Annotated in this window: 113 protein-coding genes and 4 pseudogenes (2 of these 117 running past the window's edge); 60 read left to right on the forward strand and 57 right to left on the reverse strand. The window is 40.8% G+C overall.

The annotated features are described in order from the left end of the window. The 5 genes from ICL16_RS32760 to argZ all read left to right on the forward strand — a co-directional run. Positions 1-34, forward strand: partial view of an alpha/beta fold hydrolase gene (locus tag ICL16_RS32760; RefSeq protein ID WP_190835754.1) — the end only. The gene continues 818 nt to the left of window position 1, outside the view; the window shows 34 of its 852 coding nt (coding positions 819-852); its start codon lies beyond the left edge, outside the window; its stop codon occupies positions 32-34. A 53-nt stretch (positions 35-87) separates the two neighbouring features. Further along, positions 88-1,206 (forward strand): phosphotransferase enzyme family protein, encoded by a 1,119-nt coding sequence (locus ICL16_RS32765; protein WP_190835755.1) that lies wholly within the window; start codon positions 88-90, stop codon positions 1,204-1,206. Further along, a complete protein-coding gene (locus tag ICL16_RS32770; protein WP_190835756.1) occupies positions 1,203-1,742 on the forward strand; it encodes a DOMON-like domain-containing protein in 540 nt (179 codons plus the stop codon). The genes ICL16_RS32765 and ICL16_RS32770 overlap by 4 nt, the downstream gene beginning before the upstream one ends. Before the next feature lie 55 nt (positions 1,743-1,797). Next, on the forward strand, positions 1,798-2,058 hold the full coding sequence (locus tag ICL16_RS32775; RefSeq protein WP_190835757.1) for a hypothetical protein: 261 nt from the start codon (positions 1,798-1,800) through the stop codon (positions 2,056-2,058). Positions 2,059-2,415: 357 nt separating this feature from the next. Continuing rightward, positions 2,416-4,527 (forward strand): bifunctional arginine dihydrolase/ornithine cyclodeaminase, encoded by a 2,112-nt coding sequence (gene argZ, locus ICL16_RS32780; protein ID WP_190835758.1) that lies wholly within the window; start codon positions 2,416-2,418, stop codon positions 4,525-4,527. 98 nt (positions 4,528-4,625) lie between these two features. On the opposite strand, the gene ICL16_RS32785 is transcribed toward argZ, so the two are convergent. Continuing rightward, positions 4,626-5,108 carry a PIN domain-containing protein gene (locus ICL16_RS32785; RefSeq protein WP_190835759.1) on the reverse strand — a complete coding sequence of 161 codons (483 nt, stop codon included), beginning with the start codon at positions 5,106-5,108 and terminating at the stop codon, positions 4,626-4,628. Between the two features lie 5 nt (positions 5,109-5,113). Next, on the reverse strand, positions 5,114-5,353 hold the full coding sequence (locus ICL16_RS32790) for a hypothetical protein (RefSeq protein WP_190835760.1): 240 nt from the start codon (positions 5,351-5,353) through the stop codon (positions 5,114-5,116). 192 nt (positions 5,354-5,545) lie between these two features. Between ICL16_RS32790 and ICL16_RS32795 the strand changes: the two genes are divergently transcribed. The 4 genes from ICL16_RS32795 (at position 5,546) to ICL16_RS32810 (ending at position 9,577) form a co-directional block, all read left to right on the forward strand. Next, complete coding sequence (locus tag ICL16_RS32795; protein ID WP_190835761.1) at positions 5,546-6,040, forward strand: DUF2085 domain-containing protein; 495 nt, start codon at positions 5,546-5,548, stop codon at positions 6,038-6,040. A 25-nt stretch (positions 6,041-6,065) separates the two neighbouring features. Next, positions 6,066-7,211, forward strand: coding sequence for an aminotransferase class V-fold PLP-dependent enzyme (locus ICL16_RS32800; RefSeq protein WP_190835922.1), 1,146 nt, complete (start codon positions 6,066-6,068; stop codon positions 7,209-7,211). A gap of 288 nt (positions 7,212-7,499) precedes the next feature. Then, the gene (locus tag ICL16_RS32805) at positions 7,500-9,212 is read left to right on the forward strand and encodes a protein kinase domain-containing protein (RefSeq protein ID WP_190835762.1); all 1,713 of its coding nucleotides are present in this window, start codon (positions 7,500-7,502) and stop codon (positions 9,210-9,212) included. A 137-nt stretch (positions 9,213-9,349) separates the two neighbouring features. Beyond that, the gene (locus ICL16_RS32810) at positions 9,350-9,577 is read left to right on the forward strand and encodes a Nif11-like leader peptide family natural product precursor (protein ID WP_190835763.1); all 228 of its coding nucleotides are present in this window, start codon (positions 9,350-9,352) and stop codon (positions 9,575-9,577) included. Positions 9,578-9,616: 39 nt separating this feature from the next. On the opposite strand, the gene ICL16_RS32815 is transcribed toward ICL16_RS32810, so the two are convergent. After that, positions 9,617-10,192, reverse strand: a complete 576-nt coding sequence (locus ICL16_RS32815) for a DUF924 family protein (protein ID WP_190835764.1) — start codon at positions 10,190-10,192, stop codon at positions 9,617-9,619. 8 nt (positions 10,193-10,200) lie between these two features. Beyond that, the gene (locus ICL16_RS32820; RefSeq protein WP_238361058.1) at positions 10,201-10,752 is read right to left on the reverse strand and encodes an SRPBCC family protein; all 552 of its coding nucleotides are present in this window, start codon (positions 10,750-10,752) and stop codon (positions 10,201-10,203) included. Positions 10,753-11,004: 252 nt separating this feature from the next. On the opposite strand from ICL16_RS32820, the gene ICL16_RS32825 reads away from it, so the two are divergent. Together ICL16_RS32825 and ICL16_RS32830 are read left to right on the forward strand one after the other, a co-directional pair. Beyond that, on the forward strand, positions 11,005-11,202 hold the full coding sequence (locus tag ICL16_RS32825) for a hypothetical protein (RefSeq protein WP_190835765.1): 198 nt from the start codon (positions 11,005-11,007) through the stop codon (positions 11,200-11,202). 48 nt (positions 11,203-11,250) lie between these two features. Further along, positions 11,251-13,314: pseudogene (locus ICL16_RS32830) on the forward strand (ATP-binding protein); the annotation flags it as partial. Positions 13,315-13,445: 131 nt separating this feature from the next. Here ICL16_RS32830 and ICL16_RS32835 read toward each other — a convergent pair. The 5 genes from ICL16_RS32835 to ICL16_RS46275 all read right to left on the reverse strand — a co-directional run bounded on the left by ICL16_RS32835 (position 13,446) and on the right by ICL16_RS46275 (position 15,809). Next, a complete protein-coding gene (locus ICL16_RS32835; RefSeq protein WP_190835767.1) occupies positions 13,446-13,862 on the reverse strand; it encodes a PIN domain-containing protein in 417 nt (138 codons plus the stop codon). Then, a complete protein-coding gene (locus ICL16_RS32840; RefSeq protein WP_190835768.1) occupies positions 13,859-14,110 on the reverse strand; it encodes a DUF6364 family protein in 252 nt (83 codons plus the stop codon). The genes ICL16_RS32835 and ICL16_RS32840 overlap by 4 nt, the downstream gene beginning before the upstream one ends. A gap of 136 nt (positions 14,111-14,246) precedes the next feature. Next, the gene (locus ICL16_RS32845) at positions 14,247-14,696 is read right to left on the reverse strand and encodes a hypothetical protein (RefSeq protein WP_190835769.1); all 450 of its coding nucleotides are present in this window, start codon (positions 14,694-14,696) and stop codon (positions 14,247-14,249) included. A 17-nt stretch (positions 14,697-14,713) separates the two neighbouring features. Further along, positions 14,714-15,268 carry a hypothetical protein gene (locus tag ICL16_RS46270; protein ID WP_238361059.1) on the reverse strand — a complete coding sequence of 185 codons (555 nt, stop codon included), beginning with the start codon at positions 15,266-15,268 and terminating at the stop codon, positions 14,714-14,716. After that, on the reverse strand, positions 15,213-15,809 hold the full coding sequence (locus tag ICL16_RS46275; RefSeq protein WP_238361060.1) for an HAD family hydrolase: 597 nt from the start codon (positions 15,807-15,809) through the stop codon (positions 15,213-15,215). The genes ICL16_RS46270 and ICL16_RS46275 overlap by 56 nt, the downstream gene beginning before the upstream one ends. Positions 15,810-15,954: 145 nt before the next feature. Here ICL16_RS46275 and ICL16_RS32855 point away from each other — a divergent pair, with 145 nt between their 5' ends. From ICL16_RS32855 to ICL16_RS32865, 3 genes are all read left to right on the forward strand, one after another. Next, complete coding sequence (locus ICL16_RS32855; RefSeq protein WP_190835770.1) at positions 15,955-16,860, forward strand: ribonuclease D; 906 nt, start codon at positions 15,955-15,957, stop codon at positions 16,858-16,860. 60 nt (positions 16,861-16,920) lie between these two features. Next, positions 16,921-17,760, forward strand: a complete 840-nt coding sequence (locus tag ICL16_RS32860; RefSeq protein ID WP_190835771.1) for a tetratricopeptide repeat protein — start codon at positions 16,921-16,923, stop codon at positions 17,758-17,760. 123 nt (positions 17,761-17,883) lie between these two features. Then, positions 17,884-18,108, forward strand: coding sequence for a bromodomain-containing protein (locus ICL16_RS32865; RefSeq protein WP_190835772.1), 225 nt, complete (start codon positions 17,884-17,886; stop codon positions 18,106-18,108). Between the two features lie 56 nt (positions 18,109-18,164). Here ICL16_RS32865 and ICL16_RS32870 read toward each other — a convergent pair whose 3' ends face one another. Beyond that, positions 18,165-20,720 (reverse strand): vWA domain-containing protein, encoded by a 2,556-nt coding sequence (locus tag ICL16_RS32870; protein ID WP_190835773.1) that lies wholly within the window; start codon positions 20,718-20,720, stop codon positions 18,165-18,167. Positions 20,721-21,182: 462 nt separating this feature from the next. Between ICL16_RS32870 and cobO the strand changes: the two genes are divergently transcribed. Further along, positions 21,183-21,821, forward strand: a complete 639-nt coding sequence (gene cobO / locus ICL16_RS32875; RefSeq protein WP_190835774.1) for a cob(I)yrinic acid a,c-diamide adenosyltransferase — start codon at positions 21,183-21,185, stop codon at positions 21,819-21,821. Here the strand turns inward: cobO and ICL16_RS32880 are convergent. The 4 genes from ICL16_RS32880 to ICL16_RS32895 form a co-directional block, all read right to left on the reverse strand. Beyond that, positions 21,818-22,639 carry a hypothetical protein gene (locus ICL16_RS32880; protein WP_190835775.1) on the reverse strand — a complete coding sequence of 274 codons (822 nt, stop codon included), beginning with the start codon at positions 22,637-22,639 and terminating at the stop codon, positions 21,818-21,820. The genes cobO and ICL16_RS32880 overlap by 4 nt on opposite strands. 390 nt (positions 22,640-23,029) lie before the next feature. Next, a complete protein-coding gene (locus ICL16_RS32885) occupies positions 23,030-24,013 on the reverse strand; it encodes an RNA polymerase sigma factor, RpoD/SigA family (protein ID WP_190835776.1) in 984 nt (327 codons plus the stop codon). A gap of 707 nt (positions 24,014-24,720) precedes the next feature. Next, the gene (locus ICL16_RS32890; RefSeq protein WP_190835777.1) at positions 24,721-26,454 is read right to left on the reverse strand and encodes a helicase HerA domain-containing protein; all 1,734 of its coding nucleotides are present in this window, start codon (positions 26,452-26,454) and stop codon (positions 24,721-24,723) included. Positions 26,455-26,582: 128 nt separating this feature from the next. Continuing rightward, entirely contained in the window at positions 26,583-27,374 is a 792-nt protein-coding gene (locus tag ICL16_RS32895) for a glutathione S-transferase family protein (protein WP_190835778.1), read from the reverse strand. 272 nt (positions 27,375-27,646) lie between these two features. Between ICL16_RS32895 and ICL16_RS32900 the strand changes: the two genes are divergently transcribed. Next, a complete protein-coding gene (locus tag ICL16_RS32900; RefSeq protein WP_190835779.1) occupies positions 27,647-28,429 on the forward strand; it encodes a fasciclin domain-containing protein in 783 nt (260 codons plus the stop codon). A gap of 67 nt (positions 28,430-28,496) precedes the next feature. On the opposite strand, the gene ICL16_RS32905 is transcribed toward ICL16_RS32900, so the two are convergent. Both ICL16_RS32905 and ICL16_RS32910 read right to left on the reverse strand, forming a co-directional pair. Next, positions 28,497-30,029 carry a phenylacetate--CoA ligase family protein gene (locus ICL16_RS32905; RefSeq protein WP_190835780.1) on the reverse strand — a complete coding sequence of 511 codons (1,533 nt, stop codon included), beginning with the start codon at positions 30,027-30,029 and terminating at the stop codon, positions 28,497-28,499. A 35-nt stretch (positions 30,030-30,064) separates the two neighbouring features. Next, positions 30,065-30,538 carry a cache domain-containing protein gene (locus tag ICL16_RS32910; protein WP_190835781.1) on the reverse strand — a complete coding sequence of 158 codons (474 nt, stop codon included), beginning with the start codon at positions 30,536-30,538 and terminating at the stop codon, positions 30,065-30,067. A 498-nt stretch (positions 30,539-31,036) separates the two neighbouring features. On the opposite strand from ICL16_RS32910, the gene ICL16_RS32915 reads away from it, so the two are divergent. Continuing rightward, positions 31,037-32,770 (forward strand): serine/threonine-protein kinase, encoded by a 1,734-nt coding sequence (locus ICL16_RS32915; protein ID WP_190835782.1) that lies wholly within the window; start codon positions 31,037-31,039, stop codon positions 32,768-32,770. 5 nt (positions 32,771-32,775) lie between these two features. Continuing rightward, positions 32,776-35,010 (forward strand): serine/threonine-protein kinase, encoded by a 2,235-nt coding sequence (locus ICL16_RS32920; protein ID WP_190835783.1) that lies wholly within the window; start codon positions 32,776-32,778, stop codon positions 35,008-35,010. 50 nt (positions 35,011-35,060) lie between these two features. Here the strand turns inward: ICL16_RS32920 and ICL16_RS32925 are convergent, their stop codons facing one another. Beyond that, complete coding sequence (locus ICL16_RS32925; protein ID WP_190835784.1) at positions 35,061-36,266, reverse strand: phosphoglycerate kinase; 1,206 nt, start codon at positions 36,264-36,266, stop codon at positions 35,061-35,063. Positions 36,267-36,356: 90 nt separating this feature from the next. Between ICL16_RS32925 and ICL16_RS32930 the strand changes: the two genes are divergently transcribed. Continuing rightward, on the forward strand, positions 36,357-36,764 hold the full coding sequence (locus ICL16_RS32930) for a universal stress protein (RefSeq protein ID WP_190835785.1): 408 nt from the start codon (positions 36,357-36,359) through the stop codon (positions 36,762-36,764). Between the two features lie 54 nt (positions 36,765-36,818). Here ICL16_RS32930 and ICL16_RS32935 read toward each other — a convergent pair whose 3' ends face one another. From ICL16_RS32935 to ICL16_RS32950, 4 genes are all read right to left on the reverse strand, one after another. Further along, positions 36,819-37,268 carry a PIN domain-containing protein gene (locus tag ICL16_RS32935; protein WP_190835786.1) on the reverse strand — a complete coding sequence of 150 codons (450 nt, stop codon included), beginning with the start codon at positions 37,266-37,268 and terminating at the stop codon, positions 36,819-36,821. Beyond that, complete coding sequence (locus tag ICL16_RS32940; RefSeq protein ID WP_190835787.1) at positions 37,265-37,525, reverse strand: hypothetical protein; 261 nt, start codon at positions 37,523-37,525, stop codon at positions 37,265-37,267. The genes ICL16_RS32935 and ICL16_RS32940 overlap by 4 nt, the downstream gene beginning before the upstream one ends. 156 nt (positions 37,526-37,681) lie before the next feature. Further along, complete coding sequence (locus ICL16_RS32945; RefSeq protein ID WP_337907174.1) at positions 37,682-37,951, reverse strand: DUF433 domain-containing protein; 270 nt, start codon at positions 37,949-37,951, stop codon at positions 37,682-37,684. 162 nt (positions 37,952-38,113) lie between these two features. Next, positions 38,114-40,453, reverse strand: a complete 2,340-nt coding sequence (locus ICL16_RS32950) for an NACHT domain-containing protein (RefSeq protein WP_190835788.1) — start codon at positions 40,451-40,453, stop codon at positions 38,114-38,116. A gap of 163 nt (positions 40,454-40,616) precedes the next feature. Between ICL16_RS32950 and ICL16_RS32955 the strand changes: the two genes are divergently transcribed. After that, positions 40,617-40,811: a hypothetical protein gene (locus tag ICL16_RS32955; protein WP_190835789.1), complete on the forward strand. Its 195-nt coding sequence runs from the start codon at positions 40,617-40,619 to the stop codon at positions 40,809-40,811. A 42-nt stretch (positions 40,812-40,853) separates the two neighbouring features. Here the strand turns inward: ICL16_RS32955 and ICL16_RS32960 are convergent, their stop codons facing one another. Next, positions 40,854-43,067: an NACHT domain-containing protein gene (locus tag ICL16_RS32960; protein WP_337907175.1), complete on the reverse strand. Its 2,214-nt coding sequence runs from the start codon at positions 43,065-43,067 to the stop codon at positions 40,854-40,856. A gap of 198 nt (positions 43,068-43,265) precedes the next feature. Then, entirely contained in the window at positions 43,266-44,444 is a 1,179-nt protein-coding gene (hemW, locus tag ICL16_RS32965; RefSeq protein WP_190835791.1) for a radical SAM family heme chaperone HemW, read from the reverse strand. Positions 44,445-44,701: 257 nt separating this feature from the next. Here hemW and ICL16_RS32970 point away from each other — a divergent pair, with 257 nt between their 5' ends. Both ICL16_RS32970 and ICL16_RS32975 read left to right on the forward strand, forming a co-directional pair. Beyond that, positions 44,702-45,778, forward strand: a complete 1,077-nt coding sequence (locus tag ICL16_RS32970) for a PIN/TRAM domain-containing protein (RefSeq protein ID WP_190835792.1) — start codon at positions 44,702-44,704, stop codon at positions 45,776-45,778. Position 45,779: 1 nt separating this feature from the next. After that, complete coding sequence (locus tag ICL16_RS32975) at positions 45,780-45,962, forward strand: hypothetical protein (protein WP_190835793.1); 183 nt, start codon at positions 45,780-45,782, stop codon at positions 45,960-45,962. Between the two features lie 47 nt (positions 45,963-46,009). Here the strand turns inward: ICL16_RS32975 and gloA2 are convergent, their stop codons facing one another. Then, the gene (gene gloA2, locus ICL16_RS32980; protein ID WP_190835794.1) at positions 46,010-46,396 is read right to left on the reverse strand and encodes an SMU1112c/YaeR family gloxylase I-like metalloprotein; all 387 of its coding nucleotides are present in this window, start codon (positions 46,394-46,396) and stop codon (positions 46,010-46,012) included. Between the two features lie 67 nt (positions 46,397-46,463). Between gloA2 and ICL16_RS32985 the strand changes: the two genes are divergently transcribed. Next, positions 46,464-47,621, forward strand: coding sequence for an MFS transporter (locus ICL16_RS32985; protein ID WP_238361061.1), 1,158 nt, complete (start codon positions 46,464-46,466; stop codon positions 47,619-47,621). A 66-nt stretch (positions 47,622-47,687) separates the two neighbouring features. Here the strand turns inward: ICL16_RS32985 and ICL16_RS32990 are convergent, their stop codons facing one another. After that, the gene (locus ICL16_RS32990) at positions 47,688-47,957 is read right to left on the reverse strand and encodes a GlsB/YeaQ/YmgE family stress response membrane protein (RefSeq protein WP_190835795.1); all 270 of its coding nucleotides are present in this window, start codon (positions 47,955-47,957) and stop codon (positions 47,688-47,690) included. 185 nt (positions 47,958-48,142) lie between these two features. Between ICL16_RS32990 and ICL16_RS32995 the strand changes: the two genes are divergently transcribed. From ICL16_RS32995 to ICL16_RS33010, 4 genes are all read left to right on the forward strand, one after another. Then, positions 48,143-48,583 (forward strand): rhodanese-like domain-containing protein, encoded by a 441-nt coding sequence (locus ICL16_RS32995; protein WP_190835796.1) that lies wholly within the window; start codon positions 48,143-48,145, stop codon positions 48,581-48,583. A 3-nt stretch (positions 48,584-48,586) separates the two neighbouring features. Further along, positions 48,587-49,318 carry a TIGR04283 family arsenosugar biosynthesis glycosyltransferase gene (locus tag ICL16_RS33000; protein ID WP_190835797.1) on the forward strand — a complete coding sequence of 244 codons (732 nt, stop codon included), beginning with the start codon at positions 48,587-48,589 and terminating at the stop codon, positions 49,316-49,318. A 1,574-nt stretch (positions 49,319-50,892) separates the two neighbouring features. Further along, positions 50,893-51,645 (forward strand): hypothetical protein, encoded by a 753-nt coding sequence (locus ICL16_RS33005; RefSeq protein ID WP_190835798.1) that lies wholly within the window; start codon positions 50,893-50,895, stop codon positions 51,643-51,645. A 30-nt stretch (positions 51,646-51,675) separates the two neighbouring features. After that, complete coding sequence (locus tag ICL16_RS33010; RefSeq protein ID WP_190835799.1) at positions 51,676-52,968, forward strand: hypothetical protein; 1,293 nt, start codon at positions 51,676-51,678, stop codon at positions 52,966-52,968. An 84-nt stretch (positions 52,969-53,052) separates the two neighbouring features. On the opposite strand, the gene ICL16_RS33015 is transcribed toward ICL16_RS33010, so the two are convergent. The 5 genes from ICL16_RS33015 to trxA form a co-directional block, all read right to left on the reverse strand. Further along, entirely contained in the window at positions 53,053-53,748 is a 696-nt protein-coding gene (locus tag ICL16_RS33015) for a glutathione binding-like protein (protein ID WP_190835800.1), read from the reverse strand. A 29-nt stretch (positions 53,749-53,777) separates the two neighbouring features. Beyond that, positions 53,778-54,464 (reverse strand): SDR family NAD(P)-dependent oxidoreductase, encoded by a 687-nt coding sequence (locus ICL16_RS33020; protein ID WP_190835801.1) that lies wholly within the window; start codon positions 54,462-54,464, stop codon positions 53,778-53,780. Between the two features lie 4 nt (positions 54,465-54,468). Beyond that, complete coding sequence (locus ICL16_RS33025; RefSeq protein WP_190835802.1) at positions 54,469-55,572, reverse strand: alkene reductase; 1,104 nt, start codon at positions 55,570-55,572, stop codon at positions 54,469-54,471. 59 nt (positions 55,573-55,631) lie between these two features. Further along, positions 55,632-56,426: an SDR family NAD(P)-dependent oxidoreductase gene (locus tag ICL16_RS33030; RefSeq protein WP_190835803.1), complete on the reverse strand. Its 795-nt coding sequence runs from the start codon at positions 56,424-56,426 to the stop codon at positions 55,632-55,634. A 62-nt stretch (positions 56,427-56,488) separates the two neighbouring features. Then, the gene (gene trxA / locus ICL16_RS33035) at positions 56,489-56,812 is read right to left on the reverse strand and encodes a thioredoxin (RefSeq protein WP_190835804.1); all 324 of its coding nucleotides are present in this window, start codon (positions 56,810-56,812) and stop codon (positions 56,489-56,491) included. A gap of 80 nt (positions 56,813-56,892) precedes the next feature. Between trxA and ICL16_RS33040 the strand changes: the two genes are divergently transcribed. Continuing rightward, positions 56,893-57,228, forward strand: a complete 336-nt coding sequence (locus ICL16_RS33040) for an ArsR/SmtB family transcription factor (RefSeq protein ID WP_190835805.1) — start codon at positions 56,893-56,895, stop codon at positions 57,226-57,228. A 76-nt stretch (positions 57,229-57,304) separates the two neighbouring features. Here the strand turns inward: ICL16_RS33040 and ICL16_RS33045 are convergent, their stop codons facing one another. Further along, positions 57,305-57,568: a hypothetical protein gene (locus ICL16_RS33045; RefSeq protein WP_190835806.1), complete on the reverse strand. Its 264-nt coding sequence runs from the start codon at positions 57,566-57,568 to the stop codon at positions 57,305-57,307. Between the two features lie 148 nt (positions 57,569-57,716). Between ICL16_RS33045 and ICL16_RS33050 the strand changes: the two genes are divergently transcribed. The 3 genes from ICL16_RS33050 (at position 57,717) to ICL16_RS33060 (ending at position 58,877) form a co-directional block, all read left to right on the forward strand. Then, positions 57,717-57,929 (forward strand): hypothetical protein, encoded by a 213-nt coding sequence (locus ICL16_RS33050; RefSeq protein ID WP_190835807.1) that lies wholly within the window; start codon positions 57,717-57,719, stop codon positions 57,927-57,929. 323 nt (positions 57,930-58,252) lie between these two features. Further along, the gene (locus ICL16_RS33055; RefSeq protein WP_190835808.1) at positions 58,253-58,501 is read left to right on the forward strand and encodes a hypothetical protein; all 249 of its coding nucleotides are present in this window, start codon (positions 58,253-58,255) and stop codon (positions 58,499-58,501) included. A gap of 154 nt (positions 58,502-58,655) precedes the next feature. Then, positions 58,656-58,877 carry a hypothetical protein gene (locus tag ICL16_RS33060; protein ID WP_190835809.1) on the forward strand — a complete coding sequence of 74 codons (222 nt, stop codon included), beginning with the start codon at positions 58,656-58,658 and terminating at the stop codon, positions 58,875-58,877. Between the two features lie 237 nt (positions 58,878-59,114). Here the strand turns inward: ICL16_RS33060 and ICL16_RS33065 are convergent, their stop codons facing one another. Both ICL16_RS33065 and ICL16_RS47865 read right to left on the reverse strand, forming a co-directional pair. Further along, positions 59,115-59,711: a hypothetical protein gene (locus ICL16_RS33065; RefSeq protein ID WP_190835810.1), complete on the reverse strand. Its 597-nt coding sequence runs from the start codon at positions 59,709-59,711 to the stop codon at positions 59,115-59,117. A gap of 94 nt (positions 59,712-59,805) precedes the next feature. Continuing rightward, positions 59,806-59,931 (reverse strand): annotated as a pseudogene (locus ICL16_RS47865) (IS630 family transposase); the annotation flags it as partial. A 254-nt stretch (positions 59,932-60,185) separates the two neighbouring features. Here ICL16_RS47865 and ICL16_RS33075 point away from each other — a divergent pair. Beyond that, positions 60,186-60,398, forward strand: a complete 213-nt coding sequence (locus ICL16_RS33075; protein ID WP_190835811.1) for a hypothetical protein — start codon at positions 60,186-60,188, stop codon at positions 60,396-60,398. Positions 60,399-60,602: 204 nt separating this feature from the next. Then, complete coding sequence (locus ICL16_RS33080) at positions 60,603-60,761, forward strand: hypothetical protein (RefSeq protein WP_190835812.1); 159 nt, start codon at positions 60,603-60,605, stop codon at positions 60,759-60,761. 226 nt (positions 60,762-60,987) lie between these two features. Here the strand turns inward: ICL16_RS33080 and ICL16_RS47010 are convergent, their stop codons facing one another. Beyond that, complete coding sequence (locus ICL16_RS47010) at positions 60,988-61,110, reverse strand: hypothetical protein (protein ID WP_273039894.1); 123 nt, start codon at positions 61,108-61,110, stop codon at positions 60,988-60,990. Between the two features lie 83 nt (positions 61,111-61,193). On the opposite strand from ICL16_RS47010, the gene ICL16_RS33085 reads away from it, so the two are divergent. After that, entirely contained in the window at positions 61,194-61,340 is a 147-nt protein-coding gene (locus ICL16_RS33085) for a hypothetical protein (RefSeq protein WP_190835813.1), read from the forward strand. A gap of 157 nt (positions 61,341-61,497) precedes the next feature. Here the strand turns inward: ICL16_RS33085 and ICL16_RS33090 are convergent, their stop codons facing one another. Further along, positions 61,498-61,737 carry a hypothetical protein gene (locus ICL16_RS33090; RefSeq protein WP_190835814.1) on the reverse strand — a complete coding sequence of 80 codons (240 nt, stop codon included), beginning with the start codon at positions 61,735-61,737 and terminating at the stop codon, positions 61,498-61,500. 148 nt (positions 61,738-61,885) lie between these two features. Here ICL16_RS33090 and ICL16_RS33095 point away from each other — a divergent pair, with 148 nt between their 5' ends. From ICL16_RS33095 to ICL16_RS33115, 5 genes are all read left to right on the forward strand, one after another. Then, positions 61,886-63,508: an MFS transporter gene (locus ICL16_RS33095; RefSeq protein WP_238361062.1), complete on the forward strand. Its 1,623-nt coding sequence runs from the start codon at positions 61,886-61,888 to the stop codon at positions 63,506-63,508. Positions 63,509-63,602: 94 nt separating this feature from the next. Continuing rightward, the gene (locus ICL16_RS33100; protein ID WP_190835815.1) at positions 63,603-65,447 is read left to right on the forward strand and encodes an aspartate kinase; all 1,845 of its coding nucleotides are present in this window, start codon (positions 63,603-63,605) and stop codon (positions 65,445-65,447) included. A gap of 102 nt (positions 65,448-65,549) precedes the next feature. Further along, complete coding sequence (locus ICL16_RS33105) at positions 65,550-66,119, forward strand: Uma2 family endonuclease (protein WP_190835816.1); 570 nt, start codon at positions 65,550-65,552, stop codon at positions 66,117-66,119. 90 nt (positions 66,120-66,209) lie between these two features. Beyond that, a complete protein-coding gene (locus ICL16_RS33110; RefSeq protein ID WP_190835817.1) occupies positions 66,210-66,437 on the forward strand; it encodes a hypothetical protein in 228 nt (75 codons plus the stop codon). Continuing rightward, positions 66,437-66,853: a PIN domain-containing protein gene (locus ICL16_RS33115; protein WP_190835926.1), complete on the forward strand. Its 417-nt coding sequence runs from the start codon at positions 66,437-66,439 to the stop codon at positions 66,851-66,853. The genes ICL16_RS33110 and ICL16_RS33115 overlap by 1 nt, the downstream gene beginning before the upstream one ends. A gap of 242 nt (positions 66,854-67,095) precedes the next feature. On the opposite strand, the gene ICL16_RS33120 is transcribed toward ICL16_RS33115, so the two are convergent. After that, positions 67,096-67,299, reverse strand: a complete 204-nt coding sequence (locus ICL16_RS33120) for a hypothetical protein (RefSeq protein ID WP_190835818.1) — start codon at positions 67,297-67,299, stop codon at positions 67,096-67,098. A 249-nt stretch (positions 67,300-67,548) separates the two neighbouring features. On the opposite strand from ICL16_RS33120, the gene ICL16_RS33125 reads away from it, so the two are divergent. Next, positions 67,549-69,951: a tetratricopeptide repeat protein gene (locus ICL16_RS33125; RefSeq protein ID WP_190835819.1), complete on the forward strand. Its 2,403-nt coding sequence runs from the start codon at positions 67,549-67,551 to the stop codon at positions 69,949-69,951. A gap of 373 nt (positions 69,952-70,324) precedes the next feature. Here the strand turns inward: ICL16_RS33125 and ICL16_RS33130 are convergent, their stop codons facing one another. Both ICL16_RS33130 and ICL16_RS33135 read right to left on the reverse strand, forming a co-directional pair. Then, entirely contained in the window at positions 70,325-71,449 is a 1,125-nt protein-coding gene (locus tag ICL16_RS33130; RefSeq protein WP_190835820.1) for a DNA (cytosine-5-)-methyltransferase, read from the reverse strand. Then, positions 71,418-72,695, reverse strand: a complete 1,278-nt coding sequence (locus ICL16_RS33135; protein WP_190835821.1) for a hypothetical protein — start codon at positions 72,693-72,695, stop codon at positions 71,418-71,420. The genes ICL16_RS33130 and ICL16_RS33135 overlap by 32 nt, the downstream gene beginning before the upstream one ends. A gap of 15 nt (positions 72,696-72,710) precedes the next feature. On the opposite strand from ICL16_RS33135, the gene ICL16_RS33140 reads away from it, so the two are divergent. Continuing rightward, complete coding sequence (locus ICL16_RS33140) at positions 72,711-73,685, forward strand: SDR family NAD(P)-dependent oxidoreductase (RefSeq protein ID WP_190835822.1); 975 nt, start codon at positions 72,711-72,713, stop codon at positions 73,683-73,685. Between the two features lie 92 nt (positions 73,686-73,777). Further along, positions 73,778-75,217 (forward strand): FAD-dependent oxidoreductase, encoded by a 1,440-nt coding sequence (locus ICL16_RS33145; RefSeq protein WP_238361063.1) that lies wholly within the window; start codon positions 73,778-73,780, stop codon positions 75,215-75,217. A gap of 32 nt (positions 75,218-75,249) precedes the next feature. Here the strand turns inward: ICL16_RS33145 and ICL16_RS33150 are convergent, their stop codons facing one another. Further along, positions 75,250-76,458: a NupC/NupG family nucleoside CNT transporter gene (locus tag ICL16_RS33150; RefSeq protein WP_190835823.1), complete on the reverse strand. Its 1,209-nt coding sequence runs from the start codon at positions 76,456-76,458 to the stop codon at positions 75,250-75,252. A 40-nt stretch (positions 76,459-76,498) separates the two neighbouring features. On the opposite strand from ICL16_RS33150, the gene ICL16_RS33155 reads away from it, so the two are divergent. Continuing rightward, positions 76,499-82,048: a trifunctional serine/threonine-protein kinase/ATP-binding protein/sensor histidine kinase gene (locus ICL16_RS33155; RefSeq protein ID WP_238361064.1), complete on the forward strand. Its 5,550-nt coding sequence runs from the start codon at positions 76,499-76,501 to the stop codon at positions 82,046-82,048. 56 nt (positions 82,049-82,104) lie between these two features. Here the strand turns inward: ICL16_RS33155 and ICL16_RS33160 are convergent, their stop codons facing one another. Further along, a complete protein-coding gene (locus ICL16_RS33160; RefSeq protein ID WP_190835825.1) occupies positions 82,105-83,490 on the reverse strand; it encodes a hypothetical protein in 1,386 nt (461 codons plus the stop codon). A gap of 367 nt (positions 83,491-83,857) precedes the next feature. Beyond that, positions 83,858-85,276: an amidohydrolase family protein gene (locus ICL16_RS33165; protein ID WP_190835826.1), complete on the reverse strand. Its 1,419-nt coding sequence runs from the start codon at positions 85,274-85,276 to the stop codon at positions 83,858-83,860. Between the two features lie 127 nt (positions 85,277-85,403). Here ICL16_RS33165 and ICL16_RS33170 point away from each other — a divergent pair, with 127 nt between their 5' ends. Then, positions 85,404-86,198: a cysteine hydrolase family protein gene (locus ICL16_RS33170; protein ID WP_190835827.1), complete on the forward strand. Its 795-nt coding sequence runs from the start codon at positions 85,404-85,406 to the stop codon at positions 86,196-86,198. Further along, positions 86,198-86,653, forward strand: coding sequence for a cupin domain-containing protein (locus tag ICL16_RS33175; protein WP_190835828.1), 456 nt, complete (start codon positions 86,198-86,200; stop codon positions 86,651-86,653). The genes ICL16_RS33170 and ICL16_RS33175 overlap by 1 nt, the downstream gene beginning before the upstream one ends. Before the next feature lie 87 nt (positions 86,654-86,740). On the opposite strand, the gene ICL16_RS33180 is transcribed toward ICL16_RS33175, so the two are convergent. Continuing rightward, positions 86,741-87,118, reverse strand: coding sequence for a GxxExxY protein (locus ICL16_RS33180; protein WP_190835829.1), 378 nt, complete (start codon positions 87,116-87,118; stop codon positions 86,741-86,743). Between the two features lie 146 nt (positions 87,119-87,264). Here ICL16_RS33180 and ICL16_RS33185 point away from each other — a divergent pair, with 146 nt between their 5' ends. Both ICL16_RS33185 and ICL16_RS33190 read left to right on the forward strand, forming a co-directional pair. After that, the gene (locus ICL16_RS33185; protein WP_190835830.1) at positions 87,265-87,888 is read left to right on the forward strand and encodes an NUDIX hydrolase; all 624 of its coding nucleotides are present in this window, start codon (positions 87,265-87,267) and stop codon (positions 87,886-87,888) included. 50 nt (positions 87,889-87,938) lie between these two features. Next, complete coding sequence (locus tag ICL16_RS33190) at positions 87,939-88,715, forward strand: SDR family oxidoreductase (protein ID WP_190835831.1); 777 nt, start codon at positions 87,939-87,941, stop codon at positions 88,713-88,715. Between the two features lie 9 nt (positions 88,716-88,724). On the opposite strand, the gene ICL16_RS46280 is transcribed toward ICL16_RS33190, so the two are convergent. The 7 genes and pseudogenes from ICL16_RS46280 to ICL16_RS33220 form a co-directional block, all read right to left on the reverse strand. After that, positions 88,725-89,138, reverse strand: a complete 414-nt coding sequence (locus ICL16_RS46280; protein WP_238361065.1) for a hypothetical protein — start codon at positions 89,136-89,138, stop codon at positions 88,725-88,727. Next, a complete protein-coding gene (locus tag ICL16_RS46285; protein ID WP_238361066.1) occupies positions 89,105-89,542 on the reverse strand; it encodes a class I SAM-dependent methyltransferase in 438 nt (145 codons plus the stop codon). Before ICL16_RS46285 ends, ICL16_RS46280 begins: the two co-directional genes overlap by 34 nt. 27 nt (positions 89,543-89,569) lie before the next feature. Beyond that, positions 89,570-91,021 carry an FAD-binding domain-containing protein gene (locus ICL16_RS33200; protein ID WP_190835832.1) on the reverse strand — a complete coding sequence of 484 codons (1,452 nt, stop codon included), beginning with the start codon at positions 91,019-91,021 and terminating at the stop codon, positions 89,570-89,572. Positions 91,022-91,066: 45 nt separating this feature from the next. Beyond that, the gene (locus ICL16_RS33205; RefSeq protein ID WP_273039895.1) at positions 91,067-91,468 is read right to left on the reverse strand and encodes a Coq4 family protein; all 402 of its coding nucleotides are present in this window, start codon (positions 91,466-91,468) and stop codon (positions 91,067-91,069) included. A gap of 111 nt (positions 91,469-91,579) precedes the next feature. Then, positions 91,580-91,888 (reverse strand): annotated as a pseudogene (locus tag ICL16_RS33210) (molecular chaperone DnaK); the annotation flags it as partial. A gap of 72 nt (positions 91,889-91,960) precedes the next feature. Continuing rightward, complete coding sequence (locus ICL16_RS33215) at positions 91,961-92,992, reverse strand: NADP-dependent oxidoreductase (RefSeq protein WP_190835833.1); 1,032 nt, start codon at positions 92,990-92,992, stop codon at positions 91,961-91,963. A gap of 29 nt (positions 92,993-93,021) precedes the next feature. After that, positions 93,022-93,435, reverse strand: a complete 414-nt coding sequence (locus tag ICL16_RS33220; protein WP_190835834.1) for a hypothetical protein — start codon at positions 93,433-93,435, stop codon at positions 93,022-93,024. Between the two features lie 526 nt (positions 93,436-93,961). On the opposite strand from ICL16_RS33220, the gene ICL16_RS33225 reads away from it, so the two are divergent. From ICL16_RS33225 to ICL16_RS33235, 3 genes are all read left to right on the forward strand, one after another. Beyond that, positions 93,962-95,431 carry an efflux RND transporter periplasmic adaptor subunit gene (locus tag ICL16_RS33225; protein ID WP_190835835.1) on the forward strand — a complete coding sequence of 490 codons (1,470 nt, stop codon included), beginning with the start codon at positions 93,962-93,964 and terminating at the stop codon, positions 95,429-95,431. Then, a complete protein-coding gene (locus ICL16_RS33230) occupies positions 95,428-96,645 on the forward strand; it encodes an ABC transporter permease (RefSeq protein WP_190835836.1) in 1,218 nt (405 codons plus the stop codon). The genes ICL16_RS33225 and ICL16_RS33230 overlap by 4 nt, the downstream gene beginning before the upstream one ends. An 83-nt stretch (positions 96,646-96,728) precedes the next feature. Continuing rightward, entirely contained in the window at positions 96,729-97,487 is a 759-nt protein-coding gene (locus ICL16_RS33235) for an ABC transporter ATP-binding protein (protein WP_202895833.1), read from the forward strand. Between the two features lie 75 nt (positions 97,488-97,562). Here the strand turns inward: ICL16_RS33235 and ICL16_RS33240 are convergent, their stop codons facing one another. Continuing rightward, the gene (locus tag ICL16_RS33240) at positions 97,563-98,093 is read right to left on the reverse strand and encodes an orange carotenoid protein N-terminal domain-containing protein (protein WP_190835837.1); all 531 of its coding nucleotides are present in this window, start codon (positions 98,091-98,093) and stop codon (positions 97,563-97,565) included. A 215-nt stretch (positions 98,094-98,308) separates the two neighbouring features. Here ICL16_RS33240 and ICL16_RS33245 point away from each other — a divergent pair, with 215 nt between their 5' ends. Beyond that, positions 98,309-98,683, forward strand: coding sequence for a hypothetical protein (locus tag ICL16_RS33245; protein ID WP_190835838.1), 375 nt, complete (start codon positions 98,309-98,311; stop codon positions 98,681-98,683). Between the two features lie 111 nt (positions 98,684-98,794). Here the strand turns inward: ICL16_RS33245 and ICL16_RS33250 are convergent, their stop codons facing one another. Next, positions 98,795-99,982 (reverse strand): glycosyltransferase family 4 protein, encoded by a 1,188-nt coding sequence (locus ICL16_RS33250; RefSeq protein WP_190835839.1) that lies wholly within the window; start codon positions 99,980-99,982, stop codon positions 98,795-98,797. A 243-nt stretch (positions 99,983-100,225) separates the two neighbouring features. Here ICL16_RS33250 and ICL16_RS33255 point away from each other — a divergent pair, with 243 nt between their 5' ends. From ICL16_RS33255 to ICL16_RS33265, 3 genes are all read left to right on the forward strand, one after another. Next, positions 100,226-101,620, forward strand: a complete 1,395-nt coding sequence (locus ICL16_RS33255; protein ID WP_190835840.1) for a TldD/PmbA family protein — start codon at positions 100,226-100,228, stop codon at positions 101,618-101,620. A 144-nt stretch (positions 101,621-101,764) separates the two neighbouring features. After that, positions 101,765-102,067, forward strand: coding sequence for a ferredoxin (locus ICL16_RS33260; protein ID WP_190835841.1), 303 nt, complete (start codon positions 101,765-101,767; stop codon positions 102,065-102,067). Positions 102,068-102,258: 191 nt separating this feature from the next. Next, entirely contained in the window at positions 102,259-102,960 is a 702-nt protein-coding gene (locus ICL16_RS33265; RefSeq protein ID WP_337907176.1) for a Uma2 family endonuclease, read from the forward strand. A gap of 52 nt (positions 102,961-103,012) precedes the next feature. On the opposite strand, the gene ICL16_RS33270 is transcribed toward ICL16_RS33265, so the two are convergent. Both ICL16_RS33270 and ICL16_RS33275 read right to left on the reverse strand, forming a co-directional pair. Further along, entirely contained in the window at positions 103,013-105,076 is a 2,064-nt protein-coding gene (locus ICL16_RS33270; RefSeq protein ID WP_190835842.1) for a P-loop NTPase family protein, read from the reverse strand. Continuing rightward, complete coding sequence (locus ICL16_RS33275) at positions 105,073-105,360, reverse strand: hypothetical protein (protein ID WP_190835843.1); 288 nt, start codon at positions 105,358-105,360, stop codon at positions 105,073-105,075. The genes ICL16_RS33270 and ICL16_RS33275 overlap by 4 nt, the downstream gene beginning before the upstream one ends. Before the next feature lie 264 nt (positions 105,361-105,624). Between ICL16_RS33275 and ICL16_RS33280 the strand changes: the two genes are divergently transcribed. Together ICL16_RS33280 and ICL16_RS33285 are read left to right on the forward strand one after the other, a co-directional pair. Further along, on the forward strand, positions 105,625-106,683 hold the full coding sequence (locus tag ICL16_RS33280; RefSeq protein WP_190835844.1) for an AAA family ATPase: 1,059 nt from the start codon (positions 105,625-105,627) through the stop codon (positions 106,681-106,683). A 2-nt stretch (positions 106,684-106,685) separates the two neighbouring features. Then, a complete protein-coding gene (locus ICL16_RS33285) occupies positions 106,686-107,132 on the forward strand; it encodes a hypothetical protein (protein ID WP_238361068.1) in 447 nt (148 codons plus the stop codon). A 19-nt stretch (positions 107,133-107,151) separates the two neighbouring features. Here ICL16_RS33285 and ICL16_RS33290 read toward each other — a convergent pair whose 3' ends face one another. The 4 genes from ICL16_RS33290 to ICL16_RS33305 are packed head-to-tail and all read right to left on the reverse strand — an operon-like array spanning position 107,152 to position 111,871. Beyond that, positions 107,152-107,598, reverse strand: coding sequence for a hypothetical protein (locus ICL16_RS33290; protein ID WP_190835845.1), 447 nt, complete (start codon positions 107,596-107,598; stop codon positions 107,152-107,154). 42 nt (positions 107,599-107,640) lie between these two features. Next, a complete protein-coding gene (locus tag ICL16_RS33295; protein ID WP_190835846.1) occupies positions 107,641-109,524 on the reverse strand; it encodes a pentapeptide repeat-containing protein in 1,884 nt (627 codons plus the stop codon). 2 nt (positions 109,525-109,526) lie between these two features. After that, complete coding sequence (locus tag ICL16_RS33300) at positions 109,527-110,990, reverse strand: hypothetical protein (RefSeq protein ID WP_190835847.1); 1,464 nt, start codon at positions 110,988-110,990, stop codon at positions 109,527-109,529. A gap of 47 nt (positions 110,991-111,037) precedes the next feature. Next, positions 111,038-111,871 carry a hypothetical protein gene (locus ICL16_RS33305; protein ID WP_190835848.1) on the reverse strand — a complete coding sequence of 278 codons (834 nt, stop codon included), beginning with the start codon at positions 111,869-111,871 and terminating at the stop codon, positions 111,038-111,040. 868 nt (positions 111,872-112,739) lie between these two features. Here ICL16_RS33305 and ICL16_RS33310 point away from each other — a divergent pair. The 4 genes and pseudogenes from ICL16_RS33310 to ICL16_RS33325 all read left to right on the forward strand — a co-directional run. Further along, positions 112,740-112,859, forward strand: a pseudogene (locus tag ICL16_RS33310) (transposase); the annotation flags it as partial. 807 nt (positions 112,860-113,666) lie between these two features. After that, positions 113,667-114,539 carry an SMODS domain-containing nucleotidyltransferase gene (locus ICL16_RS33315; RefSeq protein ID WP_190835850.1) on the forward strand — a complete coding sequence of 291 codons (873 nt, stop codon included), beginning with the start codon at positions 113,667-113,669 and terminating at the stop codon, positions 114,537-114,539. Continuing rightward, positions 114,517-115,107, forward strand: coding sequence for an SLATT domain-containing protein (locus tag ICL16_RS33320; protein WP_190835851.1), 591 nt, complete (start codon positions 114,517-114,519; stop codon positions 115,105-115,107). Before ICL16_RS33315 ends, ICL16_RS33320 begins: the two co-directional genes overlap by 23 nt. Before the next feature lie 136 nt (positions 115,108-115,243). Continuing rightward, on the forward strand, positions 115,244-115,343 hold the start of the coding sequence (locus tag ICL16_RS33325; protein ID WP_190835852.1) for a Uma2 family endonuclease. Its footprint extends 617 nt past the window's final position; 100 of the gene's 717 nt are visible here — the first part of the coding sequence; the start codon lies at positions 115,244-115,246; its stop codon lies beyond the right edge, outside the window.

The raw sequence follows: 115,343 nt of genomic DNA on the forward strand, positions 1-115,343 counted from the left end.
GATTGCGCATCCACAGGTAATTGATCGTGGTTGATGTAAAACGCTACGATGTCTCCTATTGCCTTTGTGCAATTTCGAGGAGAGAACATGACGGAAGATGCCAAAACACAGCAGACAGATCATCTTGTTACTATTGCCAAGCAATTCACCCAACAAGGAACTGTTATTAGTATACAAGCATTTGGAAGTGGTAATATAAATGACACTTTCTTGGTCACTTTAGATTCACCAGAGTCAAAGCATTTTGTCTTGCAACGTATTAACACCCATGTGTTTCGGCAGCCTCAACTTGTTATGCATAACATGCGTGCATACACGGAACATGTTTACAAGCGTTTACAAAGTAACCCACTTTCTCGGCGCTGGGAAGTGCCACGAGTACTGTTGACTCTTGATGCTCAAGATCATTGGAGAAATGCAGACGGATCGTTTTGGCGGGCTATCAGCTTCATTGAAGGTTCACAGTCTTTCGACACTATGCGCGGTCTGGAACAAGCTCAAGAAGTTGGCTATGCTTTGGGAATGTTTCACAATTTAATCAGCGATTTACCTCCAGAAACACTCGCTGATACACTTGAAGGATTCCACATTACGCCGCTTTACCTTCAACAATATAATGAAGTTTTGGCGAAAACTAATTGGCGTCAATCTCCTGAAGTAAACTATTGCTTGCAGTTTGTGAGCGATCGCTCCTCTTGGTCATATATTCTAGAAGATGCTCTAGCCACAGGCAAGCTACCATTACGTCTGATGCACGGCGATCCCAAAATTAACAATGTCATGTTTGATACTGTTACCGGGCTAGCAGTGAGCGTAGTAGATCTAGACACAGTTAAACCGGGTTTGGTACATTACGACATTGGTGATTGTCTACGTTCTGGCTGCAATCCGGCAGGAGAAGAAACCGAGCAGTGGGAAGAAGTTTATTTTGATACAGATATATGTCAAGGAATCCTACAAGGTTATCTTTCTTCCGCAAAAGCGTTTCTGACCGAAAATGATTATATTTACATGTACGACGCCATTCGTCTACTCGCTTTTGAGTTGGGATTACGATTTTTTACTGACTATTTAGCAGGAAATGTCTACTTCAAAGTCAAGCACCCAGAACATAATCTTGCCAGGGCGATCGTTCAGTTTAAGCTTACTGAAAGCATTGAATCTCAAGAAACTTTGATTCGCTCCATTATCCAAGACGTGAAATGAATCCCCAGACATTTTCCTTACAACCCTTTCCTTCTACCAAGCCCCCACCTAAATTGAAAATTACAGGTAATATCGCCCGAGATGCGAATCAACTTACCATCACTTACGCACTCCAGGGGGATCTAACAGAAGTTGTCATCGCCCCACCATCAGAAACACCAACACGAAAGCACCAACTGTGGGAAGACACTTGCTTTGAATTCTTCCTTGGGATCAAGGATTCTCAACGGTATTGGGAATTCAACCTCTCCCCAAGTGGACACTGGAATGTATATCGCTTTGATGGGTATCGTCAAGGAATGCAAGAGGAAACAGCTTTTACAACACTCCCGTTTAGCGTCGAGAATCAATCCGACGGTTTAGCACTTGCGGTGGATGTCAATTTGGATAAAATCGTCTCGGCACAACAAGCCCTGGAAGTTGCCATTACCACCGTCATCAAAGAAAGAGACGGCGAGGTGACTTACTGGGCATTGACTCATCAAGGTAGGTCGGCTGACTTTCATCTGCGAGACAGTTTTATCATTGAGTTGTGAGTTATATCTTAACTAAAATAGTAAATAAAATAGCTTTAGCAAAATATTCCAACAGATGACACAGGTACTTCTTCAGCACATCATCAATCAGCTTGAGGCTCTCGAACCAGAAGAATTACAGCAGCTTAATCAGGCAATCCAAAAACATCTTGCTGTCAAAGAAACTGTTCAAAAAACAAAATTTCATCAAGCATTGTTAACATCTGGCTTAGTAAAACAGCTTAAAGAACCCACCAAAAATCCGCAAACAGAACGGCAACTAATTCAGATAAAGGGTAAGCCTGTTTCTGAAACAATCATTGAGGAACGCCGCTAGATGGCAGTTTATTTTGTTGATAGCAGTGCGTTATGACGCAGTTCAATTGGCGGTTGCTTGTGCAGTAAACGCGCTGCACAAGCGATAGTTTGCCCCCTGTAATTTTTGTATCAGCTGACAATGAGTTAAATGCAGCTGCTGCAACTGAAGGACTGAAGATTGAAAACCCGAATAATTACCCTTAAGAGCGATCGCCAGTTTTGTAAGATGCAACTTACATATAGAATAGATGGGAGCCATTGAGTCAGCTTTGACTACCAAAATGGAGAATTAAAGTAACAAATTCTACAAATTCATTTCGGCTAACACTTATACTGAGTAAAAGCTGATTGCATCTATTCATTCGTGATATCTATTATGAATTCCCCGATTCGCTTTTTAATGTGTGCCCCAGAATACTACGACGTGGATTACGTAATTAATCCCTGGATGGAAGGGAATATCCACAAGTCATCACGCGATCGCGCCGTAGAACAGTGGGAACAACTACACCACATCCTCAAAGAACACGCAATAGTAGACTTAGTACAACCACACAAAGGTGTACCTGACATGGTATTCACCGCTAATGCTGGTTTAGTACTGGGAAAAAACGTAGTTCTTAGTCGCTTTTTACACAAAGAGCGTCAAGGAGAAGAACCTTTTTTCTTAAAGTGGTTTGAGGAAAATGGATACACAGTTCACGTACTACCCAAAGACTTACCCTTTGAAGGCGCGGGAGACGCATTGCTGGATAGAGAAGGGCGGTGGTTATGGGCTGGATACGGCTTCCGCTCAGAATTAGATTCTCACCCCTACTTAGCAAAATGGCTGGATATTGAAGTACTTTCGTTGCGACTCACAGATGAGCGCTTCTATCACCTTGATACTTGCTTTTGTCCCCTAAAAGACGGCTACTTGCTGTACTATCCACCCGCTTTTGATTCCTACTCTAACCGTTTGATTGAAATGCGCGTGGCAGCATCCAAGCGGATTGCCATAGACGAACCCGATGCAGTGAACTTCGCTTGTAATGCGGTGAATATAGATCACATCGTGGTGATGAATAAAGCGAGTGAAGCGCTGAAAGCACGCCTTGCAAATGTTGGTTTCCAAGTGATTGAAACACCCCTGACTGAATTTCTTAAAGCAGGTGGCGCTGCGAAATGTCTCACATTACGGGTAACTGAACCAGTACGGGAAGAAGTCCATGCCAATGTTTCGGTAGAAAGTCGTATTCTTCGTTTGGAAGGACACTTGCTCGACTCTGGTTTGATTAACCGCGCTCTGGATTTAATTGTCGAAAATGGCGGTAGTTTCCAAGTATTGAATTTCCAATTGGGAGAGCAGCGACAAAGTACTTCAGCAGCTGAGGTGAAGGTGTCGGCTCCTTCTCATGAAGTGATGGAAACGATTTTATCACATTTGATTGATTTGGGAGCAGTGGATTTGCCCCAAGATGAGCGCGACGCTAAATTAGAACCAGTTACTCAGTCGGGAGTAGCTCCTGATGATTTCTACGTCACTACTATTTATCCTACCGAGGTGCGGATTAATGGTGAGTGGGTGAAGGTAGAAAATCAGCGGATGGATGGTGCGATCGCGATTTCCCAAACTCCCAATGGTCTAGTAGCGCGGTGTAAATTATTACGTGATGTAGAAGTGGGCGAACAGGTAGTAGTGGATGTACAAGGTATCCGCACTATTCGCAAAACTGAATCGCGTGAACAACGTAATACTCAGGAATTCAGCTTTATGTCTTCCGGTGTTTCCAGCGAACGGCGCGTGGAATTAGTGGTGGAACAAGTGGCATGGGAGTTACGTAAAATTCGCGATGCTGGTGGTAAAGTAGCTGTCACAGCAGGGCCAGTGGTGATTCACACTGGTGGTGGTGAGCATTTGGCTCAATTGATCAGAGAAGGATACGTACAAGCGTTGCTGGGTGGTAATGCGATCGCAGTTCACGACATTGAGCAATCAATGATGGGTACTTCCCTGGGTGTGGATATGAAGCGGGGTGTCGCTGTACGCGGTGGACATCGCCATCACCTCAAGGTCATTAATACCATCCGTCGTTATGGTAGCATTGCCAAGGCTGTGGAGGCTGGGATCATTAATAATGGCGTGATGTATGAGTGTGTCACCAACAATGTACCTTTTGTCTTAGCTGGTTCGATTCGGGATGATGGTCCTTTGCCCGATACTCAGATGGATTTGATTAAAGCACAAACTGAATATGCCCGGTTGATCAAAGATGCAGATATGATTTTGATGTTGTCATCAATGCTGCACTCGATTGGTGTGGGGAATATGACTCCGGCTGGGGTGAAGATGGTGTGTGTGGATATTAATCCGGCTGTGGTGACGAAGTTGAGCGATCGTGGTTCGATAGAATCGGTCGGTGTAGTGACAGATGTAGGTTTGTTCCTCAGTTTGTTAATACAGCAGTTGGATCGGTTAACTAGTCCTTACCGCATGATGGTAGGTTAATCTTAAGGTTCGTAGTTGCGCTTCAGCGCGGCGCAACTACAAGCTACAAATAAACCCACAAGCACCCATCGTGGGCTACACCCAAGCATCAAATTTACCTAGTCTTCAAAGATGGCATCAAACAGCGATCGCTTGATTCGGAAATTAATTGCCACTAGCTCTTGATAAAGTTGATCCAGACTACCAATAGTAATTTTGCCATCTGTCTGAAGTTTCTTGATCACTGCCAAGGTTCCCTTAACATTCAGTCCCAGTCGAGTTGCTTCCTTCCGAGCTGCTCCGTCATCTAAAATAATATAGTCACATGGCAACTCAATGCCAAGTGCGATCGCTTCTGACTCTCCTTTTCCCAAGCGCATATTTAGACTGTTAGCTAATGTAGTCAATTTAATTGACTTGACGGTAATTTTCCTAGAATCTATTAACGCTTGCACGGAGTCAGAAGTTTCGTCAGATTTAGCACGGATTTCCTCTACAACAAATGCTGGCAGGTAAAATTCATCGGCAGAGTCCACAAAACTATCTAGAAATCCCAACCGCACAAGAAAAATTAATGGAGAGGAGTTAAAAACTATCTTCACTCTTACTACCAATTCTTCTCAAGCGCAACATCTTGTAGAGTTAGATAGGAAAACTCTATACCCATTAAGTCCAATAGCTCAAGCAATACATTTGGCTCCATTTCCATAATTTCTGCTGCTTTTTTCAAGCTAATGACTCTAGAAAATAATGCCCCTACCACAAATAAAAAAGTCTCTTTCTGCTCAATATCATCAAACAATTGGATTTCTGAAGCAACGCTTCTCAGTACTTCCTTGGTAGTCATAGGTATATAAGATAAGTATGAATGTAACACAATTTCCTCATGAAAGCGTGTAAAGCTCGCTGGAGGTTGAGATAGATGGTGGTTAAACCAATTCTATACCAAGGGCGATCGCTCAAAGGCATTTGATGTTTTGCTTCAACTTCCGTTTATGATTGTTAGTAATATTGACTAACAAAACATATACATCTAATTATGGAAGGAGTGGTTCTAAAAAGACGGTTGCGAGTGCGTTGGGTAAGTGCGATCGCTGACTTTCTATTGTTGGGGATGGTTGTCGGACCGCTTGCTGCTCCCTTTCTGGCTGCGTCTGGGGTGTCGTTGTTATCTTTGATTGCTGGTATTATTTATTTTATGGGGGCTCGTGTGTGTCCCCAACCGGATATGGGAGTGGCTTTGGCGTCACCCCATATCATGGCTGTGTGTATGCGCTGTTACGGTACGGTGACGGGGTTGCTAGTTACTCGTCTGCTGTATGCGGGTACTAATGGTAGAGGTTTTTACTGGTTGAGTCAGTATGGTTGGGGTGGCGCGGCGTTTGCAAGTGTGCTAATGATGGCTTATCCTCTAGAATTGGCGGCTCAAGTTTTGGATTTGTGGAGTTTTAATAATTACGTTGTCACCCTGTTTGGGTTGATTACGGGTTTGGGCTGGGGGTTGTTTACTATGCCAATTTTGCATAAGAAGTAGAAAGTTAGTACGTTGTAAGTATAAAATCATGCAAACGCTTTCAATCAATGACAGTCAGAGGTTGCAACTTGCACCTCTTGTAGTACCATCCCGTCTTCTTTTAGGACCAGGACCATCTAATGCTCATCCTACTGTACTTGAGGCGATGAATAAGCCTCCTGTTGGACATTTAGATCCAGCTTTTTTGGCGATTATGGATGAGATTCAGTCTTTGCTACGTTATGTATGGCAAACTGATAATCAGTATACTATTGCTGTGAGTGGTACGGGAACTGCGGCGATGGAAGCGGCGATCGCTAATGCCACAGAACCAGGTGATGTGGTTTTGGTTGGTGTGGCAGGGTATTTTGGTAATCGTCTTGTGGATATGGCTGGGCGCTATGGTGGGGATGTCCGGACTATTACCAAACCTTGGGGACAAGTTTTTACACTAGATGAACTCCGCAGTGCTGTCTCAACTCATCGTCCAGCTATTCTGGCACTAGTTCATGCTGAAACCTCTACGGGCGCACGTCAACCTCTGGAAGGTGTAGGTGAGTTGTGTCGTGAATTTGGTTGTTTGCTGCTGGTGGATACGGTGACAAGTTTGGGCGGGGTTCCCATATTTTTGGATGAGTGGGGAGTTGACTTAGCTTATAGCTGTAGCCAGAAAGGGTTGGGTTGTCCACCTGGTGCTTCGCCTCTAACGATGAGTCAGAATGCAGTGGAGAAATTAAAACGGCGTCAAACTAAGGTTGCTAACTGGTATTTGGATATGACGTTGTTGAGTAAGTATTGGGGTAGCGATCGCATTTATCATCACACAGCCCCAATTAATCTGTATTATGCTTTACGGGAAGCGCTGCGTTTAGTTGCTCAAGAAGGACTGGCAAGCTGTTGGCAACGGCATCAACAAAATGTGGAGTATCTTTGGCAGGGGTTGGAGGAGTTGGGACTGTCTTTACATGTTGATAGACAATTCCGTTTGCCCACACTCACCACTGTACGCATTCCCCAAGGTGTGGATGGAAAGGCAGTTGCACGACAGTTACTTCTTGAACATAATATCGAGATTAGCGGTGGTTTGGGCGAATTAGCAGGTAAAGTATGGCGTGTTGGACTCATGGGTTTCAACAGTCGTAAAGAAAGCGTTGATAGGTTATTAGAAGCACTGCGACAAGTTTTGCCATAAGGGGAGACGGGAGAAATAAGATACCCGGCTTCTTAAAGAAGTCGGGTATCTTTTTATCAAATGTAATGGCTATAAATTTGACAGAAAAAATTAGAAAGATTTGCTTTAACTAAATTGTTCCATGTTTTTGAATAACTGCCAAACTGGCAACATTAGTCTTTTGAATTTGTTATTCATTAACTTACCGGGGTTCTAACATTTTGGAACTAGAAATTTTAGATTTTGGGTTGTGTTTTCAACAATTCAAATGAAACATTACACTAATTTTTTAACAATTACTGTCAAAATATGATTGGTCAGCTACTAGCAGGACATTATAAAGTTCTTGAAGTATTGAGTGAGGGAGGCTTTGGACAAACTTATATTGTTGAGGACATTCACCTTCCGGGAAAACCCAGGTGTGTTCTCAAACATCTTAAAACTACTAGTACCGACCATGAGATTTTACATACTACTAGAAAGCTATTTCAAAAAGAAGCTGAAACACTACAACAGTTAGGTAATCATGACCAAATTCCTAGACTGTTAGCTTATTTTGAAGAAAAGCAAGAATTTTACTTAGTGCAAGAATTTGTTCAGGGACATACCTTAAGTAGAGAATTATTTCCGGGGAAAAGGTGGAATGAAAGTCAAATTGTGGAAATGCTTCTGGAAGTATTGGGTATTTTAGAATTTGTCCATAGTCATGGGGTAATTCATCGAGATATCAAACCGGATAATTTGATTAGACGTGCAAGCGATCGCAAACTAGTTCTGATTGACTTTGGTGCAATCAAACAACTACGCAGCCAAACTGCAGTAGGAATGGCAGGACAAAACATTACTCTAGTTATTGGTACTAGGGGTTACATGCCTTCTGAACAAACTAGACGTTTACCACGCCCTAGTAGTGATATTTATGCCTTGGGAATGATGGGAATTCAGGCATTAACAGGAGTGTTACCTCTAGAATTACAAGATGATCCAAATACAGGGGAAATACTGTGGCAACATCTAACATCAGTTAGTCCAACTTTAGCTGCTGTACTTACTAAGATGACGCATTACCACTTCAAAGATCGTTATCAAACAGCAACTGAGGTAATACAAGCGTTACAAGAATTAACAATTGAACCTATTGAAGATACCAATACTACTACTAACCTACATGAACTAACCTTGGAGTGGGAAGAAGCCGGAGAGATTAAAACCCGGAAAATTTTGGAGAAGCAACAAAGTAAAAACTTGGGTAGAATCCGCATTGGTCGTAACGCCGAAGCGTGTGATATTGTTTTACCAGATCCGACAGTATCTGGGCTGCATGTGGAAATCTTTTTTCATTCCCACCAGCAAAAGTTTTACTTACGTAATTTACGCCAGAAAAATCCCCCCATTGTTGATGGACAACTACTCTTAGCTGGTGAAATGCCGCTTAAATCTGGTAGTAGTCTACGTTTAGGACAACAAAATTTTAAAGTAAGTGCTATAATTTGCAAAGAGTATCCCGTCGGCTACACTCCCGTAGAGTATGGCGCACTAGTCCACATCTCATCGCAAAAAGCACTAGCGCAAACTGTACGTGTATCACAACTTAAAAAGACTGTTGATGATATCCCTCCTACAGTTCCACCAGGGAATGGCGTAAAACCTCAGTTTTTACACAGCAAAGTACAGCCAGTACTTGGAGGAGGAGTGGCAGTTATCATGAGTGCGATTGGCGGTTTAGTTTTTTTTAATACTAGCAATTTAGGTGGAACTTACCCACAACACAACTTACTGCTACAACAACCTCAACTATGTCGTGTTGTTTCTCCTCCAGGTGGAAAATACTTAGCAAAATTACGTCCTGAACCTCAAACAGAAGTTGGTGCGTTAAAACAATTATATCTAGGTGAAAAGGTCTTGTTTATTCAAGCTAAAGGTGATTTTGTACAAATCAAACTCTCCGATGGAACTCAGGGTTGGGTTTTTAGTGATGAAATACACCCTTGTAATGCATCATCTTCGACCAATCGTAAATAGTTTTTCACGACATTCTGCAAATTTATCCTTGTAGTGAATCAGTATTCTAGAAGAATATATTACAAGACCAGAATTACTTGATTAGCCAATCTATTTTGTAGTAGACAATAATTCATACTATAGGGAGATGACGCAAAATGTCATTAGAACATGTTAACGCTTTTTATCAAGTCTTGACCCAAGACCAAGCTATTTATGAGCAATACTATAGTAAGTGCAGTGTTAAAGGTATTTTTGGTGTATGGAATTGGGACAAAAGCAAAATTGTCAGTTTTGCCGCTAACCTTGGGTATGAATTCACTGAAAGTGAGTTAGAATCAGCATTTTTTGGCAGTGAATCGGCACAATTGGTAACTCGTAATTAAGTTAAGAATTCGGAATTGCGAATTCCGAATTCCAAATTCTTAAAAAGATGACCCTTTTTGGTTTAAATACTCTTTCTCTTCTAGTGTTGAGATACGTCCCAAAATTTCATTGCGATGGGGAAAACGCCCAAAACGCTCAATTACTGCCTGATGACGAATTGCGTAATCTATAGTACTTGCACTATCAGGATCATTACTCAGTTGCTGAAATAGCTGAACTGCTTTAGTTTGATGCTCCAAGTTTTCGCTATGCTCAAAAGGTAAGTAGATGAACCAGCGTTGTACAGGCAGCATTTTTTTGTCAAAGCCTTGTGCCACTGCCTGTTGCGCAGCTGAGAGCGCTTCCCAGTCGGTGGCATAAGCTTCCGGTGTACCGCGAAACATATTGCGAGGAAATTGATCTAGTAGCAAAATTAGAGCTAAACAAGTTTCAGGTAAATCAACCCACTCGTCTAAGTATCCCCCGGCTGCTTTTTGGTAATCTTTGAGAAATCGACTGCGCAATTCTTCATCTAACTCTGGTGTTTTTTTAAACCAAAAAGCTTTTGGTTTGCCGAATCCTGGTTCATCAGGATTGCCAAACCAAAAGTCTAAAATTTCCTTTGCCTGTGACATACGTATTTTTAACCTTTACAAAGCACTTGTCGCATTTTACGCATATTGGCAGGCAATTCAAAATTCATAGCTTGTTGGATGAATATCGAAGGTATGGGAATAAGGGGGGTGGCTTGCACAGTATAAGTTAACACAGTTCCGTCTCCACAATCTTGAAGCTCTAAATTAGCATTAAAATCGTGAAAACTTCCTTTTTCTAATCTAAATTGAATTCTCTGCCCAAGCTCTTCAACTACATTGAGGTAAATATCTACTTGAGCGGTAAAAAATAAAAAGGCTTTTTGTGCTGCTTGATACAGACGTTTGACCTCTCCTCTTTGTAAGACTACACTGGTGGTGACATCCGGAAAATATTGTACCCAACGAGGATAATCAGTTAATTGCTGCCACACATGCGATCGCACTAGCGGCAAATACATACTAGCTGTGACTGCACCCCCCCAAGCATTGTGCGAATAGCTTTGTACCAAAATCTCACCCTGCATCAGCAATTCTTGTTTATCTTGGTTCAAAGCCATTTTTGTACCTACGGAAACTGGTTCTGTTTGGATAGTAGACATAGTGATCTCAATCACTCCTCAACGCCACTGAACACGTTTAAACTGGAAGTTAATTCGATACTAATTTTACCTCCAGTTATATATATAAATCCTGTTAAAATCGTCACGTTTCCGTCATTTTTCCGAAATTTTTCGCAAAAACGTCCAATTCATCATCATAAATTCATCATAACTTCAAAAATAACCGACAATTAAAAACTTATTGTTATTGGCTAAAATGGCAAACACGCATTCTAAGTATTTGGAGACGAGATGAGCCAATCTTCTAAATTAAATCGGCGGTTAACCCAGGCTTTTGGTATGTTATTAGGTATTACAATAGCAGTATGGATACTCAGAGGTTTCGGTATTCTCTCTTCTGTGCCAGGAGGAGTTATTTTGCTGTTGTTTCTAGCGGCGATCGCTTTAGGTATTTTTAGTCATGTACAAAAAACTTGGTTGCGTTTCTAAAATCTATATATGGAGATAGATGCCGAAAGTATCAAAGGTGAACAAGTGGAAGTTGCTCTGCGAGAAAGTGCCGAAAGAGAACGAGCAATTACACAAGTAATTCAAAGGATGCGCCAGACACTGGATCTGGAGACTATATTTAGAGCAACAACACAAGAATTACGGCAAGTACTAGCATGCGATCGCGTGGTAGTATATCAATTCAATCCCGACTGGAGTGGCAAGTTTGTTGCCGAATCTGTCGGTAGAGGTTGGATTTCTCTGATTGAGGAACACAAAAAAAATCCCCATCTCATCTCAGATAATTTACAAGATGAGCGCTGCATCGTACAAACGATGGATAGTCAGGATAACCACGATCCTGATACTTACCTGCAAGAAACTCAAGGAGGTAGATACAGCCGTGGTGAAACTTATCTCTGTGTGCCAGACATCTACCAACCAGGATTTGAAGAATGTTATGTCAACCTTTTAGAGCGCTTTCAAGCTAAAGCTTATTTAACTGTTCCCATTTTCTGCGGTAGTCAAATTTGGGGATTATTGGCGTGTTATCAAAATTCTGCTCCGCGAAAATGGAAAACAGGAGACATCAACATTGTCGTTCAAATCGGCAATCAGTTGGGAGTCGCATTACAACAAGCAGAATTATTGGCACAGACTCAAAAACAATCACAAGCACTGCAACAAGCTGTCATCGCCGCTGATGCTGCTAACCGCGCTAAAAGTGAATTCCTTGCCAGCATGAGTCATGAGTTACGTACTCCACTCAATGCTATCCTTGGTTTCACCCAACTCATGAGCAATGACGAATCTCTATCTATAGAAAACCAGCAAAACTTAGCGATTATCAATCGTGCGGGAGAACATCTGCTTAACTTAATCAACGACATTCTCGAAATGTCCAAAATTGAAGCAGGCAGAACAACATTGAATGTGGGCAGTTTTGATTTGATTCACCTGTTGGATAACCTGTACGAAATGTTGCACTTGCGTGCCAGCGCAAAAAACCTCCAACTAGTGTTTGACTATGCTCCAGATATCCCTCAATATATTCAAACTGACGCAAGTAAACTGCGACAAGTTTTGCTCAATCTTTTAGGTAATGCTATTAAGTTTACTACAAGTGGTAGTGTGACGCTAAGAGTAGAAATGGGGCAGGGGAAACTCCTCATCTCCCCCACTCCCCATCTCTTTTTTGAAGTTACCGACACTGGTGCAGGTATTGCACAAGAAGAAATTGATTTGCTATTTGAACCATTTGGACAAACAGAAACAGGGAGAAAATCGCAACAGGGTACAGGGTTGGGTTTGGCAATTAGCCGTAAATACATACAAATGATGGGCGGCAATATCAGCGTTAGCAGCATACCAGAACAAGGTAGTACGTTTACCTTTGATATTCAAATCAGTCTTGCCGACAATGGCGAAGTACAAACAACAAAAGCGCAACGTCAAATTATTGGTTTAGTACCTAATCAAAAAGAATACCGCATTCTCGTAGTTGATGATAGTTCAGACAGTCGTCTGCTGCTAAGTAAACTACTGACATCCATCGGCTTTGTTGTTAGGGAAGCTGCAAACGGGATGGAAGCAATCTCACTATGGGATTGGCAACCACACTTAATTTTGATGGATATGCGTATGCCTGTGATGGATGGTTATGAAGCTACTCGGCTTCTGAGAGAAAGGGAGCAGGGGAGTCGGGGCGCAACAGTTATCATTGCTCTGAGCGCTAGCGCTTTTGAAGAAGAAACAATGGCAATGATGAAGGCGGGTTGTGATGATTTTATTAACAAACCATTTCGACATGAACTACTACTAGAAAAACTGAGTCAACATCTGGGAGTAGAATATGTCTATAAAGAACAGAGCGATCGCACAGAAGAAAAACAAGAAACAACAGGTGATATACTGCCTCTGTTATCTCAAATGTCGCCAGAGTGGATTGTACAACTAAACCTTGCCGCAGCGCAAGGTAGTGACGACTTGATTCTCAATTTACTTAATCTGATCCCACAAGAATTCGCTATGTTGGCAAATATTCTCTCAGATTTAGCTCATAACTTTGAGTTTGAAACAATTATGGAATTGACAAGATTAAGTAGTAAGTAGGTTGGCTTGAGGAACGAAACCCAACATCCACAATTTAATTTTTACATTATATACTATCGTATTATGGCTAATAGCCAATACGAACAACAATTTATATTGTCAAGAAGTGGGGAATCTAGGGAGGCGTGTAGCTAATGGTTAATAGTTGCTAAGAAAACCTCTGGTAGCATTGCTGGAATAGTTCCCATCCGAAAATCTTTGATGTTGCGAGTGGCGATCGCTTCTATCCCTTCAGATATAGCAGCTGCATGAGTCACCGCATCTTCAAAATCAGCAAATGAACTTGTAAGTGCCGAACGGATCACAGCATCTGTGACTGCAGCCACACGCATTTTAGACATCAACGTATTCAACGCTTCTCGACTCTTTTCACTGCCCAAATGTCTTCTTAAAAGATAGAACATATTGGTTACCGCGTGTGCAGCAAGGTAGCCTTCTACTTTTTCTTGAGGAACTGTATCCAGTGCTAGTGCAGAAGCAGCGAAAAAGGGCTGACGTTGCAGCAATACATCTAGAACCACATCACTGTCGAATAACACCCGTTTCACCGATATTTTTCCTCAAGGTAGTCTAAGTATTGCTGGTGAAATTCATCTTGCTCCTTATTTTGTTCAATTTTGACGATTCCCGACAAGCTTTGAGTCCAAGGGCTAAGTTCTATTGGTTTATCTGGGTCTGGCAGTTGCTCAAAAAAAGTGGCAATTGCCTCAGAAAGAGAGATTTGATGAATTTTTGCCCATTTCTTTGCTTTATCAACTAGTGAATCGTCTAAGCGCAGAGTTAGCTTTGTTTGCATTAATTTTATTAATGACGTACAATTTTAGATATATTATACGTCATTTTTGGTAAGCTACAACTACAATTGGCATTTCGGTTATTTGAATATATTTGTTTTCCTATCCAATACATATAGCAATCCTAAATCTACAATTTTAAAAGTTGGGTGGTCTTTTAGCAAAAACGTGCAACATCTTTTGCAGGTATCCAGGGTAATTGGGATAATTTGTCAAAGCCCGTGCCAGTAAAGGCAGGCTAATAATTGTCAAGATTGCTGCTACTAACCATCCCGTTACAACTCTCATAACCAAGAACAATAGCAACCCAGGTATAAGTAATGCCAAGAGCCACGCTGCTGTGCGCCCAGCAGACTGATGTCGTCGCCAGCACAGTGCTAGAAAGCAGCCTAGTACCTCCCCAACTCCTATACCAGTGATAACAGCATATGTAACAATTACTGACTGCTTCGGTTCAGCCAGATTTGTGTATAAACTTAGGAAAGCTCCACTAAGGAAAAGACTAAAGGCAAATAGCGTAGCTGCACCACTTACCCCGCCAATCAAAGCCGCTAAGTATCCTTTCCCTTTTCTTCTAGATTTAATCATGAGAGTGTATTCCTTATTTATTCAGGCAGAGTGTAGCGCTGCTTGATCGCCTCTTTGATCGCTGCACGACTATCTTGAGCTGAAATGTTGGTAGTTTGCTCAATCTTTTTGACTTCTTGTGCCAAAGATTCATCTTTAATTGCTTCTTGAAACCAGTGTGAATAATCTCCCTGTTGCAAGTGGTACAACCAGGTTTCGTCATCTACTCCCTCTGCTATTTGAGTAAAGAGAATCAGATTTTGGGCGCGGAGATTTAACTTGCCTTCTGCGCCTGTAAAGTAAAAACTTTTATCTGTTCCCAGTTGTCCTTCAGCATATTTACGTACATGTCGCCGTCGTTCGGTACGCCCAGGAGTAATGCGAAAGCGCAAAGGTTCGGTATCATGGGTACGAAACCAGGCGAACGCCTCTCCTGGTTCAAGGTTTGTTGCTCCAAGTTTGGGTGGGCAATGACCGACTATTTTGCAGAATTGCTCGATATTCTGCTCTGGTGATTTGCCTACCGTAATAATCGTATCAACTAAAGATAAAGCAGCAGGTGCAACTTGATCCGGATGCACAGTAATGAGCATTACACCATCTAACTCTTGGGGTAATGTTAATGTCGCGGGATTCCAAGATGAGGGCAGGCGATAACTTCATTTCATCTAACGCTGCCCCTAGTCCTGCGGCTTTGTTAATACCTGATGGTAACACCATCACTGCACCTTTGTTAAAGATAACTTGCAACTCTAGTCCCAAATCGCGGATGGTTTGCAAGACTGTTGTTTCATTGGGATGCCAAGTGGCGACTATTACCCTACCAACTGATAACGGATTGACTTGGCGAGCGCGCAACATTTTGACAAACTCGTCTGGTGGTTTTGCGCCTAGCAACTTTTCCTCTCGCGTTGCGAGTGAGTACAATAAAGCACCGTTCTCTGCCACTATATAATCAAATAGATCGATTTGCTCAAACACGCGCTGTAAGTCATCTAGCTCACGCCCTGTGACCATAATTAATTTTCTACCAGAAGCTCGTAGACGTTTAAGTGCTGCTATGGTATTTTCATTAACTTGACCATCTGCAGCTAGTGTACCATCATAGTCAGTGGCTAAAGCAAAGTAGCGCATGAGCAGTTATTAGCATTAGTTATTTTTCTTTTAAAATTACTTAAGTTACTAAATTGAGTTATCCAACTGTGGATATAAAATTTCACGCACCATATGTAGAGACGCTTGGGTTCAAGCGTCTCGACAACTTACAACCTATTTACTTATGCCTTACATAAAATCTGCTCATGATATTAGTTCTCTGGTGGCTGAATATACCAAAGCGAAAACTTTATGGATAGATACAGAAGTAGCTGACTATAAAAATCATCCCAAACTATCACTCATTCAGGTATTGGAAGAGCCAAGCGATTTGAGTGGCGATCACACTTATATTTTGGATGTACTCGATCAGCCAGATGTTGTGACTGAATTTGTTGACAAAATTATGGTCAATTCTGCTATTGAAAAAGTTATTCATAACGCTAGCTTTGATTTGAAATTTTTAGGTAGTAAAAAAGCCAAAAATGTCACTTGTACTTTAGAAATGGCAAAAAAGATACCATACTATCTATTGCCAGTACCCAATTATCAATTAAAAACGTTAGCGGAAGAACTTTGTAATTTCCACAATCTAGATAAACAAGAACAAAGCAGTGATTGGGGAAAACGACCACTATCAGATGAACAAATTGAGTATGCTTACTTAGACTGCATTTATCTTGCTCAAGTACATCAACGTTTGATAGAATTAAATCGAGAAGTCAACATTGACCCCGCCACAGAAAATTTAACAGCACTTAGTGCAAAATACAGCCAAATAGAACAACAGTGGAAACTATTAAATTCAGAATACGAACATTTACAAGAGAGAATTAAAAAAGCTATGCATGCTCAAAACCTGGCAGAAACTTCTTATTTCAAACTAACTAATTACGAACGTACCACTATAAAGGTACAATTTACAGAATTAGCAAGGCTAATAGAAAAAGGTGTGAAATTGGATTTTCCTGTTACGTTAACTCAAAAACTACAGAAAGATTTAGGTGAAAATTTAGAAGAACTTTCTGTAGATATAGAGAAAACATCTTCTGCACGACTAACTACAAAAAATCAAGAAAATGACTCATAGATACCCGACTTCTTTAAGAAGTTGGGTATCTGAGAGATTTTTACAAGCAAATGGTAAACTATGAAACGGCGGTTGTTTGAGCAAGAATTAAAAAGGGTGGTTCAAGCTTTTGGCATAGCTACGCTCACCGTATTCGTGACGATTGCAACTGTTTCCTGTAATAGGAGCGACGATTTATTGGTAACAGAAATAGGAGTGAGTCCTTCAAGAAGTCCTATAGCTAAACCTACCACAGCAGGAGACTTTTTCACTCAAGGTCAGTATCTGCATATTCAAGGTAACGGAAAAGGTGCGATCGCAGCGTATAACCAAGCGATTAAGCTTAATCCCAAGTATGCCCAAGCCTATAATGGTAGAGGACTTGTTTACTTTGATACAGGAGACAAGCAGCAAGCAATAGAGGATTACAACCAAGCTATTAGCCTCAATTCCAGCAACGCTGTTTTTTACAATAACCGAGGAAATGCTCGTGCTGCACTAGGAGATAGAAATGGCGCAATTCAAGATTACGACGAAGCCATTCGTCTTGCTCCCAATTATGCCGAAGCATACAATAATCGGGGAAATGCTCGTGCAGTTAGGGGAGATAGAGACGGGGCGATAGATGATTACAGTCAAGCAGTGCGTCTCAACCCTAAATACGCTGTTGCCTATAATAACCGAGGCAATGCTCGTGCAGCAAGGGGAGATATAGAAGGTGCGATCGTTGACTACAATCAAGCCATTCGTCTTGTTCCCAACTTTGCCGCAGCTTATAATAACCGAGGCAACGCCCTTGCTGCACAAGGAGACAAACAAAGAGCGACAGCCGACTTACAACGTGCTGCCAGTATCTTTCAGCAACAAAAGAATCAAGAAATGTATCAACAAGTAATGAAAAATATCAGTGAGATTCAGTAGAGACGTCCCGACGGGGGGTGTCTCTAATTGAAAATAAGACTTACCAACGATAGAAGCTTGATCCATCATCAAATCCTACTATTAAGGCTGCACACATAAAGTAGTCTACCCGGTGTTTAATCTATGGACTTTAAATATAAATGGAAAAATGGCGCTCCACCAACTAGAGATCAAGCGGCGCAAAGCCAACATTTGTTGGATGAAAGTCAGTTCAATAGCAAAGAAGACCATCTCATGGCAGAGCAAGATGCAAGAAAGCATCTGGGTGTACCTACACGCATCCCCGATGACGATCGCTCTGTACTACCAAAAGCCGCTCCAAATGATTTGGAACCATCTCAAATGTGAAAATTGCGTATTTTAAAATACCCGACTTCTGTAAGAAGTCGGGTATTTGGTTTCTCCTACTCCTCTACCACAATCGCAACCTTCTTGGTGTAATATTCATTCACTGCATACACACTGATAATGCTTTCACCTACTTCAAAAAACATCCCTTCTTGCTCATCTTTAGAAAACTGTAAGTTGGGATATTTTGCCGCTAATTCATCTGCTGTTGCAGCTTTGAAAAGCATATCATCAGGTAAAAGTCCCGTAGAGCCGATGTAGAATACTAAAGGAGAAATATTATCCCGATAAATTCTCTCCACATACTTTTCTAACTTAACACTTGCTTCTGTCAAAGCTCCAACCATTTCCTCTTTACCTACAGCTTTACCGTTCCACTTGTCTTGTAACAACCGTAATAAACTATTAGCACTAACTTTGGTAAGAATCGTTTCAACTATTCCGTTCTTTTCAAGTCCAAGAAAGTCATTAAAAATCGGCATCATCAAGCGTTCGACTTGTGTAATCTTTGTCCGCGATGACAGTTGCTTGTGCCTAAAGGCGATATTAGGAAGTAAAGCGAGAGTGAAGTTTGGAGGAACAAAAATTTCTCCTGTCTCTGTGTCATAAACCTGATACATTCTGTCAAGGAATTTGTTAGCAGAATGTAACTTGCCTACATTAAGAATCTCTGTGCTACCAATATCAATTTTATAGCTAATTCTCGCATCAAGTGTACCGTTTGCTAGTGCTTCTTGAATGTCTGAGTATGCGTTGGTTGTCGGAAAGTTGATGTAAAGATTCTTGGAAAGATAATGTTTTTTTAACTCTTCTAATTGTTCTGGTAAAAAGGTATCAGACTCCTGTTTCAAATGAGCAGCAATGATACTAGAGAGGATTTTTATTTCTGCTATTTGAGTAAATAACCCATCGATACTACTAAACTGTTCGTCAAAAGGCACAAGCGGTAGATGCTCTAACTTAATGGTATACTCTGTGCGGAAGTCAAATTCTTGTGCTGGTGCATCATCTTTCTCCAGTACGCCTTTTTGTTGAAGTAAGTCAAAGACTTTTTTACTGCTGATTTTTACTTGCAGTGACTTCACATTGATTTCACCATCACTAACTATGGTGTAATTATTAAAGGTAGCCAAGTCATTCACTAACAAACCAGCAACTTCAATAACTGGAGTTTGATCTTCAGCTTTGATAAGTCTGACTTTGCGGGTAACGAGCATGTTGATAGTAGCGGTATTGCGGTTAATTTCAAATGAACCCATACCAACATACTCACCTTTATCTATATATTCTGTTGTGAGCCAAGGTTTGATTAGATTACCGTTTACGTCTCTAGAACCTGGAACTCTTTTGATTCCAGTTCGTTGATAGTTTGACTGCAAATCTTTGAGGTTAATGATGATGCTGTGGCGATATTCTTCTAAAATTTTGCTCAATTCTAGTAAAGAGATTTTCTCGTTTACCTTCACTTTATCTAAAATTTGATGTTCTTGCAAAACTTTGGGATAGAATAGGGCAATGTTAATATCTTGGGCAAAGTCAGCAACTTGTACGTTGGTGAGAGCTTTGAAGTGTCTTTCTGTTAAAGTAGCGTCAAACGTACTGGCGATCGCATATTTTGCAGTATTCAAATTCCCTTCAGCTAAATTCGCCGCAGCAAACGCATAAACTGACTCATGATTTTGCGCTACAGGCACATTTAATTGTTCATAAGCCTCTTTGCTAATTTGTTTGTACTTATAGATAACTAACTCATCCTCAGGCTTCAATCCATAAATTTTCAAAGTTCCTGCTGAACCGTTGATTTTATTTGCACTTCTAGAGAAGAAAATCTGATAAGAGTAATCAGCAGCCAGAAATTCTTCAATTGCTGGAGCTACTGAACCACCTAACAATTTTGCCGTACTGTAAATAGCGTCGTAAACTTCTTTTACATTACCAGCTTTAATACACGAACCGGAAACTGTGTTCGCAATTTTGGCAAGTAATTTAAAGTCAGAAGCGTTGGAATAAGCGATGGTATTGACAAAAACATCCTTGGCTTTAAGTTCTTGACAGATTACATCTAAAGCTTTTGCTTCTGTACTAGGACTGCTATCATTAGCATAGCCGTCACTGTGCAAAGTTATGGCAGTAAGCTCTCCTGGTTGAATCAGAGTTTTTGCCATGTACATTGCTTGTGATATACAAGTAAGACTGGTAGCCTTGATTCTTTTAATTTCTTCCAAGTAGGGAGAATTTTGTTTCATCACCTCTTGAATAGGGATGCGCTTGAAGTGACAAGTTACATCTCCCACAGAAGAATAGGATATTAAAGTGATTACTAGCTGGAAATTGATGTATTCATCCAGGGTTAAAAGCTTAATCAAAGTCTCTTTTAACGCTTGAATATCGTAATACATTGAGCCGGAGCGATCTATGATAATAATGCTGTGTGCTACCGTACCTTTGATATCATTCTTGCTTGTTTCTACGTTAATTCTATCTACTAAATAGAAGGCTTTCTCCTTACCTGCGAAATTGTAAAGCGTGAATTTTGTTCTATTATTACTGGTAGATTTTTTATTGGTATGTTGAAGCTGGACAACATTCTTTTTTGCTGCTTTCTTTGCCATATTTACACCTACCCTGGTATGTGCCTTGACGAAGGTAAAGGCTGATAACTGAAGTCTATGAAAACGGACTGAAATGTGTACTAGATGTTGCTGAATCACGCGGATGTTAGCTTACTCCCATTACGCCTGAAGATTACTGATTAATGAACCGCCCTTCTCAGTAGCGGAGACGCTGCGCGAACGGGTTCAGCAGTCGCCTAGTAGCGGGAAACCCGGATGCAGCGCTGCTTCACCAAGACGCCAAGAACGCCAAGAAAAAATAGGTAATCTTCTATTGGAAAGGGAGTAATTTTGCTTTGAGGCTAGAAATTTATTTTTAGGTGGGTTTATTGAAGGTTATTTATATAGTACATTAGTACTATATAAATGTCAAGGCGTTATTACAGCATCCCACAAGTATGCATCGCCCCGCGTTCATTTGGTGCGTTACACTACGAAGGGCGCACCTTAAAAATTTGAGCTATGGAAACTACAAGTAATGTAGCTGTGACGGAAACTTCGCTGACGCCAGAGCAATATCGCAAAAAGATGCAGCGGCGCAAAGAGGTACAAGATGAGCGCATTGCTCAAGCGTCGCCAGAAAAAGGTTTAATAATTGTTAATACAGGTAACGGTAAGGGAAAAACTACTGCAGCATTGGGAATGGTGCTACGCTCCCTTGGCCATGGTTATAATGTAGCGATTATCCAGTTTATTAAGGGTGCTTGGGAACCTTCAGAAAAAAAGGTTTTCAGTCTTTGGCAAGATCAGTTAGAATTTCATGCTATGGGCGAAGGCTTTACTTGGGAAACTCAAGATCGCGATCGCGATACTGAAAAAGCTGTTGAAGCTTGGCACAAAGGATTGGAGTACATTTACAATCCTGACTTTAAACTAGTGCTGTTGGATGAAATCAATATTGCTCTAAAACTTGGCTACTTACAAATTGAAGCAGTTTTAGCTGGATTAGAGCAAAAACCTGCTGATAAGCATGTAATTTTAACTGGTAGAAACGCACCACCAGCATTAATTGCACGAGCTGACTTAGTGACAGAAATGAACTTAGTTAAACATCCTTTACGCGATCAAGGTATCAAAGCTCAACCCGGAATTGAGTTTTAATTATTTGGGACTTGTTTGCACTGCTGTAAAACATTACGGTCATTAGCAGGGATAGAATTTATCTGATTATACTCTTGTAATCTCACTGCGTGAGTGTAGTCAACTGGTTGATCGATATTGTTGACGACTGGCAATGTATTTTTGGTAGCTACGCGAATTGGGCTAACATCACCTGCAAAACCAGCAACGTTCATCGCCAATTGTCCTGAAGAGTTGAGTGTGCCTTTAAAACAATTAAGTTCAGAACTGGGGGAATACAAAGCTCCTATTATGTTGTTCTGTTGCTTCTCAAAAATTATATAGTCTCTACCAAACTGCCCTGGTTTTTGCGTTTGGCCATAGAGGTAGACACCGTTTCTACTTGGGAAGTTAAATTTTGCAGCTGGTGTTGCTTGTCTTGCTGATACTTGATTTTGAGTTATTAATGTATTTGTCGCTGTTGAATCTAAAGAATTCCTTTGTAACCAAGTGTAGGCTTGTACTTGATTAGTTGCCACTCTTTGCAATTCTACGTTGGGAACTGACTTCGCTATTGCTTTACGCAAACGCACTTGTTTAAAAGTGTTTTGGGTTGCTTCTGAGCCAAGTGCGCTACGCAAACGTTCTGCTTTTTCATCAGCTGAATTACGCTCTATCCAAGTATAAGTTTTTACTTGTTCGCCAGCGTTGTTTGTTGTCGCTGCACGCATAAAATCGATTTGATTACTTACTACCGGTTTAGCGCGATCAACTGCAAAAATACCGAGGATCAACAATAAACCAGCAAGGGGAAATCTCATTTGCTGAGGGGTAAGGAATTTTTGGATATGTTTGGGCATCCAACTTCTCCTGTAAAAAAATTTGCTCTTTCCGCTACATCACTACACCCTAACCGAGTACTTATTGATAAAGGCTCCATCGTAGGTTGGATTTATCTTGTCAATAAAAAACTCTGGAAACAAAAAATCAAGGAATTTCACACACTTTTTCTAGAGTACCATTGATGTCACTATTCGTGATTGGTAACTAAATTAAACTAATGTTTCTTTGACATATATGACTACACAAGACAGTTTCTCGATTTCGGATTAAACATAAAAAAACACCCCCATTCAACAGGAGGCGCTGCAATAAAGTTTCCATAAGACTTGAACCCCCCAATCCCCCTTAAGAAGGGGGGCATTAAAGCCCCCCGATCCTCGGGGGGTTGGGGGGTTCTTACCTCGCAATTAACTGGCGACGTATTCTTTGACATTGGCGCGACGGCGACGCAGATGAGCAAGGGCTTGATGCTCTAGCTGGCGTACACGTTCACGGCTCAAATTTAATCTTTCACCAACTTTTGCCAAAGACATTTCGTTGCCGTCTACTAAACCAAAGCGCAGTGCTAATACTTCTCTTTGTTGAGGAGTTAGTTCCGCAAGCAGGGTGTTCAAGTCTTGGCGCAAGAATTCTTGAGTCATGTAATGCTCTGGTGATGGACCATCATCTTCAAGCATTTCTTGCAACTCAGTATCTTGATTATCGCCGACTTTTACATCTAAGGAAACTGGCTGACGCGCCATGTTTAGGTATTCCCGGATCTGAGTTGGTTCAAGTTCGAGTTCTTGAGCGATTTCAGCAGGAGTAGGCGATCGCCCATACTTCTGTGCTAATTCGCGCTGTACTTTCTTGATTTTGTTCAGCTTCTCGGTAATATGAATTGGTAAGCGGATTGTTCGTCCTTGTTGAGCGATCGCTCTTGTGATCGCTTGACGAATCCACCAGTAAGCGTAGGTTGAGAACTTGTAGCCTCTTGTTGGATCGAATTTCTCTACACCACGTTCTAATCCTAGAGTTCCTTCTTGAATTAGATCGAGAAATTCCATGTTGCGCTTTTGGTATTTCTTGGCGATTGCTACTACCAAGCGCAAATTCGCTTCGATCATCTTTTGCTTAGCCCGCTTACCTTGCTGGACTGTTTTCTTCACATCTGTTTCATTCAAGTGAACATGCTCTGCCCACTCTTGTAATGATGCTTCGCGACGCAGTTTCTTTTCTAAAGCCTCTTTGGCTTCTACTAGCGTCATCATTTGTTGTACCTGCTTACCGTAGACAATTTCTTGTTCACGGGTTAGCAGTGGTACACGACCAATCTCGCGCAGATAGGTTCGCACCATATCAGCCGTGAATTTGGTGGTGGTGTTTTCAGCTTGGGCGTTGATGGTAGGCATTGGTGCGTTATCCTCTACTCCGAAAACAATACTAGATAAATTTAATAACTGGGGTGGATAGTTACTTGTAGTATGTATATTACATGATATAGATGACTATCAAAGATAATCGATTCATACAGAATTTGCAAAGACGATTAGTCTCCTACACAGGTTCCCTTTTTGACTTGATTAAGTCTATGACAAGCTTTCTAGGTTCCTTCGTGGGAATTATGTTCATCTTTAAGTCGCTGACAACGACTATTTTTATATGAAGTCAGTATGAGTTCTCTTTGTTTTATCTTACGACAAATCTGAGAAATAGTAAAGTAGTGTAGTTAAATCTTTTCATTATATGATACATTAATATATTTATTACAAGAATTGGGAAATATTTTTCAACTCTCATATATCTATAGTGACGGCAAACACCCTAGATAAGTCGTCTGCCATTAGCCGGATTACCGTACTAATTAGATTCTTATCAGGGACGGATGTCACGAATCATGGAAATTGGGAATTTGTCTTCGCCGATGAGTAGTTAATAAGTTTCACTTCCAACCATCACCATTCTTACGAAAGCTTCCTAGCGCAACCTGATTGCTCTTCGACTCTGTAGGAAGTATGAATCATTAAAATCATTATATCACAGTTTAGAAATTAAGGAGATAGGAATTGTAGAGACGTTCCATGGTCCGGTAGAGACGCTCCGCCGGAGCGTCTCTACTCTAAAATCCCAAATCGGCTTTGGCAAGTTCAGCAGCGGCAAAAACTTCTGCGTCTGGCTTTTCTTCCCAAACAGTTTCGCCAATTTCTGCGTAAAAAGTTGTATCATAAGGACGAGTACGTACTACCACTGGCATAGGTACAGCGTGACCAAGAATCAAAGCTTGTTGCTTCGAGTCTAACTTTGCCAATACAGAACGTAAACCGCTAGCACCAGATACCCCTGTGAAAATCGCGTCAATATCTTTTTCATCATTCAATAAAGCTGTGACACGGGTACCGATTTGAGACATAACTTCATTATCTATACCTGATGGGCGTTGATCGACTACTAGGAGCGTAACAAAGTACTTACGCATTTCCCGGGCGATCGTTCCAAATATGGTACTTTGGACTACAGCAGGATCGAGGAAGCGGTGTGCTTCCTCAATCGTAATCATTAACTGTGTTGGTTTGTCACAAACATTTTTCGACTGCAAAAACTTTTCTGCCTTGCTCACATAATGTTGGTGAATTCGGCGGGTAATCATATTTGTTACCAACATATAAGAAAGCATATCTGACTGAGAGCCGAATTCGACAACAACATTCTTACCAGCTTCAATCGAGCGCAAAATTTGATTAACGTAGTTATGCGGACAAGCCGCTCGCATATACTTTAAATTATCCAAACGCAGAAGTTTACGCTGTAAAGCGGTAATTGAACCTTGGTGTCCCCGTTTCTCTTCACAAAACGTCTTGATTTCCTCATTAGTCATATTGATTAATTGGAGAATCCAAGATTTACCATACTCAGCGCAAAGAATATTGGCGTTATCTATACTAGCGTCAGAAAGTCCTAGATCTCGACTGCATAACTTGATATCTTCAACTTCAATTTGGTCATAACTAAGGTAAAGTTCTTGAGCATGAGGTACTCCTCGACGTTTGGTAGATTCTGGATCGAGGGTGTAGACTTCGACTTGACTCGGAAATAGCTGCTTTAAGCCTTTAACAGTACTAAATTGTTTACCTTCAGAGACAGCTTCCCAGCCATACTCAGAGTGCATATCAAAAATCAAATTCACCGCTGCATTTTTGCGGATTGTTCCTGCTAAAAGTAACCGGGTGAGAAAAGATTTACCAGTACCAGATTTACCAAAAACACCGTTACTGCGCTCGACAAAACGGTTTAAATCGATGCATACTGGTACATCCATATCTAATGGTTTACCGATGGAAAAATTTTTCCTTTGGATGTCGTCTTCCCAACCAAATACACGGCGAAAGTCTTCCACGGAAGCGTCGTAAACTTGGCTAAAGTGGCTGGGAATTGTTTTCACTGGTAATAGTTCCATCGTTGTGCTGGTTTGGGGTTGAAATGATGCCAAACCTGTAGACGACGATGGCACGAAAGGATTTACTGATTTGCCATTTGTGGATGAGAACGATTCATCTGATTCGGGAGTAAACATCAACATAGGCGCGAGATTTATCATACCGTATGTACCACTCCCTGCTAAAACTTCTCGCAAAAAGGTGTCTTCCCAACTTGGAGGATTGGCGATGATTCTTTGGTTAGCAGTTCCTAACGCGACATCTGTTAACATACAGAAAAAACGCGATCGCACCCCTTGTACGACGAGAAACTTTCCCACCCGCATATCTTCAACTGAAATATCAGGGTGTAATCGTACTTCTAATCCTCCTGTGAGAGAGCCTTGAATTACCGATCCTAATGGAACGTCAGAATTCATGTTATTAATTACATAATCATATTTTTATTTTATGATGAATTTTCTGTGTAAATTACGTATTTTGTACGGAAAAATTCGTAGAGACGCGAAATTTCGCGTCTCTACGAAATTTGGCGTGGTGAAATTAGTTATTCAATATTGATTGAGGTGGGGGAAGTGCCAAAGTTGCTTGTGGGAATTAATGGTTTGCGAAATTGGGCATAAAGGCGATCGCGCCAAGCGAAGAATGGTTCGTAAACTGGATTATCAGCTAATCCTGGTACTCCTTTACCTTGTAGGGTGGGTGGGATATCAAGATAGGAAGCTGTAGGAAATTTGAGTAGGATGGATAATCCAGCTACTGCTAAATCAGCCAGAGTCGGTTCATCTCCTACTAAATAAGGACTATCTGCCAACAGCAGTGTTAGTGCTTCTAAATCTTGTTTAAGATCGGCGATCGCACTACGTACTACATCTGGAGTATAACCAACACCAAAACCTAACAGCTTCAAAAAGTCATTAGGTACTCCCTCTACCAAAGTTTTCAGTACATCTGGCGTTGCTGTTGGTAACAGTGATTTGCGAAAATACTGATTTTGACTAATTGCCGAAAACAGTGCTTTGCGCCCTTTGATGCCGATTGACTCATCTGCCCATTCTTCTATTAATAAGCATAATCCCCGTTGCTTGCTATCTTTTGGAATCAATGGTCTTTGGGGATAATGTATTTCTAAGTACTGTGCTATTTCAGTAGAATCAGCTATGTAGCGATTACCATCTTTCAGCACTGGTACTTGACGCTGACCTGTGAGTCGGAACAGTTCCACTTGTCCAATTCCGGGCGTAACCTCGATTTTGCGGTATTCTAGTCCTTTATAATCGAGAATCAAGCGCACTTTTTCTGAGTATTGAGATAGTTCAAATTGGTACAATTCCAACATTGTGCAGTTCCTACCACTGGTTCAATTTGCGATGATACATCTACGATTTTATCTCTCAAACACAAGCCCGACTTCGTAAAATTTGTCGAGCTTCTTCAGCAAGAGGAGTGTATTATAATCAAAAAAATCAAAATTTCCAGAAAATTTAAGCATACTGACTAAAATATATTGAAGATAGAAAATTATACTTATCCTATTTAGTTAGAATTTGTGCATACCAAAATGTTATAAGTCTTTATGTAATGTGTGGAAAATAAAGCCAAATAAAATTTATGAAGGGTGAATACAACAACCTGCTGAATAAGTTTGCTGGCATAGTGGGAGTAGCGGGCGCGAGTCTGCTGATTAGTATGCCAATTCAGGCAAACGTTGCTACTAACAACCCTAGTCAGAACGTTTTAGTAAACCAATACAACTTGAGTCAGGCAACTAAGGCTAGTCCCAAAAAATCTCAACAGAAGGTAGCTCAAAACCGGGGAGGTGTACTCAATCCTAGCCCAAGTATTTTCAACGAGCCTCCTTATAATGGTCGTAGTCGTACTGCACCTGGTACTACTCCTCCACCATCTACTACCCCACCAGGAACAGAAGAACCAACTCCAACACCTCCAACTACTCCACCAGGAGCAACCACTGGTCAAGGTGATATTATTGCGATCGCACAAGCAAATGGTCAATTTACAAAGCTCACAGAAGCTTTGAAAGCAGCTGGGTTGATAGAAACTTTGCAAGGCAAAGGTCCTTTCACTGTATTCGCACCGACTGATGCCGCCTTCGCCGAACTACCACAAGACGCTGTGCAAGATTTATTGAAGCCAGAGAATAGAGAAGTATTACTGAAGATTTTGACTTACCACGTAGTACCTCGTCAGGTGCTATCGAGTGAGTTGAAGTCTGGCGAAGTAAAAAGCGTTGAAGGTGGTCCTATTAGCGTTAAGGTTGATGGTAAAAAAGGCGTAATGGTGAATGACGCTAAAGTAGTTAAGGCTGATGTCAAAGCCACTAATGGTGTAATCCATGTCATCGATAAAGTGATTTTGCCTCCTGATTTGTAGATAGTTAATGGCTAATTGTTAATTGTTAATTGCTATTAGCCATTAGCCATTAACCATTAGCCTTACTCTACTTCCGGGTATAACGATGCTTTACTCCTATGGGGAAGTACTCCGGATCGCCAGTAGCAGCTAGTGCAACAACGGGGAGTTGATATTCTTTGGGAACATAGTTAGCAAATTCACTATTGAGACGTTTGAGTTGTTCAAGTATAGAAGCTGTGATAGCTTGCCTTTTTTCTTCACTCTTTTCTACTCCTGGTGCTAACTCTACAACTACAGACAAAAAACGATTCTTATCGATATCTTCCTGCACTTGTAAAACAAATTTGCCCGTCACCCATTCTTTAATTACAGGTTGTTCTAGTCCCACTGTCACATTCTCTGGATAAATATTCGCGCCAAAGTAAGAAACTGTAAAATTAGAGCGTCCAAAAACATAGACAAAAGGCAACTCACGAATACTCCCATTCCTGTGTTCTCCCACTTCCCTGCTCCCCCACTCCCCGGTGAGCGCTGAAAGCGGATCAAACCCCCATTCGTCTAAAAACTGGTTCATGGCTTCGTAGCTAATGATCCCGCCAGTATCCAAGATGTTATAACGCACTAAAGGGATGCCATTATCTCCAGAAAATAGCAAAGTGCCATCTTGAACTTCAAAAAAGCGACTGTTGGGGTCATACTGTACTAGTGTAGGTAAACGGGATTCACCAAATAAACTACGTGCGGCTTGGGGATTTTGAGCTAAAAAACGGCGAATACAAATACTTAAGGGTGTTTCATTACCTAAGACTCCTGCATCGGCAGTACCATAAAGTGATGCTGCGTAACAAGGGTTATGCGTACCTAATCTTTCTCCAACTAAAGTGCGCCATTCTTCGCTAAAAACTTCTCCTGCCATTACTAATTTGATTTGATACTGTTGCCATTCAATCCCACGGGCAATACCAGTGTCAATTATATCTTTAAGAAATGGTGGATACCCTAACAGTACAACTTGATCGAACGCTGTACCAAGTTCTTGTACTACCCGAAAGATTTCTTCTTTATTAGTACCAGGGGTAATTACGGTGATGGGATAACCTTTACTGTTAAGATAGCGACAGCAGTTAGTTGTGAACATCCCACCTACCCAAGTTCCTAAGGAAAAGCAAATTACAGCTAAAGTCCTTTTGTTATGGGCAGAAAAACTGTCGTGAAATATCTGCTCAAACCGTGTAGCAATTTGCATCTCATCAGCAAAAAAACGAGGCCAAAATGTGGGTTTTCCTGTGGAACCAGAGGAAACAGCAATCATATCACAGGTTTCTAGCTTTCCTCCTCTACATAATTCACCTAAAGAATGACGCTGTAGGTAATTTTCTTTTGTCAGTGGAGGTAGTTTTTGGAAGTCCGCTAAGGTTTGGATGGAGTTAGGCTTTATACCTTGTTGTACTAGAAAAGTTTTATACGCTGGTACAGTAGCAGCTACATCGTGAAATAAAGCTAAAGCTGCTGATTCTGGTTGAGTGTGGAGATGGCTTTTTAAAAGTGTTTCTAGCGGGGTAGTTAAAAACTTTTGAAATGCGGCGAGCGCACGTTGCTGTTGTGATTCGGATTTCATGACTCTTTTTGCCAGGAATGATTCCGATTTCCATCCTAATGTAGAACTGGTTCACAAACAGAAATAGGTTCGATGATTTTTGCTAACATCAAATCGCTAGTTAAGACACCGATTAAACTTTGATCCCCATCCTGAAATAGTGGAATTGAATACGTTGTTAGTAGCAGGCTCTCACCAGATCTACCAAAATCAAAATATGGTACGCTCCAAAGTGCTTTTTTCTGGTTTACAGGAACTTCGTACCAAATTGCAGTTGTGTAATCAATACTCTGGGCAATATCTTTGTATTCCATCCCATTGTCACCTCGATATACGAAAGGTGACATCTTGAAAATCTTTGGTGAAAAAGCAAATGCAGCGCCAAAGATGAGAGGCTGATGATTCAGGTAATTTATTAACTTGCAGAAAATAGAATCGATGTTTGCGGGGTTGGGAGCAAAATTTTTTGCCAATTCCTCTAGGGCTGTTTCAATTTCAGCCCTGTTTTTTGCGGTAATTTTCTTACTCATGAAGGATTTCTCCGACGGTAGTTGCAGCACCTAGTAATCACCTTGATCTTCTTGACATTTTCCGTACAGCTCATCTCCCTTGATTTTAGGCGGTTGGTGTTAAACTAACATATCCTCATTTTGCTGTAAAACCATTGATTTTTTTAGCTTAACAAGATTTTACAATTCAAACCAAATTTGTTAATGCTCAACTATAACATTTTGAATTGATATGAGCAACGGACAAAAGTAGTATATTCTTGAGCAGAAAACCTCCTCTACCACTGTTTGTTTAAGTGATAATATGTTTGGAAATTAATCTTTGGTTAAAAATTAATTTAATCACCTACTTTTCTTACTTTTATAATGGCGATCGCTGATTGTACACGTGTGGAGACGTTCCGCCGGAACGTCTCTACATCTAATCTGTCAAATCTGAACAGGGGGTAGCGGATTTGCGTAACCCCTACTTCTCACATTGTAGTCAATCATAAAAACCATACTTTATCCTTGGGCGCTATGCACGTCTATTGCAGTAAACAACACGCAAATAAAGAAAGTAACCGCTTTTGTATTCAGTGCGGAGAACCCTTACCTCTTCCTATAGGGCAGATGGTGGAGAATCGCTATCGAATTATACGTCTACTGGGACAAGGTGGTTTTGGACGCACTTATTTAGCTGTTGACACGAAACAATCCGATCAAAAGTGCGTGCTGAAGGAATTTGCGCCCCAAGTAGACAAGCCGGAGGATTTAAAAAAAGCTAAAGAACTGTTTGAACGAGAAGCTAGTGTGCTCAGAAAACTTCAACATGAGCAAATACCACGTTTTCATTCGTGGTTGCAACAAAAGGTGGGGAATAAAGATTTTTTCTTTTTAGTGCAAGAGTATGTGGAAGGTGAGAATTACTGGGATTTGTTGCTGAAGCGATTGACTCAACAGGGAAAAAGCTTTAGCGAGGAGGAAGTAATCAAGTTACTTGAGCAAATTCTGCCGGTGCTTTCTTACATCCACTCACTGGATGTGATTCACCGCGATATTTCTCCTGATAATTTGATGTTACGCTACCCCCACCCCCCCTCAACCCCCCCTTCTCAAGGGGGGGCTTGGGGGGGTATGCCAGTACTAATTGATTTTGGCGGTGTGAAGCAATTACCAGCATCTCAGGGTTTTTGGTTTACCCGTTTGGCGGGAAATCGGACTTTGTTAGGTAAAAAAGGCTATGCACCAGAAGAGCAACTACGACAGGGAAAAGCATTTCCTTGTAGCGATTTGTACTCTTTGGCTGTGACTGCGTTGGTGTTGTTGACGGGAAAGGAACCACAACATTTGTATGATAGCTATCAGGGAAGTTGGGGCTGGGGAAAGTCCATTAAAGTTAGCGCAAAACTGGAAGCGATTCTGCAAAAAATGCTGGCGTATAAACCAAGCGATCGCTATCAAAGAGCCGACCAAGTTCTCAACGATTTGCGATCGTCTACTCCTGCTCAACCTGTCAACAAGAACGTCAGTAAGATTAGGACTATGATAGTTGCTCCTGGAAAACGAGTCAATGCTGTTGCCAGTCAAATGCAAAACCGTACAGTGGCAATATCTCAAGCTATTCCTTTACCGATTTGGCTTCGTCCTTTTGCTTGGAGTCTGGCTGGTACAACGGCTGTTATTCTCACTTTTGCTGGTACTTGGGCTGTAGTTAATGCTCTGGTTGGTACTGTATCTTCGATTAAATTTCCTAGTATTTCTTTACCCAAAAGCCAGGAGAAACCAGATTCTGCTCGCCAACCTTTAAATAATCAAGAAACAAGTCGCATCAGTCAACTTATTAGTCGTCGGCAACAATTAGAAATTTCTGACACTTTCTTTAATGTGATAGTTAACGACATTTTTTATACTAAAAATCCAGAATTACAAGGTCGTAGTCTGACAGGAAGCCGAGAAGATGAAGCTTTCAGGAAGGAATGGTTCAATACTGCCGATGATTTATTGAATAAAATAGAACAAGCAAAATTAAGTACAGCAACACGCCGTAAAATGGGGAGTTATGGTCCTAGAGATTACGAAACTTGGAGACAGCAAGCGCAAGCAGGAGAGTTAGGTAACTATACAGTTATTAAATTAAACAAAGAAACAAATGAAAAATTTGACCGACTATTTCCTGGTGAAAGACGTGGAAAACTGAAACAACAGACGTTTGGTCAAATTTGGTATGCGATCGCCGCCGATAGAGTGAGTAAAATAGAATCCGCTAGGTAGAGCATATGAATTCTATTTATTGTTCAAAAGGACACCAAAATCCCCGTGAGAGTCAGTATTGTCGTCATTGCGGTGAAAAGTTGGATCTTCCAGTGAGTAAAGGTATCCAACCAGGACAAATTTTGGTGGAACGTTATGTGCTGGTGCGTCAATTAGGACAAGGCGGTTTTGGACGCACTTATTTAGCTGAAGATCTTAATCGCTTTCGTGAACTTTGTGTTTTAAAAGAGTTTTCTCCGCAAGTTCAAACTCCTTACGTTTTACAAAAAGCTGAAGAACTGTTTCAAAGAGAAGCAAGTGTTCTTTATCAACTACAACATCCGCAAATTCCTAGATTTCGAGAACTGTTTCGGAGCAACTTAAATGGCAAAGAGTATCTGTTTCTAGTGCAAGACTACGTAGAAGGAGAAAATTACAGCTCATTGTTAAATGTTCGCAAACAGCAGGGTTTGCGGTTCACTGAGGCGGAAGTCACTCAAATATTGCAGCAAATTTTACCTGTGTTGGAGTATATTCACTCTTTGGGAGTGATTCACCGTGACATTTCCCCCGATAACTTAATTCTACGCAACCCCCCCTCAACCCCCTCTTCACAAGGCAAACCCCCCCAAGCCCCCCCTTCACAAGGGGGGGAACGGGGGGGTGTACCAGTACTAATTGATTTTGGTGGTGTTAAACAAGTAGTGGCAACTGTTGCTTCTCAGTATTATCAACCTGGTGCAGCGATGACGCCATCACCAACTCTACTGGGTAAGGTGGGGTACGCTCCTCCAGAACAAATGCAGACTGGGTTAGTAGAGCCGCACAGCGATTTGTATGCTTTGGCAGCAACAGCTTTAGTTTTGCTTACAGGTAAACAACCGCAAGAATTAATTGATACGCAAAGTCTTATTTGGCAATGGCGAAGGGAAATTAATTTGAGTCCTACTTTGGCATCGGTGTTGGATAAAATGCTATCACCAGTACCAAGAGAACGCTACCAAAGTGCTAGTCAAGTTTTGCAAGCTCTCAATCCAGTTTCTCCGATTGCCCCTACTCAGTATCCTAGTACACCTACGGTAGGGTATACGCAGGGAACTGTGGCTGTGTCTCCGTCTCCTCCTTCCAATACCCCCATATCTGTGCAGACGCCCCCGATGCAGACGCCCCACCGGGGCGTCTCTACGGGACAAATTTTGTTGGTGACTATGATATTGACTGTTGCTGGTGGTTTGGGTTTGTGGGGAGCAAATAGTTGGATACAATCGCGCTCGGAGCGGCTTGGTGTGAATAATCCTACACCTGAAAATACACAAAAGCCAGATAATAATTTGCCGAGCGATCCTTTGGCGAAATATTCAGCCCAAGAAAGACAGCGTAAACTTAGATTAAGCGATCGCCGTCAACAGTTGGGGATTGATGAAAGTTACTATATTAAAGTGGTGAATCAAATTTTCTGGGACAAAAATCCTAGTTTACGAGGACGCACTTTGAGTGATAGTCCTGAAGATGAGAGTTTCCGCGCACAATGGGATAAAATTGCTGCCGAATTTCTCGAAAAGACAACGCTACTGAGTTCAAATGCACGCAGACAATTAGGTACTTATACAGGAGCAGAACGCGATCGCTGGAAGGTGGAAGTCAACCAACTCAATGTTGGTAGTCGTTCTTTATATGATTTAGCTGATGCTGCGTTTTATCTGCAATTTCCCGAACAAAGAGGTAAAGATTTTCTTGAGCAACCAATTGGACAAGTGTGGCACGGGTTTGCTGCTGATAAACTTAATGCCATCCTTGCTGGTAGCGCTTTCCAGAAAATTATCTTTGCAGAAGGTGCAACAAGCAAAACAGTTAGTGGTACGCTCAAAAGAACAGAAGGGAAAGTTTTCATCGCGGAGCTTACCCAAAATCAAATCTTGGATGTGAAATTACAAGCTAGTCCCAGAGTTTTGCTGTCAGTTTATTCTCCCTCTGGAAAAACTAAATTTTTGCAAGATTCTCGGCAACGTAGTTTGTCAGTTACTTTACCAGAAGACGGATTTTATGAATTTGTTGTCGTCTCTACAGCATCAGCGCCACAAGACTACCAGCTAAGTATAACAGCAGAAAATCCTGCACCACTACCAACGCCTACACCAACTCCCAGCGAAACTGTTACACCCACACCTACATTTACACTTACACCTACGCCTACACCCACTGCTACAACTACACCTACACTTACACCTACACTTACACCTACACCTACAGTAACGCCCTAGTATCATCGTAGAGACGTTCCGGCGGAACGTCTCTAAAGTATCAATTAGTACTAAGCGTCATTTAAGGCAGCGATACCGGGTAGTACTTTGCCTTCAAGTAACTCTAAGCTAGCACCACCACCAGTAGAAATGTGGCTCATTTGCTCGGCTAAGCCGACTTTCTCCACAGCCGCTACTGAGTCACCACCACCAATGATGGTAGTAGCACCTGTTTTGCCGATTTCTGCTAAAGTGTGAGCGATCGCTTCAGTACCTACAGCAAACTTATCAAATTCAAACACACCCATTGGACCATTCCAAATCACCGTCTTGCAATCAGCAAGAGCTTCTTGGAATACTTTAACTGAATCAGGACCAATATCCAAACCCATCCAATCATCGGGAATGTTCTCAATACTAACAGTTTGAGAGTTAGCATCAGCAGCAAATTTATCTGCCACAACTACATCTGTAGGTAGTAGTAAAGTAACACCACGTTCCTTTGCCTTAGCTTCCAAAGACTTCGCCAATTCCAGCTTGTCTTCTTCCACCAGCGACTTACCAACTTTTAAACCACGGGCTTTGTAGAAAGTGAAAATCATCCCACCGCCCAACAGTAGCTTGTCGCACTTTTCCAGTAAGGTTTCAATTACACCAATCTTACTAGAAACTTTGGAACCACCGATAATTGCTGCCAAAGGACGTTGGGGATTTTCGATCGCACTTTGCAGATACTGCAATTCTTTTTCAATCAAATATCCACCAACCGAGGGACTTAGGTAATGAGTCACACCTTCAGTAGATGCGTGAGCGCGGTGTGCTGTGCCAAAAGCGTCATTTACATACAAATCGGCATTTGCTGCTAGTTTTTTCGCAAATTCTGGATCGTTTTGCTCTTCCTCCTTGTAAAAACGGACATTTTCCAGTAACAGCACTTGCCCATTTTGTAAAGCCCCTACTTTAGCGGCAACATCATCACCGATAGAGTCATTGGTTTTAACGACTTCTTGCCCCAATAACTCAGAGAGGCGCTTGGCAACTGGAGTTAAGCGCAGTTTTTCATCTACACCCTTAGGACGCCCAAAATGGCTAACTAAAATTACCTTAGCTCCCTTCTGAATTAGATCTTGGATAGTTGGTAAAGCAGCGCGGATGCGAGTATCATCTGTAATGTTGCCGCTCTTATCATCTACTGGTACGTTAAAATCAACTCGTACCAGGGCGCGTTTACCAGACAAGTCTGCTGCAGATAAATTTGCTAAAGTTTTCTTTGGCACGGCACGAACCTCCTGATTGCCTTTTTGTTATTTTTTGATTAGTAGATACATCCAGATTTTACCGAGTCGTGGGTGCGCAAGTGAATGATTATGTTTAAAACAGTTCTATTTCCAATCGATCAAAGTCGCGAAGCACGGGAAGCTGCCGATGTGGTAGCTAATGTGGTGCAAAAGTATGGTAGCCGATTAATACTACTGAGTGTTGTCGAGGAACCCGCTCCCGATGCACCGAGTACAGAAACGATGACATCACCAGAAGCCGTTGCCCAACTTCTGGAAAATGCTAAATCTCTATTTGCTCAACAAGGAATACAAGCCGAAAGCATAGAAAGGGAAGGCAAACCCGCCTTTACCATCTGTGATGTAGCAGATGAAATCGATGCCGATTTAATCGTTATGGGTTGTCGGGGACTAGGCTTAACTGAAGAAGGGGCAAGTGATAGCGTTACCTCTCGCGTTATCAACCTTTCTCCCTGCCCAGTGCTAGTAGTTCCCTAAAAAGTCATGAATCCTTTACCCGTAGGGTGCGTTAACGCAGTGTAACGCACCTTATTAAGTATTAAAGTCATCCAGCACCAACACACGCAACTCTGTAACGCGCTTGAGAATGGTGTCATTGGTTAAAAATGCCTCACATCTTGCTGCTTGGGCAACAGCAATTTGAAAAGCATCTGGTAATTTCATATTGTATTTTGCGCGTATTTGAGCAGCCTTGAGTGCTATGCTCTGGTTAGTAATTGGCACATACTCAATAGTGTCATTGTTAGTAATCAACTCAATAAAGTATTGCTGTAACTCTGTTTGTCCCAAACTATAAGGACGAACTAAACACTCTGCTAAGGTTACTGGTGAGGCGACGGCTATTAGCGAACTATCTCCAAGCCGCTCAAACACTTGTGTGACAACTGCAAAGTAATGTGGGTGTTGCTCTACAAAGTAAACAACTGGCGCAGTATCCAAAAATAGTCGAGTCACACCTTCTAGACTATCGATGATATTCACTCTTGTTTCCTTAATTCCATTTCTTCAATTTCTGGTTCTAGAGGTTCTCCACTCCTTATGCGTCTGACATATTCCTGAGCATCCATACCTCCCATAAGATTAGGTGCTATTCCAGCAAATTCCATGATATTACGGCGGGGTTTACGTTTAATCTCGCAACGTTGTAGTCTTTGTGTTAAATAAGCAATCAGACTCAATTGCTCATCTGGTGTGAGTGCATCTGCTAGTTGCATGAGATCGATCAAATCTTTAGACATTTTAGATTATCCTCCTTTGTTAAATTTTATCCACACATCATCATAAAATTTTCATCGCTATAAAGATGCGCCAATTTTCAAATTTCCTCATCTTCTTGCATTACTTCATCATTTTCTCTGATTGCTTGTTCAATTTCATCTGAATGAGCATTACTCTTAAGCCCAGGCGTTCACCAAGTCAGCGGCACTAAGATCGGGAAATGCTTCTAAAATACGGGCATCACTCATACCTAAACGGCGATCGCTCACCAAAGACCAAACTGGAATGCGAGTATTTCCGATACAAGCATCACCACCCACGACGCCAGAAGTTTTTTTAATCCCTAGAGAACCGTTGCTTAAAGTTTTAGTTAATATTTGTATAGCTTCGGCTTTCTCAGTTAAATTTAGTGCTAGCAGTTGGTTTTCTAATTCTTTGACTGTCATAGTTAATATTGCTTTGTAACCTGCTTACTACAATTAATAACTACTCTTGTAGTTTTCAAACATACTTTAACATTAACATTATTTGTTGATTATTAATTATTAGCCAAAGTAATAAATAGATTATATTCAATCTAACAGATAAATTATTCGCTACATCCACGTTCAATACCTCTGCTGACACTTCTCGATTTCGTCAATAGGTAATAACAAAGTCTCTTCAATTTCATCCTGTACTTGGGAAGACACTTCAGTGTTATTTAGGCAATCTACCAGCAATGTATTGGCATTGTAATACTGCTGAAGTAATTCTTGCTGCTTTTTACTGAACTGCCAATCATGACCAATTTTGCGATATTTAATTATTACAGCTTTTAATTTTTCCATCCAGGCATAACCATTAGCATCCCACCACTGACCAACACTTTCGATATTTTTATCCAAGTCAGGCACTTCAAGTTGTTTCATTAAATGACTTAAATTATAGCAAATCTCTGGCTCAATAATACGAGTAAGGTAATACGCACGTTCAAGATTAAAAGTAGAGATCCGAGCTAGATCAAAAGCATCAGCAAGGTTATAAGTAAGGGCAAATTGACATAAATTGTGGAGAATAGCATAAGGGTCATGAGTTATGTCGAAATCGAAAGGAGGGCTAAGAATATTGCGGAGGTAGTCAGGAGGAATCTCAAAGTTAATAGCACGAGCTAAATGATATGCTCGGACAGCTGCTGGTTTGTAGGAAGCGTGTTTACAGGAATTTTGGGTAGGAAGTGCTTTTTGATTAACCCATTTGAGAAACTGCTGCAATTCCTGATCGGCAACAAGCTTATCAACTTGTTGCTTCATCTGTTGCAGTAACTTATCGGGATGCTGTGTTATGCTAACTGCTAGCAAAAAAACTTCCTGCCAGCGTTTCTCCGTGATATAGTTAACCAAATTTTGCCAATCATAACTATCAACAAATTTTTTGGCCGTTAAGTATTCCTGAAAAGTCAAATGGGAGAAAGAGTAAATTCCCATTGCTCTCTCCACAAGTAACCCATGTTGCGCTTCAATGGATTTTAGCACCGCCTTACTATCTTGTTTCAATGTTAATCGGTTAGTTTGGGTATTGGGGAAAGTGCGAAGATAATCAGCAATATATTGCTCAACTTCGCTTTGCTCAAAGAAGTAACGACTTTTTTCAAACGTAATTGCTGCTACTTGAGTTAAAAGCTCTATCTTCTGTTCTAAAGACAAATTTCGATAAACTTCATCTCGTTTAATTCCCTTATGTTCATCCCATTTCTTAAGCAGAATATCCAATCCTTGCTCATACAGCTTGGAGCGTTTAGACGGAAATTCCTCTTTTGCTTGAAAAACTAAACAGATCAGATTGAGTAATATCGGTGTAACTACCAATGTTTGGATTGGCTGATTTTCAAGCAGATTCTCAATAAACCGCCTCGCTGTAGCTTCTCCCTCTTTCCGGCTATTTCTAGCAACTGCTACAAACCACTTCTTAGCAAAAGCTTCGACTTGCCCAGAATTAAAATCTGTAACCTCAACCTCGTTGAATCCTATATCCTGAAATCTATATTCATTGGTAGCAATGCGACAGGTTATAATAAACTGATTTTTGAAGTACTTATCAACAAATTTGCGAATTTGTTTGACAACTTCCTTTTCATCTTTTTCTAAAACTTCATCCAAGCCATCCAGTAAAATCAAGGCTTCGCCCAGATTGAGTATAGTTTCAATAACTAATTTATTGGCAATTCCACAATCGCAAAACTCCTCGCTGATATAATTGAGTAACCTAAAATCACTGTCATCTCTTCTAATATCTTCAGCAAAGTTTTTTAGACGGATAAATATGGGTACTCTATTGGGTTGAAACTCGCCCATGTTGCACTTAATCGCTACCCATTGTAAAAACGTGGTTTTACCTGACCCTGGTTTTCCCAGTACCATCAGCTTAGAGTAATGCGATACAGCATCTAACCCTGGTATGCGTTTTTGACGCACTCTACCTAATCCTAGTCTGTCAAAGTCATTTGATTCTGGGTTGAAACCTCGCGCCAAGTCAGAAATATCTCGCCACTGCTGGTTGGTGAGCTGTTCCAAAATATTGACATCGGTGTAGATATCCGCAAGTGCTACTGGTTGAGAAATGTCTAGCATTCGCATGGTATCGCACTGGTGCTGGATTTTTTCGCGGCGCTTTTCCCGCACCTCCTGCACTAGTGCATCAAGATCCGAAGCGCTTTCCTGTAGTTTCTTCTCCTGTACTGCTTGAGTGGTGGGTTTGGCAGCAATCTCATCCCACTCCAGGTTTAATTTCTCACAAATCTCCACAAAATACTTTCGATCAACTCGCTTACCCCGGAAGAATTTGCTAACCGTTTCACGCGAGAACTTTAACTCTTTGGCTAACTCGTTTTGAGTCAAGCATCTATGAGTCAGCGCTTTTTGTGCTAACTCTATTCCGTCTTCTGATACTTGAAGCGATCGCCCTGCCATAGATTATCAACATCACTTGTGCCAATTCTAACTACTCCACTTCAAAGTCTGACATATCTCTGACAAAGACTTACCTAAGTCTGACATACCACAGTCCTTGCGCTGGCTTGTTCTCTGACACCTGTTTACGAACCTAGAAGGGTACAGATACAGCACAACATTCATGGACACTATTATCTTGTGGGTAATTCAAAAATCTGCTGAAGTAACCCTTGGCATTCTAATTCAGAAGCTATTAAGTGATGCCAACACAAAGCGTGCCAGCAAATTCCTAAAACGCCAGATTTTGGGAATTTACTTGAAATGGGTATTACTCAAAACCCCCGTTGATCCCGAAAAACTTCATCAACAGCTATAAGAGTTACAAAGGTAGCTCTATGAAGCGGTGCGTTAGCTGTCGCTAACACACCCTACCGACTGCTACCGACTGCTCAAGTTCACTAATAGGTAATAATAGGGTGTCTTCAATTTGCTGTCGCACTTCAGCAGAAACTTCACAACCACTGTGCAAGCAATCTACTAGTAATTTGTTCGCATTGTAATACTGATGCAGCGATTCTTTCTGTTGTTCGCTTAATTGCCAATCGTCACCAACGTGCCAATACTGAATCATGACTGCTCTGAATTCTTGAGTCCAATTTTTACCATGTACTCTCCACCATTGGTGAAACATCAAACAATTAAAATCTGGATCGGGTAGTTGCTGTTTGAGTTTTTGTAATGATTGTTTGAGTTCGGCATTGCGATCGCGCACTAGATGAAGTAAGATATCCATCTCAAAGAAAACAGTACTCAAATCTGAATGAGCACAGATAATCACACGGGCAAAAGCACGATTAAGATCGCGAGTACAAGCAAAATCAAGGGCAACTGTAGTACTAGGGGCAAAAACTTGACTGATAAAATTATGTTCGCGAGTCAAGCCCAGAGGAAGTTCCAAATCTAAGATAAGTTCCAGGTAAAAAGCACGGAGAATTATTGCTCTAAAACTTGAACAATCAATAGGTTTATAAACCAATTGAGTGGAGTAACTATGTTTTGTCACCCAAAAAAGAAGCTGCTGTAACTTTTCATCTAAACCCAACAGTGCATCTATTTTACGCTTCATGAGCAATAAAAGTTCATCTGCTGGCTGCATCATTTTAGTAGTCAGCACAAAAACTTCGCGCCAACTTTTTAAGTTCATGCGCATGACTGACTGTTTCAACTCTTCTGATGCAAAACTGTGTATTACCCATAGAGCCGTGAAATACTCTTGAAAAGTTACATGAGCAAAAGAATAAAATCCAGGAGTACTTTCGACAAATAAACCATGTTGTGCTTCTAGAGATTTCAGCACTGCTTTACTGTGGGTAGACGCGGAGCTATAAGGTAAACTACATAAATAATTAGCAATACATTCCTCTACTTCGCTTTTGGCAAATAAGTAAAGGTTATTATCAATATTGCTAGCGGCAATTTGACTTAATAAATATATCTTTTGTTCTCCAGATAAATTCCGATATAATTCATCCCCTGAAATGGTTTTTTCTTCATCCCATAAACTCAATAAAACATCTAATCCTTGCTCATAAAGCTGAAAACCTTTCGATGGTATTTTGCCTTTTAATGAGAAAAATAAGCAAGTTAAATTCAGCAACAATGGTGTCTCAGTCATTTCGTTAGAAGGCATTTCTAGCAATTGCTGCTGAAACCGTTGTGCTAATATTTTGCCTTGTTCCCTGTCATTGTGATGAACTACCAAAAAAAATTTGTTGGGAAAAGCTTCTACCTGCTCCTGTTGAAAATCTGCTATTTCAACATCAACAAAATTTTCACAATTAAACTTGTACTTACGGGTAGTAAGGCGACTAGTAATAATATACTGATTTTGCAAATACTTATTGACAAATCTGGTGATATCGTTGACTACTTCATTGTCATCTTCTGCCACTTCATCCAAGCCATCGAGCAAAATCAATCCTCTACCTTGAAGAAGTATAGTTTCAATCACCCATTTATCCGCAATCCCGCAATGCAAAAATTCTTCTTTAATGTAGTTTAATAACCTGTCTTCGCTGTTTTTTCTTTTCGTTTTCAGCGCGAAGTTTTTCAATCGAATAAATATCGGTACTCTGTGTGACTGAAACTCGCCTTGATTGCACTTAATGGCTACCCATTGCAAAAACGTAGTTTTTCCCGCTCCTGATTTGCCAAGTACCTTCAACTTTGAATACTGTAACACAGTATTTAATCCTGGTACTCGGTTACGAATCACTTTGCTTGATACTAATTGGTCAATATTATTTGATTCCGAGTTGGATTGTACAACAGAAGAAACATTCTGCCATTGTAGGCTAGTGTCTTCCCAGAAATTGACATCAGTGTACATATCTGTAATTTCTACTGGTTGGGAAATACCTAGTAGTCGAATCGTGCCACACTGATTTTGAATTTGATTGTATCGTGAAGAGCGAACCTCTTGTACTAGTACATCTATATCTGTTGTACGTTTATGGCAATATGCCATCTGGATTCGCCGTCGCCTACGAGAGGAAACTCTCCTTTTGCGGGTTCGCACGCCTACCAAAGGAAACTTTTCTGCCGCACTGGGCTCACCGCTACGCTGACTCACCGCTACGCATCTACGCCCTACCATACATCTATTAACAGCATTACTTGCGCTAATTCTAACTACTTTACTCTTTAATTGACTTGACCTTAACAAAGACTTTCGTCAGTTTACCCTACTGTTATTTGTTAACATTTCATCAGAAAAATTAATACAACTATTTGCTAGTAAACAGTGATTCTTCATAAATCATAACTAACATTACCCCAAATCTCTAAACAAAGCCGATAATACTATATTAGAAAACAAAAACCCTTCGGGATCGCTTAATAACAACCTTTTTTTATCAATTTTTACCCAATCTTTCTGGTGGTAGGGTTGTAAACACTGCCAGATTTCCTCTACCTTATTGTCGCCCAATTTTTCAGCCAACATGGACAAAGATACACCTTCTTTTAAACGCAACCCCAACATTAGAGTTTCTAACAAAACTTCATCTGGCGGCGTTACATGACAATCAATTACACATCCATTTTCCACCCACTGATAATACTCTTTAGTCTTACGAGGGCGAGTAAACCGCTTACCCTCGATATAACTAGCCGCGCCCATACCAAAGCCATAGTAAGGGCGATTTTCCCAATAAACCCGATTATGGCGACATTGATGTCCTGGTTGGGCATAGTTGGAAATTTCATAATGTTCATAACCAGCTTTTGTTAAAATTTGCTGTGCCATTCGGTACATATTTACTGTGGTTTGATCGCTAGGTAATGGTTGATCCCCTGCTTTATAATAGCGACCAAAAGCTGTACCTGGTTCAATGGTAAGGTCGTATATAGAGATATGAGTGGGTGCGATGGCAACGGCTTTTGCTAGAGAATCCTCCCACCTATCTAAAGTTTGATGCGGTAATCCCGAAATTAAGTCTAAGCTAAAGTCGGGAATCCCCACCTGTCGGATCAAGTCCACAGATGCAAAGATATCAGAGACTGAGTGCGATCGCCCACACATTTGCAATAAGTCTTCCTCAAAAGCTTGTACACCCAAACTTACACGATTTACACCCAAAAATCTGTAGCCTTGGATATGTACTAAATCAAACGTGCCGGGATCAATTTCCATCGAAATTTCTACCCCTGTGGAAATACCAAAACGCTGCTCAAGAGCAGATAATATTTGCGCCAACTGTTGTGTAGACAGCAGCGAAGGAGTACCTCCACCAAAGAAAATTGTCATCAAGGGTTGACCAACTACTGGTGAAAGCGCAATCTCTTGTAGTAACATTTCCACATACTGGGAAATAGTGCCAGATGTTTCACCCCGTAAGTTATTCCCAATCACAGACACAGGAAAGTCACAGTAAAAGCATCGCCGTCTACAAAAAGGAATATGTATATAAGCAGAGTTGGGAATATGAGCATTTATTTTGTCAATCATTGTACGTAAAAATTAAGATGGTGATTTAGAGAATAAAAAATGATGAAATATATTATCTAATTTAGATTTTTTTATATTTTTCCAACAAAAACATGAAAAACAAAAAGCTTAAAAGTATTTAGTTATAATAATTCCATAATCTTGTTGGATTTATTTTCACCAATCCAACCGCAATTATTTCTATTTATATCCTACCGAAGCAATAAAAAATACTTTTATTGATCGGTCCACACAGTTCCACCAAAAACAAGAACATCATGCTAGATGCAATTATCATTCTCTCATTCATGCTAGCAGCCGCAGGGGTAGGGTTCTACAGCACCGAGTTGCTACCCGATGGAACGCTAGACGGTGTAACAAATATACATGCCTTGCGTTTTATCTTCGCTGTTTTTGCCGCTATCATCGGCGGTGCTGCTGGATTGAGATTCCAAACAGGATATCGTCGCTTGGAGGCTCAAGTCAGAGAATTACCACTAGAAGTGATCTTAACTCGTGCGATCGGGTTAGTAATTGGGCTATTAATCGCCAACTTGATGCTTGCTCCTTTATTCTTGCTCCCCATCCCCGCCGACTTTGGCTTTATTAAACCATTAGTGGCAGTAGTAGGTAGCATTATCCTGTCCTATACTGGGATGAACTTAGCCGACGCTCATGGGCGGGGGTTTTTGCGGCTAATTAACCCCAACACCTTGGAATCACTGGTAGTGGAAGGTACACTCAAACCAGCCAGTACCAAAGTTTTAGATACTAGCTGTATTATTGATGGTCGAATAGAAACACTGCTAGAAACAGGGTTTTTAGAAGGACAAATGATCGTTCCCCAGTTTGTCTTGCAAGAATTGCAGCAAGTTGCCGACGCTACCAAAGACCAAAAACGAGTACGGGGCAGACGAGGACTAGAAATTCTCAATCGGATCAAAGCAACATACCCTGACCGTATCGTGATTAATTCCCTAGATTATGACGATATTACCACAGTAGATGCTAAATTAGTCCGTTTCGCTCAAGAAATTAATGCTACACTGCTCACCAATGACTACAACTTATCCAAAGTTGCTAGCGTTCAGAAAGTGAGCGTTTTGAACGTTAACGATTTGGTGAATGCAGTTCGTCCCACCTACTTACCAGGCGACAACATTGACATCAAAATTCTTAAAGAAGGCAAAGAACCCAGTCAAGGGATTGGCTATTTAGACGATGGAACTATGGTTGTCGTTGAAGAAGGTAGTAGTTATGTAGGTGGAGAAATCCGCGTTGTAGTTACTAGTGCTTTGCAAACCTCCGCCGGAAGAATGATTTTTGCTAAACCCCAAGCTTCCGCATTTGCATAAAATGGCACGCCCAATTAGAGTTAAATTTTGTAGTCGGTGCATTCAACCTGCACCGATTCTTTATCGAGTTAAATACGAGGAAGAGGGTGATTGGGTTTTTGTTTGCCCTCAATGTTGGCAGCAGGTAAGTCAAGATAATCCTTTTTATGTTTACGGCGGCACTTGGAAAGCTCAGAAAAATTAGGTGCTAATCGCTAATAGTAGAATTTGCAATTAGTCGGCAATCAGCAGTTAACGCTCATAAATCTCTAAAGGCAAAGCATCGGGATCTTTAAAAAAAGTAAATCGCTTGCCTGTAATTTCATCAATTCTAATATCTTCTACCTCTACACCTTTCGATTTTAAATCCATAACCGTTTGCTCTATATCATCCACAACAAAAGCTAGATGCCGCAAACCACAAGCTTCTGGACTATTAACTCTTTGCGGAGGGTTGGGAAAAGAAAATAATTCAATTTGATGAATATCTCCCACTCGTAAATCTAATTTGTAAGAATTTCTCTGCTCGCGGAAAGTCTCTTGAATTATCGAAAATCCTAACACTTCAACATAAAATTTCTTAGATAGTTCATAGTTAGAGCAAATGATAGCCACATGATGAATTCCAGTAGTTTTCATTTAGTTTTTCCTATTGAAAATTAGTACTAATTGTCATAATATAAAAACTACTACCAGTTTAGACACATTGCAACGTCACACTGTCTGGATAATGGCAATATGTAGTGGTGCTGCTGTTGCCAATTTGTACTACAACCAACCGCTACTAGAGATTATCCAACAAAAGTTTCACGCTTCTGCTCACGCGACTGGGTTGATTCCCATGTTTACTCAGATAGGCTACGCGCTGGGAATTTTTCTGCTTGTTCCCTTGGGTGACTTGCACGAGCGACGCTCATTAATTGTAACCATGTTAGGGCTAACGACAGTAGCGTTGGCAGCAGCAGCAATATCGCCAAGTTTAACTTGGTTGCTTGTTGCATCTTGCGCGATTGGTATTACTACTATTACTGCTCAGTTAATTATACCTTTGGCAGCACAACTAGCTCAACCGCAAGAGCGAGGCAAAGTTGTGGGTATGGTGATGAGTGGTGTACTGATTGGAATTCTTTTAGCAAGGACGATTAGCGGATTTGTTGGTGCTAGTCTAGGCTGGCGGGCAATGTACTGGCTTGCTAGTGGACTGATGGTTGTCTTGGCAGTTACTTTATCTAAATTTCTACCCAAGAGTCAACCATCATTGCAAGTTTCTTATTCCCGCTTGATTGGTTCGTTGTTTCAACTTATGCAGCAAAGAGTGTTGCGTGAAGCATCACTGGCAGGGGCAATGTCGTTTGCAGCTTTTAACGTGTTTTGGAGTACTCTTGTTTTTCTCTTAGCGCAGCCACCCTTTTATTATGGTAGTGAAGTAACAGGTTTGTTTGGGCTGGTAGGTGTGGTAGGAGCAATTGCTGCTCCTTTAGTAGGGAGACTAGCCGACAAGAGAAGCCCCAAGCTAACTGTAGGATTAGGGCTAATCATGACAACATTATCGTTTGTGTTGTTATTATCTTTTAAGTATCAACTATTTGGGTTGATTGTGGGAATAATCTTACTTGATTTAGGTGTGCAAACAACTATGATTTCCAACCAAGCGAGAATCTACAGCTTACCCAAATATTTACACAGTCGCCTCAATGCAATCTATGTCACCTTTTACTTTATGGGCGGAGCTTTGGGATCGTTTCTTGGCACTTATGCTTGGAGTAGATGGCAGTGGCAAGGCGTTTGCTTAGTTGCCTTGATGATGTTAGCAGTTGCTTTCACAACCTTTTTGCCGCAGCAAAGTAATAATGAATCACAATAAAAATCCTCTGCAAATGCAGAGGTTATAATTCCTCAATCCGTGTTCACATAAGCCATTTACACAAAATTAGTAAGCTCTGCGAGCAAATTGGTAGTATAAGAAAATAGCGATAATTGCACCTACAACGGCGACAAACAAACCAGGAACACTTAATGTAGCGCTAGTGATCGTAAAGGCTCCCGTTTGCAAAAAGTTAACTAATGTTCCGCCTAAGATAGCACCAACAATTCCTAAAAACATTGTAGCGAGAATGTTACCACCTTGGTAACCAGGATATATAGCTTTAGCAATAGCACCAGCAATTAGACCTAATACAATCCAAGCAATAAAGTTCATTGTTTTTCTCCTTTGTTCAACTTCGATTTATCTTGTACTCAGAATATCAAGCTCGTTATAATTGCCATAACCATCTCAAGTCAGAGAGCTATTATTGCTAGAGTTAGAACTTAATAGACAATATATTTCTTTTGATCCCCCCGTAATATGTACCTCTTACGGCAATTACAAATTTTGATAAACAAGTGCGATCGCTTACACTGAACTTGCTTAAACTCCTATTCAAGCTGCAATTTCCGACAATTCAGCTTGTGACGACTCGACAATTAGCTCAATGGCTTGATGACGCAGCAGCTCCACAGCCACTTGTACTTGATGCTAGAACTGTAGCAGAGTATGAGGTAAGTCATCTCAAAACCGCCCAACGTATTGATCCCAACCTACCAGAAACAGAAATCACAGCAATGCCAAAAGATACACCCATCGTTGTTTACTGTTCGGTAGGCTACCGTAGCGCTAAAATAGCCCAGCAGATTCAACAAATGGGGTTTTCCCGTGTCTTCAACTTGAGTGGTGGTATCTTTCAGTGGGCAAATGAAGGAAAATCCATCTATAAAAATGGGCAGACAACACAGCTTGTGCATCCCTACAATGCAAAATGGGGGAAACTACTGAAGGTGAAATAATCCATGTCTCGTGTTTCAATTGTCATTCCGACTTTAAATGAAGCGACTACTTTAGAGCCGACATTACGCCAACTCACGTTGCTGCACCCGCAGATGTGGGAGGTGATTGTGGTGGATGGTGGTAGTGAAGATGATACAGTGGCGGTGGCACAGCGTTACGGGGTGAAAGTTTTGCTCTGCCCACAACGGGGGCGCTCGATACAAATGAATTTTGGCGCAAACGCTGCAACAGGAGATATTCTTTGCTTTCTTCATGCTGATACCTCAGTACCACATGATTTGGTGGCTGTAATTGAGCATACCCTGGCTGATGTAACTGCTGCTTGTGGGGGTTTCATTTCTTTGATGGCGGGGGCGCAAACAACTCGCTGGGGTATCTCGCTACACAATTATCTGAAAACTTACTATGCTCCGCTTTTGTTCAAACCTCATTTGTTTTTTCAAGGGTTACGTCTGTTATTTGGGGATCAAGTAATGTTTTGTCGTCGCAGTGATTTTTGGGATTGTGGCGGTTTTGATGAAACATTACCAATTATGGAAGATGGAGATTTATGTCTGAAGTTGGTGACAAAGGGAAGAATTCGTCTAGTTAATCGTATAGTTCAAAGTAGCGATCGCCGCGTAGCAAAATGGGGAAGTTGGAAAGCTACGGCTATTTATCTCTATATCGGAATTCTCTGGGGTATTGGCGTGCCTACTACTTACTTAAAGCAATTTTACCAGGATATTCGCTAATTTTTCGCTTGTAATTTGTCTTTTTCGTCAAAAATCTTGTATTTGCTTTCGCTTTATTCTGTATTCGTAATTACAGCTCATTTCCGTTTCTTTTCTGTTGCTTTTTTTCTATAGATACATATCTGCTAGATATTTATTGCGATCGCCTATATTTAAGATTCAATGTTCTGTATCATTAAAAGCATTTTGGCTAATTTCCACAACAATAATTGAAATACAAAATCATCTGACTTGATTCTTTCTTAATTGTCTACCTCAAGAAAGAGGTTAGATACAAGCAACTACGTAAAAATTAAATAAAAACACTGAATATTCTGTTGCATTTTGTAAACTTTAGGGGTTGAAATCAGAAAAAACAACTAACTGCGAAAGTAAGTTTTGACACATAAGAGCAATCACAAAATAAATTAATCTCTCTTGAGATAATTGTTTTAAGTCCAACTTTGTCAAAAACTATTAAATTATGATTGCTTTAAATCAGTAGTCATTTGTACCAAGTTAACAATTTACACCTGTACAATGAAAGCGACAATAGCAGTCAAAAACAATTGTAATGAGGAGTGGGTCTTGCGCAAAGCAATCAACATACTGTTCTTAACCGAACACAGATACCGTAGAAACACTAATATATATGAGTAAGACGGTTCATATATACTTAGTAAAGAATCAAAAAAAGTTCGCGTCTAGTTATTTTTAGGGAGGTTGAATCAAAAAATATCAACACGTAAGTCAATGTGTACTATCGGACAAGTAGTTAGACTAAAAACAAAGAGTGCATACTGCCACTAATGGCATCTTATCAATTCCACTTAATGTTTTCAATCGTTGTAAAAATTAATTCGAGCGTCTCAAATTCCGTCGCTTCATTTGATCGGGTGCAACTATCATTCTTATATAAGGTGTCAAAAAGCAGTTCAAAGCTTCTTGTTTGTTGTAGGTAACTAAGAAGCAAGTAACTTGATGATATTCTTGACCTAGCAGGGAATTGTAAAAACCTTTGATAAACATTGAATTGCTACTACCTCACACCATATGAATAAATAGTATGGCGCTAGCGTATTCAAAAAGTTTTGAAGTGGTATGATCAAGCGCATAACTTTATCAAAAAATTACAAGATTGTGCCAGTAGAACTTACTGTCACTAAGCGAAACCACAAGATTACAGCTTGAAGCTTACTCTTAAGATTGAACTAAAAATAGCATCATTGTTAGCTATTTACACTGTTTAACCGCAAGAACTCCTAATCAGTTAGTAAATTTGTCAGACTTTAATAACATTATGTCTAAAAATTATACGGAATGGCTAGGGGCGCAGTTGAATCCATAATCAGTAATTTCCTCAAGCGCGATCGTTCAAATTTTGCAGCAAGCAGGTAAACCTATGAACAAGCAGACTAAACACAGATTATTTACACAGACTATGATCTCCATTGATTACCTGGCTATGGCAAGTAAACAGTGGTGGGGAACAAAAACGTCAAAGTACAGTTCAGTATTGCTGTCGTGTTAGTGGTGTTTCCACTGAAAGATGGTTGGAAAATAATTAAAGATTTTACAAAGTTATAGGAAAAATCATGAAGATAATTTTAAATTGGTTGAGTATATTTGCTTTATCTGTGTCTGCATTAACTGCTACCTCTCATACAGTAAAAGCGCAAAGCACACCTGTCCCTCCCAGCAATCCTCCCGCGATTGATATTGTTCCCCCTCCGCCGCCAACTAATCGCACTACTCCTAGCGCTCCGATTAATCCTACATCTAAACCTGCGCCAATTAATCCCACGCCTGGGCAACAGAAAACTACACAGAGACTTTGTGCTTCTAATTCAGTAGAAGATTTGTTACCACCACCAGTAGGTTCAACTAATAATTCGCCACTTTCTTATCTACAACAGCAAGGTTTTAGACAAGAACAAGATGGTTCTTGGGCATGTTATGTAAGTGATGCGAAGAAAGAGGGACGCTATTACACCCTGTTGAGAGCTCAACAAAATAATGGAAAGCTTGTGGCAAGTTCTTTCCTCGATCAAGGCACTCTCAAAGAAGGGCAAGATAACCGCAGCGTAGATTTCTTTATGACCTTGATCGAGAATCAAACTAAAACAAATCAAGGCAACCGTCAAAGCATACGGAGATATCTAGAGTCATTTATATCGCTAGTGAAGCAAGGTAAAGTACAACCTTCACTGAAAGGGTATTTGTTCGATCAACCAAATCGTGGTTTCGTCCTCTACCATCCTCTCAGTTCAGGAAAACTCAAAGGGACGGCAATCACTATAAATATAGATACTCCTGTAAGTCAGGTTCCGGTTCAGCCTATTAGGTAAGGTTAAATATTTTGTTTACTGGAGGTAATCTTGTTAAAACCAATTGTTAAAAGTTTTGCACTGGCATTCTCGTCTATAGCCGCAGTGCTATCTGTATGCCAATCAGCTTCGGCTCAATTAAATATTGGACGCTATGGTGTCCAACCTGGACTGGAATACAACTATCTCCAGTATCAACTCTCAGGACAAGATCTAGGTCAGATGCGCGGCATTCCCGGTTGTGGAGTGGGGTTTGGTCTTGGTTGTAACAAGACTGGCTCAGTAGTGCAGCAATTATTAGAGTCTAACAATGGACCTAGTTACGACAACCTGCTCATGCGTGCAGCCGGAGGACCAGAAAACTTCCAAAACTTCGCCAATTTCTACGGAAACAATCCTTATCTGGCTGATGTTCCATATGCCTCATTCTGGCAAAACGATTCGCCATATATTATGGACGGATATCGATATTTACTAGGCGGACAGGTAAGTCGGACTCCTGTAGAAAATCTAGGACTTGTTACCAATAACTTCTATTGGTCGCCACTATCACCAGGAGCGAATAACTCCCTTAGCCCACGAAGTGGATTACTCAATCTAAAATACTCCTATGGACGTCTTCTATTTGAGGAAGCGAGAAATATTCCTAACTTTGAGCAACAGATTCGATCGCTAAATCTACCCCAGAATATAGAGAATTATTATCTAAGTACCTACACTAAAGGGGTGCTTGCTTTGAACTCCGGAAATGAGGCACAACTCCAGCAAAGTATTCTGGAATTACTTTCCGCTCCCTACTCTGAAACTCCAGGAGTAATCGGACGTCCTATTGTGGGAGTTCCTAATGAGTTTAATCAGATTTTGGGACAAGGACTAAGCGGAGATGAGGTAGTAGGCATAGGTGGTCCAGTAGGATTGGAGGGAGACGCACTCAGTTTCGATGTCCCTGCTGGTGGAGGAGAGGTTTTCTTAGCGCCTGCTGGTTCCGGTTTCCCAATCCTACCAGTACTCGGCGGTCTTGCAGCTCTTGGTTTACTTCTGGCTTTAATCGGTGGAGGTGGTGATGACAGTTCTTCAGGTGTAGTACCTCCCGGCGACATAATTGGTGGTGGTGGTGGTCAAGAATTGCCGCCGCCGCCTCCTGTTGGTGGTGGTAATCCACCTCCGCCTGAAATCACTGGACCTGGAATTGAAATTCCACCTCCTGGTATTGGAGGACCTGGTGGACCAACAGTAGACGTTGAGAAAGTGCCAGAACCATCAGTGATGAAAGCCGTCGTCTTACTAATAATTGTCATGTACCTGTTTGGTCGCAAACAGTGGCGGGCTCAGACTAAAAATTAAGTTTCTAGTTCCTCTCCCTATTGATTCGGTTAGTGTTATTCAGTGTTCATTTGACGGCTTTAATATTTTTGTGTCCCTACGAAATCATCGAATTGTTTTTGCCGACTGGTTAAATAAAATCTCCCGTGACTTCTCTACATCAAGAGTCTGATTTTTGAAAGCTTCTGCCTTTTGATAGGCGCGAATTGTTGCCGGACGTGCTTTAATAGCCTCAAACCAGCGCTTCAAATTTGGGAAATCTTCTAACTTTTGACCTTGGCTTTCATAAGGTACAATCCAAGGATAAGCAGCAATATCAGCGATGGAATAATCACCAGCGACAAACTCTCTATCTGCTAAGCGCTTATTCAACACAGCATACAATCGCGCTGTTTCGTTGACATAGCGGTTAATAGCATAATCAATCTTGGACGGTGCGTATTTGTTGAAGTGATGATTTTGTCCTGCCATCGGTCCTAAGCCGCCCATTTGCCAAAAGAGCCATTGAAGAACTTCTGCTCGTTCGCGGACATTTTCAGGCAGCAATTTCTTGGTTTTTTCTGCCAAATACACCAAAATTGCACCAGACTCGAACACGGAAATCGGCTCATCTCCAGTTACAGGTTCGCGATCGACAATAGCGGGGATACGATTGTTGGGAGAAATCTGGAGAAAGTCTGGTTGAAATTGTTCACCAGCACCAATATTGACAGGAATAATAGTGTAGGGCAATTCAACTTCTTCCAAGAACATTGTAATTTTATGACCGTTTGGCGTTGTCCAATAGTAAAGGTCTATCATTAGTTAATCCTCCTGTTGAGTTTAAAGGTTTAGAATTTTTCTACCCAAGGTCGAAGTTCAACTTCCCATGTCCATGCACTACGGGGTTGGCGGAGAATATTAAGATAAGTTTGGGCGATCGCATCAGGATCGAGCATACTATCAGGATTGTCTGCCGATTGACTTTCTGCTGAACGGATCGCACCGTCAATCACAAAATGTGCCACATGGATATTCTGAGGAGCTAGCTCACGAGCAATACTTTGAGCTAAACCGCGCAGCGCAAACTTTCCCATCGCAAACGGAGCAGAGCGAGGATAACCTTTAATACTTGCTGAAGCTCCAGTGAAGAAGATCGCACCACTCCCTTGTTTCAACATTCTTTTTGCCGCCGCTTGTGCAACAAGGAAGCCACCATAGGCAGTAATATCTAAAGATTTCGCCACATCAGCCGGGTTGATATCAACAAAAGGTCCAGATACCCGGTAGCTCGGATTGTAAACTACGACATGAGGAGAACCTACACGACTTTCAACATCAATAAATAACTGCTGCACTTCGTCTGGTTTTGAAACATCACAAGCGAAGCTACTGGCTCCAATCTCACTCTCTAGCTCGTTGAGTTTCTCAATTCGCCGAGCAGCTAAAGCCACAGTCATTCCCTCTTTTGCAAACAAGCGAGCTAAAGAGGCGCTAAGTCCACTACCTGCTCCCACTATTAATGCTGTTGTTGCCATTTGTCTATACCCCTACAGACTGATTTTCCAGCATGGGGTAATCAGTGTAACCTTTTTCTCCACCACCATAGAAAGTTGTCGGATCTGCCTGATTCAGCGGTGCATTTAACGCAAAACGTTGAGGTAAATCTGGATTAGATATAAACAGTGTGCCAAAGGCAACTAAATCAGCTTCTCCTTTTGCCAAAACAGCATCGGCTTTTTCACGAGTATAACCACCATTCACAATCAATGTACCTTGATAACGTTGGCGCAGATGACTGGTTGGCACAACGGTTGTTCCATGTCTGATATCTGCTTCTACTGCCTCAAATATATGTAGATATGCCAAATCAAATTGATTCAAAGCAGAAGCAACGTAACCAAAAGTTTCTAACGGATTGGAGTCACGAATATCATTAAACGTCCCACTGGGAGAAAGGCGTACCCCTACTCTCTTTGCACCCCATACACCAGTTACCGCCTCTGTTACCTCTAACAGCAGTCTCGCACGATTTTCTACTGCACCGCCATACTTGTCTGTACGCTTGTTAGTACCATCACGGAGAAACTGGTCAAGTAAATAACCATTAGCACCGTGAATTTCTACTCCATCAAACCCAGATGCCAGAGCATTTTCTGCCCCTCTACGATACTGTTCTACAATTCCTGGAATCTCGTCAGTTTCTAACGCACGAGGAGTAACATAAGGTTTCATACCTTCGTAGGTAAATACCTCTCCTTTTGGTGCAATAGCAGAGGGTGCTACAGGTAACGCTCCATTCGGTTGTAAATCAGGGTGAGAAATACGTCCTACGTGCCACAGTTGCAGGTAAATTCTTCCTCCGTGCTGATGCACTGCATCTGTTACCAACTTCCAACCTTCCACCTGTTCTGGTGAATAAATACCAGGTGTATTAGGATACCCAAGACCTTCAGGAGAAACCTGAGTTGCTTCTGAGATAATCAACCCCGCAGATGCACGTTGAACGTAGTAGGTAGCGTTGAGTTCGTGGGGAACGTTACCTGATGCAGCACGATTACGGGTTAAAGGAGCCATAACTATGCGGTTAGGCAGTTCCAACTCACCCAATTTATAGGAGGAGAATAAGTTGATGTTAGTATTCATAGATTGAAGTAGTAAAGTATGACAAGAGTTGTACAAACGTACTATGGTACGTCTGTTTACTAGACAATTGACCGAACAACACCACCATCGACTCGCAAAGCAGCACCATTAGTTGCAGAAGCAATCGGACTGCATAAGTAAACCACCATTGCTGCTACTTCATCGTTTGTGGCAAAGCGTTTCAATAAGGAAGTGGGACGAAAAGTCTGTAAGAATTCATCCTCGGCTTGATTTTGACTAATACCACGCTCTTTCGCCATCTTTGTGATAAAGTCATTAACACCTTCAGAGCGGGTTGGTCCTGCTAAGACAGTATTCACTGTCACTCCAGTTCCGGCGGTCATTTCTGCCAAACCCCGTGAAATGGCAAGTTGTGCTGTCTTGGTCATGCCATAGTGTATCATTTCTACGGGAATCTGTAAGGCAGATTCACTGGAAATAAAAATTACACGCCCCCAGTTTTGCGATCGCATCTTTTCCAGGTATTGGCGACTCAAGCGTACTCCACTGAGTACGTTCGCTTCAAAGATGTTGAACCAGTCTTCATCGGTAATCTCGGAAAACGCTTTTTGCTCGTAAATACCCAGATTGTTAACTAGGATATCAATGGTAGGAACCTGTTGAAATACTTGTTCGGTTCCTTCTAGGGTGGCTAAATCGGCAACAACACCAGAAACTTTAGCTTCAGAATTGCTTTGCTGAATTTTATCTATTGCCTGTTCTACTCTTGCTGCAGATCGACCGGTGATAATTACCGATGCACCTTCTTGGGCTAGCCCAAGAGCAATTGCAAAACCAATACCTGCGGTTGAACCACTAACAAGGGCAGATTTACCTTGTAATTTCAAGTCCATACAGTCAACTCCTGTTCATCAGTTAACAGTTAACTATTATTAACTGTTAACTGTTAATTGAATTACATATACTGTGATAATGTCTTAGCCAAAGTAGTTTTTGGCACTGCACCAACCACCGTATCGACTTGCCTACCACCTTTGAACACCATCAGTGTGGGAATACTACGAATTCCGTAATGGCTGGCAACAGTGGGGTTTTCATCAGTGTTTAGTTTGACCACTTTCACCTGTCCTACGTATTCAGTAGCAACTTCATCAACGACGGGAGTTACCATCCGACAGGGACCACACCAAGGTGCCCAAAAGTCCACTAACACGGGAATTTCACTTTCTAGGACTTCTTGCTTGAACGTGGCTTCTGTCACATTTGTAACGGATGACATAGTTTGTCCTCCTATATATTTCGATTATTCGATATTCTCGAATAAATAAAATATAGATCATTTTATGTAATAATGCAAGTATGAGATTCCTATTTCACCCAGAACGAAAAAACATATCTTTGGCAGGAGTACTATATGCCTTGGGCGATCCGGTGAGGCTAGAGATTGTGCGGCAATTGGCAACCAAGGGGCAGTTGTGCTGTGCCGAGTTTGATTTTGCGATCGCCAAGTCTACCATGTCAAACCACTTCAAGATATTACGGGAGTCGGGGGTAGTTTTGACACGCAAAGAAGGAACACAACATATTAATACATTGCGACGAGAGGATTTAGAAGCAAGGTTTCCCGGATTACTCGATGTAGTGTTACAAGCATCCGAGCCATTGGCGATTTGTTCAAGTAATCAAAAAAACTAAAAAGTTTCCCACTGCGATCATTAGGACATAACAACGCATCCTATCCAAGGATTTGTCATAAACAATCATTTTAAGTTTATGCGGCGATCGCCTCAAAATGTTGTTCATAACCCATACTGCCACCGCATAGGCTCCTATCACCTTTATTAATCCACACAAACACAGCATCTAATACCAATTGCCAGCAGTACTTGCGACGCATGTCCAGCTTTCCCATCCCATGCTCTAATGCCCACTTCTTGACCAGTTTAGTGTCTACTACGCCTAGCAAGTCTTTAACGTTATGGCGCAGAACACCTATTGTGATTCTATGAGAACTTTTGTTAATATGTTGGTACATGGTCTATGTCCAAGTCGGTAACGCCTTGGTATGGATTTTATTTGGAACCCACCGCTTAGCTTTTGGGTGAGATAGGCGGTGGTTATTAACCTTATTAAATATTAAATCCATGTGAACGTGGATGTCAAGCTATTAAAGGAAAAATTTTATGGCTGGGGAAGGTAGCAAGAAAACCCAATTCAAAAGTACCGGACTGGGAATAACCAACGAAAGCAAAACGTTTGGCTTCAAAATCAATGAAAAATATGAAGACGTTTTAATAATGCTCCCCAATCGTAGTCAAAAGATCCGAGAGTGGGTCATTCAAGGTATGTTACGCGAAGGTCTAATTGAAGATAACGAATACGACAACAGCTACTAGTTTGTCATTTGCTGGGTTATGATTGAACTCCGAAGGGGTAGATGCTGTAATGTGTCTGCCCTTTTGCTTTATTAAACCACCAGCGCCCAGCGCGTTATATGAATAAATAACCCCCGATCAATAATGACCAGGGGCTATTGGGTTTCAGTATAAAAAGTTCGGTATATACGCAGCGAAGCGTACAACAAATATAGCAATATCTTTATGAAGCTCATACTCTCCTTTAGTCCAACTAGTGTAAAGATTGGGATAAAACTTAGTTTGGTGCGGTCGCTTTTAAAGACTGCTTCTGTCAAAATTGCTGAAAATAATAATACAATAACGTGGCAGTTCTAAGCAGCGATCGCCAACTCTTGCTGTGTAGCCATACCGTACAGACTCCTGTCACCTTTATTAATCCATACAAACACTGCGTCGAGTACCAATTGCCAGCAGTATTTGCGCCGCATGTCCAACTTCCCCATCCCATGCTAAGACTGCCCACTTCTTTACCAGCTTGGTATCTATTACCCCTAGCAGGTCTTTCACGTTATGGCGCAGCATACCTATTTGTACGTAATGAAAAGTTTTGATATTATGTTTGTACATGATTTATGTCCAAGTCCAAGCATAGATATTGGTCAAAACCCACCGCTTAGCTTTTGGACGAGGTAGGCGGTGGTTATTAACCTTTTTATATTAAACCCGCTTAAATCCGGAAAGTCAAGCTATTAAAGGAAAAATTTTATGGCTGGGGAAGGTAGCAAGAAAACTCAGTTCAAAGACAAAGGAGTTGGAGTAGGCAGAAGGAATCCAATTGCTTTTGCGATGCCCGACCCCTACGATGAGATTCTCAGGTCACTACCCAATCGCTCGGAGAAGCTTCGACAGTGGGTGATCAAATGCATGATCGAAGATGGTCTAGTAGATCAGCATTCATCAACTCAAACTCAACAAAAAGCTAGTTAATTCTAGTTCAGCTATTAATAGCGATACAATCATGGGCGGACACCTGAATGAACGATGTCTGCCCATGATTGTATTTGTAAACAATGTTCTATTTAGAAAATCGCGCCGCCTTCCGAAGCGATCACTCTTACCGTTGTCTGAATTTAGGAGGTCGATGGCACAAAGTCACCGACGTACTTAATATTACTTCAATTACTGAGCAAAGTTCTATTAGAAACGCTCCAGACGCCCGAAGAGTTAATCAAATGCTTGGGACAATATTCCCAGTATTTTACCTGGATTGTCAATAAAGTATTCCTGCAAATCAACTGTAACCAAGGCTCCTTCCAGCTTTAAAAACAACCAGTTAGTTCCACTAGTTACTGAGCCATAGATGGTAGTTATATCATCACCATTATTATTATTAAAAATTTGTGCTGCTATCATCGAAGCAAGGCATTGACCGATACCGCCGCGAATGTCTTCCTTTTTCGCTTCGACTACAACTACAACTGGAGACCGCACTTCCAAGAGTTCATCACTTTTACTAAGAAGGAAGTCGCATCTACCATTCAATCCTCGCGCCGGATCAATATTGAACTCAACACCTGATAACACAAGTACAGGAGCTTCTATCACTTCATTTAAATCACTTAGTAGTGGGTAGATGATACCTTCTGACCTTAACTTCTCTGTGCCACTTACACCCAATAAACGATAGGTTCGGTTGAAACCCGTTTTAAAAAATTCTGTAGGCTCAATTTCTACCGCTTGTGAAAATACTCCTGACCTTTCTTCTCGCGTCAAATTAAATTTATTTAGTACTTCTAGAAATGTAAAATCACTGTAGCTCATATGTAATTAGGTGGGATCTGACGCCGTTTTACTAGATGTCGCGCTGCACAGTTTGATTTTACCACAGCAGCTTACACACTTCTAAAGTGCGAACGGGTGTCCTTTCATCCTGAAGCAGAATAATCAATATTCGCTCCCTGACATGGGGTAATTCACTCTCTCTAAGAACTTGTTGTAACCGACTTACCTGCTCTAGGGTGAGAAAATTTTTAATAAAAATGTATTAAGAGTTGTTGTTGTAGGTCTAAGCCGCATGGCGAAGGACACCTATTGTAGTTCTATTAGAGTTTTTGTTAAGATGTTGGTACATGGTCTATGTCCAAGTCGCTTGGGCTTGATATGGACTTTATTTGTTCAAACCCCACCGCTTAGCTTTTTGCTGGAGATATGCGGTGGTTATTAACCTTTTTATATTAAACCAGGTTAACTTGGTTATGTCAACCAACTTGTGTCAACTATTAAAGGAAAAGTTTTATGTCGGGTCGTGGAAAAGAAGCAACTCAATATAAAAGTACTGGTCTGGGAATAGGGAGCGGCAGAAAATCCTATGCTTTTAAGATCGCACAGAAGTACGACCACGTTCTGGAAAATCTTCCTAATAAAAGTGAGAAGTTCAGAGAATGGATCATTCAAGGTATGTTACGCGAAGGTCTAATTGAAGATAACGAATACGACAACAGCTACTAGTTTGTCAGTTGCTGGGTTATGATTGAACTCCGAAGGGGTAGATGCTGTAATGTGTCTGCCCTTTTGCTTTATTAAACCACCAGCGCCCAGCGCGTTATATGAATAAATAACCCCCGATCAATCATGACCAGGGGCTATTGGGTTTCAGTATAAAAAGTTCGGTATATACGCAGCGAAGCGTACAACAAATATAGCAATATCTTTATGAAGCTCATACTCTCCTTTAGTCCAACTAGTGTAAAGATTGGGATAAAACTTAGTTTGGTGCGCTTAGTGCCTGGTATCAAAATTGCTGTAATGCCGACGGCTTCTTGGAAAGAGGCGATCGCTTGTGGGCAAGAGAGAAAAAGCACTACGATTTAGTAGACGAAGAAACTTACGCAGGCTTTCAACCATTGCTCAAGATCGCGCCTTCTACCACTTGACTCCTAAATCAAACCACGGATAGCACAGTCTAAGGTAAACAGTTTTTTTAGCTGAAAATAATAATACAATAAGTACTCACGCAGAATTAATTACACAAAATTTTCTCCTGACTCCTACCTTCACGAATAAATTTAATTTTGTCGAACTACTTAACGTGGCAGTTCTAAGCAGCGCTCGCCCAATGTTGTTGTTCGTAACCCGTACCACCGCATAGGCTCCTATCACCTCTATGAATCCATGTAAACACAGCATCAAGTACCAATTGCCAGCAGTACTTCCAACCCATGTCCAACTTCCCCAACCCATGTTCTAACGCCCATTTTTTGACCAATTGGCTACTTTAATACAAAAGCTACGAACATTTATTAGATGTTCAACTCAGTAACTTTAGCATTTATATATACAAGCAATTGTATCAATATTGAGGGTGTAATCTTCGTTCGTGCGATCGCCTCCACAATTTCTCTACCTTCATCCTCTACCTTCACTTACATCACAAACCAATTTCTTAAATAAAGAAACAGAAACTATTGCCGTATTAATTAAAGTTTGAGCTTCGGTAAAATCTAAATCTCCAGTAATCAAAAAATCTGCCTTTGCTTCTACCGCACAAGCTAAAAACTTTGCATCTTTTCTGGCGCATAAACTAAAACATTAGTATCAATAACAACTTTCATTCGCCGCGCCGATGAGCTTCAATCTCTAATGCTATTTCTGCTTCTGTAATATCTTGCACTCCTGGTATTGCCTGTGTTTTATCAAATAAATTTCTCACTTTATTACTAATCTCTGTTCTAGGATTATCTTCAGCTAAGATAATTAATTCTACTCTCTGTCCTGGTGGAAATGGTAAATCAGATAATAATACTTGATTTGGGTCTTGAATAGTAATGTAAGTTTTGTAAGCGTTCATAGTCCCTCCTTGGTTTCAATCTATTTCTAGGTGTGGAATGTGAGTTTAATTGAGAATCGCACTTTCAGTGTTGTTTATAAGCATAAGATAATAATTGCTTAGGAGCTATCCTTTGTCGATTTGTTCTGTGTAATCACAAAAACAGCTTATGACAGCATCAACAGTATCTGTGTCCATGTGGAGTCCCCTACGTCAGCCCATATTTCGTGCTTTGTGGATTGCATCAGCAGTTTCCACAATTGGCACTTGGATGCATGACGTAGGCGCGGCATGGTTAATGACATCACTTGCACCCAACTCACCCATATTGGTAGCGCTGTTGCAGGCGGCATCAAGCTTACCATTTTTTTTGCTGGCGTTACCCGCAGGTGCGATCGCCGATGTAATTGACCGCCGTAAAATGCTGTTATGGACTCAGGGTTGGATGTTAGTTGTTGCTGCACTATTAGGAGTGCTAACCCTAGCAAAAATTACAACTCCACAGATACTGCTAGCGCTGACTTTTGCCTTAAGTCTTGGTAGTTCCATGAACATGCCAGTCTGGCAAGCCATCACTCCTGAACTAGTTACTAAAGAAGAACTTCCATCAGCAGTTTCACTAACTGGTATTGTAGTTAATTTATCACGTTCCATTGGTCCGGCTTTAGCAGGAATCATCATAGCCTCAGCAGGAACAGGAGTTGTTTTCTTGCTCAACGCCGCTTCCTTTGTTGGAGTGATATTGGTAGTTTACAACTGGCAGCGTACACCCCAAAAGAGTGCTTTACCTACAGAACGGGTGGTAGGAGCTATACAAGCAGGAATACGTTACGTGCGCTTTGCCCCAGTTTTACAGAGTGTATTAATTAGAACAGTAGCATACATTTTCTTTGCCAGTGCCATATTTGCCTTACTTCCTTTAATCGGGCGTCAACAATTAAAGCTAGATGCACTAGGGTATGGTATTATTCTAGGTTTTTGGGGTATCGGTGGGTTAGCAGGAGCATTCATTTTACCCAAAGCACGACAGCGGTTTTCCATAGATCAATTAGTAGCTGGAGCATCCTTACTAATGGGAGCGATGATGCTGGCATTAGCAACTTTCCATATTGTAGTTGTGGTGTGGGGAGTAATGCTCTTGGTAGGTATTGCCTCTCTTAGTGTAATGGTTAGCCTCAGTGTAGCTGTCCAAACAGCAGTACCTGCGTGGGTGCGTGCTAGAGCATTATCTTTGCAATTACTAGTGTTTCAAGGAAGTATGAGTTTGGGGAGTTTGTTATGGGGTACTGTAGCTCAAAACACAAGTATCTCAACCGCACTTACCAGTGCCGCGATAGGATTAATGGTGTGTGTGGTGCTAACCGTGCGTTATCGTCTTCGTTGTGCGGAAAAATTGGATTTGACAGCATCTCTACACTGGAATCAACCAGCCCATGCTTTTGAACCCTGCCCAAATGATGGACCTGTGTTGGTTTCTATAGAGTATTATATAGATCCGGCAAATGCTGAAGAGTTTACCAAAGCAATGCAAGCACTGAGTCAAATTCGTCGGCGAGATGGAGCAATTCAGTGGGGCTTGTACCAGGATTTGTCTAACCCTGGTAAATTTGTAGAAACAGCAATTGTTGAGTCGTGGGCAGAACATAAACGGCAATTTGAACGAGTGACGAATGCTGATAAGGTAGTTGAAGAGCGTGTTCGTGCTTTTCATATTGGTGACGAACCGCCTAAAGTGTCACAGATGATTTATGCAAACTATACTGATGCACGAGGTTTGAGACAACCGTGCTGATGTCAAAAAAAAGGGTGTGGGGTATGGGGTGTAGAGATGTTACACTTATTAATTGCTATCCAATCAGGGGGCTGACTTCCCAAGAGTAGAAATTATGGCGCTCATAGTTCAGAAATACGGTGGTACATCTGTTGGTTCAGTAGAGCGTATTCAAGCAGTAGCACAGCGCGTCTACAAAACTGTGAAAACAGGAAACTCGCTGGTAGTGGTGGTTTCTGCGATGGGTAAAACCACCGATGGACTAGTTAAACTAGCGCACGAACTCTCGAAAAATCCTAATCGGCGGGAAATGGATATGCTGCTTTCCACTGGAGAGCAAGTGTCGATCGCCCTACTCAGTATGGCGCTGCAAGAGTTAGGACAGCCAGCAATTTCGATGACAGGCGCTCAAGTAGGAATTGTTACTGAAGCAGATCATACTCGCGCCCGCATTTTACATATAGAAACAGAACGCATTTCTCGACATCTCAATCAGGGTAAAGTGGTTGTAGTCGCCGGATTTCAAGGTATTAGCAGCTTAGAGGAATTAGAAATTACAACCTTGGGAAGAGGTGGTTCTGATACTTCAGCGGTAGCAATGGCGGCAGCATTACGAGCAAATTACTGTGAAATTTATACAGACGTACCAGGGATATTAACTACAGATCCCCGTTTGGTTCCCTCTGCGCAATTGATCGACGAAATCACCAGCGATGAAATGCTGGAACTAGCCAGCTTGGGAGCAAAAGTACTCCACCCCCGCGCTGTGGAAATTGCTCGTAACTACGGTGTTCCCTTAGTGGTACGCTCTAGTTGGACAGATGCTCCAGGTACTTGGGTAATTTCACCACAACCACAACCGCGATCGCTTGTCAATCTAGAAATAGCTAGAGCAGTAGATGATGTAGCATTTGATGCAAATCAAGCTAAAGTATCGTTATTACGTGTACCAGACAAACCAGGCGTAGCAGCAAGGCTATTTGGGGAAATTGCCCATCAAGATGTAGACGTAGATTTAATTATTCAGTCGATTCACGAAGGTAATAGTAATGACATTGCATTTACCGTGATGACACCGATATTGAAAAAAGCAGAAGCTGTAGCGTCGGCAATTGCCCCTGTGCTGCGTTCTCAACAAGCCGTCGCAGAAGAAGCAGAAGTAATGGTACAACAAAACATCGCCAAAGTTAGCATCGCAGGCGCAGGAATGATCGGACGCCCCGGTGTTGCAGCTAAGATGTTTGCCACCCTCGCCGCAGCATCCGTGAACATCCAAATGATTTCTACCAGTGAAGTCAAAGTAAGTTGCGTAATCGATGCCCAAGATTGCGATCGCGCAGTCAACGCACTGCGGGAAGCTTTTGAAGTAGGGGAGATAGGGAGTAGGGGAGATGGGGAGAATTCCCAATCCAAAATCCAAAATCCAAAATCCAAAATCCAAAATCCCCCATCTCCTCCCGTTCGTGGTGTTGCCTTAGACATGAACCAAGCACGTCTGGCAATTCGTCAAGTACAAGATCGTCCGGGAACGGCAGCGAGGTTGTTTGGACTTTTGGCACAGTACAATATTAGTGTGGATATGATTATTCAGTCACAACGCTGTCATGTAATTAGTAACGTTCCCACACGAGATATTGCCTTTACTGTCGCACGGATAGATGCAGAGTTTGCTAAGGAAGCTTTAACAAAAGCAGCAGCAGAATTTGGGTGGGGTGAAGTTGTTGTTGATAGTGCGATCGCTAAAGTCAGTATTGTAGGTGCAGGTATGGTAGGACAACCAGGAGTTGCAGCTAAAATGTTTGAAGCCTTAGCTCAACACCAAATCAACATTCAAATGATTGCCACCTCAGAAATCAAAATTAGTTGTGTTGTAGCACAAGAACAAGGCGTTAAAGCTTTGCAAGTCATACACGAAGCATTTGGACTTGCTGGTAGCGAGACAATTCAAGTACCAGCGTAGCTATACTTCTTGAATGATGACGTGGCATAGTATCCAGTCTTTAAGTCCATAATGGATAAAATGGAGGTGAGTTGTATCGCATTTATAACAGAGGTATGAATCATGGTAACAACATCACACGTAGAGCATCTGTACACTTTTGAGGAGTATTTAACTTATGATGATGGCACGGATAATCGTTATGAACTTGAGGACGGGGTACTATTAGAGATGCCTCCAGCTTCAGACTCACATGAAGCCATCATCACTTTTTTACTGATTCGCCTTTATCAGGAAATTCAACGAATGAATCTAAACTGGGAGGTTCGTCCTAGCGGTACAGGCGTTCGTACCACTAAAAAAAAATCTCGACTTCCTGATTTAATTGTCATGACTCCAGAGCAGCGTGAGTCCATTAAAGGTAAATCCGCTGTCTTAGAAGTACCACCACTACTAGTGGTAGAAGTGGTTAGTGCTGAGTCAATAAAACGAGATTACAAAAAGAACAAGATTGAATATGCTGCATTCAAAATTCCCGAATATTGGATAGTTGACCCAATTGAAAATAAGGTAACTGTCCTGACGTTGGAAAACAACCAGTATGAGGTAAAAGTCCTTACCAGAAGCCAGCAAGTCGTCTCGAACACTTTCTCAGAACTAGTACTAACGGTTGAACAAATATTAGCATCATAAGCGATTACTTGCCGAACACCATATAGTATATTTTTCAAGCTATCATAAGTTTTGAATTGGTAAGAAGTCTATGTTCCATAGGACAAGCTGATGACACTTCAAGAACTTCAAAATCAAGCTTTGCAATTATCGATTGAGAAACGCTGGCAATTGGTGAATGTACTTCTGCACTCGCTACAAACGGAAACGATATCAGTGAGCAAACAACAGGGACTGGCTGCAAGTTTGATTGGAATTGCGAAGACAAACGCACCACCGCCGACTGATGAAGAAGTACAGGCAATGTTAAACGAGCGGCGGGTAAACAAGTATTTGTGATGCGAATTTTATTTGATACGAATGTTTTATTAGATGCCTTATTAGCTCGTGACCCCTTTGTGGAGGATGCCAAAGTATTATTTGAAGCGGTAGAAGCAGGTCAAATAAAGGGGTTCATTTCCGCAACGACGATTACCGATATTTATTACTTGGTCAGACGGCAAACGCAAAGTGATGAAGTAGCAATTGCAGCTATCACTCGGCTGTTAGCACTGATGGAAATTTGTCTGGTAGATCGTGCAGTATTGGAACAGGCAATCGCGCTTAGGTTTCAAGATTTTGAAGATGCAGTGCAAATCGCTTGTGCAATTACAACTAGGTTGGATGCGATCGTTACTCGTGATGCGGCTGGGTTTACAGGTGCAACCATCCCAGTGATGTTACCAAGAGAGTTAAGCCGTCGCCTCGTTCAGTAAGCGGTTAAGTTAGATCGGGTATGGGTGCGATCCTACCGAAAAAATTGCACATGCTAAGACTGCGTTAGGTGTTGACTAACGCAGTCTCCACTGAAAGTTTAGTAAGCTAATGCGCATTCTAAGAGTGCATAACTACTCGTGGTGGTTAACTGTTAACTGTTGACTATCAACGGTCAACAGTCATCAGCCAAAACGAATAAGGCTGCAATTTAAATGTGTAACAGCTTAACTTGTGGATCGAGTTACTTCTTATTTTTGTTTACGATTTTGATCAGATCGGCGATCGCATGAAGCAAAGTTCCGGAAAAGTAAGTCATTGCAATAATTACGGCTACTCCCACTCCCCCATACATCATTAGGGGAATAAAACCTCCTGCTTCTGGCGTTGGGGCATCAGCGCGAGTAGTCGCAACCAGAATGACTTGCTTAGTGTTAAAATCAGACATATGAAATCCTTGGTCTTGATCAGACCATAACAACGTTGCGCACTTGAAGTGGTTGCAGCCAGTTCAAGTGCAAAATTGCCAGCAATCAAGAGCGTCTCTAGTAGTAGCTAGGGACGCTTAATTGCTTTATAGGGTCAAGATAACACGAAGTAAAAAAAGATGGCAAGATGTACGATAAAAATATCGTATGTTATAAATGACGTATATTAAAGAAACTGTAAAATACAAGCTGCCCAGGATAATGACAGCATGAAAAGCACCTTCCTCTCTCGCTTTACACCAAGTTTAATGGCTCCCGAAACGCTGGAAGCTATCTTAGTACAACGTCATCAATTGGCAGACGATTTGGTAGAAGTCATCCGTGAAAGTGCGCAGACAGCAAATAAACATTTCCGCCTGTTGGTGGGGATGCGAGGTATTGGCAAGACACACATGATTGCACTGATTTATCACCGCGTCTCGAAGATGGAGGATTTACGAGATAAGTTGCTGATAGCATGGCTGCGGGAGGAGGAGTGGGGAGTTACATCTTTTTTAGATTTGCTACTGCGGATATTTCGTGCTTTTGAGAAAGAATATCCAGCAGAATATAATACTAAATTAAATCAGCAAGTAGAAGCACTTTATCAATTGTCACAGGAAGAAGCTGAATTTCAGGCAGCAGTATTGCTAAGGGAATTTGTTGGTAAACGCACCCTGCTGCTCTTGATGGAAAATTTAGATGATTTGTTCGACGGGTTGAGTGATATTGGACAAAAGCAATTGCGGGCGTACATCCAAAATTATTCATTTATAACAATTTTGGCAACAGCACAAAGTTTGTTCGATGGAGTAAGGCGGCAAGATGATCCTTTTTATGGCTTTTTCTATCCCCACTCTTTAAAGGAGTTAACATTAGATGAAGCTGTAGATTTGTTGAGGCATATTGCCAGATTAGAAGAGGATAAGGAACTAGAATCTTTCATCCAATCATCAACGGGACGCGATCGCATCAAAGCAATCCATCATTTAGCAGGTGGCAACCACCGTATTTATGTGATTTTATCTCAGTTCCTTACTCGCAAGTCACTAGATGAACTGGTGGAACCATTCATGCAGATGCTAGATGATTTAACACCGTACTATCAGGCACGAATGGTATGGCTTTCGCTGCAGCAGCGAAAGATTATTGAGTTTCTATCTGACCGCCGCCATGCTATTACTGTTAAAGAAATTGCCCAACGCTGTTTCATCACCCATCAAACAGCATCTAGTCAACTTAAGGATCTGCGGGAAAAGTGCTATGTGACTTCGCATGCGATCGGGCGTGAGTCATTTTATGAACTGCAAGAACCGTTGATGCGCTTTTGTCTGGAAGTGAAGAAGCAGCGAGGTGAACCAATACGATTATTCGTGGACTTTTTGCGGCTTTGGTATACGCGGCAAGAATTGCAAGAGCGATTGGAGTTACTTCCACCTAATGCGAAAGTGGAGCGAGAATATGTGCTTCACGCGTTACGGGCAATTAAACACGAAAGTGAAGACCCGCATGTGGCTATGTTGATAGATAACTCTGAAACTTACCTTGATAAGGCTGAATTTTTCCATGCCTTACAAGTCGCACAGAAACTAGTAGAAATTCGCGGTCACAGTTGGGACTGGTTAAATCAAGGATACTGCTTAGATGAACTTGGACGCTACGAAGAAGCGTTAGTGTCTTATGATAAGGCGATTGAGCTGGACTTAAACAATGGAACAACTTGGTTCAATCGAGGCGTGACACTAGAAAAACTGGAACGCTATGAAGAAGCTTTAGCATCATATGACTGTGTAATTGAGCTTGACTCTGATGATGTGGCTACTTGGAAAAACCGAGGCTGGGTGCTGAAAAAACTCGAACGCTATGAAGAAGCTTTAGCATTGTATGACTGGGTAATTGAGCTTGACTCGGATGATGTGACTACTTGGAAAAACCGAGGCTGGGTGCTGGGAAAACTTGAGCGCTATGAAGAAGCCTTAGTCTGCTACGACAAGTTAATTAAACTTTATCCTTTTGATGCAAGTGATTGGAAAAACCGAGGCTGGGTGCTGAAAAAACTCGAACGCTATGAGGAAGCCTTGTCATCCTATAACCAGGTAATTGAGCTTGACCCTGATGATGCAGCCGCATGGAAAAACCAAGGCTGGATGCTAGGGAAACTGGAACGTTATGAAGAAGCCTTGTCATCCTATAACCAGGTAATTGAGCTTGACCCTGATGATGGAACAACTTGGAGAAATCCAGATTGGGTGCTGGGTAAACTTCCGCGTCGTACAGAGAGCATCGTCTACAACCTGTTCAAAAGCACCCAAGACCAAGCAATGTGGAACAGTCGCATAAAAACCTTGATAGAGCTTTACGATAAGCACCAAGTTTCCTCAGCATTGGCGCAGGGACTTGTACCAAGTATTCCCACATTAATGTCAGAAATAGTGAGCGACAAAGTAGCAAGAACATGGCTGGAAATATGGCAAGAAATAGTAGATGATCGCCCTGAATTTCAAATTCCCTTACGTCTACTAAATGCTGCTGTTCGCTATCGTGAAACAAAAGGCGATCAACGTGTCTTGCTAGAACTACCCATCGAAGAACGCAAGCTGTTACAAGAGGTACTGGGGATAAAGGAATGGTAGGGGTTGGTTTGGGAATTTAGGGCGTGCGCTCTTTAGTCGCGCCCATGCGGCAAACTGCTTCATGATCATTTTCTTACCCGTGTTTCTTAGCTAGGTATCTTTTCGAGGAAACTGTCAAAAGCACTTCTGTTGATTAACTCGTTTTCTATCAATACTCGGCTTACAGCTACCAAATAAATAGGATGGACATACGCCTTTTTATCATAATTAGGTAGAATCACTAATGCTCCCGATGATGGAAACTTAAAAACTTTATGAGAGCCAGCTGTTGGCAAGGAAATGAAACCTAGCTTTAACAGCAATTTTTCTAGCTCAGTAAACATAATATTTTTAAGCATTATAACGAATCACTCTTTATAACTGGTTCATAATATCATCTCTTAAACTCTACTTCAGGTAAGTCAAAAAACGCTTCACTAACAGTTATATATGGCTTAAGATTGAATAATTCTAGTTCAGGACTATGAGTAGGTAGTGGTAAATTAATACTGCCAATGTCTTGGCGACAACCAAGAAAGAACAATCGACGCCGAAACTGAGGAGTACCAAAATCGGCGGCAAGAAGTATGCCAACCGATACGTTGTATCCTAAATTTTTCATCTTTTCTAAAATCTCTTGATATAAACTACCACCTCCAATACCTTTGAGATTAGATACATTTTCCATCACAAAAAAGGGCGGTTTCAAATTTTCTACAAACCGTAAAAACTCATAAATCATTGCACCCCGACAATCTTGGAAGCCTTTCTGTTTGCCAGCTTGACTAAACGCTTGGCAAGGAGGACCTCCAAATACAATGTCTGGGGGAATAACTTCGCCCGAAGTATTTTGCCATAGACTTAAAGGATCTTCTATGCTAGAAATATCTTTTTCAACAACGCAAACACGCTCACCGAAAAAACCGCGCAATGTTGCACAAGCATCTAACCAATTATCCAGAGTTACGCGAGTCTCTATGCAGTCTGTAAAATGAGCGCCAATGTCCATACCTCCTGCACCGCTAAATAAGCTGAAAGCTTTAAGAGAACGATTTTCAAATCCTAGAGACTGTGCTTGGTAAACTAAATTTTCAAACACAGCTTTTGCTAGTGGTACAGGTACAGCATTACCTACCTGAAGCTGCGTACTTGTGAGCGTTCCCTCAAATTTCAAATCATCGGGAAAACCCTGTAAACGAGCTGCTTCTCGCACAGTAATAAATCTGTTTTCGTAGGGGTGAACAAATTTATTAAAGACGTAACCTGTAACAGTCAACGAGGGTTTATCGGGGTCAAGGCGAATCATTCTGAGATTTGGTCCGCCTTGTCGGTTTGGGTCGTGCTTTACATAGAATTTAAAACTCTCATGCCACAGTTCTTCTGGCAGATCTTGCATTTTTTGACCTATTTTTAGTGCATCAATCCGTTTTTGTACGTCTGCTCCAACTCGCCTTGCAATGTGATTTGGAATAATTTTAAGTGTACTATTAGAATTGAAACTTTTGGGAAATCCATTCATCTCTTATATAGCTTTGTGTAAACGTGATTATACCATCAAATAAATTATATATCTCTTTTTCTGGTGACAAGTCAGCAACCTTCTTGGCTTTAGCAGTATCATCTATAGTCCACACAATATCTTGAAGTTCCAGCAAATAATCATTATAATGTCTAACAGCATGAATATTGGACATCAAAGCTGTTTTTACTGCCACTTTACTTTGCTTTGGTTTGCCTGTAGCCGCAATCTTTAACACTTGGTATATTCCCTTTTTAATATCATCAGTTCTATCCATACCTACACTAGATTTACTATCTGAAATAGATTCGTAACCTTCACCGCTTTTTCTGATTGGCCAATTAACAGGTTTAGGAATAGGTTGTCCGCAAGCATTTGTAAGCCAATATACAGGTTCAGGTAAAGTCCCTTTTCCCCGTGCAGCCTTGTTATATGCAGAATAAGCAATATTCCAAAACTGAAAGTAACGGTAAAACAGTTGGTTATCATTACCAAATACTCTTCCTATTTGCTCGTATGCCCATGTTGAAGAACTACTGCTTCCTTTTACTCCCAAATTAATCAGATCGTAGTGCCAACTTTCCTTTTGAAATTTGGGCAAAAGAATATGCAAATTAGATGACGTAAGAAACGAATTGTCTGTAGCAGCGTGTAACCTAGGTACTGGTTCACCGTCTTCTCCAAGCTCAGTTTGTAACTCTACAGGAACTGCTAAGGCAAGTGTAGTTAGTGGAGCGGCTTTCACTTCTGCCAGCAAAACTACCTTTTCTGTTTCGTCATAGATGATGACATCAACAGGCTCTGCGCCACGATAAATTTTGAGATTATTTTGTGAATTAAGTTCAAACAAGCGCTTGAGAAACACACAAAGCAAACGACTTGTTGTTTTACCAATTGTTCCAGATGGAAGTTTGTTTGCTTGGTGAAAGCAAAAATTACCTTTTAAAACGCATCGGGTGCAGGTGTTGGTGTATGGATAAACTAAAAGAGGAGAATCATCTTCTGGACAGTACAACCAACCCTTATGAGCTAATTTTGTATAATATTCAGCGGCTACAATTAGGTCAAAAGCAGCTGCCAGTGAAAGACCAGGCGAAGTAGAAGTCATTCTAGCATTTTCTAGAGCTTGTTCCACAAGAATTGCAGTTAGAGCTTCTTCATGCGGGTGTACTTCAAGCACTTTGACTCTTCCAAGCAGATGCTCCATCCAATCAACATTAACTGAATCTAATTGCCGATCACTCATATTTTTAAATCAAAAATGAAACACCTTAAGGATAAAGTAACATTGGTTACAGGTGCTACACGGGGCATTGGTAAGGGAATTGCCATTGGTCTTGGTGAAGCTGGTGCTACTGTGTATATTACTGGTCGCAGTCTCAACAATTCTAATTCAAGTGATGTTCATGGTAGTCTAACTGAAACTCAAGCAGCTGTTGAGGAAGCTGGTGGCGTATGTATTCCCGTGCAAGTAGATCACAGCAACGACGAGCAGGTGCGTTTGCTTTTTGAGCGCATCGAGGATGAGCAAGGACATCTCGACCTGCTTGTTAATAATGTTTATTCAGGAGTTCAGGTATTAAGAGATGCTAATGGGCAACCATTTTGGGATTGTGAACCAAGCCTATGGGATGCTGCCAACAATGTTGGTCTTCGTAGTCACTACGTAGCAAGTGTTTTTGCTGCCCGGATGATGACTAAGCGTAATTCTGGACTGATTTGCACCATTTCCTCTTGGGGCGGCTTGTCTTATATCTTTGGTACAGCATACGGTACTGGTAAAGCAGCTTGCGATCGCCTAGCTGCTGACATGGCTGTTGAGCTAAAGCCGCATAACATCACTTCTATTTCAATTTGGCCCGGAATTGTAGGGACTGAACATATTTCCCAGCTAGCATCATCCATGAACGAGAAAAATGTTACGGATAAGAATTACGCTGTGTTTACCGAACGTTACAATTGGGAAACTCCCTTGTTAACAGGATGGGTTATTGCTGCACTTGCAAGCGATCCAAATGTAATCCGCCGTACAGGAGGAGTGCAAATTGTTGCCGAACTAGCAAAGCAATATGGACTGGTAGATAGAGATGGAAATCGTCCCGTGTCGCTACGCTCTTTGCGTTTTATTTTACCCTCGGCGTTGCCCGCACTGAGAGAATACTCATGGCTTATACCTGACTTTAAAGTGCCTTGGTCACTTTTAATACAGTTCATATTGAGTTCACCTAAAATTTGACTAGAGCGCTCTTGTAACAATAGTTAAAAAATATATTTGAAAAATATTCTCTTGAAAACTACTGTAGCATTTGCTAAGAAAAAGGTGAGATAATGACAATTGTGACACGCGAACAAACAAACATGTTGGGTCAGACTATATCTCTCTACCAAAAAAGCAAAAATACGGTACGAGAAAACAAACATGACAAACAACCTCACGCTATTGTTATTGGCGGTGGTATTGCTGGATTGTTAGCAGTCCATGTACTGACAAAATACTTTGAGCAAGTCACTATTATTGAACGCGATCGCTATCCAGAAAGACCAGAACCTCGGCAAGGAGTCCCCCAATCACACCAAACACACGCACTGCTAGCACGAGGACAGCGCATTTTTGAGGAGTTATTTCCAGGACTGCAAGAAGAAATTATTAACCAAGGAACACAATTAATTGATTTCACAGCAGATTGTCCTCTACTGTTACTCGGTCATTGGACTCCGCGCTTTACATCTGACATAATTAGCTATGGCTGCACGCGCAACCTTTTAGAAGCCACTGTACGCAACCGTTTAGCTAATAATAACTCTATAAAATTTTTAGAAAAGACACTTGTCACAAATTTATTAGCTGATACCAATAAAGCTACAATTACGGGAGTTCAAATTCAAAACAGTGATGGGAGCAAAACAGAACTGAATGCCCAATTGGTGGTAGATGCTTCCGGGCGAAATTCAAAAGCATCTCAATGGTTACAGATGCTTGGATATGAGATACCCAAGGAGACAAAGGTCAATTCTTTTCTGGGGTATGCCACTCGCTTTTATGAATCCCTAAGTGATATTTTACCAAAATGCAAAGCATTATACATCATGCCTCAAGCTCCAAAAGATACCCGAGGTGGTACACTTTATCAGATAGAAAACGGTCACTGGATGGTTTGTCTTATAGGCGTTGGTCGAGATTATCCTCCTACCGATGAAACAGGCTTTCTCAACTTTGCTCGCTCTCTCAAAGAGCCGGAAATTTATAATGCGATCGCTGATGCTAAACCTCTAACTCCTATTTATGGATACCAGCGCACGGAGAATTGTTGGCGTCACTACGAGCAGCTTTCCCGAATACCAGAAAACTTTATTGTGTTAGGTGATGCAGCCTGTACTTTCAATCCCGTCTATGGTCAAGGTATGACTGTTGCTGCCCTGGGTGCTGTAACTTTAGATCGTTGTCTCAAACAACATAATCGAAAGTTTACAGGTTTTGCTTTGCGCTTTCAAAAACAACTAGCTAGAGTTAATACAACCCCTTGGCTAATGGCGACTAGCGACGATTTTCGATGGTCTACAACCCAAGGAGGGCGACCAAATTTATTGATTAAGTTGATGCATTGGTATCTCGATCAAGTAATGCATACTGCAAGTAAAAATGCAGAAGTATACAAAGTTTTTGCACAAGTCATGCACTTGCTGGAGCCAACAACCAAATTATTCCAACTCAATGTTTTGGTACAAGTCCTGCTTAATAGGGGTTTGCGTGCCAATCCGGAAAAATAGTACGCAGACGGAATGTAGCTCATATTTTTAAATCAAACTAACATTCCGGCAATACAAGCGGTAATAAAACCAGCTAGCAATCCCCCAATCATTGCGCGGATACCCATACGAGCTAAGTCGTGCTGGCGTTGGGGTGCGATCGCACTAATTCCACCTATAGTAATACCAACCGAACCTAAATTAGCAAAATTACATAATGCATAAGTAGCAATAATTACTGCATGCTGCGAAATTTGCTGCTTCTCAATCAGCGTCTTCAAATCCAAGTAAGCGATAAACTCATTGAGAATTGTCTTTTTACCCAACAACGCCCCCACCTTTCCACAATCAGCCATAGGCACACCCATCAACCAAGCTACGGGAGCCATAATAAAAGATAGTATCCACTGCAAAGACAAGGAGCGCAAGCCAACCAACGAACCGAACCATCCAAGCATTGCATCAACAGCAGCTAACAACCCCAAAAAGGCAATAATCATCACCCCGACGTTAACTGCCATTTTTACACCGTCCAATGCTCCCGTAGTAGCAGCATCAATTACGTTAACATAGTTGGTTTTGACTTCCATCTTTACCTTACCCACAGTATCAGATACTTCCGTTTCTGGGTAAAGCAGTTTTGCTACCACCAAAGATGTGGGAGCAGTCATAAAGAAAGCAGCAATTAAGTGTTCTGCTGGTATACCAAAAGATAAATATGCTCCCAATACTCCGCCTGCAACTGTCGCAAAACCTCCTGTCATTACCGCAAACAATTCTGATTGCGTCATAGTTGCTACAAAAGGCTTAACTATCAGCGGTGACTCAGTTGGTCCTACAAAGATATTACCAGCACAGGATAAAGACTCAGCCCCAGATGTTTTCATCGTCCTCATCATTACCCATGCCAAGCCACTCACTATCCGCTGTAAGATGCCGTAGTGATACAACACACTGATGAAGGCAGAAAAAAAGATAATTGTGGGTAGCACTTGGAAAGCAAATAGGTGCTCCTTAAAATTATCTCCAAACACGAACTTTGCCCCAACATCAGAAAATGCTAAAAAGTTACTTACCACATCGCCCAAAGATTTAAATACTTTCAACCCCCAAGGCGTTTTCAGAATTAGTAGAGCAAATACAAACTCCAACCCCAACCCCCACGCCACAGTTCCCCAACGCACGGCGTGACGGTTGATAGAGAAGGCGTAGGATATGCCTACGAAAACTAATAGCCCCAGTGCAGATATAACACGCTCCATAATCACTTCCGAACCATGAATCACTAAAACATACACAAAAATGGGAACAATAAACCTGCACTCAGAAGAATATTTGTGTAGGGAGAAAACGGTTATGGTGGCACTGACTGGGTATCAAATTAAAGAACAAATTTACAATGGCACCAGAACCCAGGTTTATCGAGGTGTGAGAGAATTAGACCAAAAACCAGTGGTAATCAAACTGCTGCGGCGTGAATATCCCACTTTCAACGAACTCGTACAGTTCCGCAATCAGTACACCATTGCCAAAAACCTTGACATTGATGGTATTATCAAAACCTATAACCTGGAAAACCACCAAAATAGCTACGCCTTAATTATGGAGGATTTTGGCGGTGTTTCCCTTCAGGATTACATCACCAATGTAGAGACGCGCCATGGCGCGTCTCTACAAGAATTTCTGCATATTGCCTTGCAAATCGTCACAACCCTATATGAACTGTATCGCCACCGAGTGATTCACAAAGATATCAAACCTGCCAACATCTTGATTAATCCCAGTACTAAGCAAGTTAAACTGATCGACTTTAGTATCGCTTCCCTACTACCCAGAGAAACACAAACTCTCACCAATCCCAACATTCTTGAAGGAACACTTGCTTACCTGTCTCCCGAACAAACTGGACGAATGAACCGGGGTATTGACTTCCGTAGTGACTTCTATTCTTTGGGTGTCACCTTTTTTGAACTTCTAACCGGACAGCTACCGTTTGTATCGGATGACCCGATGGATTTAGTATACTGTCATTTGGCGAAGCTTCCTCCACAAGTCCATCATCTTAATCCTGACATTCCTCCAATCCTCTCAGAAATTATTAGTAAATTGATGGCGAAAAACGCCGAAGATAGGTATCAAAGCGCTTTGGGGTTACAACATGACTTACTCGTGTGTTTACAAGCCTGGAATGAAACTGGAACTATTTACACTTTTAAATTAGGGCAAAGTGATCAAAGCGATCGCTTTATGATACCAGAAAAACTTTATGGGCGTGAAGCACAAGTGAAAGAGTTACTTGATGCCTTTGCGCGAGTAGCAGCGGGAAAAACTGAGATGGTTTTAGTTGCAGGTTTATCTGGTATTGGTAAAACTGCTGTGATTAACGAAGTCCATAAACCTATTGTAAAACAACGGGGTTATTTTATCAAAGGTAAATTTGATCAATTGGGGCGCAATGTTCCTTTGAGTGCATTCGTGCAAGCTTTTCGAGACTTAATGCTGCAATTACTAAGTGAAACGGATGCTCAACTACAACAGTGGAAAACTAAAATTTTAGCTGCTTTGGGTACACAAGGTAGGGTAATTATTGATGTTATTCCCGAATTAGAAAAAATTATTGGACAACAACCCCCTATTGTTGAACTTTCTGGTAGCGCTGCTCAAAACCGCTTTAATTTACTGTTACCTAAATTCATCCAAGTTTTTACAACCCTTAAGCATCCTTTAGTGATATTTATCGATGATTTGCAATGGGCAGATTCAGCATCTTTGAATTTAATGCAATTATTAATGAATGACAGAGATGGCTATTTATTATTTTTGGGTACTTATCGGGATAATGAAGTAAAGACGCAAAATTATGCGTCTCTACATCCTTTAATGCTAACTTTACAACAAATTCAAGCAAAAGGAGTAACTATTAATACTATTACTCTTACACCTTTGCAACAATCTGATTTAAATCATTTAGTTGCCGATACTCTTAATTGTACAAAAGAACTTGCTTTACCTCTGACTGAATTAGTTTTTCATAAAACACAAGGTAATCCCTTCTTTAGCAATCAATTTCTCAAAGCTTTATATGAAGATGGGCTGATTAATTTTAACCCCCCTCTGTCCCTCACCCCCCTTTCATCCCCCCGAAGTTCGGGGGGACAGAGGGGGGTGGGGTGGCAATGTGATATTGCTCAGGTAAAAGCATTGGCGCTCACGGATGATGTGGTAGAGTTTATGGCGCTACAACTACAAAAGTTGCCACAACCTACTCAGGCAATTTTAAAGCTAGCGGCTTGTATTGGTAATCAGTTTGATTTAAACACACTGTCCATTGTATATGAAAAATCTCAAAATGAGACTGCGGCAGATTTGTGGAAAGCTATGCAAGAAGGGCTTGTTATTCCCACAACTGAAGTTTATAAGTTTTATCAAGAAGAAACTGCTAATAGTCAATTGCTAATGGTTAATAGCAATGAACAATTAGCAATTAGCAATGAGCAATTACCAAATTATAAATTCCTTCATGATAGAGTACAACAAGCAGCTTATTCTCTAATTCCAGCAGACAAAAAACAGTTAACTCACTTGACAATTGGGCGTCTTTTGTTAAAAAATACGGAAGTAAATGACCTTCAAGAAAAGATTTGTCAGATTGTCAATCAGTTAAATGCAGGTGTAGAGTTAATTACGCAGCAGGCTGAAAGAGAAGAACTAGCACAGTTGAATTTAATTGCTGTTCGTAAAGCAAAGGCTGCTACTGCCTATGGGGCTGCTATTGAGTATGTAAACGTGGGAATAAAGCTGCTAGCAGATAGTTGGGAGCAATATGAGTTAAGTTTGGCACTGTATGAGTTAGCTGTTGAGGCTGCTTACTTATATGGTTCTTTTGATTTGATGGAACAATTGGCGGAAACTGTGTTCAACCAAGCTAAAACTTTACTTGACAAAATTAAAGTCTATGAGATTAAAATTCAAGCATATACATCGCAGAACAAACTTTTACAATCAATTGCGATCGCACAACAATTACTCCTTCAGTTTGGAGTAAGTTTTCCAGACATTCCCACCCAGGAGGATATTCAGCAAGCACTCCAAGAAACAAAAGCATTACTAGCTCAGAAAACCGTTGAAGACTTGATTGACTTGCCATTGATGACGGATGCCGAGCAACTAGCTATCATGCGTATAGTATCAAGTGTGATGCCAGCTATATATATAGCTTCTCCCATCTTATATCCACTAATGATATTATCTCAGGTTAACGCATCAATTCAGCATGGAAATGCACCGTTTTCTGCCTTTTTTTATGCAAGTTACGGTGTGATTTTAAATGGTATAGTACAAGATATTGAAGCAGCAGATTTGATTGGTAGGTTAGCTTTAGGTTTGATGAAAAAAATCAATGCTAAAGAAATAAAATCCCGAACATTGTTAATCTTAGGCTCATTAGTTCTTCATGGTAAGTCACACCTTCGTAAGACTTTACCATTTTTACTAGAAAGTTATCAAGTAGGACTAGAAACAGGAGATCTAGAATTTGTTGGCTACGCTGTTAAAGACATCTGCCAGTATTCTTATTTAAGTAGTCTAGAATTAGAAAAACTAGAAAAAGAAATAAGGGTTTATAGTAAAGTCCTAGTCAACCTCAAGCAAGTAACTACATTAAATTATTGTCACATCTATTGGCAAGCCGTGTTAAACTTACTAGGAAGAACAAATAATCCCTATATTTTATCAGGTGAAGTAGACAAGGAAGAGAAATTTTTACCGCTGTTACTAGAAGCAAACGATCTCACTGGACTTCATTCGTTTTATGTTCATAAACTCATTCTCTGTTACATGTTTTGTGACTCACAAGATTTAGTGATAGAAATTGCAGCTAAAGCCAGACATTATTTAGCAGGAGGCATAGGATACGTTACCGTGCCTATTTTTCATTTTTATGATTCGTTAACAGCCTTGGCGGGATATTCCGAAAGATCGACACAAAAGCATTTACTTGAACAAGTAGCAGATAACCAACTAAAATTACAAAAATGGGCATACTATGCGCCTATGAATTATCTGCATAAATTTTATCTAGTGGAAGCAGAACGGTATCGTGTTCTCAATCAAAAGCTGGAAGCAATGGAGTATTATGACAAAGCTATTGTTCTAGCTAAAGAAAACGAATATCTTCAAGAAGAAGCCCTTGCTAACGAACTGGCAGCTAAGTTTTATTTACAATTGGGCAAAGATAAAATAGCACAAGTATATCTGACAGAAGCTTATTACTGCTATGCTCGATGGGGAGCAATAGCCAAAATAAATGACTTAGAAAAATATTATGGGCAATTACTAACTCCCATTTTACAAAGAGAAAATCGACTCAATTGTGATGACACCCTCACCAATTCCACCCATCAATCAAAATCTATTAGTCGGAGTAACCGAACAATCGTTTCTAGTAGCACAAGTGTTTCAGCAGCTTTAGATTTGGCAACGGTGATTAAAGCATCTCTTGCACTTTCTAGTGAAATTGAACTGGATAAATTGCTATCCGCATTGATGCAAGTGGTGCTTGAGAATGTAGCAGCTCAAAAATGTGCTTTAATCATGATTAAAGCCAACTCCTTAGTGATAGAAGCAATGGCTATCGGGGAAGCAACAATAGTCTTACAATCTACCCCTGTTGATTCTACTCAAGAAATTCCTACCACTCTGATAAATTATGTAAATCGCACTTTAGAAACACTGGTGATAGATGATGCGACTATCCAAACTTTTTTTGCAAGCGATCGCTACATTAACCAACAACAACCCAAAAGTATATTATGTACCCCAATTCTCACTCAAGGCAAGTTAATAGCTATCCTATACTTAGAGAATAAACTCACAGCAGGAGTATTTACAAGCGATCGCCTCACCCTCATCAACCTCCTGTGTTCCCAAGCTGCTATTTCCTTAGAAAATGCTCGTCTTTATCAGCAATCTCAAGATTCCTTAGAAAACCTTAAACAAATGCAACTACAACTCGTGCAAAACGAGAAAATGTCCGCATTAGGGAATCTAGTTGCAGGAGTAGCCCACGAAATCAACAACCCTGTGGGATTCATTGCAGGTAATTTACAACCAGCTAAAGAATACATTCAAGACTTAATCAACCTGATTAACCTTTATCAACAGCACTATCCCAACCCAGTTGAAGAAATTGAAAACGAAATCGAAGCGATGAATCTAGAATTTCTGCAAGAGGATTTGCCAAAACTAATTTCTTCAATGAAACTGGGTATCGATCGCATTCGTAATATTAGCACCAGTTTGCGCACCTTTTCGCGGGCAGATACAGAACACAAAATTCCCTTCAATATCCATGAAGGCATTGACAGTACCATCTTGATTCTCCAGCATCGTCTCAAAGCAACCGAGACTCGCCCTGCAATTTCTGTAATCAAAGACTACGGTGATTTGCCCCAAGTTGAATGCTTTGGTGGGCAACTAAATCAGGTATTTATGAACTTGTTAGCAAATGCGATTGATGCGATAGAGGAGCTTTTGAGCAGGGGAGTCGGGGAGCAGGGGAGTCGGGGAGAAATACTAATCCAAAATCCACAGATTTGGATTCGCACAGAAGTAAATTTAGAAAAGACAAGTGTTGTAATTCGGATTCAAGATAATGGAGTGGGAATGACAGAGGAAGTTAAGCAGAAAATTTTTGAACATTTGTACACAACTAAACCTGTGGGTAAAGGTACAGGTTTAGGATTGACAATTGCCCGTCAAATTGTTGTCGAAAAGCACGGGGGAACCCTCACTTGTCAGTCAGAAATTGGCAAAGGAACCGAGTTTGCGATCGCCATTCCAATGATTTTGTGACTCTACACATGTACGGTGTTTTTTCAAAAATTTGCGGAGGAGTCATATATTATTGGTTAATTCTTAACAAGAATGACAGCGTGAGGGTCACTCAAGTTATCTTTATTATCGCCACTTTCAATGAATGTAGGTAAAACGTGAGTAAGGCGACCTGCTTTTTTCTTCTTTACATCAATAATTCCTAATCCCGGACAGCTTCCTACCGCTGCATGAGCTACAGATTGAGGCAGAGTACCACGTAAAGCAACATAAATTCTCTTGTCTTTTAAATCTTTTGTCGCTAAATCTGGGGTTGGGTCATCTTCAGTTACTGCGTTTAAAGTACTTTTACAGACACCAGAATTTTTCAGACTGTAACTTCCTTGATATTCAAGTTTTTTATCGACTCTAAAAACTTCTACATTGTTACGTACACGGTCAAACTGATGTAAATATTTATCGAAGGTAACTACCATGCCATGAGCATCACGATTGTTACCAGGTAAAATTTTACCGTTGTCAAGGTCAGCCCAAACAGCGATCGGCAAAGGTTGATTAGGCAAATTAAACTCAGGCGCTAACAAGTAATCCTGAGTAAACTGGTATACAGTAAATTCACTGTTGTTTGGCGCGGGTGTACCTGTGTTGAGGAACATACTGCCGTTAACAGAATGACCCCCACAACCAGCAGATCGAACCACATTAACATCATACTCCGCTACAATCTGCATCGGCGTAGCATTGATGTCAATTACAAACATACCCCCACCCCCCAATGTCGCGTAGGCGTGTTGGCTGTTATCCGAAATAATGGGGCAAATAACCGTATTATCAGAGCGAATGTTAGCAGCCTGTTTAACTATCCCGTTGGGTGTGATGGTCGATTGTCCGTCTATTACTACACCTGTTTTAGTACAAGAGATATCATCGTAGGGATTTACATCTACGGCAATCGGTTGACTTAAGATCCTACCTGTTCCACCAACTAAATCTAAACTTGCATCGGCATTGTATTGAAAGCTGATAACTTTTCCTTCATTGTCTTTGGCTACGTCTACACGTTCAAGCATTTTTCCGCTTTGGTTAGCCAAAAGAATTTTTGACCCATCAGGAGAAACAAAACTCATGTGGTTCTGTCTACCCGTGCTGGTTTGAGTCGTGCGGAATAAACATATAGGTTTTTTTGTTTGGCTATCAACTATCCCTAAATGACCAGAAGCAACGAAATTAAGAGTCACATATTTGTAATCTGGTGCGGGGATAATCCCATGAATTCGGTTGACGTTATCTCCTGTAGTTTGTTGAGCCATAGGAAATAAATCAGTAGCCACATCTAAAACTAAAGGATTGTTAATAGGTGGATTTTTTTCTAAATCATTGCTGTTATAGATTCTGACTTTACCACCATAAGAACCTTTAGGATTTGTAATTGTAATTCCTTGAGTATTTCCTTGGTCACTCATCCAAATCTCATAATTTGAATTATGAGCATGGCTAATAGTCCCAACAAAAACTAGACTCAATGTTAAAATGAAGCCTAGTAAAGAGCGAATTAAAAACTTAGTACTATTCACGGTTATTTAAAAGCTTAAAAATTTTTATTTTTCTTGAAAGTATGTATAACATTTAAATCCCGTATTTGTATATTAGTAAATATATTTAAGCGATCTCTATATTTTTATTAAAGTTTATACTTACTAATAAGCTTTAAACAGAACGAGGCGCTGATTCAGTCTCGTCGAACTCACGTTAACACAGATGCACACAGATAAATTATCCGTGTTAATCTGTGTGCATCTGTGGTTATAAATCTCCATTAATCATCAAAGCTCACAAACCCATTACCATGCGATAATGAGCTTCAATTTGAGCGACAGTAGGAGATTTGCGTTGTGCAGTCCACTGACTGTGGTTAAATAGTTCTTGCCTCAACTCATCCACATTAATAGTTGTTACTTTCCCCGAAGCAACTACCTGTTTGCCATTCACCCATACACTATCGACAACATTAGTGGGACGACCGAGAACTAGCAAACCAATTGGGTCTGTACGCGGTAATAGTGATAAACTGGTAAGGTCATACAGTACCATGTCAGCTTTTTTCCCAACGGTAAGGGAACCTAGTTGTTCTGCCAGATTCAGTCCCTTTGCACCTCCTAAAGATGCCATCTCTACTGCTTGTCGGGGTGTAATCCAATGCTGATAGTCTAAGTCAGTAGCATTGTGTAGAATAGAACCAATTTTGATTGCTTCTAGTAAATCTTGGGAATCATTGCTAGATGCGCCATCACAACCAAAAGTTACGTTTACCCCCGCTTGGCGATATTTTAAAATTGGGGCGATGCCACTACCCAAACGCAAGTTGCTTAAGGGGTTGTGAACGACAGTAGATTTGGTTTCGGCAAGTATGGTAATATCGTCTTGCGTCAACCAAACACAATGGGCTAAGGTTGTGCGATCGCTTAAATAACCAATACGCTGAAGATGTTCAACTGCAGTACAACCGTATTTTTCCAGTGCTAGTTTTTCTTGTGCCTTGGTTTCGAGTAAGTGAGAATGCCGACAGAGATTGTAGCGATTGCTTAACTCATTACACCCTTCAAACAAAGCATCAGAACACAATTGTATTCCTGTGGGAGCAACTAAAATATTTACCCCCTCATCTGGGCGATGAAACTGCCTGACAGCTTCTTCTATCAGTTCCAGTGTTGCCGCAGTTGAGCGAAAATAAGCTTCATGAGTTCGTTTTGCGTCTCCAGATGGAATACCAGCAGTGAGAGATTCATCTTGAATTAGGGGTGCGACAAAAGCGCGAATGCCCACTTCCCTGTATGCACGCACAGCGGTAGCGATGGTTTCCAACTCTTTACCAGGAATTAACACCAGATGATCTACTACACTTGTACCACCAGAGAGTAGCGTTTCTACCGCAGTTCCCAAAGCAGTGAGGTAAACTTGTTCAGGATCTAAGGGAGTAAAATCGTAAAGTTCAGCCAGCCACAATTCTAAAGGAAAAGGAGGAATTACACCTCGTTGCCACATTTCCGAGGAATGGGTGTGGGCATTGAAGAATCCTGGTAGTAGTAGTTTATCACCGTTCGTGGTGTGCGATCGCCCATCTTGATTTGCGCTCCCGGCATCTTGCCCATCTTTAATTATAGCAGTTATGATCCCATCCACAACCTGCACGTCTACAGTTGTGTAATCATCATCAGTAGCAATTAAAACATTCTTGATTATAAAGTTCACAATTTTAACCTTGATTAATAATGCAACACTTGAGAGATTTTTACGTTAAAAATAGTGTAGGTAAGAGCTAATAGTTAATAGTTAACAGCAATTAACAATTAGCAATTAGCAATTAACAACTTCCATTATGAATGTACCTCTTCGCCAATTAGGTATTGCACCAAACGCTTGGGCGGTAAATCATGATTTTGCAGATATTACTCGTCCTCCCCAACCCCCACAACCCGTTATTTTATCAACAGAAACCAAAAAAGTGCGCCTCGATTTGGCAAAAGCTGCCATTCTGATTATCGATATGCAAAATGACTTTTGCCATCCCGATGGTTGGTTAGCGCATATTGGCGTAGATGTAACTCCGGCGCGTAAACCCATTGAACCTTTGCAAAACTTAATTCCGGCACTCCGGGCTGTTAATATTCCTATATTATGGATAAATTGGGGTAATCGTCCCGACTTACTTAACATTAGTGCCAATGTACTTCACGTCTACAATTCCACAGGTGAGGGCGTGGGATTAGCAGATCCATTACCCAGCAATGGTGCTAAAGTCTTAGAAGCAGGTAGTTGGGCAGCAGCAGTAGTAGACGAACTCCAACAACTACCCGAAGATATCAGAATAGATAAATACCGCATGAGTGCTTTCTGGGATACCCCCCTAGATAGTATCCTACACAATCTAGGAAAGACCACACTATTCTTTAGTGGTGTTAACGCTGACCAATGTGTAATGGCTACCCTGCAAGATGCTAACTTCTTAGGATATGACTGCGTGCTAGTCAAAGACTGTACCGCCACAACATCTCCTGATTATTGTTGGCTAGCAACACTGTACAACGTGAATCAGTGCTTTGGCTTTGTTACAGATTCACAAGCAATTTTATCAGCACTTAATCCATCTGAACAACCAGGAGGAAATACGTAATGCGTGCCGCTAGTTGTGTGATTCCCGTCGTTAAATCTCCCCAAGATTATCAAGCATACCGCATTAGCCCCGATGACACAAATCGCTTAGCGATTATATTCGATACAGCAAGTGCTAATACTTCCTTGACTTGTTGCGTGGAAATTTTTGATGTTGATGGTAAAACACCGCCAAATCGCCATCAATGGGCGGTAGAAATGTTTTTCGTGCTTAAGGGGGAAGGAATGGCAGTTTGTGACGGTAAGACTATGCCAATTAAAGCAGGAGATAGTTTGTTAGTACCTCCCACTGGCACTCATATGATTAAGAATACAGGTGACTCTCGCTTGTATACACTGACATTTATGATTCCTAATGAAGACTTTTCGGAACTAATTCGCCGTGGAGTACCAGTGGAGTTGGATGAAGAAGATATGGCAGTTTTGGGGAGGTTTGATGCCTTGATGGCAAATTGAAGAATGTATAGAACCACAGATGAACACAGATGAACACAGATGGAGCTAGATTTATCTGTGTTTATCTGTGTCTATCTGTGGTTAAATTTATCTAATAACTCGCTTAATTTCTACTTTAGGATTACCAAAGTTCATGAGAAGACAAATGTTGAGTTTGCTTCCTTTAAGGTAGTTCAAACATTGGGCAAAATGAACTCCATCCAGAGTTTTAACAGCCTTAAGTTCCACCAGCACACATCCTTCTACTAGCAAATCAGCAAAGTATTCTCCAACTACAATGCCGTCATAAAAAATTTCTATCCTGTACTGTTGTTCTACCCGCAAACCTGCCTTTCTCAACTCATGCGCCAAAGCATTTTCATACACCTTTTCCAAAAATCCCGCACCCAAAACATTACTCACCGTATAAGCACATCCAATAATCCTCTGCGTTAGACTATCTATCGTATTCCAATCTGTGTTCATCTGTGTCCATCTGTGGTTAAATTTATAATCCCTCCACCATAACTCATGCTTAAAATCCTTTTGGTAATTCAAAATGTGCGACTGCTCGACGAGCCGGAATGCGTTATATTGACGTGCGGATACTTTGGTAATTTTAAGAGTGAGTTATGAATTACAAATGGCTGGAATGGGCACAGCAATTGCAGGCAATAGCACAAAATGGTTTCACTTATAGCGAAAACCCATTTGACATTGAGCGTGATCAGCAGATACGTCAAATTGCTGCTGAAATAATGGGGACTTACTCGAACATGGAACACAGTTATATCCTTGATTTGTTCAGCAAAGAGGATGGTTATGCTACCCCTAAAGTTGATGTCAGAGGAGTTGTGTTTCGAGATGACAAGATATTGCTAGTAAAAGAGCGCGAAGATAGTTGTTGGACATTGCCTGGAGGATGGGTGGATATTGGTGAGTCACCAAGTGAAGCTGTTGTGCGAGAGGTATTTGAGGAATCTGGCTATCAAACAAAAGCAGTCAAGTTGTTAGCAGTGTATGATAGAAACCATCGTCGTCACGGACATCCACCATTTCGGCATCATGTTTACAAGCTATTTTTTCATTGTCAATTGCTAGGTGGAACTCCTGTAGAAAATATTGAAACTGAAGAAGTTGCATTCTTTGGCGAACAAGAAATTCCACAACTTTCTCTGACGCGAGTAGTGCCAACTCAGATTGCCCGATTGTTTGAGCATTACCGTAATCCCGATTATTCAACAGACTTTGATTAGCTCATTTATTTGACAAAGAGGCATTTCCCAAGGAATTAGGAGTTAGTAGCTTGCCCGAAACAGTTTTGAAAAGTCGCGTTGCCCTTGTTACAGGTGTCAGTCGGCGTAAAGGGATCGGCTTTGCGATCGCACAACAACTAGCAATGCTTGGTGCGGACGTATTTATTCATTCCTTCTCACCATTTGATGCCAGTCAACCTTGGGGAGCCGATCCTGATGGAATCCCTACACTCGTTGCTAAGCTTCAAGAACACGGTACTCGTATTGCACACGCGCAAATGGATCTCCTCGATCCCAATGCGCCGCACCAAATTATGGATGCTGCTGTGCAAACCTTTGGTCATATAGATATTCTGATAGCCAATCACGCTTACAGCACAATGGGAAGTTTGGAAGAACTGAGTACAGCAGAAATTGACAAGCATTTGCAAGTTAACGTGCGCGGAACTTTACTGCTGATTCAGGCATTTGCTGCTCAACATAATGGTCGTCCTGGTGGTAGGGTGATCCTGCTTACCTCTGGGCAACATCTCAACCCTATGCCTGGTGAGCTAGCCTACGTTGCTTCAAAAGGCGCACTCCATCAACTCACGCTCAGTTTATCCGCTCACCTAATTCTGCGTGGAATTACAGTGAATACCGTGAATCCTGGTGCAACAGACACTGGTTATGCGAGCGCCGAACTGTATGAGTCAATTCGTGCAGCGCACCCTCAAGGACGTTGGGGACAACCGGAGGACGCTGCTCGTCTGATTGGCTGGCTATCAACAGATGACGCACAGTGGGTTACTGGACAAGTTATCAACTCAACAGGAGGAGGGGCTTGAATGTATGTGCTACCTTATACCTTTCTTTGCAGTTACGAAAAAAGTCATATTTTCATACCACACACCAAGTTCAGTGGCTCGCGCCTCAATTTCTTTACTATACTCTACTTTCAATTCTTCCATTTGCTCTGATGAAACCTGCAACAAGAGATTTTCTTTGGGATGAAACCATCCTCCATTCCATTCTCTTACTTGCTCAAGGCTGTTATAAAAACCAAGTTGCTCTGACTTCACTTCAATGTCTTGAAAACCAGCTTCTTGGAGCAGATTCTGACATTTTTCCGGAGTACCTGTTGGCTCGTTAATACTGGATAGTGAAATACCATGTTTGGCACATGTTCTGATGATGATTGGCGCTCCGCACGATTCCTGAGAGCAACAAGAAAATCCTACAAATCCCCCTTTCTTAAGTAACGATACCATGTACTTAGAGTAGCAGGAATGTCTCTGAAATAGACAATTGCTGTTGAACAAAAAATTACATCAAAACTTTCATCATTGAAGTCTATATATTCTGCATCTGCTTCAATTAGTTCAATATTTTGTAAGCCTAATACTTCTATTTTCTGTCGTGCTTGTTCGAGCATTCCCGCAGAAAAATCCACTCCTATTACTTTCCCCTTACCACCAACAATTTGCGCAGCAGCAATGGCAATGATACCTGTACCAGTTGCCATATCTAATACTTTTTGTCCCTTTTCTAATTGAATTAGCTCAAGTAAAGGAAGTGCGCGACGAATAGTGTAATCGTTATCGTAAGTTGTTCTGCTGTTAAAAAAATTAATTACTTCTGTTTTATATTGTTGTTCGTACTGGCTGTTAGGCATGATATTATTATCTGAGAAAATACAGGCTTACTCATATTCCTCGCCACCTTCTATCAGTAACCGTTGTCTTACACGTTTGCGGATATCAGAGACAATTTTACCGTTGACGAGACGAGTCTTCGACCAATCTAAAATTGGTTGTAGGTATGAACCATGCTCAATGTACTTGCCTTGAAGAATTTCAGGTACACTATAACCGAGTAACTCTCTTACCCAATGGTAAATGAAGCGCAAATCTGAATCTTTTTCCTCAATATTCTTATTAGGATTATAAATGCGGAAAGTATCACTGAGGGGATTGGTAATACCTGCCTGCATTTGCCACTGCCAGTTATTAATTGCCAAATCACCATCCACCAGGTAGTTCATATAATGTCTTGCACCGTGATGCCAAGAGACACCACAATTAATAGTCAAAAATGTGGCACACATCGCTCGCATCCGGAAATTCATCCAGCCCATAGTTTTGAGTTGCCGCATACTAGCGTCAACCATTGGGAAACCAGTTATACCTTCACACCAAGCGTGAAATAACTCCTGCTGCTCTTGGGTTAACTCATCCGGTCGATAATACTCATCAAATTCTGGATAATGGTTGGTGTATGCTATTTCGGGATGAAAGTACAACCGTTGGGTAAAACTGTCGTGCCAACGCAGGCGATCGCGAAATGCTTTCAAGGAAAACTCAGCTTTAGGCTCATGAGCTTCTGCTGCTCGTGCCTTGGTACGTTGGTACACAGTTCTAACTGAGACAGTACCAAATGTGAGATGAGGCGATAGATGGGACGTTGCTTTCTGTTGTGCCAACCACGGGCGTGATAGTTTCCAATGATACCCATTAAATCTTTTAGTTAGAAATGAGTTTAAAGTTGCTTGCCCTTGCGTTTCTCCACCTTTGAAGTACACCCGCTTAGTTTCGTAAAAAGTGGAGTACTTTTGTTTAAGTTCGGCAAAAGTCAGTTGAGGGAGGTTAAGGGATAACTCTGGTGTGTTGATGTGAGTGGGAGTTGGGTGAGGAGTTTCTCTAACGTAGGTGTAATACTCGTTAAACCAATTCTCACGGTTATCCTCCAATTGCAGAAAGTTGTTTAAACCGATGTGGTAATCGAGATTCAGTTGTTGGTAAAAGTTGGCGATCGCTTTGTCGCGTTCAATCCCATACTCTACCTGTACATCGCGGTTGAAGTAAAGCTTGGGTGTGTGTAAGAGTTGCATTAACTGTCGGGTTAGTTCTTGCAGGATGTTTACGGAATTACCTTCAAATAAATACAGCCGACTACCTGCATTGCGTAAATTGCGATCCAGGTTTTCCAAAGACTCGAACAAAAACCTTACCCGTGCCTTGCCCACATCCGCCCATTGATAAAACCAAGGATCAATGATGAAGCATGGTAACACAGGAGCATTGTTGGCAGTTGCTCCTGCTACACTTTCGTTGTCATTTAACCGTAAGTCCCGCCGAAACCAAAGAATGTGCATACATATGTACTATTGCTCTATCTATAGTTTGGCATTTTTTTAGGTTCACAAAGGTTTGATTTTTAACGAAGCACGGACATTCTCCAGTGGCTCCTCCCACAACTGATTCCATTCAATGCCAAACAGTGGCTCTGCCTGTTTTGCCATCAGCCATCCCGATGCGATCGCATCCATATATCTTGTCGAAACCTCAATATCGTAAATAACGGCTTTGATCGGATTTTTCGCTAACAATGCCACCCAGAAACGTGTAGCATATAACTGAGCCATATAGAAAGCTTCTAGTTGGATTTCTCCCAAAATATTTGTATCACACCTGACGATATGCCAAATATCATGCGTTTCAGTAAGATGCGCTGCTAAAAATTGGTAATCATTCTCTACTTGCCCTGCCTGTAAAGGGTTCAAATTGTTTTCCAGCATATGATGAGCATAGGCATATCCCAACGTTTTGGCTATAAATTAATAGTCTATGGGTGGCAACACAGCTTCGTCATTGTTCGGTGGTTTTGGTCCTGGTCGTCGTGGACTTGGAATTGGGGGAGAATCACCAGTATTGTCGTCCTCATCATTGCTAGTAAACAGATCGCGGATCGTACCTAACAAGTCATCTTCATCGTCCTCAGCATAATATGCTCGCATTTCTCGGTTTAAGTCATACAAAGCATCTTGCAAGTCGGCAACTGTCAGGTCAATGCCCAGATCATCGTTTTGCTGTAAACTAGAAAGCAGTTCTTGGCAAATGTTACCAATCCGTAAGCGATGGCGACGGGCAAACTGCATCCCAAAATCGAGCGCCACCTCTCGTAATTGCCGTTCTGCTTGTAAAATTAGTGCTTCAGTACTGCGACGCTTCTCCATCCACTCAGTATTCATAGCTGTACCTCCAATCATCTGTTTTCTTTCTGGTACACAGTGGCAGTTCATGCCACAACCTCACTAAGTAGGTTCATCGGAGACTTTAACGACCAATTTTCCCTTTTTGTTACCGTCAAATAGTTTTAAGATGGCTGATGGAGCATTTTCCAAACCCTCAACAATCTCAAGAGCATACTTAATTTTACCTTCGTTGAGCCATTGTCCAATCTCCCCTATGGCTTCGGACCAGCGCGGAAGATAATCGAGGATAATAAATCCTTCCACACGTACACGCTTCATGAGAATTTGACTGTAATTCAATGGTCCCGGAACAGGTTCGGTTGCATTATAAGTTGAAATCAAACCACATAGAGGAATACGTGCGTGCAAATTAACGCGGGTTAAAACAGCATCCAAGATAGAACCGCCAACATTATCGAAATACACATCAATTCCATTAGGACATGATTGAGCAAGGGCTGTTTCTAAATCAGCCGTTTTATAGTTGATGGCAGCATCAAAGCCAAGCTCGTCCAAAAGCCAATGGCATTTTTCATCACTGCCAGTTATACCAACTACACGGCAGCCCCTAATCTTAGCAATTTGTCCAACAACAGAACCAACTGCTCCTGATGCTGCTGATACAACTACAGTTTCTCCTGCTTTTGGCTGTCCTATGTCTAAAAGTCCAAAGTAGGCGGTGCAACCAGTAGCTCCAAGTGGTCCGGTAAATGCGGTGAGTGGGGCGGGTAGAGGGTGAGGTAGTCGTGTGATAGAAGAACCACTGTTCCCCTCCGCAAGTGCATAATCCTGCCAACCAAGCATACCAGAAACCAGATCCCTTGGTTGAAAATTGGGATTTTTCGACTCTTCTACCACACCTATAACAACACCACGCATAACTTGCCCAATTTCAACTGCCGCCATATACTGTGGTATGTCGCTCATCCAAATACGATTAGTAGGATCTAGAGAAAGATATATGGTGCGTACCAGCACCTCACCATCTTTGGGGCTAGGAATTGGCTCTTCTCGGTACTCAAAGTTGCTTTCCTTGATGTCACCAATAGGGCGAGTCTTCAAGCGAAACTGTCTATTTATCCCTGAATTCATTCTTTTTTCCTCTGTGCGATCGCTGCTGCTTATGGTGCTGTTGTCCTTGGCGTGGATTGTGGCGGTTGTCCACTTTTAACAGCTTGTACTTTAGCGTTATACTCACCGATGATGGCATTAACACGATTTTCCTGTTCTGGAGTCAATTTTAATTCATCAAGAGCTGTAACTAGCTTCTTACGTTTACGCAGTGCTTCATAAAATTTGGATTTTTGATTTTCATCTAATATTTCAATAATCTGTACATTCCTTTGTCTGAGTAAAGATTGTAACACCGCCCCTCGCTGTTGTGGTGTAAGTTCGTTTACCTGTGTTGAAGCGGGGTTAGCTGGAGCAGTTGTCTCAGTGGTAGGTATGGGTGATTGTGAATTAGCAATTCCCGGCAAAATAGCCAATGTCATGGTAGCACAGAAGAAAGACAAAATTGCACAATTAATACCCATTTCGATTAACTCCTCAATCGCTCTTAGTCTACTTCATTCTATACCCGAATACCATGACCATGTACTTAAGTACATGGCTCATAGCGCCTATTCCGTTGAAACGGAATAAGATCAACCATTTAGTCGGTTTTAACCGACTTGAGCTATAAGCGGGTGAACTTTAGTTCTAGGCGGCGAATTCGGGGAGAATAAAATCACCCTCTAGTCATGCGATCGCCTCTAGTCGATTAATTCTGCTCTCCTGTAGTATTAATACAGAAAAATTATTGCAACTAATGATACAATGAGATGATCAGTGACTTAAGATCTGCTGAATCTGAATCAAAACCTTATAGCTAGCAAAACTCACCCATTCAGGTGAAGGAGTTGTGAACGGGTAAGGGTTAGTATGTACAAAGATTAAGTTACCCTTAAACTTTTTTATTTATCTAGTTGTTAGTATCCTAACAAAAATTGAGTTTGTCAGATTCCCGCCCTTGCTGTCCCACGCCATCTCACCCAAACAAGGCAATCTTCATTATCTATTATGACTACATATTTAGAAATTCCCGTCATTGGTAAAATTAAAAGTCCATCACGCTGGCTTATGGGGCTGTTAGCAGCAGGTGTTTTGGTTGCTGGGACAACGACTACCTATACACTGGTAAATCGGGGGACAAGCGAACAAGATATTGCTGCACTGACTGTACCCGTACAAGCTAAGAACGTTACCCTACGAATTACCGCCAGTGGTAAAGTCGTACCAGTTCAAAGCGTGAACATTAGCCCAAAAAACCCTGGAACTTTGACAAAGTTAAATGTTGAGCAGGGAGATAAGGTGAAACTTGGGCAAATCATTGCCCAAATGGATAGTGCAGATATTCAAGCACAAGTTCTTCAACAACGTGCAAACTTAGCTCAAGCAAAGGCACAACTGGCACAAGCCCGTGCTGGAAACCGTCCCCAAGAGATTACCCAAGCCAAAGCGCGATTAGCTCAAGCCGAAGCGCAATTAGCTGCAGCCCGCACTGGTAATCGTCCCCAAGAAATTGCCGAGGCTCAAGCTCAAGTAGATGCAGCACAAGCAAAGGTAGTTTATACAAGCGAACAAGTAAAGCGTTACCAATACTTATACCAGCAAGGAGCGGAGAATAAACAACAACTGGATCAAGCAATCAGCGAAGACAACAGCGCTAAAGCTAATTTACAACAAACACAGAAACGCTTGTCACTTATCCAAAGTGGTAGCCGTGTGGAAGACATCGCCCAAAAACAAGCAGCGGTGGAAGAAGCACGAGCAGCACTGCGGTTATTGGAAAGTGGTTCCCGCCCAGAGGAAATTGCTCAACGTGAAGCAGCAGTGGCTGCCGCCGAGGCTCAACTGAAGTCAGCGCAAGTTAAATTAAATGATACCAACATCCGCGCTCCCTTTTCCGGAATTGTCACCCAGAAGTACGCCAACGTGGGTGCATTTGTTGCTCCAACGACTTCTGCTTCTTCGAGTGCATCAGCAACCTCAAGCTCAATTGTTGCTTTAGCACGGGGATTGGAAGTGTTGGCTCAAGTTCCCGAAGCTGATATTGGTAGAATTAAGCCAGGACAACAAGTAGAAATTGTCTCTGATGCTTATCCAGATCAAGTTTTTAAAGGTCATGTGCGCTTGATTGCTCCTGAAGCTGTTAAGGAAGAGGGTGTAACATTATTCCAAATAAGAGTCAGTATTAATACGGGTACAGATAAGCTTCGTTCTGGTTTAAATGTTGATTTAACCTTCTTAGGCGACTCTGTTAGCAACGCCTTGTTAGTACCAACTGTAGCTATTGTTACAGAAAAAGGTGATACGGGTGTGCTGATACCAGATGCAAAAAATAAACCCCAGTTTCATCCTGTGACAATTGGTTCCCAAGTTAAAGACCAAACTCAGATCGTCTCTGGATTAAAACAAGGCGATCGCGTATTTATCAATCCTCCCACAGAATACAAAATCGAAAAAGCACGACAACAACAACAAAAATGAACATCGTAGAAAGCGTGCAAATGGCAGCAAAAACGCTGCTATCAAATAAACTCCGCAGCGCCCTGACAATGCTAGGTATTGTGATTGGCAACGCCTCGGTAATTGCGATGATTGGCGTAGGCGAAGGTGGACAAAAATTCGTTACCAAACAGTTAGAATCTTTAGGACCAAACGTACTATTTGTACTACCAGGTAATCGAGAAACGCAAAGAATCTCTTTTGAAGTACCAAAAACATTAGTACTACAAGATGCAGAAGCAATTGCCTCTCAAGTACCAACAGTAGTAGGAGTTGCCCCTGAATTAAACAGGAGACAAGTAGTCAGCTACCAGAATAGAAACACCAACGTCAATATCATCGGCACAACTCCCAGCTTCTTGGTAGTGCGTGACTTTGAAACCTCTCAAGGAAGGTTTTTCACCGACATCGATATGAAGCGCAACAATCAAGTTGTCGTACTCGGTGCCGAATTAGCAGAACAACTTTTCGGGACAAAAAATCCAGTAGGGCAGCAGCTCCGCATTAAGGATAACAGCTACCAAATTATTGGCGTACTCATCGCCAAAGGCTCAAGCGTTGGAGCAGATTACGACAACGCCGCATTAGTGCCAATTACAACATCAGCAAATCGATTGGTAGGGCGAAATTCTCCTTACGGAATTGGCTTAGACTACATCGTAGCCTCAGCTCGTAACACCAACAGTGTAGACGCAGCAGAATTCCAAATTACAAACTTACTACGCCTCAGACACAAAATTACAGGCGAAGACGACTTTACCATGCGTAGTCAGAAAGATGCACTGCAAACAGTAGGTCAAATCACAGGCGCTTTAACAATTATGTTAGCAGCGATCGCTGGTATTTCCCTATTTGTCGGCGGCATTGGCATCATGAACATTATGCTTGTTTCCGTCACCGAGCGCACACAAGAAATTGGTTTGCGCAAAGCCATTGGTGCTACCGAGCAAGATATTCTCTTACAGTTCGTAATTGAAGCAGTAATTGTTTCAGCAGCAGGTGGCTTAGTTGGTACAGTTATTGGTGTAAGCGGTGTTATGCTAGTTTCAGCGCTGACTCCTCTCAAAGCAGCAATTTCTCCCATTGCAATTGCAACAGCTGTGAGCGTTTCTGGCGGTATTGGTTTATTCTTTGGTGTTGTTCCCGCACGTCGTGCTGCTAAACTCGATCCGATTGTAGCGTTGAGAAGTGCGTAATCAGTTTATCATTTCTTGCAATCCTATTAAGATTAATTTTTTAAAGGTTATTAATAATAATCTTAAACAGGAATTAAGACATTATGAATCATGAAATTAAAACTCAGTCTTCAACACTCTCAACTATTCAAAAGCCAGTAATTATTCGCTTAGAAAACATCTCTAAAATTTACGGTAGTGGCGAAACTGAAGTGAGGGCGCTGAACAATGTTAACTTAATGGTGGAGCAAGGGGAATATTGTTCAATTATGGGGCCATCTGGTTCTGGTAAATCCACTGCTATGAACATTATAGGTGGTTTGGATCGCCCTACTTCAGGACATTATTACTTAGATAACGTGGATGTGGCGCAGATGGAAGATGCACAATTAGCCCACATTCGCAATAAAAAACTGGGGTTTGTGTTTCAACAATTCCACCTATTACCCCAGCTTTCAGCGCTAGAAAATGTGATGCTGCCGATGGTTTATGCTAGTGTGAATCCGAAAGAAAGACGCGACAGGGCAGAGGTAGCACTCAAACGAGTAGGATTGGAAAAACGGCTGAATAACAAACCAAATCAACTTTCCGGTGGGCAGCAGCAACGGGTGGCTATTGCCCGCGCTATTGTCAACCGCCCCGTTTTACTTCTAGCCGATGAACCCACCGGCGCACTCGACTCACGCACAACCCAAGAAGTGTTGGATATTTTTGGTGAATTGAATGCTAGTGGTATCACTGTTGTCATGGTAACTCATGAACCAGAAGTTGCTCGTCAAACTCAGCGTATTGTTTGGTTTCGCGATGGTGAAGTTGTACACTCCCACCTGACACCTGCTGATTTGAGTAGTGTTGCTACGTGATTAGAAAGCTAATAGCTAATGGCTAATTGTTATTTGTTTGAATACAATTAACAATTAGCTATTAACAATTAGCAATTACAGACTCGGTGTTTTACCCGTTTCTGCTTGTGTCTCAATGGGTTTGACATCGCTGTAGCCCAATTCACCAGCGATTGTCCGAAAGATTGACATTTGTTCTTCAAATTCCAGCCCTTCTATTTGGGAAAGCAGATCGTTTTCAGCTTTGCTTGGTTGGTAGTTGGCTGGCATTCCCACTACAGTATCGCCCATAGCTTCTGCCCAAGCATACCAAACAAACAACTGGTTGTTTTCTTTGATTGCGCCATAAGCACGGGAATATTCAGTATCTTCTCTGTTGACAATTTGCCGCATAATTGCAAGTTGTTCTTCATGAGACAGTTTATAATAATCTCCTAGTAGCTTCGGTGCTAGTTCAGGTTCTGCTGCTGGAGGGGCGGCTGGGGTGATGGAGTCTCCCATTTTTTTGTAAACTAAATAAAACCAACCTAGTTTTGCATCAGTATCTAACGCATTAAATGCTTCTACCGCTTTTTGAGTTTCATTGCTTAAAGCTTGGGGTGTACTTTTATCGTAATTTGCTGTCATAACTTTTCTCAGCGATTATTAAACTGTCCAGAATAAGGCGTATCAGAGTTTACAAATCCAAATCAGCCTCCTAGCGAGATATTTATATAAATTAAATTGTGCGATTTTTATCTATCTTTCAATAGAGGTGAAATATCTACCTACAGATATCAAGGATGCAATAGTGATCTTTGGTAAAATTGCTCAGTTGATAGAAATGATCGGAGGGGATATACATGGCAGAAGAAAAGATTCAGCCAAATGCTCAGCAAGCTCCTACCCAGGATGCACAATTAGCCGCCGAGAGAATAGCTAGCGGTGAAGAAAAAGCTCCCACCGTAGATATGGAAGCAGATTACCAAGCTGCACAGCAGTTAAGCACTAGTAGTATTGATCGCACACCTGAAGGTGCAAAAGCTGCTACAGAAGCTACTGCACCACAGCAACAGGTATCTCAGCCAGAAGAAACAAAAACAACTGCACAGCCCACTGGCAATCCTGACGATTACTTAGAAATGGCGAAAGATGTTAATACTTCTACACAAGAAGGTGAAAGTAATGTTAGCGATGATTTGGTAAAAAAAGCTCTGGAAAATAAACCGAAAAAGTAAATTTATACCAAATTCAGTTTTGACAACCATCTTTAAAAATGACATCTAATTGTAGAGACGTTACATGTAACGTCTCTACAGAAATTTGGTCAAGTTAAAATGCCATTTTTACTACCACACCACCTGCTGACGCTCTTGCACTACCCGCTTGTAAACATCGTCAGTTTGTTTAGCAAGTTTAGCCCAACTGAAGCGTCGCTCTAAATCTTCGTATGCGTTATCACTCAGCCACTGCCGATAACCTGGGTTTTTCAATACTTCCAAAATTCCCCAAGCGAGGGAATCTGGATTATTAGTATAAGTTACTACACCTGTTTTAGTATGTTGCACTACTTCCGGAAAACCACCAGTGTCAGAAACTACTACCGGAACGCGAGAGGCAAAGCTCTCTAAAGCAACAATACCAAAGGGTTCGTAAAGACTGGGGAATACAGCACAATCGGCAATAGTTTGAAATTTATCCAAGTATTCATCGGACATAAAGCCTGTAAAATAACATTTGTGCCAAATCCCCAAATCCCAAGCTTGACGTTTGAGATGATCGGTATTGCCACCACCAATAATCACAAACTTAACGTAACCCCCCATATCTGATAACACCTTGGGAGCGGCATTTAGCAATACAGATACACCTTTTTCATAGGTCATGCGACCTACATAATAAACGATTTTTTCGTCGTCTTCAGCAAATTGGCGACGAAAATCTTGACCATGAAAATCTTGGTGGTGTCGTTTTTTTTCTGGTCGGATACCATTATAGATCACATCAATTTTATCCCAAGGACTGTGTAACGCCCGTTCTACTTCCCGTCTCATGTAGTCTGTGCAAACTATTATCCGCCAAGCATTGTAAGCTAGCAATGTTTCTTTGCTATTTATATAACTTTGTACTTCAGTGTTAATACCGTTATGACGACCGTATTCTGTAGCGTGAATTGTCGCAATTAGCGGTAACTTGAAATTCTGCTTGAGCGCGATCGCTGCATCTCCAACTAACCAATCATGAGCATGAATTAAATCAAAAGGACCTTCCTCTAACAGAAGCTTACCCCCATGCAGCCCAATGCTTTCGTTAAGGTTAACTACCCAGTGGAAAAAATCATTACCATTCTCCACTGGTACACGATGCACCTGTACTCCATCTACTACTTCATACATCGGTGCTTGACCAAACTCCGGTGTAATTAAGTGGACTGAATGTCCCAACTTTACTAGTTCCGGGTACAACTCCGCCACATGACGTGCTATTCCTCCAACTATACGCGGCGGAAATTCCCAACTCAGTACTAGTATCTTCATCTGCTCCTTTGACCCTTCGCTTTTACAAATCTATAATTTTCTACATTTATCTCAAAATACAAGTGTGACTGTTGCCACAATAGCATTTAGCAAAAATTTTCAGTTTTTTTATATCTTTGTGAATAGTTTAATGGTAACGACACTGTTGTTGCAAGCAGTGAGAATAGATTTATGGAGAATGTCTATCCCTACAACGACATATTTATTGCACAATAGATCTTAGTCATTTTTCAGGTCTTACAAATGCAGAATATACTTGCAGATGCACAAAATTATCTTTCTGACCTGATCGCCCGCTACTCATCTAGGGTAGATTATCTCATGATTCGCCTTGAAGAAGCCGAAGAAACTGACATCTTGTTTCGTGGCGACAAGGTAGAAACCCTGAGTGAAGGTATCTCCGTAGGTGGGCAGATTCGGGCTTGTTATCAAGGTGGATGGGGGCTAAGCAGCTTTAACCGTCTGGAGACAATTGAAGCTCGCATCGAAGAAGCAATCACAGGGGCACGAATGGTTGGTGATGAAGAAACTGTATTAGCTCCAATAGAAAGCGTGCAAGCAGTATGCAATCTGCCGTTGAGTGGAACCGATCCGAGGAAAATATCTATAGTCAAGAAAAAAGAATTGTGCGATCGCTACAACCAATTACTCAAAAGCGTCGATCATCGCATTACCACTACCTCTGTACGTTACGGAGACAGCGCCCAAAGGGTAATTCTTGCTACCAGTGAAGGAACATTGATCGAACAATCTTGGGTAGATATGGAAATGCGCTTCGCCGCCACAGCCAGAAACGGCGAAACAGTGCAAACAGGAAGAGAAACCACTGGTTCGCGTAAAGCTTATGAAGATTTAACTAGTTTAGATGAACAAGTCAAAAACGCCGCACAAAGAGCAGTAGCAGCTTTATCTCTGCCATCAGTAAAAGGTAATACCTACACTGTAGTAATCGATCCAATTCTCACTGGCTTATTTGTTCACGAAGCCTTTGGGCATCTGAGCGAAGCAGATATGGCATACGAAAACCCAGATTTGTTGGAAGTGATGACTCTGGGAAGACGGTTTGGTTCTGTTGATTTGCAAATTTTTGATGGTGCAGCACCACAAGGACATCGTGGTAGCTATTATTACGACGATGAAGGTACACCTGCTAGTACTACGCAACTGATAAAAGATGGAATTTTAGTGGGAAGGCTTCATTCACGGGAAACAGCAGGTAAATTAGATGAAGCGCCTACAGGTAATGCACGGTGTCTTAGTTATAACCATGCTCCGATTGTGAGGATGACAAATACCTGGATTGAACGCGGAAAAACGCCTGTTGAAGATTTATTTACCGATATTAAAGAAGGAGTTTATGCTCGTAATTGGTTGGGTGGCATGACGAATGGGGAAATGTTTACCTTTAGCGCCGCAGAAGCATGGATGATTAGAAACGGCAAAATTGCTGAACCAGTGAAAGATGTCACACTTTCTGGTAATGTGTTCCAAACTCTCAGTGATATAGAGGCGATCGGTAACGACTTCTACTGGGATGAATCTGGCGGTTGCGGTAAAGGTGGACAAAACGGCTTACCTGTAGGTTGTGGTGGTCCCAGTTTAAGGATACGTGATGTAGTGGTTGGAGGGGAAGCTTAGGCATCTAATTTCCTCTGAGATACCAAAATACCGTAGGATTAGAAACGGAGTTAGTGGAAAACACTTATTCTTGTGTTGAGTCAGACACAAATAGCAAGGTGAAAAACACAGACTGCCGTTTCTATTAATTCAGAGGAACACTACATGGCAACTTATAAAGTCAGATTAGTTAATGAAGAAGAAGGGTTAGACACCACCATTGATGTTGAGGACGATCAGTATATTCTCGATGCTGCAGAAGAAAATGGATTAGATCTACCATACTCCTGTCGCGCCGGAGCTTGTTCTAGTTGTAACGGTAAACTTCTTGAGGGTACAGTCGATCAATCTGATCAGACTTTCTTAGACGACGACCAAATTGCAGCAGGAAATGTACTAACCTGTTACGCATATCCAACTTCTAACTGCACCATTAAAACTCATCAAGAAGAAGCACTCAACCCATAAATTTGTGGGCGTTGCCAAATCATGCGAATGAATTTAAAAAATCACCTCGGCCGTAGAGACGTTGCATGCAACGTCTCTACAGGGATTTGGGCAAATTCAAAAATTCATCCCAAAGGTAGGTAACGCCTACAACACAGTCCTCCTTCAGCAATGCTAAATTTGAGCTACCAGCACTCCAGAGGAATCAGCTCGTGACTACTTCAATGGAACATGGCGCTATCAAAAGTGATCGCATCCCGCCTTTAGAAAGTGGCGATCGCTTAACTCGTCACGAATTTGAACGTCGTTATACAGCGATGCCGCATATTAAAAAAGCAGAATTAATTGAAGGAGTCGTATACGTGGCATCACCGTTACGTTTTAGAAGTCATGGAAAACCTCATCTACAGTTAATTACGTGGTTGGGCACTTATCAGGTTTCTACTCCGGGCGTGGAGTCGGGCGATAATTCTACAGTTCGCCTAGATTTAGACAATGAACCACAACCCGATGTTGTGCTTTTCATTGAAGAGCGACTGGGGGGACAAGCACGAATAAGTGAGGATGATTATATAGAAGGCGCACCAGAATTAGTAGCAGAAGTAGCAGCCAGCAGTGCATCAAACGACTTGCACGACAAAAAACAGGCGTACCGACGCAACGGTGTTCAGGAGTACATCGTCTGGCGGGTTTTGGAAAATAAACTCGACTGGTTCAGCTTACAAAACGGCGAGTATGTACCACTAGAACCTGACGCAGATGGTATAATTAAGAGTAATGTATTTCCTGGTTTGTGGTTAGCGGTACAAGATTTACTAGCACAAGACATGAAGCAGGTTTTAGCAGTGCTGCAACAAGGGTTGAATTCCACCGAACACGCCGCGTTTGTGCAGCAACTGTCACAGCAGTCTTAAGAGCGTTACTTTTTAAGTTAACGCTGACGTAACATATGACTTTACAACTTATTTACCAATTGCTTGAGCGATGTAGTAGTTGGTTTGCTTGCTCTGTCAGTTCTTTAGTCTCCTGCATCAATGAATAGAGTGTTTGTTTTAAATTTTTAAATTCCTCAGCCGATAGAGACTTGTCTTTTATTGCTTGAGCTAAATTTACTTGATAGTTAGTCAAATAACCTTTGAGGGATTCAAGGTAGTAGTTGATTCTATAATCAAAATCTTCAGACAAAAATAATTGAAGTTCTTGTTCAATCTCTGTGACTTGTTGAAAAATTAATTCATTGGCAAAATTGACATACGATGCAAGATTAATATAGTAGTTTTTTTCTTTAATTATTAGTCTTTCTACCTTGTAATTAAAGAATTTTATAAAGTAATTATGAAGTTTAATGCTAATGTCTACTTTTGATTCAGAAATAGATTGATTACGTAAATATGTCAATAAATTGATAGCATTAATCTTAAATTTTGGCGCTTCTAAGCAAAGACTGATATTAAATTTTTCTTCTAATCGCTTTTGGGCATTTTCAATAATTTTCATTACATGTTCATTTAATACGTGATGAACTCTATTGGCATGATAGTTAATTATTGCCTCAATATTCTGATTTATCTTTGTAATTAAAACTCCTATAAATTCCTTTAAACAGTCTGAAACTTGATGGCAAGCATTTTCTGCTTCTTCCTTAGATACAAATGTAAAGTTTGTTATATTTATTCTCTTAAGATGATTTAAGAAAATATTTGTTAGCTGAATTGGTTGGCAGTTAAGAATTTTCTGAAAGTCAAAGTCATTTAATAATGGACTGAAAGCAACCGAATAAGATTTAGCGTTTTCCAGCTTAGAATAATCTAATGTATGTAAAAATTTATATTTTATTTTATCCAGGCAATCATTTATGTCATTCTTTAAGTCAAAAATAATCTGATCAATTTGTGGCTGATATAACTCACGACGAGTTTCTAATTCACCCATATCAGCTTGTAAAGCTTCAATTTCTGACCTAATTTTGCTTTCATCTTGCTCAAGCGAGCTTATCTGTAAGCTAAGATCGCTACTTAATGCTTTAAGTCTATTAAGGCTAAGCTTAAGTGCAGACTTAATACAGCGTGGAGCAACTTGTTCCAGAATATTATTAAGTGCCTTTTCTAGAAATGGTGTAAATCCTGATTTTTTCCAAAGCTTCTCTGCTTTATCTTTTAACGCTTCTACCGTTGCTACCTTCAGCTCATCTTCCCAATCAAAACCGTATACTTCTTCAGCCAACGCACGTGCCTTTGGTTTGTGCTGAAGTTCTGATTCTGAATAATTATCTGCTTCCTGCAAAAAATCAGCAGCATAAAATGCTCTCCTAGCAGATACTTCAAAAACCCGTTTTGTCTCACTATTACTTATTTGTAGGTCAGCAGCAACAAACTCCTGCACTTGCTCAAGAGTCATACCATCTTTTCTACGCTGGTCAACCTTATTAACTAGAGCATACAGGTTATCTTTGCCCAGTAATTCAATCACTGGCTTAATTTGCTTTTTAACTTCTTCTGCTGCTTTGGTATTTAGTTGAGTAAAGTCTAGGACAATTAACACCATTGAGCTTTTTTTTAGCTGATCTGCCACCACGGCAGCTAGTCTAAGGTTTTCACCAGCTTTGTTAGGTCCAGGGGTATCGACTATTACTAAATTACCCAACATTTGCGATTGGTTGCTTGTTGCCAACCTCCAAAAAGGAGTTTTAACACGCGGAACCTCCAGAAGTTTACCAAGCGGGTCACAAGAAGGTTCTATAATGCTACAAAGCCGGATAATATCGTTCAGAACCGTTAAAGTATCAATAATCTGTTCACGCCCATTATTTTCTTTATTAAAAGCCAATTCCTGTTGATCTTGAATTTTCCTAAGCAAGTCAGTAAGATGGGGATATTTATTCATTTCCTGCTGTGTTTCTTTATCCATTTGCTCACGACTGCGTAAAGCCAAAAGTGTATCTTGGAAAACTTCCAAAATTTGGTCACTAAGAGTTAAAACAGGCTCTTTCAGTTCAGCTTGAAAAACAACCTCAGTAGGTAACATCGTCATGGCAGAGTTGCGACTGGGCAGAATCTCTCTTGACCGACAATTGCATTAATAATCGTCGATTTTCCAGCTTTCATAGGCGCGACAATTGCCATTCTCAACTCCAGGTTCTTTACCTTGTCAGCCTCCAAGCTAACTTGCTTCTCAAAATCTGCATACTTTTGGTTAGTACTGTGAGAACCAAATCCTGTACTGGCACGGTGCATGAGACAACTGATTTTTTCCAACGAGTTGATTGCATTCTGTTGCAAATCTTGAACATTCAGGCTCGAAACACCAGAAATCATGTACTTTTGCTCCACACAATGTTAAATCCATTGTTGTTAATTCTGGCTGAACAAAAACGTAATGCAATCGGTAAAAACACTGTTTAGTCACTCCTGTTTCTCTGTGCGGTTGTCACAGCAGTCTTAAGACATTTAAGCAATGCTATTGGTTAAATGCTGGTTGGTATAAGCTTTATAAGCTATATTTGTGAGTATTGCCATCATGCTCTAATCGTTGAAAAACCGCTGCCAATCACTGTTTCTCCAGCTAAGCAGGCTTGCAAAATGAAAGTTCAATCCGTTCAGCTAAAGTATTTCAAGAAATTTCGGTCTTCTGGGGTATTTGATTTCACAGATCCAGAAACTGGTTTGGCACGAGATATGATTGTCCTAATCGGAATGAACGGTGCTGGGAAAACAAGTCTATGCCAAGCGATCGCAGCAACCCTGGGTACAGCCACTGGACGCTTACAGACACTCTCCGATTTAGAATGGGCAGGATTTAACTATGAACTGCTTGGAAATAACTGGGGACAATTTGAGCCGGAGGTGACTATAGATGTGCAGTTTTCATCTAGTGAACTCCAAGCTGTGCGTGATTTCCAACAAAAATTAAGCTCTTTAGGGCGTGATTTGCATCCTCCTGCTGAAAAGCATATTGTGACCCTTAGATGGCACAATGGGCGTGTTATTGCCGACAGTGCGGCTGAATTGTTTCAATTTAAAGGACGAGAATACGCTAAACAACTGCGTCGAACTGAAGGATTCCAAGTCTTTGAACGAGTTGGTACAATCCTTTGGTACACAGAGCAGAGAACTTCAACAAGCTTAACCACTGAAGACCTTGATCGTAAATTGGAAATTACAGAAGATCTTTTGCGCGATCGCCTATCCAAGTGGCGACAATTTCATCAAGATTTTGAAATCAGCAAACATCAACTACGCCCAGGGCAAAAGGATTTATATGCCGAAATTGAAAGAGCTTACAAAGCAGTCTTTCCCGAACGCAGCTTTGAAGGTCCAGTTCTGCGAGAGAATTTAGACGACATCCTGAGCGAACCCTGGTTTTATCTGTATGACGGAAGAAACCAGTATGAAATTTCTGAGATGTCTGGGGGTGAGCGTGCTATCTTTCCAATGCTAATGGACTTTGCCAGTTGGAATATTCACAACTCTGTTATTCTGATTGATGAGATTGAATTGCACCTCCATCCACCAATGCAACAGGCGTTACTGAGAGCTTTGCCTAAGTTAGGCACAAATAATCAGTTCATTATTACAACACACTCTGATTATGTGGAGCAATTAGTGCCTGAAGCATATATTATTCGGTTAGAGGTGTAGTTGTGAGTGTCGTTAGTGGCAAAGTTATTTTTTGTGAGGGCAAGCAAACCAGTTTAGATTTTAGACTACTCAACAGAGTCGTGGAGAACCTATTAATAGATAAGCCTACCATTGTTCCCTCTGGTAGTAAATTTACTTTTTCGATCTTTACTCAAGGTTACTTTTCTAGAGAACAAGCTACAAATCAAAGGTACATCATTTTTCGTGACCGAGATTTCGACGCTCAACCTACTGACAATATCGAATTGATCCAACTAAAGTCCATGTTTCTTACCCACCGTGCTTGCGTGGAGAATTACCTATTAAACGCCGATCTCTTGGGATGGGTGCAGTTCCGCGCAAGGCGCGGCTCGCAAAGGGAGCCGCGCCTTCAGTGGCGGTGGGTGTCCCGTCAAAATTACAAAAAAATACGGCTAAGGTATAACCGTCTACCGTCGCTTGCAGGCTGATTCTATTGCTACTCAAGCCCTAACTAGCTTCCAGAAATCCCTTTACTGTCTCAACAGAAACGCTAACAACAGGGTGATTGAATATTGCTTTTAATGCCTCTGTACCACCTGCTTTTAGGGCACTAAGGAGCCGCTGTTTGAGAGTTGGATTAGTCTTGATTTCCTCTTTGATAGCCTCAGTTGCTACAGCTTCATTTCGAGTAATAGCAGACTGAGCTAGTTGTTCTACAAACGGCTGAATTTCTGCCCTAAGTTCTGCTTTGAGTTTGGCGATATCTATTGATTCAGAAATTTTGATTGTACCAGCTTCTACTTCAGAAGAATCAGTTACATCCTTATCAATAGATACAGACACATTATTTTTTGTGGATTCTGTACCCAGCACAGTATCAATTTTTCCACCTCTGACTTTTGACTTATTGGTGCTGCCACCAATTCTTACAGATGCATCATTTTCATTAGCCATGCTTCTACCTCATTAACAAAAAGTGTTTAAATTGAGAGAACACTATTCTTGCTCATCTTCTTTATTAGAAGATTCACCAGAGTAGGAGTCATAATTTTCCGGGATCTGTTCTTCGTCTTGCTCAGAAACTCCATAGGGTTGAGTTTCAATACTGCCTCCACTAATGTCACCATTGTTAACATCACCATCAATATTAACTGAGGCATCATTTAAATCATTACCAGCGCTTTGAGCATTTGCTTCCGCTTGAGCTTGATTATAGATGTATGATATGACGGATGGATTTTCTTTAGAAAGATTAGATATAACAGACACTGCTGATTTACTTCCTATAATTATACTCAAAAAATCATTCTCGTTTATTTGAATTTCGCCATCTTTTTTGGGACTCCAATCAATAAATTTAATATCACAACTGCTCTTAATATTTATTTGTTCTTCTTTGTTACTTTGCTCATTGACAGTTTGTATATTTAAGTTTATACCACCCCTGATAGTTTTAAAGAAGTTAGCGCCGCTAAGAAGACATTTATCTAAATTAATCATTGTTAAATCAGCATTTCTAAAATCAGCACCTGTTAGGTTACTATCAACAAAATAACTGCTTATCAATCTAGCTCCGTAAAAAATACTTCTTACACACCTGCACTTTTCTATTCTAGATTCAATCATTCTAACGCGAGTGAAATTTACTTCATTTAAATTACACTCTTCTCTAAATACACTAAAAGAAGTATCAGCTGATGAAAGATTTGCTGGTTTGAGTGTTCTACCATTAAAGGCGGTTCCAATAAATTCGCAATTAGAAAGCTTAGCTTTTGACAAATCAGCAGCTTCAAAGTCACAACTTTTAATCAAATTATTGCTGAGGTCAACAAAATTCATTGATGCGCTATCAAATTTACAATTAGTAATATTTCCTTGATTAGCGACTCCTTTTGTTGTATAAGTTTCTGATTTAGGTCCAATATAGCAGGTAATTAGTCCGCCACTACTTGTGCTTGGCTTTTTAGGATTATTACTTTGTGTTTCGTAAGAACTAAATATAGATTTAGTAAATATCGTTCCATTTAACGTACAATCATAAAGCTTGCAAGCTACAAGTTTTGCTTCTGAAAAGTCTGCATTTGATAAATTTGAGTACTCAAGCTTACTAGAAATTACGGCTTTGACAAAGCTGGAGTTAGTTAAATCACAATTATTGAAAATAAGAGTTTCGTCATTTTCTATTCTTGATTTGTTGTAAAAAACACGACAGTTATCAAAAACTGTTTCTCTTAACCTTGCTGCTAAAAGTTCAACTTTAGAGAAGAGAGAATTACTAAAATTTGCTCTTTCAAGGTTTGAGTTGATAAATTTGACATCGTTAAAACTAGAACTATTAAAATCAGCCTCTCTAATATCGGAGTTAATAAATACTACATTGTATAATTTGATGCCAGAACAGTTGAGTTTGTATAAACTTTGAAATTCTGACAATTCAACATTGGCTACCCTTATACCAAATTCGCTACATTTTTCCAAAAATATTATTGGGTCATTCTTACTTAAGTCTGTTTGACTTACCTCTGCTCTAAAGGTTAGGGTAAGAAAAGTGTTATTGATTTGTATTTTATCTTCACCTCTCAATATACCCACAGTGGAATTACAAACAGCGGAGTTTAGATGAGTGGTAATTTCAGGATCACTGTAATGATTAAACTCAAAGCCATCTAGTTTTGACCAAGAGATATTCATGAAAAACCAGTATCTCGAAATCGGAATTGTTGGCAATGGCGTAGGAGGGACTACCAACACCTGAGGTTTATTGATATCTCCATAAACCATTACAGTACAAATGCAACCTTTATGCTCATAGCTTATATCGAATGCTTCGGGCTGGGTAATATTTCTCTCTTTGGGTCCAATAGCAAAACTTATTTTCATAACTAATTAGCTTCCCCATCCATCTTGCTATTAATTGCATCTTTGATTCGCTCTAATACTCCTGACTGATTTCTCATGACTTCTTGAGCAGTAAACTCTAAAGTATAATACCCATTTATCTGGTCATTAACCAATTTCCCCTCAAAATCACTCTCAGCTTGTTCGTCCCATTTTTCACCAATTTTTCTGTATCCTTCATCTCGGCAATAGACAATAACACCATAGTTTTCAAAATCTATTACTAAACACTGTGCTAATTCTTGTCTTGGAGCATAATTTCTTATATTATTAGGTACAGGTAACTCCTGTTGTTGTGCCATTGTGCTTAATGAGCTTAAAAAGTTAACACCAACAGGAGACAACTCAGACGGTAGTTGTAAGTCTTGCCACGATGAATTAGAATTTTGCCATCTCCAGTAATATCTTGGTATTTCTACAATTTTGCCATTACCATTTACGCTTGGACTTACTTCAAGTGAAGGGAACTTTAAATCTTTGATAGATTCGTCAAGCCCAGCGAAATCTTCAAACATCTTTTTACCCTGAGAAATTAACTCTCTAATGGGCTTACTGATTTTATTAAAGTTAGTCTTTAGTTGAATTACTGAATCTGCATGACTTTTATAAGCGCTGATTTGTCTTTCTAGTTCTTGTCTTTTTTGTTCTAGTTCTTGTATTTTTTGAACCTGTTCTGCTTCTTGGAACTGAAGTCGCTCTAATTTCTCTTGGTCTTTTATTTTTTCATTTTCTAAATTTTGTTTTTCTTTTCTTATATCTTCTAGCTCTGTCTTTGTCTGTTCAGCCTCTTTCACGGCTGCTTCATACTCTTCATTTAATCTAATTTGTTCCGCATTTTTGTAGAACGGTCTAGGGTTAACACCATATATAATTATTGTTTGTAATTCCTCACGAGCGGACATATATCTTTTATAAGCAGCAACTATACCTTTGCTTAGATAAAAAGCAAAAGTTGAAGAAATAGCTGCTAAAGCAAAAGCTATAGCAGGAAGAAATGGGTCTGGATATTTGGCATTTTGATTTCCTACTAATACTGCTTGGAATGTTAGTAATAAATCTCCTGGTAAGACTATAAAAAGTATTGGTGAAAATTTAATAATACCAAACAAAGATATTTTGATGTTTTGCCCAAGAATTTCTGATTCATCTACTAGCGTACTTATAGGTAAAGCCGCCGTTACAAGTAAACTGAGTATACCTTTAATCGGAAATACGAATATCTTGTCGCTATCTGACAGAGCAAGCCTTTCTCCAAAAGAGTAGTCTAATATTGCAAACTGCCCAAAACTCAGACAGCATAAAACAATTAATAATATCAAAAATATAATTCTTTGACGTGTTTGTTCTTCTTTATACCACTTCTCAAGTTGTTTACGGTATTTTGGATTTTCAATATAATTTTGGTGCTGTTCTTCAATCTCTTGTCTGCCTGGTTCATTTACAGTCATGTTTACTCCTTAAGGAGATTGATAATTTTTGTACTTCAATCAATAAGCTACAATTGTTTTAAATCTTTGGGAATTTCGCAAGCAGGAGATTCAGGACTATCCCAATAAGTTTTTTTGTATTTCGCCTCTATCATCGATTCCAAATCACGTTCAAGAAGAACTCCACCTGTATCACTTATCTCTAAAAATTCTCTGGCTACTTCATTACTAACTTGTTTACCTTCATTAAAAGCCTCACTTGTATTTATACTTCCTTTTCCTTTTTGTCTTAACAAATTTTTTAATATTGGATATTGTCTGGTAAAATTGAAATAATTTATGGCTCCGACTTTTGATGTATCTTTATCCCGTACATAACGTTCAAGAGTTATATTCACTCCAGCTTCTTTCATTTCAAGTGGTAGAGAAACCAAGAAAATAACACTTTTAATATTGGGATTACGAATTTGAAGGTTTCTCTCCATGCTCAAATACAGAACTTGTTGTTTATTATCATAAGACGGTTTCCAGGCAAGACAAGTATCTTTATTTGTATAAATAAAACCATTAGAATATTCATCTATGCGACTAATATCAAAAATTTTATATTTACTAGAAAATGTAACCAAAGTCGTAATTTTTGGTGTGAAATCTTTGCTAGTTAATACTTGGTCTTGCCTTTGTGTTTTTAGATTAATGTTGACGGGTAATCTCAATACTAACTTGTGAGGAGAGCAGCTTTTACTTCCAAATATGCGACTGTACAGAGAATCATTCAGTTGCACACTTTCCTTCTGAGCGTCTTGAGTTGTAAATTCACATTGTTGCTTACAGGAGGTCACCACTAAATTAGCCAGGATAATAGTTGCACTAATTACTAGAAATTTGTAGAAAATTTTCATTTACACCTGTATGATTCAATGTATCTAAATCTGCAAAATAAGTACTATTTGTTCACAATTGTGGCTGTAGGTAGCTTTTAGTGTGAGTTAAGCATTGCTGATTTTGTAGATGGTCACAGTATCCATTCATACTACATGCATATATTTAGGCGGAAATCTACTAACTTAACTACCAATTCTCTCATCTGTATTCCAGATATTTATCAAAATTTGTTCTAAATTACTCTCACTATAACAGCTACTTAAGTACTTTGGGTATTAATGGGAAGCACAATTTACTTAATGTTTACCTTCTTTTGCTCTTTTTGTTTTTTTATTAAAAAAACAAAGAATCACAATATTACGTGATTTACATCACATAATTTAGTAGATGTAGTAGTAAGAAAATATACGGATATAATAGTTCAAGCAAAGGTTGCAACTCTGGAATGGTTCACCAATGCGATCACGCCAGCCACACTGAGACAAGGAAGCACCCCAATCAATACTGCGCTGGTTTTAGAAATCAGGTGGGGTTGAAACCATTGAAAACTCGTTTTCAGACCTTACAAGACGCAAGCTGCATGAAACCTGCACTTGAGGTCGTCTGTAATACTAATGTGCATAGGTGCTACGGATGATAACATTTACAAAAATTGGCTCTCCATAATACTACAAATTTACAAAATAGGATTCCAGATAAATGTCGTTTTTTGACAAGTGGAGTGGTGGAGGCATGGCATTTCCAGTAAGGAGCGTTGGGTTAGAGGGTGTTTTCAAACTTGTTATATCCTGAAAAAGGCGATGGCTGCGCCAATGTCTTCGACGAACGCTGGGTGCATTGATGAACCGAGGAGACTTAAGTAATGTTAGGTGATATAAGTTAAAAATGCTACTTACAACCCGGAAACCCCGAACTGGTAAACCAAATCATGACTACCGCCTGGTTGTCAATGGTATCCTCTGGATATTCAGAACCGGAGCGCCGTGGCGAAACCTACCGGAAGAGCATCTGGATCAAAGGGGACAGCGATAAACCATCTATCAACGATACCAACTCCATTTTGACACTCTGCTCCCTATCAATCTAAAAATCACGCTCACACCTATAAAATTAGTGTTAACAAATTCGTAACTTTTTACAACCCTGCACTATAATGAAAAGCCAGAGTTTAGTCTTGACAATCCTACCCTAACAGTTTCTTGCCCGCTGAGTTTACTTTTTTAAAGTACCCATCTTGCCCGATAATGCAGAAAAAATCGAGAGACATCTTGAAGAAAGCACTTTCATCAAGTTCTCCTATTGTCTTTGAACCAGCAAAAACATCCATACTTAATACTTTCGCGCCTCACAATCAAGCATAAAATTGTTGCTTTTTAGTAGAAACAAAGACTTTAAATAAGTATTATTTCTTAATTATAATCTACTATACAGATATAGATTTGATTTAATTTATACTAGTAATATTTTATTATATCTATAGGAAAATTACTTCAGTATAATTACTTAAAAACACCAAGATACCCGACAACTTCTGCGAAGTCGGGTATCTTGTTTTCAGGGACAGTAGGAGATCTGGTACAGTGTAAAGATAAAAAGAATTAGTATCAAAATTTAATCAAAGCTGAACGCAAAGTGTCGGAAAAGTACAGTATTACTACTGGTATACGCTCTCAATAGTAACACTAAGGCGATCCAAGTTTAACAAGTAACACATAGTACATTTAGACAAGTGTCATCTTTCTATCATCAAATTTACGTAATTTCATTTAAGATAGCGTATTAGATACTTAGTTCTAAAGTTAACTAGTAACAATGGACGTTGGCGAAGATTTTAAGACTTTTTGCGATAACTTAACCATAGTCGATCGTAGTAACATCTCTGCTAGATATAGAACGATAACCAAATGCCTAAACATAGACTTTTGGAACTCATTCTCTGATACAGAGCATAGTCTTCTTGTTGGTTCTTATGGTAGAGATACAGCAATTGGCGTTAGTGATTTGGATATGATATTTATTTTACCACGAAAAAATTATGACAGGTTCAGTAATTACCTGTATAATGGACAATCTGCTCTGTTACAATACCTTAAGAATTCTATCCAAATCACATATCCTGGCACAGACATTGGTGGAGATGGACAAGTTGTTGTTGTATATTTCGCAGATGGGATGAAATTTGAAGTAGTACCCGCTTTTGAGAACGAAGATGGCAGTTTTACTTATCCCGATGCAAATAACGGTGGCAGTTGGAAAATAACCAAACCCATACCGGAAATAAATGCGATCGCCGAGAGAAACATTTTGTGTAATGGAAACTTAAAGCGGTTATGTAGAATGATCAGGGTATGGAAAAAGCGTTGGTCTGTACCAATGGGTGGTCTATTGATAGACACCTTAGCATATAATTTTCTAGAAAATTGGGAGCATAGAGAAGAATCATACCTTTATTATGACCGCATGAGCCGAGACTTTTTCCTTTACTTAGCTAATCAAAATATTGAACAAAAGTACTGGCAGGCAGCTGGGAGTAATGAATATATTTGGAGAAAAGGGGTGTTTGAATATAAAGCAAAGCAGTGCTATAACATAGCTATAGAAGCAATTAAATATGAATCGAAAGGAATGAATTGGTCTGCTAGACAGACATGGAGAAAAATTTATGGTGCAGCCTATCCAAGTTAGTCAATCAGATGAAAACCAAAGAAAATTTGCGCTTGAATCTCAGATTAGAGAGTGTTATGGTAGAGTAGTGTACACCCATGTAGTACATGAAAAATGTGCTGATATTTGCTTAAAAAGACTCACTACTATCAAGAATTGGCAAATTATTTTATCAGCAATTACAACGGGAACTCTATTAATCAGCATTTTTGGTGAAGGTAAAATAGGTACTATTTTGGGAGCAGTATTTTCTACTATTCTATTAGCTCTAAATACTTACACACAAGACTACGATTTAGGAGAATTAGCGCAGAAACATTCAGAAACGGCAAATAAGCTTTGGCAAATTAGAGAGTCTTATCTGTCTTTGCTGACAGATATTGCAGTTAATAGTCTAACTTTAGACCAAATACAAACAAAGCGAGATGCTTTACAAAATACAGTTGCAGCTATATATCAAAATGCCCCACGCACTAATCAACAAGCTTATAAAAAGGCACAAAAAGCTTTACAGATAGAAGAACAAATGACTTTTTCTGAACAAGAAATAGATAGTTTTTTACCAACTACTTTAAAACGTAATAACTAATCGTTGCTTTTTATACCCACATATTTGTTAAACCGTTCAATCCTATAGAGACGCGACATGTCGCGTCTCTACATTTTAAAGAGGGTTATAAAAATCGGATTTGGTATTATGGGTAATAAAGCCAAGGAACCGTGTTATGTCTCAACCAGTGACCGAAGTTTCCACAATTCAAAATGTAGCAGAAGATGTTATATTTCCACCAGGAGATTTACTGAGTGACGAACCGCCATTGGAAA

The organism is Iningainema tapete BLCC-T55 (assembly GCF_014698965.1).
GTDB classification, from domain to species: Bacteria; Cyanobacteriota; Cyanobacteriia; order Cyanobacteriales; family Nostocaceae; genus Iningainema; species Iningainema tapete.

Bases quoted from the DNA above. Each gene is read 5' to 3' on its own strand.
- ICL16_RS32765 (WP_190835755.1), top strand. From the start codon at position 88: ATGACGGAAGATGCCAAAACACAGCAGACAGATCATCTTGTTACTATT.
- ICL16_RS32770 (WP_190835756.1), top strand. From the start codon at position 1,203: ATGAATCCCCAGACATTTTCCTTACAACCCTTTCCTTCTACCAAGCCC.
- ICL16_RS32775 (WP_190835757.1), top strand. From the start codon at position 1,798: ATGACACAGGTACTTCTTCAGCACATCATCAATCAGCTTGAGGCTCTC.
- argZ (WP_190835758.1), top strand. From the start codon at position 2,416: ATGAATTCCCCGATTCGCTTTTTAATGTGTGCCCCAGAATACTACGAC.
- ICL16_RS32790 (WP_190835760.1), bottom strand. From the start codon at position 5,353: ATGACTACCAAGGAAGTACTGAGAAGCGTTGCTTCAGAAATCCAATTG.
- ICL16_RS32795 (WP_190835761.1), top strand. From the start codon at position 5,546: ATGGAAGGAGTGGTTCTAAAAAGACGGTTGCGAGTGCGTTGGGTAAGT.
- ICL16_RS32805 (WP_190835762.1), top strand. From the start codon at position 7,500: ATGATTGGTCAGCTACTAGCAGGACATTATAAAGTTCTTGAAGTATTG.
- ICL16_RS32810 (WP_190835763.1), top strand. From the start codon at position 9,350: ATGTCATTAGAACATGTTAACGCTTTTTATCAAGTCTTGACCCAAGAC.
- ICL16_RS32815 (WP_190835764.1), bottom strand. From the start codon at position 10,192: ATGTCACAGGCAAAGGAAATTTTAGACTTTTGGTTTGGCAATCCTGAT.
- ICL16_RS32820 (WP_238361058.1), bottom strand. From the start codon at position 10,752: ATGTCTACTATCCAAACAGAACCAGTTTCCGTAGGTACAAAAATGGCT.
- ICL16_RS32825 (WP_190835765.1), top strand. From the start codon at position 11,005: ATGAGCCAATCTTCTAAATTAAATCGGCGGTTAACCCAGGCTTTTGGT.
- ICL16_RS32840 (WP_190835768.1), bottom strand. From the start codon at position 14,110: ATGCAAACAAAGCTAACTCTGCGCTTAGACGATTCACTAGTTGATAAA.
- ICL16_RS32845 (WP_190835769.1), bottom strand. From the start codon at position 14,696: ATGATTAAATCTAGAAGAAAAGGGAAAGGATACTTAGCGGCTTTGATT.
- ICL16_RS46270 (WP_238361059.1), bottom strand. From the start codon at position 15,268: ATGCTCATTACTGTGCATCCGGATCAAGTTGCACCTGCTGCTTTATCT.
- ICL16_RS46275 (WP_238361060.1), bottom strand. From the start codon at position 15,809: ATGCGCTACTTTGCTTTAGCCACTGACTATGATGGTACACTAGCTGCA.
- ICL16_RS32855 (WP_190835770.1), top strand. From the start codon at position 15,955: ATGCCTTACATAAAATCTGCTCATGATATTAGTTCTCTGGTGGCTGAA.
- ICL16_RS32860 (WP_190835771.1), top strand. From the start codon at position 16,921: ATGAAACGGCGGTTGTTTGAGCAAGAATTAAAAAGGGTGGTTCAAGCT.
- ICL16_RS32865 (WP_190835772.1), top strand. From the start codon at position 17,884: ATGGACTTTAAATATAAATGGAAAAATGGCGCTCCACCAACTAGAGAT.
- ICL16_RS32870 (WP_190835773.1), bottom strand. From the start codon at position 20,720: ATGGCAAAGAAAGCAGCAAAAAAGAATGTTGTCCAGCTTCAACATACC.
- cobO (WP_190835774.1), top strand. From the start codon at position 21,183: ATGGAAACTACAAGTAATGTAGCTGTGACGGAAACTTCGCTGACGCCA.
- ICL16_RS32880 (WP_190835775.1), bottom strand. From the start codon at position 22,639: ATGCCCAAACATATCCAAAAATTCCTTACCCCTCAGCAAATGAGATTT.
- ICL16_RS32885 (WP_190835776.1), bottom strand. From the start codon at position 24,013: ATGCCTACCATCAACGCCCAAGCTGAAAACACCACCACCAAATTCACG.
- ICL16_RS32890 (WP_190835777.1), bottom strand. From the start codon at position 26,454: ATGAATTCTGACGTTCCATTAGGATCGGTAATTCAAGGCTCTCTCACA.
- ICL16_RS32895 (WP_190835778.1), bottom strand. From the start codon at position 27,374: ATGTTGGAATTGTACCAATTTGAACTATCTCAATACTCAGAAAAAGTG.
- ICL16_RS32900 (WP_190835779.1), top strand. From the start codon at position 27,647: ATGAAGGGTGAATACAACAACCTGCTGAATAAGTTTGCTGGCATAGTG.
- ICL16_RS32905 (WP_190835780.1), bottom strand. From the start codon at position 30,029: ATGAAATCCGAATCACAACAGCAACGTGCGCTCGCCGCATTTCAAAAG.
- ICL16_RS32910 (WP_190835781.1), bottom strand. From the start codon at position 30,538: ATGAGTAAGAAAATTACCGCAAAAAACAGGGCTGAAATTGAAACAGCC.
- ICL16_RS32915 (WP_190835782.1), top strand. From the start codon at position 31,037: ATGCACGTCTATTGCAGTAAACAACACGCAAATAAAGAAAGTAACCGC.
- ICL16_RS32920 (WP_190835783.1), top strand. From the start codon at position 32,776: ATGAATTCTATTTATTGTTCAAAAGGACACCAAAATCCCCGTGAGAGT.
- ICL16_RS32930 (WP_190835785.1), top strand. From the start codon at position 36,357: ATGTTTAAAACAGTTCTATTTCCAATCGATCAAAGTCGCGAAGCACGG.
- ICL16_RS32940 (WP_190835787.1), bottom strand. From the start codon at position 37,525: ATGTCTAAAGATTTGATCGATCTCATGCAACTAGCAGATGCACTCACA.
- ICL16_RS32945 (WP_337907174.1), bottom strand. From the start codon at position 37,951: ATGACAGTCAAAGAATTAGAAAACCAACTGCTAGCACTAAATTTAACT.
- ICL16_RS32950 (WP_190835788.1), bottom strand. From the start codon at position 40,453: ATGGCAGGGCGATCGCTTCAAGTATCAGAAGACGGAATAGAGTTAGCA.
- ICL16_RS32955 (WP_190835789.1), top strand. From the start codon at position 40,617: ATGGACACTATTATCTTGTGGGTAATTCAAAAATCTGCTGAAGTAACC.
- hemW (WP_190835791.1), bottom strand. From the start codon at position 44,444: ATGATTGACAAAATAAATGCTCATATTCCCAACTCTGCTTATATACAT.
- ICL16_RS32970 (WP_190835792.1), top strand. From the start codon at position 44,702: ATGCTAGATGCAATTATCATTCTCTCATTCATGCTAGCAGCCGCAGGG.
- ICL16_RS32975 (WP_190835793.1), top strand. From the start codon at position 45,780: ATGGCACGCCCAATTAGAGTTAAATTTTGTAGTCGGTGCATTCAACCT.
- gloA2 (WP_190835794.1), bottom strand. From the start codon at position 46,396: ATGAAAACTACTGGAATTCATCATGTGGCTATCATTTGCTCTAACTAT.
- ICL16_RS32990 (WP_190835795.1), bottom strand. From the start codon at position 47,957: ATGAACTTTATTGCTTGGATTGTATTAGGTCTAATTGCTGGTGCTATT.
- ICL16_RS33000 (WP_190835797.1), top strand. From the start codon at position 48,587: ATGTCTCGTGTTTCAATTGTCATTCCGACTTTAAATGAAGCGACTACT.
- ICL16_RS33005 (WP_190835798.1), top strand. From the start codon at position 50,893: ATGAAGATAATTTTAAATTGGTTGAGTATATTTGCTTTATCTGTGTCT.
- ICL16_RS33015 (WP_190835800.1), bottom strand. From the start codon at position 53,748: ATGATAGACCTTTACTATTGGACAACGCCAAACGGTCATAAAATTACA.
- ICL16_RS33020 (WP_190835801.1), bottom strand. From the start codon at position 54,464: ATGGCAACAACAGCATTAATAGTGGGAGCAGGTAGTGGACTTAGCGCC.
- ICL16_RS33025 (WP_190835802.1), bottom strand. From the start codon at position 55,572: ATGAATACTAACATCAACTTATTCTCCTCCTATAAATTGGGTGAGTTG.
- ICL16_RS33030 (WP_190835803.1), bottom strand. From the start codon at position 56,426: ATGGACTTGAAATTACAAGGTAAATCTGCCCTTGTTAGTGGTTCAACC.
- trxA (WP_190835804.1), bottom strand. From the start codon at position 56,812: ATGTCATCCGTTACAAATGTGACAGAAGCCACGTTCAAGCAAGAAGTC.
- ICL16_RS33040 (WP_190835805.1), top strand. From the start codon at position 56,893: ATGAGATTCCTATTTCACCCAGAACGAAAAAACATATCTTTGGCAGGA.
- ICL16_RS33045 (WP_190835806.1), bottom strand. From the start codon at position 57,568: ATGTACCAACATATTAACAAAAGTTCTCATAGAATCACAATAGGTGTT.
- ICL16_RS33050 (WP_190835807.1), top strand. From the start codon at position 57,717: ATGGCTGGGGAAGGTAGCAAGAAAACCCAATTCAAAAGTACCGGACTG.
- ICL16_RS33060 (WP_190835809.1), top strand. From the start codon at position 58,656: ATGGCTGGGGAAGGTAGCAAGAAAACTCAGTTCAAAGACAAAGGAGTT.
- ICL16_RS33065 (WP_190835810.1), bottom strand. From the start codon at position 59,711: ATGAGCTACAGTGATTTTACATTTCTAGAAGTACTAAATAAATTTAAT.
- ICL16_RS33075 (WP_190835811.1), top strand. From the start codon at position 60,186: ATGTCGGGTCGTGGAAAAGAAGCAACTCAATATAAAAGTACTGGTCTG.
- ICL16_RS33080 (WP_190835812.1), top strand. From the start codon at position 60,603: ATGAAGCTCATACTCTCCTTTAGTCCAACTAGTGTAAAGATTGGGATA.
- ICL16_RS47010 (WP_273039894.1), bottom strand. From the start codon at position 61,110: ATGGGTTGGAAGTACTGCTGGCAATTGGTACTTGATGCTGTGTTTACA.
- ICL16_RS33085 (WP_190835813.1), top strand. From the start codon at position 61,194: ATGTTCAACTCAGTAACTTTAGCATTTATATATACAAGCAATTGTATC.
- ICL16_RS33090 (WP_190835814.1), bottom strand. From the start codon at position 61,737: ATGAACGCTTACAAAACTTACATTACTATTCAAGACCCAAATCAAGTA.
- ICL16_RS33095 (WP_238361062.1), top strand. From the start codon at position 61,886: ATGACAGCATCAACAGTATCTGTGTCCATGTGGAGTCCCCTACGTCAG.
- ICL16_RS33100 (WP_190835815.1), top strand. From the start codon at position 63,603: ATGGCGCTCATAGTTCAGAAATACGGTGGTACATCTGTTGGTTCAGTA.
- ICL16_RS33105 (WP_190835816.1), top strand. From the start codon at position 65,550: ATGGTAACAACATCACACGTAGAGCATCTGTACACTTTTGAGGAGTAT.
- ICL16_RS33110 (WP_190835817.1), top strand. From the start codon at position 66,210: ATGACACTTCAAGAACTTCAAAATCAAGCTTTGCAATTATCGATTGAG.
- ICL16_RS33115 (WP_190835926.1), top strand. From the start codon at position 66,437: ATGCGAATTTTATTTGATACGAATGTTTTATTAGATGCCTTATTAGCT.
- ICL16_RS33120 (WP_190835818.1), bottom strand. From the start codon at position 67,299: ATGTCTGATTTTAACACTAAGCAAGTCATTCTGGTTGCGACTACTCGC.
- ICL16_RS33125 (WP_190835819.1), top strand. From the start codon at position 67,549: ATGAAAAGCACCTTCCTCTCTCGCTTTACACCAAGTTTAATGGCTCCC.
- ICL16_RS33130 (WP_190835820.1), bottom strand. From the start codon at position 71,449: ATGAATGGATTTCCCAAAAGTTTCAATTCTAATAGTACACTTAAAATT.
- ICL16_RS33135 (WP_190835821.1), bottom strand. From the start codon at position 72,695: ATGAGTGATCGGCAATTAGATTCAGTTAATGTTGATTGGATGGAGCAT.
- ICL16_RS33140 (WP_190835822.1), top strand. From the start codon at position 72,711: ATGAAACACCTTAAGGATAAAGTAACATTGGTTACAGGTGCTACACGG.
- ICL16_RS33145 (WP_238361063.1), top strand. From the start codon at position 73,778: ATGACAATTGTGACACGCGAACAAACAAACATGTTGGGTCAGACTATA.
- ICL16_RS33150 (WP_190835823.1), bottom strand. From the start codon at position 76,458: ATGGAGCGTGTTATATCTGCACTGGGGCTATTAGTTTTCGTAGGCATA.
- ICL16_RS33155 (WP_238361064.1), top strand. From the start codon at position 76,499: ATGGGAACAATAAACCTGCACTCAGAAGAATATTTGTGTAGGGAGAAA.
- ICL16_RS33160 (WP_190835825.1), bottom strand. From the start codon at position 83,490: ATGAGTGACCAAGGAAATACTCAAGGAATTACAATTACAAATCCTAAA.
- ICL16_RS33170 (WP_190835827.1), top strand. From the start codon at position 85,404: ATGAATGTACCTCTTCGCCAATTAGGTATTGCACCAAACGCTTGGGCG.
- ICL16_RS33175 (WP_190835828.1), top strand. From the start codon at position 86,198: ATGCGTGCCGCTAGTTGTGTGATTCCCGTCGTTAAATCTCCCCAAGAT.
- ICL16_RS33180 (WP_190835829.1), bottom strand. From the start codon at position 87,118: ATGAACACAGATTGGAATACGATAGATAGTCTAACGCAGAGGATTATT.
- ICL16_RS33185 (WP_190835830.1), top strand. From the start codon at position 87,265: ATGAATTACAAATGGCTGGAATGGGCACAGCAATTGCAGGCAATAGCA.
- ICL16_RS46280 (WP_238361065.1), bottom strand. From the start codon at position 89,138: ATGGTATCGTTACTTAAGAAAGGGGGATTTGTAGGATTTTCTTGTTGC.
- ICL16_RS46285 (WP_238361066.1), bottom strand. From the start codon at position 89,542: ATGCCTAACAGCCAGTACGAACAACAATATAAAACAGAAGTAATTAAT.
- ICL16_RS33200 (WP_190835832.1), bottom strand. From the start codon at position 91,021: ATGCACATTCTTTGGTTTCGGCGGGACTTACGGTTAAATGACAACGAA.
- ICL16_RS33215 (WP_190835833.1), bottom strand. From the start codon at position 92,992: ATGAATTCAGGGATAAATAGACAGTTTCGCTTGAAGACTCGCCCTATT.
- ICL16_RS33220 (WP_190835834.1), bottom strand. From the start codon at position 93,435: ATGGGTATTAATTGTGCAATTTTGTCTTTCTTCTGTGCTACCATGACA.
- ICL16_RS33225 (WP_190835835.1), top strand. From the start codon at position 93,962: ATGACTACATATTTAGAAATTCCCGTCATTGGTAAAATTAAAAGTCCA.
- ICL16_RS33230 (WP_190835836.1), top strand. From the start codon at position 95,428: ATGAACATCGTAGAAAGCGTGCAAATGGCAGCAAAAACGCTGCTATCA.
- ICL16_RS33235 (WP_202895833.1), top strand. From the start codon at position 96,729: ATGAATCATGAAATTAAAACTCAGTCTTCAACACTCTCAACTATTCAA.
- ICL16_RS33240 (WP_190835837.1), bottom strand. From the start codon at position 98,093: ATGACAGCAAATTACGATAAAAGTACACCCCAAGCTTTAAGCAATGAA.
- ICL16_RS33245 (WP_190835838.1), top strand. From the start codon at position 98,309: ATGGCAGAAGAAAAGATTCAGCCAAATGCTCAGCAAGCTCCTACCCAG.
- ICL16_RS33250 (WP_190835839.1), bottom strand. From the start codon at position 99,982: ATGAAGATACTAGTACTGAGTTGGGAATTTCCGCCGCGTATAGTTGGA.
- ICL16_RS33255 (WP_190835840.1), top strand. From the start codon at position 100,226: ATGCAGAATATACTTGCAGATGCACAAAATTATCTTTCTGACCTGATC.
- ICL16_RS33260 (WP_190835841.1), top strand. From the start codon at position 101,765: ATGGCAACTTATAAAGTCAGATTAGTTAATGAAGAAGAAGGGTTAGAC.
- ICL16_RS33270 (WP_190835842.1), bottom strand. From the start codon at position 105,076: ATGACGATGTTACCTACTGAGGTTGTTTTTCAAGCTGAACTGAAAGAG.
- ICL16_RS33275 (WP_190835843.1), bottom strand. From the start codon at position 105,360: ATGATTTCTGGTGTTTCGAGCCTGAATGTTCAAGATTTGCAACAGAAT.
- ICL16_RS33280 (WP_190835844.1), top strand. From the start codon at position 105,625: ATGAAAGTTCAATCCGTTCAGCTAAAGTATTTCAAGAAATTTCGGTCT.
- ICL16_RS33290 (WP_190835845.1), bottom strand. From the start codon at position 107,598: ATGGCTAATGAAAATGATGCATCTGTAAGAATTGGTGGCAGCACCAAT.
- ICL16_RS33295 (WP_190835846.1), bottom strand. From the start codon at position 109,524: ATGAAAATAAGTTTTGCTATTGGACCCAAAGAGAGAAATATTACCCAG.
- ICL16_RS33300 (WP_190835847.1), bottom strand. From the start codon at position 110,990: ATGACTGTAAATGAACCAGGCAGACAAGAGATTGAAGAACAGCACCAA.
- ICL16_RS33305 (WP_190835848.1), bottom strand. From the start codon at position 111,871: ATGAAAATTTTCTACAAATTTCTAGTAATTAGTGCAACTATTATCCTG.
- ICL16_RS33315 (WP_190835850.1), top strand. From the start codon at position 113,667: ATGGACGTTGGCGAAGATTTTAAGACTTTTTGCGATAACTTAACCATA.
- ICL16_RS33320 (WP_190835851.1), top strand. From the start codon at position 114,517: ATGGTGCAGCCTATCCAAGTTAGTCAATCAGATGAAAACCAAAGAAAA.